Origin of the sequence: Antarctobacter aquimaris, assembly GCF_900184945.1 — a bacterium.
GTDB lineage: Bacteria > Pseudomonadota > Alphaproteobacteria > Rhodobacterales > Rhodobacteraceae > Maliponia > Maliponia aquimaris.
In genome coordinates this window covers 1-111,312 of sequence record NZ_FXYF01000007.1, presented here as the reverse complement: position 1 = coordinate 111,312, position 111,312 = coordinate 1, and the positions used below count along the sequence as shown (strand labels likewise).

The 111,312-nt window shown below is 67.8% G+C and carries 110 protein-coding genes and 1 tRNA gene (1 of these 111 only partly in view); 53 read left to right on the top strand and 58 right to left on the bottom strand.

Annotation, left to right across the window (positions count from 1 at the left end; genetic code table 11):
* A protein-coding gene (gene rsmH, locus MAA8898_RS13905) for a 16S rRNA (cytosine(1402)-N(4))-methyltransferase RsmH (protein ID WP_094021637.1) crosses the window boundary here: on the bottom strand, positions 1-814 show its 5' portion. Its footprint begins 170 nt before the window's first position; only the first 814 of its 984 coding nucleotides appear in the window; it begins with the start codon at positions 812-814; its stop codon lies off the left edge, out of view.
* Complete coding sequence (locus MAA8898_RS13900) at positions 815-1,327, bottom strand: division/cell wall cluster transcriptional repressor MraZ (RefSeq protein WP_094021636.1); 513 nt, start codon at positions 1,325-1,327, stop codon at positions 815-817.
* A 753-nt stretch (positions 1,328-2,080) separates the two neighbouring features.
* On the opposite strand from MAA8898_RS13900, the gene MAA8898_RS13895 reads away from it, so the two are divergent.
* The 9 genes from MAA8898_RS13895 (at position 2,081) to MAA8898_RS13855 (ending at position 9,476) form a co-directional block, all read left to right on the top strand.
* Entirely contained in the window at positions 2,081-2,725 is a 645-nt protein-coding gene (locus MAA8898_RS13895; RefSeq protein WP_094021635.1) for a MotA/TolQ/ExbB proton channel family protein, read from the top strand.
* A 12-nt stretch (positions 2,726-2,737) separates the two neighbouring features.
* A complete protein-coding gene (locus MAA8898_RS13890; RefSeq protein WP_245853412.1) occupies positions 2,738-3,106 on the top strand; it encodes an ExbD/TolR family protein in 369 nt (122 codons plus the stop codon).
* A gap of 4 nt (positions 3,107-3,110) precedes the next feature.
* Entirely contained in the window at positions 3,111-3,518 is a 408-nt protein-coding gene (locus MAA8898_RS13885) for an ExbD/TolR family protein (protein ID WP_141194860.1), read from the top strand.
* Positions 3,515-4,681 (top strand): hypothetical protein, encoded by a 1,167-nt coding sequence (locus MAA8898_RS13880; protein WP_141194859.1) that lies wholly within the window; start codon positions 3,515-3,517, stop codon positions 4,679-4,681. Before MAA8898_RS13885 ends, MAA8898_RS13880 begins: the two co-directional genes overlap by 4 nt.
* A 78-nt stretch (positions 4,682-4,759) precedes the next feature.
* Positions 4,760-5,593 (top strand): TatD family hydrolase, encoded by an 834-nt coding sequence (locus tag MAA8898_RS13875; protein ID WP_094021631.1) that lies wholly within the window; start codon positions 4,760-4,762, stop codon positions 5,591-5,593.
* Complete coding sequence (locus MAA8898_RS13870) at positions 5,590-6,390, top strand: MBL fold metallo-hydrolase (protein ID WP_094021630.1); 801 nt, start codon at positions 5,590-5,592, stop codon at positions 6,388-6,390. The genes MAA8898_RS13875 and MAA8898_RS13870 overlap by 4 nt, the downstream gene beginning before the upstream one ends.
* Positions 6,391-6,503: 113 nt before the next feature.
* Positions 6,504-7,439, top strand: a complete 936-nt coding sequence (locus MAA8898_RS13865) for an AEC family transporter (protein ID WP_094021629.1) — start codon at positions 6,504-6,506, stop codon at positions 7,437-7,439.
* An 86-nt stretch (positions 7,440-7,525) separates the two neighbouring features.
* On the top strand, positions 7,526-8,449 hold the full coding sequence (locus MAA8898_RS13860) for a DMT family transporter (RefSeq protein ID WP_094021628.1): 924 nt from the start codon (positions 7,526-7,528) through the stop codon (positions 8,447-8,449).
* 76 nt (positions 8,450-8,525) lie between these two features.
* A complete protein-coding gene (locus tag MAA8898_RS13855; protein WP_094021627.1) occupies positions 8,526-9,476 on the top strand; it encodes a DMT family transporter in 951 nt (316 codons plus the stop codon).
* On the opposite strand, the gene MAA8898_RS13850 is transcribed toward MAA8898_RS13855, so the two are convergent.
* Entirely contained in the window at positions 9,394-10,083 is a 690-nt protein-coding gene (locus MAA8898_RS13850) for a thiamine diphosphokinase (protein WP_094021626.1), read from the bottom strand. The two genes, MAA8898_RS13855 and MAA8898_RS13850, sit on opposite strands and share 83 nt — an antisense overlap.
* A gap of 127 nt (positions 10,084-10,210) precedes the next feature.
* On the opposite strand from MAA8898_RS13850, the gene MAA8898_RS13845 reads away from it, so the two are divergent.
* Positions 10,211-12,817 (top strand): hypothetical protein, encoded by a 2,607-nt coding sequence (locus MAA8898_RS13845; RefSeq protein ID WP_141194858.1) that lies wholly within the window; start codon positions 10,211-10,213, stop codon positions 12,815-12,817.
* 179 nt (positions 12,818-12,996) lie between these two features.
* Positions 12,997-13,425, top strand: a complete 429-nt coding sequence (locus MAA8898_RS13840; protein ID WP_094021624.1) for a YqaA family protein — start codon at positions 12,997-12,999, stop codon at positions 13,423-13,425.
* Between the two features lie 261 nt (positions 13,426-13,686).
* On the opposite strand, the gene MAA8898_RS13835 is transcribed toward MAA8898_RS13840, so the two are convergent.
* The gene (locus MAA8898_RS13835; RefSeq protein WP_094021623.1) at positions 13,687-13,914 is read right to left on the bottom strand and encodes a DUF2842 domain-containing protein; all 228 of its coding nucleotides are present in this window, start codon (positions 13,912-13,914) and stop codon (positions 13,687-13,689) included.
* 42 nt (positions 13,915-13,956) lie between these two features.
* Positions 13,957-15,252, bottom strand: coding sequence for an adenylosuccinate synthase (locus MAA8898_RS13830; protein ID WP_094021622.1), 1,296 nt, complete (start codon positions 15,250-15,252; stop codon positions 13,957-13,959).
* Between the two features lie 142 nt (positions 15,253-15,394).
* On the opposite strand from MAA8898_RS13830, the gene MAA8898_RS13825 reads away from it, so the two are divergent.
* Complete coding sequence (locus tag MAA8898_RS13825; protein ID WP_094021621.1) at positions 15,395-15,793, top strand: DUF6524 family protein; 399 nt, start codon at positions 15,395-15,397, stop codon at positions 15,791-15,793.
* Between the two features lie 73 nt (positions 15,794-15,866).
* Here MAA8898_RS13825 and MAA8898_RS13820 read toward each other — a convergent pair whose 3' ends face one another.
* Genes MAA8898_RS13820 through nthA form a run of 3 tightly spaced genes read right to left on the bottom strand, consistent with a single transcriptional unit; the run spans position 15,867 to position 17,472 of the window.
* A complete protein-coding gene (locus tag MAA8898_RS13820; protein ID WP_094021620.1) occupies positions 15,867-16,175 on the bottom strand; it encodes a nitrile hydratase accessory protein in 309 nt (102 codons plus the stop codon).
* A complete protein-coding gene (nthB, locus tag MAA8898_RS13815; RefSeq protein WP_094021619.1) occupies positions 16,172-16,846 on the bottom strand; it encodes a nitrile hydratase subunit beta in 675 nt (224 codons plus the stop codon). The genes MAA8898_RS13820 and nthB overlap by 4 nt, the downstream gene beginning before the upstream one ends.
* Positions 16,843-17,472 (bottom strand): nitrile hydratase subunit alpha, encoded by a 630-nt coding sequence (gene nthA, locus MAA8898_RS13810; protein WP_094021784.1) that lies wholly within the window; start codon positions 17,470-17,472, stop codon positions 16,843-16,845. Before nthA ends, nthB begins: the two co-directional genes overlap by 4 nt.
* 134 nt (positions 17,473-17,606) lie before the next feature.
* On the opposite strand from nthA, the gene secG reads away from it, so the two are divergent.
* Positions 17,607-17,990, top strand: a complete 384-nt coding sequence (gene secG / locus MAA8898_RS13805) for a preprotein translocase subunit SecG (protein ID WP_094021618.1) — start codon at positions 17,607-17,609, stop codon at positions 17,988-17,990.
* Between the two features lie 79 nt (positions 17,991-18,069).
* Here secG and MAA8898_RS13800 read toward each other — a convergent pair whose 3' ends face one another.
* The gene (locus tag MAA8898_RS13800) at positions 18,070-18,423 is read right to left on the bottom strand and encodes a hypothetical protein (RefSeq protein WP_094021617.1); all 354 of its coding nucleotides are present in this window, start codon (positions 18,421-18,423) and stop codon (positions 18,070-18,072) included.
* Between the two features lie 281 nt (positions 18,424-18,704).
* Between MAA8898_RS13800 and pyrG the strand changes: the two genes are divergently transcribed.
* Both pyrG and MAA8898_RS25815 read left to right on the top strand, forming a co-directional pair.
* A complete protein-coding gene (gene pyrG / locus MAA8898_RS13795) occupies positions 18,705-20,348 on the top strand; it encodes a CTP synthase (protein WP_094021616.1) in 1,644 nt (547 codons plus the stop codon).
* 7 nt (positions 20,349-20,355) lie between these two features.
* Positions 20,356-21,117, top strand: a complete 762-nt coding sequence (locus MAA8898_RS25815) for a hypothetical protein (RefSeq protein ID WP_141194857.1) — start codon at positions 20,356-20,358, stop codon at positions 21,115-21,117.
* Positions 21,118-21,471: 354 nt separating this feature from the next.
* Here the strand turns inward: MAA8898_RS25815 and MAA8898_RS13790 are convergent, their stop codons facing one another.
* A complete protein-coding gene (locus MAA8898_RS13790; protein ID WP_141194856.1) occupies positions 21,472-21,948 on the bottom strand; it encodes a hypothetical protein in 477 nt (158 codons plus the stop codon).
* 138 nt (positions 21,949-22,086) lie between these two features.
* Between MAA8898_RS13790 and MAA8898_RS13785 the strand changes: the two genes are divergently transcribed.
* From MAA8898_RS13785 to MAA8898_RS13725, 13 genes are all read left to right on the top strand, one after another.
* Positions 22,087-22,878, top strand: a complete 792-nt coding sequence (locus MAA8898_RS13785) for a 23S rRNA (adenine(2030)-N(6))-methyltransferase RlmJ (RefSeq protein WP_094021614.1) — start codon at positions 22,087-22,089, stop codon at positions 22,876-22,878.
* Positions 22,879-22,930: 52 nt separating this feature from the next.
* Positions 22,931-23,374 (top strand): tellurite resistance TerB family protein, encoded by a 444-nt coding sequence (locus MAA8898_RS13780; protein ID WP_094021613.1) that lies wholly within the window; start codon positions 22,931-22,933, stop codon positions 23,372-23,374.
* A gap of 46 nt (positions 23,375-23,420) precedes the next feature.
* Positions 23,421-23,858, top strand: coding sequence for a tellurite resistance TerB family protein (locus MAA8898_RS13775; protein ID WP_094021612.1), 438 nt, complete (start codon positions 23,421-23,423; stop codon positions 23,856-23,858).
* Positions 23,855-24,580, top strand: a complete 726-nt coding sequence (locus tag MAA8898_RS13770) for a phosphate/phosphite/phosphonate ABC transporter substrate-binding protein (RefSeq protein WP_094021611.1) — start codon at positions 23,855-23,857, stop codon at positions 24,578-24,580. Before MAA8898_RS13775 ends, MAA8898_RS13770 begins: the two co-directional genes overlap by 4 nt.
* Positions 24,581-24,677: 97 nt before the next feature.
* Positions 24,678-25,451: an ABC transporter ATP-binding protein gene (locus MAA8898_RS13765; RefSeq protein ID WP_094021610.1), complete on the top strand. Its 774-nt coding sequence runs from the start codon at positions 24,678-24,680 to the stop codon at positions 25,449-25,451.
* A 65-nt stretch (positions 25,452-25,516) separates the two neighbouring features.
* Positions 25,517-26,242, top strand: a complete 726-nt coding sequence (locus MAA8898_RS13760) for a transporter substrate-binding domain-containing protein (protein ID WP_094021609.1) — start codon at positions 25,517-25,519, stop codon at positions 26,240-26,242.
* 110 nt (positions 26,243-26,352) lie between these two features.
* Positions 26,353-27,234 (top strand): ABC transporter permease, encoded by an 882-nt coding sequence (locus MAA8898_RS13755; RefSeq protein WP_094021608.1) that lies wholly within the window; start codon positions 26,353-26,355, stop codon positions 27,232-27,234.
* A gap of 88 nt (positions 27,235-27,322) precedes the next feature.
* On the top strand, positions 27,323-28,129 hold the full coding sequence (locus MAA8898_RS13750) for an ABC transporter permease (RefSeq protein WP_094021607.1): 807 nt from the start codon (positions 27,323-27,325) through the stop codon (positions 28,127-28,129).
* A gap of 144 nt (positions 28,130-28,273) precedes the next feature.
* Positions 28,274-29,620 carry a glutamine synthetase family protein gene (locus MAA8898_RS13745; RefSeq protein ID WP_094021606.1) on the top strand — a complete coding sequence of 449 codons (1,347 nt, stop codon included), beginning with the start codon at positions 28,274-28,276 and terminating at the stop codon, positions 29,618-29,620.
* 49 nt (positions 29,621-29,669) lie between these two features.
* Positions 29,670-30,368, top strand: a complete 699-nt coding sequence (locus MAA8898_RS13740) for a type 1 glutamine amidotransferase (protein ID WP_094021605.1) — start codon at positions 29,670-29,672, stop codon at positions 30,366-30,368.
* A 42-nt stretch (positions 30,369-30,410) separates the two neighbouring features.
* Entirely contained in the window at positions 30,411-31,784 is a 1,374-nt protein-coding gene (locus MAA8898_RS13735; protein WP_094021604.1) for a glutamine synthetase family protein, read from the top strand.
* 86 nt (positions 31,785-31,870) lie between these two features.
* Positions 31,871-33,172 carry an NAD(P)/FAD-dependent oxidoreductase gene (locus tag MAA8898_RS13730; protein WP_094021783.1) on the top strand — a complete coding sequence of 434 codons (1,302 nt, stop codon included), beginning with the start codon at positions 31,871-31,873 and terminating at the stop codon, positions 33,170-33,172.
* A gap of 136 nt (positions 33,173-33,308) precedes the next feature.
* A complete protein-coding gene (locus tag MAA8898_RS13725; RefSeq protein ID WP_176445163.1) occupies positions 33,309-34,502 on the top strand; it encodes a DegT/DnrJ/EryC1/StrS family aminotransferase in 1,194 nt (397 codons plus the stop codon).
* A gap of 85 nt (positions 34,503-34,587) precedes the next feature.
* Here MAA8898_RS13725 and phaR read toward each other — a convergent pair whose 3' ends face one another.
* Complete coding sequence (gene phaR / locus MAA8898_RS13720; protein WP_094021602.1) at positions 34,588-35,130, bottom strand: polyhydroxyalkanoate synthesis repressor PhaR; 543 nt, start codon at positions 35,128-35,130, stop codon at positions 34,588-34,590.
* A gap of 103 nt (positions 35,131-35,233) precedes the next feature.
* Complete coding sequence (xseA, locus tag MAA8898_RS13715; protein WP_094021601.1) at positions 35,234-36,775, bottom strand: exodeoxyribonuclease VII large subunit; 1,542 nt, start codon at positions 36,773-36,775, stop codon at positions 35,234-35,236.
* Between the two features lie 171 nt (positions 36,776-36,946).
* Here xseA and purD point away from each other — a divergent pair, with 171 nt between their 5' ends.
* Complete coding sequence (gene purD, locus MAA8898_RS13710) at positions 36,947-38,212, top strand: phosphoribosylamine--glycine ligase (protein ID WP_094021600.1); 1,266 nt, start codon at positions 36,947-36,949, stop codon at positions 38,210-38,212.
* Positions 38,205-38,777 carry a hypothetical protein gene (locus tag MAA8898_RS13705; protein WP_094021599.1) on the top strand — a complete coding sequence of 191 codons (573 nt, stop codon included), beginning with the start codon at positions 38,205-38,207 and terminating at the stop codon, positions 38,775-38,777. The genes purD and MAA8898_RS13705 overlap by 8 nt, the downstream gene beginning before the upstream one ends.
* Positions 38,778-38,963: 186 nt before the next feature.
* On the opposite strand, the gene MAA8898_RS13700 is transcribed toward MAA8898_RS13705, so the two are convergent.
* Positions 38,964-39,524 (bottom strand): 5-formyltetrahydrofolate cyclo-ligase, encoded by a 561-nt coding sequence (locus tag MAA8898_RS13700; protein WP_094021598.1) that lies wholly within the window; start codon positions 39,522-39,524, stop codon positions 38,964-38,966.
* Positions 39,521-40,915: a magnesium transporter gene (gene mgtE / locus MAA8898_RS13695; RefSeq protein WP_094021597.1), complete on the bottom strand. Its 1,395-nt coding sequence runs from the start codon at positions 40,913-40,915 to the stop codon at positions 39,521-39,523. Before mgtE ends, MAA8898_RS13700 begins: the two co-directional genes overlap by 4 nt.
* 104 nt (positions 40,916-41,019) lie before the next feature.
* On the opposite strand from mgtE, the gene guaD reads away from it, so the two are divergent.
* On the top strand, positions 41,020-42,315 hold the full coding sequence (guaD, locus tag MAA8898_RS13690) for a guanine deaminase (RefSeq protein ID WP_094021596.1): 1,296 nt from the start codon (positions 41,020-41,022) through the stop codon (positions 42,313-42,315).
* A 42-nt stretch (positions 42,316-42,357) separates the two neighbouring features.
* Here the strand turns inward: guaD and MAA8898_RS13685 are convergent, their stop codons facing one another.
* The 4 genes from MAA8898_RS13685 to MAA8898_RS13670 all read right to left on the bottom strand — a co-directional run bounded on the left by MAA8898_RS13685 (position 42,358) and on the right by MAA8898_RS13670 (position 45,529).
* Entirely contained in the window at positions 42,358-42,843 is a 486-nt protein-coding gene (locus tag MAA8898_RS13685; protein WP_094021595.1) for a CAP domain-containing protein, read from the bottom strand.
* A 13-nt stretch (positions 42,844-42,856) separates the two neighbouring features.
* Entirely contained in the window at positions 42,857-44,200 is a 1,344-nt protein-coding gene (locus MAA8898_RS13680) for an 8-oxoguanine deaminase (RefSeq protein WP_094021594.1), read from the bottom strand.
* A 90-nt stretch (positions 44,201-44,290) separates the two neighbouring features.
* Positions 44,291-45,106 (bottom strand): inositol monophosphatase family protein, encoded by an 816-nt coding sequence (locus tag MAA8898_RS13675; protein ID WP_094021593.1) that lies wholly within the window; start codon positions 45,104-45,106, stop codon positions 44,291-44,293.
* Positions 45,107-45,157: 51 nt separating this feature from the next.
* On the bottom strand, positions 45,158-45,529 hold the full coding sequence (locus tag MAA8898_RS13670; protein WP_094021592.1) for a helix-turn-helix domain-containing protein: 372 nt from the start codon (positions 45,527-45,529) through the stop codon (positions 45,158-45,160).
* 286 nt (positions 45,530-45,815) lie between these two features.
* Between MAA8898_RS13670 and MAA8898_RS13665 the strand changes: the two genes are divergently transcribed.
* Positions 45,816-46,781, top strand: coding sequence for an NADPH:quinone oxidoreductase family protein (locus MAA8898_RS13665; protein ID WP_094021591.1), 966 nt, complete (start codon positions 45,816-45,818; stop codon positions 46,779-46,781).
* Positions 46,782-46,953: 172 nt separating this feature from the next.
* A complete protein-coding gene (locus MAA8898_RS13660; RefSeq protein ID WP_094021590.1) occupies positions 46,954-48,696 on the top strand; it encodes a DUF8728 domain-containing protein in 1,743 nt (580 codons plus the stop codon).
* A gap of 3 nt (positions 48,697-48,699) precedes the next feature.
* On the opposite strand, the gene MAA8898_RS13655 is transcribed toward MAA8898_RS13660, so the two are convergent.
* Positions 48,700-49,665 (bottom strand): Gfo/Idh/MocA family protein, encoded by a 966-nt coding sequence (locus MAA8898_RS13655; protein WP_094021589.1) that lies wholly within the window; start codon positions 49,663-49,665, stop codon positions 48,700-48,702.
* Positions 49,666-49,799: 134 nt separating this feature from the next.
* On the opposite strand from MAA8898_RS13655, the gene MAA8898_RS13650 reads away from it, so the two are divergent.
* Positions 49,800-50,870 carry a leucine-rich repeat domain-containing protein gene (locus MAA8898_RS13650; RefSeq protein WP_141194855.1) on the top strand — a complete coding sequence of 357 codons (1,071 nt, stop codon included), beginning with the start codon at positions 49,800-49,802 and terminating at the stop codon, positions 50,868-50,870.
* Between the two features lies 1 nt (position 50,871).
* Here MAA8898_RS13650 and MAA8898_RS13645 read toward each other — a convergent pair whose 3' ends face one another.
* Together MAA8898_RS13645 and rpoH are read right to left on the bottom strand one after the other, a co-directional pair.
* Positions 50,872-51,810: a ketopantoate reductase family protein gene (locus MAA8898_RS13645; protein ID WP_094021587.1), complete on the bottom strand. Its 939-nt coding sequence runs from the start codon at positions 51,808-51,810 to the stop codon at positions 50,872-50,874.
* A 129-nt stretch (positions 51,811-51,939) separates the two neighbouring features.
* Positions 51,940-52,836 carry an RNA polymerase sigma factor RpoH gene (gene rpoH / locus MAA8898_RS13640; RefSeq protein WP_094021586.1) on the bottom strand — a complete coding sequence of 299 codons (897 nt, stop codon included), beginning with the start codon at positions 52,834-52,836 and terminating at the stop codon, positions 51,940-51,942.
* Positions 52,837-53,110: 274 nt separating this feature from the next.
* Here rpoH and MAA8898_RS13635 point away from each other — a divergent pair, with 274 nt between their 5' ends.
* Positions 53,111-53,761 carry a DUF4386 domain-containing protein gene (locus MAA8898_RS13635; RefSeq protein WP_094021585.1) on the top strand — a complete coding sequence of 217 codons (651 nt, stop codon included), beginning with the start codon at positions 53,111-53,113 and terminating at the stop codon, positions 53,759-53,761.
* A gap of 7 nt (positions 53,762-53,768) precedes the next feature.
* Here the strand turns inward: MAA8898_RS13635 and MAA8898_RS13630 are convergent, their stop codons facing one another.
* The gene (locus MAA8898_RS13630; protein ID WP_094021584.1) at positions 53,769-54,791 is read right to left on the bottom strand and encodes an RluA family pseudouridine synthase; all 1,023 of its coding nucleotides are present in this window, start codon (positions 54,789-54,791) and stop codon (positions 53,769-53,771) included.
* Between MAA8898_RS13630 and MAA8898_RS13625 the strand changes: the two genes are divergently transcribed.
* On the top strand, positions 54,790-55,104 hold the full coding sequence (locus tag MAA8898_RS13625) for a DUF6476 family protein (RefSeq protein ID WP_094021583.1): 315 nt from the start codon (positions 54,790-54,792) through the stop codon (positions 55,102-55,104). The genes MAA8898_RS13630 and MAA8898_RS13625 overlap by 2 nt on opposite strands.
* 107 nt (positions 55,105-55,211) lie before the next feature.
* Here MAA8898_RS13625 and hpaH read toward each other — a convergent pair whose 3' ends face one another.
* The 6 genes from hpaH to MAA8898_RS13595 form a co-directional block, all read right to left on the bottom strand.
* On the bottom strand, positions 55,212-56,009 hold the full coding sequence (gene hpaH, locus MAA8898_RS13620; protein ID WP_094021582.1) for a 2-oxo-hept-4-ene-1,7-dioate hydratase: 798 nt from the start codon (positions 56,007-56,009) through the stop codon (positions 55,212-55,214).
* A complete protein-coding gene (locus tag MAA8898_RS13615; RefSeq protein ID WP_094021581.1) occupies positions 56,006-56,866 on the bottom strand; it encodes a fumarylacetoacetate hydrolase family protein in 861 nt (286 codons plus the stop codon). The genes hpaH and MAA8898_RS13615 overlap by 4 nt, the downstream gene beginning before the upstream one ends.
* A 2-nt stretch (positions 56,867-56,868) precedes the next feature.
* A complete protein-coding gene (locus MAA8898_RS13610) occupies positions 56,869-58,272 on the bottom strand; it encodes a pyridoxal phosphate-dependent decarboxylase family protein (protein WP_094021580.1) in 1,404 nt (467 codons plus the stop codon).
* Positions 58,273-58,282: 10 nt separating this feature from the next.
* Entirely contained in the window at positions 58,283-59,263 is a 981-nt protein-coding gene (gene hpaD, locus MAA8898_RS13605; protein WP_094021579.1) for a 3,4-dihydroxyphenylacetate 2,3-dioxygenase, read from the bottom strand.
* Between the two features lie 141 nt (positions 59,264-59,404).
* A complete protein-coding gene (hpaE, locus tag MAA8898_RS13600; RefSeq protein ID WP_094021578.1) occupies positions 59,405-60,910 on the bottom strand; it encodes a 5-carboxymethyl-2-hydroxymuconate semialdehyde dehydrogenase in 1,506 nt (501 codons plus the stop codon).
* Positions 60,907-61,296, bottom strand: a complete 390-nt coding sequence (locus MAA8898_RS13595; protein WP_094021577.1) for a 5-carboxymethyl-2-hydroxymuconate Delta-isomerase — start codon at positions 61,294-61,296, stop codon at positions 60,907-60,909. The genes hpaE and MAA8898_RS13595 overlap by 4 nt, the downstream gene beginning before the upstream one ends.
* Before the next feature lie 62 nt (positions 61,297-61,358).
* Between MAA8898_RS13595 and hpaR the strand changes: the two genes are divergently transcribed.
* The 3 genes from hpaR to MAA8898_RS13580 all read left to right on the top strand — a co-directional run bounded on the left by hpaR (position 61,359) and on the right by MAA8898_RS13580 (position 64,894).
* The gene (hpaR, locus tag MAA8898_RS13590; protein WP_094021576.1) at positions 61,359-61,820 is read left to right on the top strand and encodes a homoprotocatechuate degradation operon regulator HpaR; all 462 of its coding nucleotides are present in this window, start codon (positions 61,359-61,361) and stop codon (positions 61,818-61,820) included.
* An 84-nt stretch (positions 61,821-61,904) separates the two neighbouring features.
* Positions 61,905-64,010, top strand: coding sequence for a 4Fe-4S binding protein (locus tag MAA8898_RS13585; RefSeq protein ID WP_094021575.1), 2,106 nt, complete (start codon positions 61,905-61,907; stop codon positions 64,008-64,010).
* The gene (locus MAA8898_RS13580) at positions 64,007-64,894 is read left to right on the top strand and encodes an FAD:protein FMN transferase (protein ID WP_094021574.1); all 888 of its coding nucleotides are present in this window, start codon (positions 64,007-64,009) and stop codon (positions 64,892-64,894) included. Before MAA8898_RS13585 ends, MAA8898_RS13580 begins: the two co-directional genes overlap by 4 nt.
* A gap of 39 nt (positions 64,895-64,933) precedes the next feature.
* Here MAA8898_RS13580 and MAA8898_RS13575 read toward each other — a convergent pair.
* Positions 64,934-65,010: transfer RNA gene (locus tag MAA8898_RS13575), tRNA-His, on the bottom strand.
* Between the two features lie 186 nt (positions 65,011-65,196).
* On the opposite strand from MAA8898_RS13575, the gene MAA8898_RS13570 reads away from it, so the two are divergent.
* Complete coding sequence (locus MAA8898_RS13570) at positions 65,197-66,105, top strand: AEC family transporter (protein WP_094021573.1); 909 nt, start codon at positions 65,197-65,199, stop codon at positions 66,103-66,105.
* A gap of 6 nt (positions 66,106-66,111) precedes the next feature.
* Here the strand turns inward: MAA8898_RS13570 and MAA8898_RS13565 are convergent, their stop codons facing one another.
* The 3 genes from MAA8898_RS13565 to MAA8898_RS26275 all read right to left on the bottom strand — a co-directional run bounded on the left by MAA8898_RS13565 (position 66,112) and on the right by MAA8898_RS26275 (position 66,973).
* Positions 66,112-66,459: an ABC transporter permease family protein gene (locus MAA8898_RS13565; protein ID WP_176445162.1), complete on the bottom strand. Its 348-nt coding sequence runs from the start codon at positions 66,457-66,459 to the stop codon at positions 66,112-66,114.
* Entirely contained in the window at positions 66,456-66,659 is a 204-nt protein-coding gene (locus tag MAA8898_RS25810) for a hypothetical protein (protein ID WP_141194853.1), read from the bottom strand. The genes MAA8898_RS13565 and MAA8898_RS25810 overlap by 4 nt, the downstream gene beginning before the upstream one ends.
* A 137-nt stretch (positions 66,660-66,796) precedes the next feature.
* Positions 66,797-66,973 (bottom strand): hypothetical protein, encoded by a 177-nt coding sequence (locus tag MAA8898_RS26275; protein ID WP_176445161.1) that lies wholly within the window; start codon positions 66,971-66,973, stop codon positions 66,797-66,799.
* 492 nt (positions 66,974-67,465) lie between these two features.
* Here MAA8898_RS26275 and MAA8898_RS13555 point away from each other — a divergent pair, with 492 nt between their 5' ends.
* Together MAA8898_RS13555 and MAA8898_RS13550 are read left to right on the top strand one after the other, a co-directional pair.
* Complete coding sequence (locus MAA8898_RS13555; protein WP_094021570.1) at positions 67,466-68,215, top strand: DUF1028 domain-containing protein; 750 nt, start codon at positions 67,466-67,468, stop codon at positions 68,213-68,215.
* 14 nt (positions 68,216-68,229) lie between these two features.
* Positions 68,230-69,825, top strand: a complete 1,596-nt coding sequence (locus tag MAA8898_RS13550) for a gamma-glutamyltransferase family protein (RefSeq protein WP_094021569.1) — start codon at positions 68,230-68,232, stop codon at positions 69,823-69,825.
* Positions 69,826-69,844: 19 nt separating this feature from the next.
* Here the strand turns inward: MAA8898_RS13550 and MAA8898_RS13545 are convergent, their stop codons facing one another.
* A complete protein-coding gene (locus MAA8898_RS13545) occupies positions 69,845-70,831 on the bottom strand; it encodes a calcium/sodium antiporter (RefSeq protein WP_094021568.1) in 987 nt (328 codons plus the stop codon).
* A 63-nt stretch (positions 70,832-70,894) separates the two neighbouring features.
* Complete coding sequence (locus MAA8898_RS13540; RefSeq protein ID WP_094021567.1) at positions 70,895-71,530, bottom strand: exopolysaccharide biosynthesis protein; 636 nt, start codon at positions 71,528-71,530, stop codon at positions 70,895-70,897.
* Positions 71,531-71,959: 429 nt separating this feature from the next.
* On the opposite strand from MAA8898_RS13540, the gene secD reads away from it, so the two are divergent.
* The 6 genes from secD (at position 71,960) to MAA8898_RS13510 (ending at position 78,764) form a co-directional block, all read left to right on the top strand.
* Positions 71,960-74,503 (top strand): protein translocase subunit SecD, encoded by a 2,544-nt coding sequence (gene secD, locus MAA8898_RS13535; protein ID WP_094021566.1) that lies wholly within the window; start codon positions 71,960-71,962, stop codon positions 74,501-74,503.
* Positions 74,504-74,552: 49 nt separating this feature from the next.
* Complete coding sequence (locus tag MAA8898_RS13530) at positions 74,553-74,951, top strand: hypothetical protein (RefSeq protein ID WP_094021565.1); 399 nt, start codon at positions 74,553-74,555, stop codon at positions 74,949-74,951.
* Between the two features lie 213 nt (positions 74,952-75,164).
* On the top strand, positions 75,165-76,238 hold the full coding sequence (locus MAA8898_RS13525) for a tartrate dehydrogenase (RefSeq protein WP_094021564.1): 1,074 nt from the start codon (positions 75,165-75,167) through the stop codon (positions 76,236-76,238).
* A gap of 121 nt (positions 76,239-76,359) precedes the next feature.
* On the top strand, positions 76,360-77,364 hold the full coding sequence (locus tag MAA8898_RS13520) for a Gfo/Idh/MocA family oxidoreductase (protein WP_094021563.1): 1,005 nt from the start codon (positions 76,360-76,362) through the stop codon (positions 77,362-77,364).
* Positions 77,361-78,320 carry a sugar phosphate isomerase/epimerase family protein gene (locus MAA8898_RS13515; RefSeq protein ID WP_094021562.1) on the top strand — a complete coding sequence of 320 codons (960 nt, stop codon included), beginning with the start codon at positions 77,361-77,363 and terminating at the stop codon, positions 78,318-78,320. Before MAA8898_RS13520 ends, MAA8898_RS13515 begins: the two co-directional genes overlap by 4 nt.
* 132 nt (positions 78,321-78,452) lie before the next feature.
* Positions 78,453-78,764, top strand: a complete 312-nt coding sequence (locus tag MAA8898_RS13510; protein WP_094021561.1) for a MocE family 2Fe-2S type ferredoxin — start codon at positions 78,453-78,455, stop codon at positions 78,762-78,764.
* 323 nt (positions 78,765-79,087) lie between these two features.
* Here the strand turns inward: MAA8898_RS13510 and MAA8898_RS13505 are convergent, their stop codons facing one another.
* The 11 genes from MAA8898_RS13505 to epmA form a co-directional block, all read right to left on the bottom strand.
* Positions 79,088-79,684, bottom strand: coding sequence for a TetR/AcrR family transcriptional regulator (locus MAA8898_RS13505; RefSeq protein WP_094021560.1), 597 nt, complete (start codon positions 79,682-79,684; stop codon positions 79,088-79,090).
* 92 nt (positions 79,685-79,776) lie between these two features.
* Entirely contained in the window at positions 79,777-80,541 is a 765-nt protein-coding gene (locus MAA8898_RS13500; protein WP_094021559.1) for a PaaX family transcriptional regulator C-terminal domain-containing protein, read from the bottom strand.
* 17 nt (positions 80,542-80,558) lie between these two features.
* Complete coding sequence (paaZ, locus tag MAA8898_RS13495; protein ID WP_094021558.1) at positions 80,559-82,595, bottom strand: phenylacetic acid degradation bifunctional protein PaaZ; 2,037 nt, start codon at positions 82,593-82,595, stop codon at positions 80,559-80,561.
* 45 nt (positions 82,596-82,640) lie between these two features.
* A complete protein-coding gene (locus tag MAA8898_RS13490; RefSeq protein ID WP_094021557.1) occupies positions 82,641-83,402 on the bottom strand; it encodes a Phenylacetic acid catabolic protein in 762 nt (253 codons plus the stop codon).
* 12 nt (positions 83,403-83,414) lie between these two features.
* Positions 83,415-84,482, bottom strand: a complete 1,068-nt coding sequence (paaE, locus tag MAA8898_RS13485; protein ID WP_094021556.1) for a 1,2-phenylacetyl-CoA epoxidase subunit PaaE — start codon at positions 84,480-84,482, stop codon at positions 83,415-83,417.
* A gap of 12 nt (positions 84,483-84,494) precedes the next feature.
* Positions 84,495-84,953 (bottom strand): 1,2-phenylacetyl-CoA epoxidase subunit PaaD, encoded by a 459-nt coding sequence (paaD, locus tag MAA8898_RS13480; RefSeq protein ID WP_094021555.1) that lies wholly within the window; start codon positions 84,951-84,953, stop codon positions 84,495-84,497.
* 6 nt (positions 84,954-84,959) lie between these two features.
* Positions 84,960-85,721, bottom strand: coding sequence for a 1,2-phenylacetyl-CoA epoxidase subunit PaaC (paaC, locus tag MAA8898_RS13475; RefSeq protein ID WP_094021554.1), 762 nt, complete (start codon positions 85,719-85,721; stop codon positions 84,960-84,962).
* Positions 85,721-85,954, bottom strand: coding sequence for a 1,2-phenylacetyl-CoA epoxidase subunit PaaB (gene paaB / locus MAA8898_RS13470; RefSeq protein ID WP_245853425.1), 234 nt, complete (start codon positions 85,952-85,954; stop codon positions 85,721-85,723). The genes paaC and paaB overlap by 1 nt, the downstream gene beginning before the upstream one ends.
* 230 nt (positions 85,955-86,184) lie before the next feature.
* Positions 86,185-87,162, bottom strand: a complete 978-nt coding sequence (gene paaA, locus MAA8898_RS13465; RefSeq protein WP_094021552.1) for a 1,2-phenylacetyl-CoA epoxidase subunit PaaA — start codon at positions 87,160-87,162, stop codon at positions 86,185-86,187.
* 25 nt (positions 87,163-87,187) lie between these two features.
* A complete protein-coding gene (gene pcaF, locus MAA8898_RS13460; RefSeq protein ID WP_094021551.1) occupies positions 87,188-88,390 on the bottom strand; it encodes a 3-oxoadipyl-CoA thiolase in 1,203 nt (400 codons plus the stop codon).
* Between the two features lie 177 nt (positions 88,391-88,567).
* Positions 88,568-89,623, bottom strand: coding sequence for an EF-P lysine aminoacylase EpmA (gene epmA, locus MAA8898_RS13455; RefSeq protein ID WP_094021550.1), 1,056 nt, complete (start codon positions 89,621-89,623; stop codon positions 88,568-88,570).
* Positions 89,624-89,723: 100 nt separating this feature from the next.
* On the opposite strand from epmA, the gene efp reads away from it, so the two are divergent.
* Entirely contained in the window at positions 89,724-90,290 is a 567-nt protein-coding gene (gene efp / locus MAA8898_RS13450) for an elongation factor P (protein WP_094021549.1), read from the top strand.
* Between the two features lie 79 nt (positions 90,291-90,369).
* Here the strand turns inward: efp and katG are convergent, their stop codons facing one another.
* On the bottom strand, positions 90,370-92,538 hold the full coding sequence (gene katG / locus MAA8898_RS13445) for a catalase/peroxidase HPI (protein ID WP_094021548.1): 2,169 nt from the start codon (positions 92,536-92,538) through the stop codon (positions 90,370-90,372).
* A 206-nt stretch (positions 92,539-92,744) separates the two neighbouring features.
* On the opposite strand from katG, the gene MAA8898_RS13440 reads away from it, so the two are divergent.
* Positions 92,745-93,632, top strand: a complete 888-nt coding sequence (locus tag MAA8898_RS13440; RefSeq protein WP_094021547.1) for a hydrogen peroxide-inducible genes activator — start codon at positions 92,745-92,747, stop codon at positions 93,630-93,632.
* A gap of 148 nt (positions 93,633-93,780) precedes the next feature.
* Here MAA8898_RS13440 and MAA8898_RS13435 read toward each other — a convergent pair whose 3' ends face one another.
* The 6 genes from MAA8898_RS13435 to MAA8898_RS13410 form a co-directional block, all read right to left on the bottom strand.
* Positions 93,781-95,022 (bottom strand): CoA transferase, encoded by a 1,242-nt coding sequence (locus MAA8898_RS13435; RefSeq protein ID WP_094021546.1) that lies wholly within the window; start codon positions 95,020-95,022, stop codon positions 93,781-93,783.
* Positions 95,019-95,891, bottom strand: a complete 873-nt coding sequence (locus MAA8898_RS13430) for an HTD2 family dehydratase (protein WP_094021545.1) — start codon at positions 95,889-95,891, stop codon at positions 95,019-95,021. Before MAA8898_RS13430 ends, MAA8898_RS13435 begins: the two co-directional genes overlap by 4 nt.
* The gene (gene sucD / locus MAA8898_RS13425; protein WP_094021544.1) at positions 95,888-96,784 is read right to left on the bottom strand and encodes a succinate--CoA ligase subunit alpha; all 897 of its coding nucleotides are present in this window, start codon (positions 96,782-96,784) and stop codon (positions 95,888-95,890) included. Before sucD ends, MAA8898_RS13430 begins: the two co-directional genes overlap by 4 nt.
* A 12-nt stretch (positions 96,785-96,796) precedes the next feature.
* A complete protein-coding gene (locus tag MAA8898_RS13420) occupies positions 96,797-97,972 on the bottom strand; it encodes a malate--CoA ligase subunit beta (protein WP_094021543.1) in 1,176 nt (391 codons plus the stop codon).
* Between the two features lie 25 nt (positions 97,973-97,997).
* A complete protein-coding gene (locus MAA8898_RS13415; RefSeq protein ID WP_094021542.1) occupies positions 97,998-98,957 on the bottom strand; it encodes an HpcH/HpaI aldolase/citrate lyase family protein in 960 nt (319 codons plus the stop codon).
* 84 nt (positions 98,958-99,041) lie between these two features.
* Entirely contained in the window at positions 99,042-100,190 is a 1,149-nt protein-coding gene (locus MAA8898_RS13410) for a pyridoxal-phosphate-dependent aminotransferase family protein (RefSeq protein ID WP_094021541.1), read from the bottom strand.
* A gap of 141 nt (positions 100,191-100,331) precedes the next feature.
* Here MAA8898_RS13410 and MAA8898_RS13405 point away from each other — a divergent pair, with 141 nt between their 5' ends.
* Together MAA8898_RS13405 and MAA8898_RS13400 are read left to right on the top strand one after the other, a co-directional pair.
* Entirely contained in the window at positions 100,332-101,735 is a 1,404-nt protein-coding gene (locus tag MAA8898_RS13405; RefSeq protein ID WP_094021540.1) for a helix-turn-helix domain-containing protein, read from the top strand.
* A gap of 96 nt (positions 101,736-101,831) precedes the next feature.
* A complete protein-coding gene (locus MAA8898_RS13400) occupies positions 101,832-104,003 on the top strand; it encodes an ATP-binding protein (protein ID WP_094021539.1) in 2,172 nt (723 codons plus the stop codon).
* A gap of 9 nt (positions 104,004-104,012) precedes the next feature.
* Here the strand turns inward: MAA8898_RS13400 and tdh are convergent, their stop codons facing one another.
* From tdh to MAA8898_RS13380, 4 genes are all read right to left on the bottom strand, one after another.
* Complete coding sequence (tdh, locus tag MAA8898_RS13395; RefSeq protein WP_094021538.1) at positions 104,013-105,047, bottom strand: L-threonine 3-dehydrogenase; 1,035 nt, start codon at positions 105,045-105,047, stop codon at positions 104,013-104,015.
* Positions 105,044-106,231 carry a glycine C-acetyltransferase gene (locus tag MAA8898_RS13390; protein WP_094021537.1) on the bottom strand — a complete coding sequence of 396 codons (1,188 nt, stop codon included), beginning with the start codon at positions 106,229-106,231 and terminating at the stop codon, positions 105,044-105,046. The genes tdh and MAA8898_RS13390 overlap by 4 nt, the downstream gene beginning before the upstream one ends.
* A 96-nt stretch (positions 106,232-106,327) precedes the next feature.
* Entirely contained in the window at positions 106,328-106,888 is a 561-nt protein-coding gene (locus MAA8898_RS13385; protein WP_094021536.1) for a helix-turn-helix domain-containing protein, read from the bottom strand.
* 46 nt (positions 106,889-106,934) lie between these two features.
* Positions 106,935-108,266: an EAL domain-containing protein gene (locus MAA8898_RS13380; protein ID WP_281252880.1), complete on the bottom strand. Its 1,332-nt coding sequence runs from the start codon at positions 108,264-108,266 to the stop codon at positions 106,935-106,937.
* Between the two features lie 206 nt (positions 108,267-108,472).
* Here MAA8898_RS13380 and MAA8898_RS13375 point away from each other — a divergent pair, with 206 nt between their 5' ends.
* On the top strand, positions 108,473-109,393 hold the full coding sequence (locus tag MAA8898_RS13375; protein ID WP_094021534.1) for an aminotransferase class IV: 921 nt from the start codon (positions 108,473-108,475) through the stop codon (positions 109,391-109,393).
* Between the two features lie 6 nt (positions 109,394-109,399).
* On the opposite strand, the gene MAA8898_RS13370 is transcribed toward MAA8898_RS13375, so the two are convergent.
* Positions 109,400-110,863 (bottom strand): calcium-binding protein, encoded by a 1,464-nt coding sequence (locus MAA8898_RS13370; protein WP_094021533.1) that lies wholly within the window; start codon positions 110,861-110,863, stop codon positions 109,400-109,402.
* A 249-nt stretch (positions 110,864-111,112) separates the two neighbouring features.
* Positions 111,113-111,312, bottom strand: a 200-nt coding sequence (locus MAA8898_RS13365; protein WP_141194852.1) for an integrase core domain-containing protein, incomplete at its 5' end; no start/stop codon positions are given.

Genomic DNA, 111,312 nt, shown 5'->3' with positions numbered 1-111,312 from the left:
CGGTCGCCTCAAGCGACTGGTCGCCGTAGCGGTTGACGTGGGTCTTCCTGTCGCCGTGCAGTTGGAAGAACCGTTTCACCATGCGGTCCTCGACCGAATGGAAGGTCACGACCGCCAGCCGCCCGCCCGGTTTCAGCGCCCGTTCGGCGGCCATCAGCCCCTGCCACAGCGCGTCGTATTCGCCGTTCACCGCGATCCGCAGCGCCTGAAAGCTGCGGGTGGCAGGGTGCGCCTGCCCCGGCTTGGCGCGCGGCAGGCAGCCCTGGACGATCTCGGCCAGTTGCAACGTGGTGGTGATGGGGCGCGCCGCGACGATCCGCTTGGCGATCCGGCGCGAGGCGCGCTCTTCGCCGTAGAGATACAGGATGTCGGCGATCTCGGCCTCGCCCGCGGTGTTGACGATATCGGCGGCGCTGGGGCCGTCCTGCCCCATCCGCATGTCCAGCGGGCCGTCCCGCATGAAGGAAAAGCCGCGTTCGGCCCGGTCCAGCTGCATCGACGACACGCCGAGATCGAGCACCACGCCATCCACCGCCTCGGCCACTGTGTCCATCTGCGCGAAATTCGCCAACACCAGCCGCAGCCGGTCGCCGTAGACGGCGCCCCAGTCGCGCGCGAGGTCATGCGCCAGCGGATCGCGGTCGATGCCGATCACGAGGTCCGCGCCCGCCTCCAGCAAGCCGCGGGCATAGCCGCCCGCGCCCAGGGTGCCGTCGATCCAGGTGCCCGTCACCGGCGCCACCGCCTCCAGCAGGGGGCGCAGCAGCACGGGGACATGGGGCGCACCGCCGGATTGAACCGCCGGACCCGCCACCTAGAGATCCTCGATTTCGTCGAGCCACTCCATCGGGTCTTCCGGCAACGCCTCGGACAGGTCTTCGTCGTTGATCGAATCCGTCGGGGTGTAGCGCTCGGCGGCCCAGATGTGGAACTTGTTCAGGCTGGCCACGGCAAAGGTCTCGGTCTCGATGCCGTAGCGCTCGCGCAGCTTGGCGGGGATCACGATCCGCCCGGTGTCGTCCACCGAGGCGTTCACCGATCCCGCCGAATAGATCTGCGTCATCAGTTTCTTGCGCTCACCGGCCTTCATCGCGTCGATCTTGGCCTCGATCCGCTCCATCTCCTCGACGGTATAGCATTCGAGGTAGGGCAACTTGGCGTTGCCGTAGACCATGACAAAGTTGGGGGTGGCGTTTTCCTTGGACTCGGGGTTCCAGTCCGGGTCGCCGGCTTCGAGGACACGGCGAAACGAGGCGGGAATGGACATCCGCCCCTTGCCATCGACCTTCAGTCGATGCTCGCCTCTGAACCTCAGCCTGCGGCTCACTGCCCCGGCCCCTCAATCCCCCGATTTGAAACGAAATGCGGCGGGTTGATCAGCTGCCATTGATCAACCCGCCGCTTGACCCGCAAAGCGGGTGTCTCCGACAACGCGCGCCACCTGGGGGGATGTCTGCTCGCCCGCGCGCCGGATCCTCTTGTGTCGATGAGAGCGGCTGCCTGTATGAACCTGCTCTTTTGTTCTTTTATCGTTGGGGTCTTTGTGTCGCCCCGCCGCTGCTCTCTTCGATGAACTAGGGATGCCATGGGAAATGATGGCACGCAACTGTTATTTTCTGGGAAAGAGCCGATCCAGCCGGTGGCCAGCGCATCGAAAATCAGGCAATATTGACTTCAAGGGACCAAATTGCGCAAACTTGGTTACTCATGGAAAACACAACACAAGATGTAGAGATCCCCTTGGTCGCAGATTTTTTCCCATCCAATCCCAAAATTTCTTCAGAAAAGGCTCACGCCAAGGCAAATCACCGCCTCGACGCGCCAGTTTTGCCCGAATCCCGCCCCCGAATCACTCGAAAAACGCAGAGTCGACCCGGACTCGGCAGAGATTCGCGCAGCAGGCGCCAGGCGCTCCCAAGCCAGTGGTATAATTTCCCATGAATGGCCGACCCCAACACCAGGCCGCGCGCCCGCAAGGACCCGCCGATGCGTCCCGGACCTGCACCGGACAGGTGCAAATCCGCGGAAATCGTGAGATCACTGACACAGCCGCAGGGCGGCACACCACGAAAGCGGATCCATGCTGAACACACTTGCGGAGTTCCTTGACCGTGGCGGCCCGGCGCTCTGGGCGATCTTCATCCTGTCGATCCTGACGCTGACGCTGATCTTCTGGAAGATCCTTCAACTGGTCCGCCTCGGGACGTGGAAGAGCAAGGGCGCAGAAACGGCGCTGCGTTTCTGGGGACAGGGGCAGACCTCGCTGGCTCTGTCGCAACTGTCCTTTGACCCGGCGCCGCGCTCCCGCGTGGTGCAGGCCGCGATGCAGGCGCGCCTGTCGATCCCCGAAGAGGACGCACGCGAGGAATCCGCCCGCCAGGCCCGCGCGGTGCTGAGCGAAACCCGTATCGGCCTGCGGATGCTGGAGCTGGTGGTGACCATCGCCCCGCTGCTGGGCCTGCTGGGCACGGTGCTGGGCATGATCGACGCCTTCCAGTCGCTTCAGGACAGCGGCCAGCAGGCTGACCCCGCCACCCTGGCCGGCGGCATCTGGGAGGCGCTGCTGACCACCGCCGCCGGCATGGCGGTGGCGATCCCAGCCTCGGTCGCGCTGTCGGTCTTCGACGGGCTGTCCGACCGGCTGGCGCATGACCTCGAGGATCTTGTCAGCCGGGTCTTTACCACCCCCTGGACCTACGACGAGGAAGACGAAGGCAGCGCCTGACCGATGATCCGCATGCCGCTTTCCCCGCGCCGCCGACGGCCCAGCCTGACGCCGATGATCGACGTGGTCTTTCTGCTGCTGGTCTTCTTCATGCTGGTGGCGCGCTTTGGCGGCGAGGACGGGATTTCGCTGCTGCTGGCCGGCCCGCAGGACGGCGCGCCCTATACCGGGCCGCCGCGCCTGGTGACCGTCCTGCCGGACAGCGTCACGCTGAACGGCCAGGCGGTGGCCGACCTGCCCGCAGCGCTTGGCCCGCTGATGGCCACGCCGCAGGACGTGGTGATCGTCCGCCCCGCGCCTGGGACAGAGGTGGGGCGCCTGCTGGCCGTGCTGGCCGTTCTCGAGAAGGCTGGACTGACCCGGCTGGCCGTGGTGGAGTAGCGGCATGGCGCGCAACCGCCTCCACATGCCGCACCGTCCCTGGCCCGGTCCGTCAAAGCCCCGGTCAGAGCCGGTCGTGCCGATGATCAACGTCGTTTTCCTGATGCTGATCTTCTTCCTGCTGGCGGCGGATTTCGGCAAACCGGACGCCCGCCCCGGCAGCACCCTGACCCGCGCCGACGCGCCCCCCGCACCGACACCGCGGGTCCTGGTGCTCGCGGCGTCGGGCGCGCTCAGCTACGGGGCCCTCACCGAGGACGCCGCCCTGGCCGCCGCGGTGGCCAACGGGCCGGTGCGCCTCCAGGTGGCCGTGGCGGTCGAGGCCAGCCGCCTGGCGCAGGCGCTGGGACGGCTGGCGCGGGCCGGGGCGGCGCGGGTCGACGTGGTCACCGCCGGAGGTCCGGCGCGATGAGGCGGCCGGGGCCGTTGGAGATCGCGCTGTGCCTCCTGCTGGCGCTGGTCGCGCATGCCGGTGCCCTGGTGCTGTTGTCCCTGCCGGGAGACGAGGCCGCGCCGCCCGGTGTCGCGCTTGCCCCGCCCACGCCGGAACTGGCCGCGCTGGTCGCCGCCTGGGACAGCGCCCCCGAAACCGCCACCCCCGAAGCCCCGACTGCCCCGGAAAGCGCCGAGGCCCCGGCCGCCCCGGGAGCCGAGCCCTTTACCCCCGTGCGCACGCCGGTGCCGCGCCTGCCACGCGCTGCCGAGGCGGCCCATTCGCTGCCGGTGACCGAAGTCGCGTCGCCGGGACGCCCGGTGTTGACCGCCAGCGCGCCCGCGCCGCTGGCGCTCCCGGATCCGGCGGCCACCGGCGCGGCCCTGGCCGGGCGGGCGGCGCTGACAGCGGCGCCGGACGCGCCGCGCACAGCGGCCCCCCGGTTCGCGGCGCTGACCGCCGGGGCGTTGCCGACGCTTGACCTGCGCACAGCGCCGCCGCCGCCGCCCCGCCCGGGGCCTTCTCCGGTGGCCCCGACCGCGCCGCTGACCGAGGCTTCCCCCGCGCCAGCCGCCACCCCGACCGCGCCGCGCCTCGCAACGGACCAGGCCGCCGCCCCTGTGCCGCAACTGCCGGATGCCCGCCCGACCGCCGACGCCAGCCTGCCGCCTCCGCCGCCCACGCCGCGCGGCGCCCCGGCCACGCAACCCGAGCCGCCGGACCCGGTGGTCGCACCAGACCCGCAGGGCGCGCCGCCCGCTGGCGACCTCGGCCCGCCCACCGCGCAGGCGGTGGCGTCCTCGCCGCGCCCCCTCGCCCGGCCCGCGCTTGTCGACCCGGGTCCGCCGCCGACCGTGGAACTGTCGGAACCGAGCGAGGCCCCGCCCGCGGCCACCGCCACGCCCGATCCGGCCCCCCCTGACCCTGCCCCGGCGCCCCCGGCCGCCGACCCGGCGACACAGGACCCGGAACTTGCCGTCCCGGACGCCCTGCCGCCGGAACGCCCGCTCGAAGAGCTTGGCCCGCCCACGGCACAGGCGGTGGCAACCTCGTTGCGCCCGGGCGCGCGCCCGCCTGCACAGCGCCCCGATCCCTTCACCCTGCGCCCGCAGGCCCGCCCTGAGGGTCTGGCGCTCCAATGACCCTCGGACGGCACCCGCCGCCCCCGGCTTGACCCTCACCGCCCCATCCTAGATACCTCGGGCAACCAAGGAGCCGTCATGACCGTTCCCGTCCTTACCGACAGTCATTGCCACCTCGATTTTCCCGACTTCGACCAGGAGCGCCCCGAGGTGATCACGCGCGCCCTCGACGCCGGGGTGCGCCGCATGGTCACCATCTGCACCCGGTTGCGCAACGAACCGCAGGTGCGCGCCATTGCCGAAGCGCACGAGCCCGTCTTCTACGCCGCCGGAACCCACCCGATGTCCGCCGCCGAAGAACCGCTGGCAACAGTCGACCAGCTGGTCGCGCTGTCGCGGCACCCCAAGTTCGTCGGCATCGGTGAGACCGGCCTCGACTACCACTACACCGCCGACTCGGCCGAGGTGCAGCGCCGGAGCCTGCGCCTTCACATCGAGGCGGCGCAAGAGACCGGCCTTCCGCTGATCATCCACGCCCGCGACGCGGATCAGGACATGGCCCGCATCCTGACCGAAGGCTTTCGCGCGAAGGAATACACCTGCGTCATGCACTGCTTTTCCTCCGGGGCAGGGTTGGCGCGGGCCGCGCTCGACCTCGGGTTCTACCTGTCGATGTCCGGCATCGCCGCCTTCCCCAAGTCGCAGGAGCTGCGCGACATCTTCGCCGCCGCCCCGGTCGACCGCATCCTGGTGGAGACCGACAGCCCCTACCTGGCACCGCCCCCCCATCGCGGCCGACGCAACGAACCGGCCTATGTCGCGCATACCGCGCGCAAGGGCGCCGAGGTCTTTGGCCTGGCGTTCGAGGAGTTCGCCGCGCAGACCGAGGTCAACTTCGACCGACTCTTTGCCAAGGCCGCCGCCTGGCAGGACACAGCCCGCCAAAGGCCCGCCCGCGAGGCCCGTGCATGACGGCCGAGTTGCGCTTTACCATCCTCGGCTGCGGGTCGTCCGGTGGCGTGCCGCGCCTCGGCGGTCACTGGGGCGCCTGCGACCCGGCGAACCCGCGCAATACGCGCCGCCGCTGTTCCCTGCTGGTCGAACGCCAGACGCCCGAGGGCACCACGACCGTCCTGATCGACACCACGCCCGACATGCGCGCGCAGCTGCTCGACGCCGGGGTCGGCACGCTGGATGCCGTGGTCTGGACCCATGGCCACGCCGACCACACCCACGGGCTGGACGACCTGCGCCAGATCGTCTTCAACACGCACAAGCGGCTGAACGTCTGGGCCGACGGCGAGACCCAGGACAACCTGCTGTCGCGCTTCGCCTATGCCTTTGTGCAGCCCGAAGGGTCGCCCTACCCGCCGATCCTGAACCTGCACACCATCAAGGGGCCCTTCAGCATCACCGGCGCCGGCGGGGCGATCACCCTGACCCCCTTCGAGGTCAATCACGGCAATATCGACGCGCTGGGCTTTCGCATCGGCGACCTGGCTTACCTGCCGGACGTGGCCACCATCCCCGATGACGCCTGGCGCCACCTCAAGGACCTCGACTGCTGGATCCTCGACGCGCTGCGCCGCACGCCGCATCCGACCCATGCGCATCTCGACCTGGCGCTGGAATGGATCGCCCGCGCGACGCCGCGCCGCGCCGTGCTGACCAACATGCACATCGACCTCGACTATGCCGAGATCGAGGCCGAAACCCCCGCCAACGTCACCCCGGCCTACGACGGCATGGTCATCCGCTATGCACTCTGACCGGCCGCGGCCCGACCGCGCGGCCGCTTTCGCGTCTTCTCGTTGCAAATACGCCAAACCGACCTGCCCGCGACGCCACGCCGGGCATCCCACCCGCCGCCCGACGCAGTGACATGCAGGCGCTGATCGACGTCATCCTGCCGGTCTTCCTGGTGATCGGCGCGGGCTACCTCGCGGCCTGGCGGGGCTGGTTCCCGGACTCGGCCGTCGACGGGCTGATGGTCTTCACGCAGAACTTCGCCATCCCCTGCCTGCTGTTCCGCGCGCTCTGGACACTGGACATCGGGCCGGACTTCGACCCCTGGCTGCTGGTCAGCTTCTACACCGGTTCGGCCAGCGGCTTCGCCGCCGGGCTCCTGGGCGCGCGCTACCTGTTCAAGCGCGACTGGGAGGACTCCGTCGCCATCGGCTTTTGCGGCCTCTTTGCCAATTCCGTCATGATCGGCCTGGCGCTGACCGAACGCGCCTACGGCACCGACGCGCTCAAGGCGAACTACGTCATCGTCGCGCTGCATTCGCCGTTTTGCTACGGCATCGGCATCACCGCGATGGAAATCGTCCGCGCCCGCGCCGCCGGCATCTCGAATCGCGCGCTGCCGGCCAAGGTGGGCCGCGCGATGTTCCGCAACGCGCTGGTGATAGGGATTGGCCTGGGGTTTGTCGCCAACCTCATGAACCTCGACCTGCCCGGTGCGATGACCGATGCGCTGGACATGATGGTCCGCTCGGCGCTGCCCGCGGCGCTGTTCGGCATGGGCGGCGTGCTGTGCCGCTACAAGCCGCAGGGCGATTTCCGCGTGATCGCCTGGATCTGCGCCGTCTCGCTGATCCTGCACCCCCTGGTCACCTGGACGCTGGGCAAACTGACCGGGCTGTCGGTCGATGCCTTCCGCTCGGCGGTGCTGACGGCGGCCATGGCGCCGGGCATCAACACCTATGTCTTTGCCAACATGTACGGCCGGGCGCGCCGCGTCGCCGCCTCGGGCGTGCTGATCGCCACGGCGCTGTCGGTGCTCACCGCCTCTGTCTGGCTCTCGCTGCTGCCCTGAACCGCCCCCCTTGCCGCCAGGGGTCGCTTTCTGACAAGACGCCTGCGTGCGGGGCACCGATCCTCGCCCGAACTCCAAGAGGCCCCATGACCCAACCGGCAGACCGCACCACGCTCGGCATTCTCTTCATGCTGGCCTTCTGTATCTTCGCGCCGATGATGGACGCGCTGGCCAAGGCCACGCCCGAGGTGGTGCCGGTGCCGCAGATCGTCGCCTTTCGCTTTGCCATCCAGGTGGCGATCCTGCTGCCGCTGGCCGCCATGCTGGGCCACAGCCTGCGCACCGGCCTGCGCGACACGCTGCTGCATTTCGGCCGCGCCTTTGCGCTGCTGGCCGCCACCGGCTGTTTCTTTACCGCGCTGCGCTACATGCCGATCGCCGACGCCATCTCGATCTTCTTCGTCGAGCCGTTCATCCTGATCCTGCTGGGCGCACTGTTTCTGGGTGAGCCGGTGGGCTGGCGGCGGCTGTCGGCCTGCGCGGTGGGCTTTGGCGGCGCGCTGCTGGTGATCCGGCCCAGCTTTTCCGACCTCGGGCTGGTGGCGCTGCTGCCGCTGGGCACGGCGGCGCTGTTCTCGGTCTACATGCTGATGACCCGCGCCATGGCGCGCCGCCAGCACCCGCTGGTGCTGCAGACCCACACCGCGCTGGCGGCCACCGCGCTGATCCTGCCCGTGCTCTGGCTGTTCGACGGCAGCGGCCACGCGCTGCTGGACCCGGTCTGGCCCGAGGGCCGCGCGCTCTGGACCCTGGCCGGCGTCGGCGTCATGGCGACCATTTCGCACCTGTTCCTGACCTATGCGCTGCGCCTTGCGCCCGCCGGGACCGTCGCCCCGATGCAGTACCTCGAGATCGTCGGCGCCACGGTGATCGGCTATTTCGCCTTTGCGGATTTCCCGACGCCGCTGACCTGGGTCGGCATCGCGATCATCGTCGGCTCGGGGCTCTACATCTTTGAACGCGAACGCCGGCTGGACCTGCGCACCCGAATCCCGCCGCCACCGCCATGACACAGCGCGCCTCCACGCCCGCCCCGCGCGTTTCGCCCGGGCGTCTTCTGGCCGGAAACATCCCGGGGCAAATGACATGACCCAGCCGGATCTCGACCGCCCGCTTCTCGGCATCGCGCTCATGCTCGGCTTTTGCGTGCTCGCGCCGTTCGCCGATGCCATGGCCAAGCTGCTGGGGCCGCACCTGGCCGTGGGCCAGTTGGTGACCCTGCGTTTCGCGGTGCAGGCGCTGATCCTCGTACCGCTGACCCTGGCCACCGGCCGCGCTTGGCGGATGGACCGCCGGACCCTCGGGCTGGTGGCGCTGCGGACCCTGCTGCACATCCTCGGGATCGGGCTGGTCTTCACCTCGTTGCTGTACCTGCCGCTGGCCGATGCCATCGCCATCGCCTACGTGATGCCTTTTGTCCTGCTGCTGCTGGGGTTCTGGTTCCTGGGCGAGGAGGTGGGCCTGCGCCGCCTCGCCGCTTGCGCGGTGGGCTTTGCCGGGACGCTGATGGTGGTGCAGCCGGCCTTTTCGCAGGTCGGCTGGCCCGCGCTGCTGCCGCTGGGCGTCGCGGTGATCTTTGCGCTCTTCATGCTGGTTACCCGTCAAATTGCGGGCCGGACCGACCCGATCGGGATGCAGGCGGTCTCCGCCCTGATGGCGCTGGCGCTGCTGGTGCCGGTCATGGCCCTGACACCTGCCGACACCCTGCCCCAACTGGCCTGGATCGCCCCGACCGCCCAAGGCTGGACGCTGGTCGCGCTGATGGGGATCACCGGGACAGGCGCGCACCTGCTGATGACCTGGTCGCTGCGCTACGTCCCGGCCTCGACGGTTGCGCCGATGCAGTACCTCGAGATCCCGTTCGCCACCGTGGTGGGATTCGCCCTCTTCGGCGATCTGCCCGGCCCTCTCGCTGCCTGCGGCATCGCCGTCACCATCGCCGCCGGTCTCTACATCATCCTGCGCGAGCGGGCCATGCACCGGGCGCGGCCGCCAGTGCCGCAAGCAATTCACTCAGGCACGCCACCGGCAGGATGAGCAACATCACCGGGGCGTCCATCCACAGCCGCAGCGGTCCTGTCACCTCGTTCGAGGTGCCGATCACCCCGGCCGGACGGAACGCCAGCCCGTCAAGCGGCCAGCGCAGCCCCTGCGACCGCGCCGTGACCGGCCCCATCGGAAACAGGGACAGCCGCGTGCCGGGCGCCAGCGCCAGCGCGATCTCCGGCGGGCAAAGCATCACGACATCCTCGGCCCCGACCAGCACGCAGCGCCGCTCGGGCCGCAGGCACAGCACCGTCATCGCCGCCAGCTGGTGGTCCAGCCGATCGCCGAGAAAGCCGTGTCCCAGCACCACGGGCGCCGCGATGTGCCTCAGGCATTTGTCGAAATCGGTGCTGTCCTGTTCGTCGACCGGGCGCAGCACCCCCGGCGCCAGCCGCTCCTGGATCTCAGGGGCGAGCGAGTCCATGTCGCCGTAGACCGCGTCGGGCATCCGCCCCAGCGCCAGCACCCGCGCCGCACCGCCATCGGCCGCCACGACTGTTTCCGCAGCCCGGACAGCGGCGGCCAGCACGGCCGGCTCCGCCGCACCACCGCCCACCAGAAGAACCGGCGCATCGCTCTGAACAATTTTAGAATTCATGGCCGATTAATGGCGCTTTGCGAAACAGACCACAATCCGGTCACGAAATGATACCCTTGCGGGCACAGATTCGATCAGCTTTCGTCCCGGTCAACGTGGTAAACACACTGTTGCAGAACGACAGAAAGTGAGCAGCACAATGGTGAGTTCGAGCAAGATCCTGACCGTTTCCTACGGAACCTTCTCCTGTACCGCAGAGGGATTCGACGATCCGCTGGACGTGGTCAAGGAGACCACGCATTTCTTCCGCGGTGTGGTGGGAGAGGATCGCTTTTTCGGCGCCGAACCGCCGCAGTTCGATCCCGAGCTGGCGTCGGAGTACCTGCGCGACAGGCTCGCAGACAGCAGCGGCGGCACGCTGACGCTGGGCAGCCCGCCACGGGTGCGCACCGCCGCCGCCTCGGCCGGCGCGATGGCCGCGTCCTTTGCCGCCGAACAGGCGCGTCCGACCCCCGCGGCCGACCTGCTGCCCGACGATGACACCATCGAAGCCACCGCCGTTCTGACCGAACGACCGGCGCCGGAGGACGTGGAGATCTCGCCCGAGATCCTGCCCGTCGACACGGTGCCCGCCGGGGCGGAGGCCGCGCCTGCTCCGCGGTCCTCCGCCCCGGACGATATCGCCGCCAAGCTGGACCGCATCCGCGCCGTGGTGGCCCAGGCCGAAGAGGCCGAGGCCGCCGCCATCGCAGAGCCTGCGGACATGGCGGATCCCGTCGCGCTGGCAGACGACGCCGACACCGATCTGATCCCCGAGACCGACGACCTGCCCGACCTCGAACTGTCCGCCGAACTGCTGGCCGACATGGCCGACATGGCCGAGGAGCCCGCGGTCGAGGAGGCCGCCGAGTTGATCGAACCGACAGCGGCGCAGATGTTCGACGAGAGCGACGCGGAGGAGGACGACGCCGACGAAGACGAAACAGCCGAAATCGACGACGATCTCGACGATGACGACGACACCGACGAAGACACCACCGAGGCCGACTCCGATCGCGACGATGCGCTGGAGTCGCTGCTCGAGGAGTTCGTGGTCGAAAGTACCGACACCGAGGAACTGGACTTCGACGCCATCGCCGACGAGACGGCGGACGACAGCGAAGACGTGACCGCGCTGGACGCCGCCGTCGCCGACCTGCTGGCCCGGGAAGACGCCGCAGAGGCCCCGGCGCCCGCTCCCGAAACGGCGCGGGCCAGCGCGCTCTCCGCCGCGGCGGCGGCCGTCGCCGCGCTGGTCGGCGGCAAGAGCAAGCCTGCCCAGGCCGCCCCCTCCGAGGCGCCCCGCACACGCGGTGACCATGACGAGGACCACGCGGACGAGGACGCGCTGGACGAGGCCTGGACCACAGAAGCCAACGCACCGCCCCCCGCCACGCTGCGCGACCTCGACCTCGACCTCGACCTTGAGGACGAGGACGAGGACGACGACCGCATCGAAGCCGAAGCCCCCGCGCCGGCCCCCGCGCCGTCCGGTCCGCCCGTTCGGGCCCGGATCGTCAAGGTCAAGCGTGCCGCGCTGGAAAAGGCGATCGACTCCGGTGCCCTGGAGGAGGTGTTCGACACCCCCACCCCCGCCGCTGCACCGGCATCCGCTGCCACTCCCGCCGCACCGGTCAGCGAAAGCAGCCTGTCGGAGGAGGAGGAGGAAGAACTCGCCCGTGAGCTCGCCGCCGTGAAGGCCGAACTTGCCAGCGACTTCGGTGCCTGGGACGAGGACGACGACGAGGACGACACCAACGACGTCGCCGAGTCCGGCTGGGACGCCGACGACGACGAAGAGGACGAGGACGAGGACGACGAAGAAACGCTCATCGACGATGACGCGCTGAAGTCCGCCCTTGGCACGCCGGCGGCCACCACGCCCCTGCGCCTCGACAACCCGATCCGCACGCCCGACCGTGGCTGGGGCATGGGACCGGAATCCCAGTCCGAAAGCCTCGAGGACGACGGGGACGAGGACGAGGACGAGGAGATCCCCGAGGCGGTCCGCGACAGCGCCCGCAAGGCGGTCAAGATGGCCAGCCCGGCACGCGCTCTGCTGACCGAACGCGAGGTCGAGGACGACGACACCTCGCGACTGCTCGACCAGACCAACTCCGAGATGGACGAGCCCGAGGGCAACCGCCGACGCAGCGCCATCGCCCACCTGCGCGCCGCCGTCGCGGCGACCAAGGCGGACCGGATGCTGGGCCGCAAGGCCGATGCCGCCGAGGAGCAGGAGCCCTACCGCGAGGACCTGGCCAGCGTGGTGCGCCCGCGCCGCCCGCAGACCGCCGGCGCGCGGACCGAACGCCCGGTCAGCGAACCTGCCACGCCGCTCAAGCTGGTGGCCGAGCAGCGCATCGACACCGCGGAGCGTTTCGCCGATGCGGCCGCAGCGGCTGCCCCGGTGCGTCCCCGCAGGGTGCGCCGCGCCGAGCCTGAGGACTACGCCCAGGGCGACGCGCAGGACGATAGCGGCTTTGCCACCTACGCCCGCAGCGTCGGCGCGGCAGACCTGCCCGAACTGCTCGAAGCGGCGGCGGCCTACATGTCCTACGTCGAAGGTCGGGACCAGTTCTCGCGCCCGCAGCTGATGACCACGCTGCGCCAGGCCGAGGTGACCGACAGCTCACGCGAGGACCGGCTGCGCAGCTTTGGCCAGCTCCTGCGCGAAGGCAAGATCCGCAAGACCTCCGGTGGCCGCTTCACCGCCGCCGAAACGATCAGCTTCAAGCCCGCCGCCAACGGCTGACCGACCCCAAATAGCGGAAAAGCTCCCGCGGACAGCTTGGCTCGTTCCGGAAACGGGGACATGAGAGTTGGGAAACACCCGGTTTCCCAACTCTCAACGTTTGTACGGACCGAGATGTCAGGTATGAGCGGCAGCGACACCCCCTCCGGAGCCCCTCTTCCAAAGAATCGACGCTGAGAATGGCCGCCTACCTGAGTCTCTTCCTGGCCGCATTCGTCGCGGCCACGTTGCTGCCGGCACAGTCAGAAGCACTTCTGGCCTATTTCCTGACAGACGCCTCGCTCTCGGTCCCATTGCTGCTCGGTGTTGCCACGTTCGGCAACGTGCTGGGCTCGGTCGTCAACTGGGTCTGCGGGCGGTTCCTGCGCGGGTTCCAGAACCGGCGGTGGTTCCCGGTTTCAGCCAACCGCCTGGCCCGGGCGGAGGCGCAATATCATCGCTACGGACGCTGGAGCCTGCTGGCCAGCTGGATGCCCGTCATCGGCGATCCGTTGACGGTTGTCGCCGGGTTGATGCGGGAACCCTTGGCGAGTTTCCTCTTCATCGTCACACTTGCCAAGGCTGGAAGATACCTCGCCGTGGCGGGTTTGACGCTGGCATGGCTATAGGTTGCCGCACCAATGTATCGGTCGAGATGCCGGCCATGTGTTTCGACCACGAAACCCCCAAAATGAACTTCCTGCTCGATGTCGCATCAGGACAAAACTCTCGGAAGTTGCCGGATCGGCACCAGGACCAACGCACATGAAATGGCACGGCTACCGTGAATTTTCACGACAGCCGTTGCATTCGTGGCCAAATACCCGCGATGAGCTGCGGATCTCCCGCGGGGGTCTTTTCCGTTCAGCGGGGACGCCTGCCGGACGAACCTATCGCTTTTCTTCCGGATCCGGCTGGCCGACCCCTTTGAAGATCGGCTTCAGCGGCAGGATCCAGGCCACCCCGAAGACCACGTAGACCAGGAACTCCACCGCCACCGGCAGCTGCCACAGGTCCATGCGGCTGAGCACGCCCCAGGCCACGCCGATGTACAGCGGGAATCCCACCAGCAACACCAGAAGGGACAGCCGTTTGCGTGTCTTGTAGCTCAGTGCCATGTGCCTGCTCCTGTCAATCCTAGGCGACGCCCAGCCGAGGACTTAGTCCGCGAAGGGGTCGGTGACCAGAATCGTGTCGTCCCGTTCCGGCGAGGTCGACAGCAGCGCCACCGGGCAGCCAATCAGTTCCTCGACCCGGCGCACGTACTTGATCGCCGCCGCCGGCAGCTCGGCCCAACTGCGCGCGCCCTCGGTCGACTCGCTCCAGCCGTCCATCTCCTCGTAGACCGGCACGCAGCGCGCCTGTTCCTCGGCCGCAAAGGGGAGGTAGTCCAGCACGCGGCCGTCCAGTTCGTACCCCACGCAGATCTTCAGCCGGTCAAAACCGTCCAGCACGTCCAGCTTGGTCAGCGAGATGCCGTTTACGCCCGAGGTCGCGCAGGTCTGCCGCACCAGCACCGCGTCGAACCAGCCGCAGCGCCGCTTGCGCCCCGTGGTGGTGCCGAACTCGTGACCGCGCCGGCCCAGCGTCTCGCCGTCCTCGTCCAGCAGTTCGGTCGGGAACGGGCCTTCACCCACGCGGGTGGTATAGGCCTTGACGATGCCCAGGACAAAGTCGATCGCTCCCGGCCCGATCCCGGTGCCCGTCGATGCCTGCCCGGCGATCACGTTCGACGAGGTGACAAAGGGATAGGTGCCGAAGTCGATGTCCAGCAATGCGCCCTGCGCCCCTTCGAACAGGATGCGGCTGCCGGCGCGGCGCCTTTCGTTCAGCACTTTCCAGACGGGTCCGGCGTATTTCAGGATCTGCGGCGCGACCTCGCGCAGCTGCGCGATCAGCGCGTCGCGGTCCACCGGCTCGATCCCCAGTCCGCGCCGCAACGGGTCGTGATGTGCCAGCGCCCGGTCCACCCGCGCCTCCAGCGTCGCCGCATCGGCCAGGTCCGCTACCCGCACCGCGCGTCGTCCCACCTTGTCCTCGTAGGCGGGCCCGATGCCGCGCCCGGTGGTGCCGATCTTGGCCCCCGGTCGCGCCGCCGCCTCGCGGGCGCGGTCCAGCTCGCCGTGAATCGGCAGGATCAGCGGCGTGTTCTCGGCGATCATCAGCGACTCGGGGCTGATCTCGACGCCCTGCGCGCGGATCGTCTCGATCTCCTTGAGCAGGTGCCACGGATCCAGCACCACGCCGTTGCCGATCACCGACAGCTTGCCCGGCCGGACCACGCCCGAGGGCAGCGCGTGCAGCTTGAACACCGCGCCGTCGATCACCAGCGTATGGCCCGCGTTGTGCCCGCCCTGGAACCGGCAGATCACGTCTGCCCGGCTCGACAGCCAGTCGACGATCTTGCCCTTGCCCTCGTCGCCCCACTGGGCGCCAACGACCACCACGTTTGCCATGCCTGCCTCCTTAGCAAGGTTGCGAAACCCGCGCGTGTATACGCGCCCCCCCGCCGGCGCGAAACCGCAAAGTTGCCGCAAGCCACTGGACAGCACGGTTGCGACAGGGCAGCAAGGCGGCAAGACCCCCGGAGGTGCCCTCATGAGTTTCTTTCTGCGCTGGCTCGTCGCCTTCCTGCTGCTGGCCGCGACCTTCAACCCGACGGACCTGAACTACATCCGCTGGTCGATGGCGAACTACCAGAGCAACCTGCCTCTGGTCGCGCTGTTCGGCCTGCTGCTGCTGATCGGCTACGTGATCTACCTGCGCGCCACGCTGCGCTCGATCGGGCTGTTCGGGATGCTGCTGGTGCTGGCGCTGGTCGGCACGATTCTCTGGGCGCTGCGCTATTACGGGTTGCTCGACCTGTCGGACCCGAAACTGGCCACCTGGATCGGCATCTTTGCCCTCAGCCTGGTGCTGGGCACCGGTCTCAGCTGGTCGATCATCCGGCGCAAGCTGTCGGGCCAGGTCGACATGGACGACGTCGACCAGAACTAGGCGCTGCCAATGGGACGGCGGGCGGGGCGCCTTCCGGCGCAGCCGGAACAGCGTCCGTCCGGCGTCCCTGTCCTTACAGCCGCACCGGCTGGCCGTGCGGTGTCGCGTGATAGGCCGCCTCCCAGCCCGCCTTCAGCTCTGCCAGCGCGGCACCCTCGGCCAGCCCCTTCGCCGCGAGAATGCGTTCCAGCGCCGTGACCCAGGCCAGGAAATAATCATCGCCCCCATCCAGGTCTCGTGCCTGCCCGTGCTCGGCCAGCACGGCGCCAAGGACCTCGGTCCACTCGGCCCAGGTGAAACAGCCGCGCGCCTCCAGCGCCACGGCCAGGGCAAAGGCCTCGGCGTGCCAAGGCGCGGCAAAGGCCGGCTCGGGCGCGCTCACGCCAAGGGCTCCAGGTAGCTGTCCCAGAGATCGCAACTCACCGAGTCCCCCGCGCGCTCGGGCGCGCCCCAGACCGCGCCCGCGTCAAAGACGACGGTGTAAAGCGGCTCTGGCCGCTCACCCAACCCGTGCGCATTGGCGTCGGGAAAGACGTGGCAGCCGTGGCACCGCTCGACCCTTCCCGTCAGCCCGGCGGCGTAACCCGGCAGCCGCGTATGCCCGCCAGGCACCAGAACGTTCCGCGCCGGCCGCCGTGTGCGTACCAGGTCGCCCACCGCAAATCGCGGCGCGGCCCCGTCGCGTGACACCGGCCCGCCCCGCGCCAGGGCGCCCGGAACCCGCTCTGCCGCCATCCGTCGCGCCGCCAGCGGCGAGGCCTCCGGCTCTGCGCCCGCCAGTTCGGCACGGCTCACGACACCACAGTCCACCAACAGGTCCGCAAGGCCCGCCAGCCACTTCTCGTAGTAGGAAAACGCCATGTAGTCCGAAGGCCCCAGCGACTCGCGGGCAAAGCGCGAGCGGTCCAGCGTCCATTGCCCCAGCGCCCCCGCCGCCAGCGTCACCGCCAGCGCCCGCGCGTGCCAGTCCTGCGCAGAGACCGGCGCGTCCTCGAGATCGGGCGTCACCCGCCCGTCGCCAAAGCGCCCACCCATGTCGTGCACCCGGCTCATGCGGGCGGCGCCACGACAGCCGTGCCGATCATGGCGTCGCGGCTGACCAGCGCGGCCAGCGCCGCGACGTCCAGACCCTCGGTCCCCACCGGGCGCATCGGCACCACGAGGTAGCGCACCTCGGCAGTCGAATCCCAGACCCGCACGCGCTGGCCCTCGGGCAGGGTGACGCCGAACTCGGCCAGCACCGCGCGCGGTTCGCGCACCGCGCGGGCGCGGTAGGCGTCGGACTTGTACCAGCCCGGCGGAATGCCCAGCAGCGGCCACGGGTAGCAGGAGCACAGGGTGCAGACGACCATGTTGTGCTGCTCGGGCGTGTTCTCGACCGCGACAACATGTTCGCCCTGGCGCCCGGTGAACCCCATCTCCGCGACCGCCGCTGTCGCGTCCGCCAGCAGCCGCGTGCGGAACGCCGGGTCGGTCCAGGCGCGCGCCACCACGGCCGCGCCGTTCTGCGGCCCGATGCGGTGGGCGTAGGTCTCGATGATCGCGTCCAGCGCCCCCGGGTCGATCAGCCTTTTGCGCGTCAGCAGCGTCTCCAGCGCCTTGACCCGCAGCGCCGGATCGGGCGGCAGCAGGCTGTGCGGCGGGGCGTCGTCGGTGTGGTCGTGATGATCATGGGGCATGGCGGCAGAATGCCGCCCGGCCACGGACAAGGCAAGCACTCCTCCGCCACGTCGCGCCTTGCGGGCTTTCGTCGCTTGCACCGCCGGGGCGCTTGTCATACATGACCCCGAAACCTGACCAAAGGCGCGCGCCCATGGAAAACGTCATCCTCATCGTCCACCTGCTTCTGGCCCTCGGCCTGATCGGAGTCGTGCTGCTTCAGCGCAGCGAAGGCGGCGGCCTGGGGATGGGCGGTGGCGGCGGCGCGATGAGCCAGCGCGCCCCGCTTTCGGCGCTGGGCAAGGTGACCTGGATCCTTGCCGTCGGCTTCATCTGCACCTCGCTGACCATGACGGTGATCGCCGCGCGCAATGCCTCGGGCAGCTCGATCCTCGACCGTCTCGGCACCTCGGCGCCCGCGGACGACGCCCCGGCCCCGGCGGCGCCCACGCTCGACGGCCTCGACCCCAGCCAGCTGGTGCCGCCGCCCTCCGCGGGGGGTGACGCCGACGCGCCGCTGGTGCCCCGGGCCGACTGACACCGGACGTCCCGCACCCGGCCAACACCAAAGGCGGCCCGCGTGGCCGCCTGTCCATTTCCGAAAAACCGGACCCCGGTCACAAGAGGCTGTCGTCGCCCCAATGGAACCCCATGTCCTCATCTCCGCCGCTGTCGACGATCCGGCGCACCGGGACGTAACGCCATTCCGGGTCCGACCCTGCGCCGCCGGATGCCGCACCGGGGTCTCCGCTGGTCGGATGGGTCCACTCCGGCGTGTGGGACGGACCGTGGCGGGCCTCGGCAACCGTGATCTCGGTGCCCAGGCCCGAGACGTCGGAAAACCCGCCCTTTGCCGTGCGATTGAAGACAAAGGCGTCGTCGGACGCCGCCTGCACCAGTTCGCCGTCCGACCGCAGCCCGGCCTCGGCATGGGCGTCGCTGCCGGGCTTGTTGATGGATATCGGTTTCATCGCGAACCTCCTGAAAACACTTGCCTGAAAGACCCGGGCACCTGCGCGCCCGGCCCGGCCAGCCTGTCATCCAAAGGCTCGCAGGGGCAGTCCGGAATACCCGCCACCCGCCCGCGCAAAGGCCCTACTAGGGATCGCGCAGTCACTATCGGCCCCCGCAGCATCTTGCGGTTCTATGGACAAGCGCTCGCGAATCCTCTACGTGTGGACTCCCGTGGTGCTGCGTTCGCCGGGCCGGTGAATCGCACATGAAATCGCTTTAGATCACGGGGTCGCTGAACATGGCACGCTTCATCTTCATCACCGGCGGTGTTGTCTCTTCGCTTGGCAAGGGGCTGGCTTCGGCCGCCCTGGGCGCGCTGCTCCAGGCGCGCGGCTTTTCGGTCCGGCTGCGCAAGCTTGACCCCTACCTGAACGTCGATCCCGGCACGATGTCGCCCTTTGAGCACGGCGAGGTCTTCGTAACCGACGACGGCGCCGAGACCGACCTCGACCTCGGCCACTACGAACGCTTTACCGGCGTGCCGGCGCGGCGCAGCGACTCGATCTCCTCGGGCCGGATCTACATGAACGTGCTGGAGAAGGAGCGCCGCGGCGACTACCTCGGCAAGACGATCCAGGTCATTCCCCACGTCACCAACGAGATCAAGGACTTCATCTCGATCGGCGAGGATGAGGTCGACTTCATGCTGTGCGAGATCGGCGGCACGGTGGGCGACATCGAGGGCCTGCCCTTCTTCGAGGCGATCCGCCAGTTCAGCCAGGACAAGCCCCGCGGCCAGTGCATCTTCATGCATTTGACGCTGCTGCCCTTCATCAAGGCCAGTGGCGAGCTGAAGACCAAGCCGACCCAGCACTCGGTCAAGGAGTTGCGCTCCATCGGCATCGCGCCGGACATCCTGGTGTGCCGCTCCGAGGGGCCGATCCCGCAGAAGGAGCGCGACAAGCTGGCGCTGTTCTGCAACGTCCGCCCCGACGCGGTGATCGCCGCGCAGGACCTGTCGTCGATCTACGACGCGCCGCTGGCCTACCACCGCGAGGGGATGGACCAGGCGGTGCTGGACGCCTTCCAGATCAGCCCCGCGCCCAAGCCCGACCTGCGCAAGTGGGAGGACGTCAGCGACCGCATCCACAACCCCGAAGGCGCGGTCACCGTCGCCATCGTCGGCAAGTACACGCAGCTGGAGGACGCCTACAAGTCCATCGCCGAGGCGCTGACCCATGGCGGCATGTTCAACCGGGTCAAGGTCAACATCGAATGGGTCGACGCCGAGCTGTTCGAGCGCGAGGACGCAGCACCGCACCTCGAGAAGTTCGATGCCATCCTCGTCCCCGGCGGCTTTGGCGAGCGCGGGACGGAGGGCAAGATCAAGGCCGCCCAGTTCGCACGCGAGCACAAGGTGCCCTACCTGGGCATCTGCCTGGGGATGCAGATGGCGGTGATCGAGGCCGCGCGCAACGTCGCCGGCATGGCCAAGGCCGGGTCCGAGGAATTCGACCACGAGAAGGGCGAAAAGCGGTTCGAGCCGGTGGTCTACCACCTCAAGGAATGGGTGCAGGGCAACCAGAAGGTCAACCGCTCGGTCAAGGACGACAAGGGCGGCACCATGCGCCTGGGCGCCTACGACGCGGTGCTGTCGGCCGGGTCCAAGGTGGCCGAGGTCTACGGCACGACGACCATCGACGAACGCCACCGCCACCGCTACGAGGTGGACATCGCCTACCGCGAGCAGCTGGAGGCGGGCGGGCTGTGTTTCTCCGGCATGTCCCCGGACGGGCGGCTGCCCGAGATCGTGGAATGGCCGGACCACCCGTGGTTCATCGGCGTCCAGTTCCACCCCGAGCTGAAGTCGAAACCCTTTGACCCGCATCCGTTGTTCAGGGATTTTGTCAGGGCGGCGAAAGAGGTGAGCAGGTTGGTGTGAGGCACGAATGACTACTTCAGCACAACAGCTAAATTTCATTTTGTCCAAAGTATTGAGTACCAACAGGCCCAAAGAACGCTTTCTGACAGTCGCTGCTGACGCCTTGGATATTTCAGGGGATGACAGGGAGCTAATTATTCTTAACAGGCTCTTTGAACTGGTATCTTTGACGGAAAAAGAAATCGAACTTCTGGGTTACGATGAGTCGTTAAAAAAACAATTACGGAACTACCTGAACCCGTTTAAGGGCCTCAAGAGCTTTGCTCACGTCCACCTGACTTTAGATGGAGCCAAAAGCAATTTTCTGAGGCCAGAGAACGTGGTGAATCTCACCAACATTCATTTTGCTTTGGATGGAAAGTACGAACAATCGAAACTCGACTTTGACACAACAGAGTTTGTTGATAGGTTTCGCGCGTTAAAGAAAGATCTCCTATCCAGTGGATTACCGACAGAAATATTGCAAAATGTGGCGCGTCGATTAGATCACATTATTTCCATGCTCGAACATGCCCATTTTTTTGGCACCCAAAATCTAAAACTGGAGACCGAAGCCCTTGTTGGAGCTATAGTTTTAAATGCGCCAAAGTCTGAGGGCAAGCAATCCGAATTTTGGGGCAAAACAGCCACGGCAGCAAGATTTCTGTTAGCCGCATTGGGATGGAGCGACAGCGTCGCGGAAAAGGTTGTCTCGTTGGCTGAAAGCGGAAAAAAGCTGATTTCCTATCTTCCAGACAATGATGACTCAAATCCTCCCAGTGTTGAGTAGCTGCTTCTAAATCAAGGTTTAGGGTGCGTGCTCGCACGCACCAACTCCCCTCCGAACTCCTGACAAGCCGCGCGGGCGCCGACCCGCGGGGTGGCGCTCCGACGGTCGATCGGGTGCGCTTTATCGGGACACGTCCGAAGGACCCCAGAGGCCGGGACCAGGCCCAACCAAAGCGCCGCCCCGGGGGGCGGGTCGGCGCTCGCGCGGCGGCCTTCGGCCTTGTTCCGCGCTTGGAGCTTCGCGCTCGGGCGTTGATGTGGGTCATGCCTAAGGCAAGCCTCCAGGATTACACTCGCGTAAAGATCCGCAGCCTTGTTTCCGCGCGGGGAACCGGAGGCCGGCGCGACCACTACCTCACCCCAACAGCAGCGTGACAAGACAACTCCAGCCGCTTTCCGGCGTGCCGGCGGCGCAGACCCAGACGCCGGTGCGGCCCAGCATCATGTAGAGGAACCCGAGGAAGGCAAAGCCGTGGGTGAAGCCCACCAGCCGGGGCCGCCCGTCATGCGCGGTGCGCACCAGGACCCCATTCAGGTCGGGAAACGAGCGGTTCAGGCGGCGGAACTCGCGGCTCATGGTGATCGCCATGTCGTAGTGCTGCCGCAGCGCCTGCGCATTGACCCAGGTGAACACCGCGATGGCCAGCACGAACAGCCCGGCAAAGGACACTCCGATCTCACCCTGGTAGAAGTGCAGGAAACCGAACAGCGGGATGTAGGAGGTCAGGAACATGCCCCAGATGAAGTCGATCTTCTGCCAGATCATGACGTAGATCCGCAGGTATTCCAGCAGTTCCTTGTCCCGCGTGTCGCGGTCCAGGACCCCGTGCATGACCGCCTGCGTCATTTGCCGCCCCGTGTCGACTCCGGCGCACCTGCGCCCCCTTTTACCTCAGCGCAAAGCGACGCTGCGCGCAAGCGGCGCGAGTCCCCCCTTGCCCGAAACCCGCAGAGCGCTTAGGCCGCGCCCATGCTGAGCTATCAACACGCCTATCATGCCGGGAACCTCGCCGACGTGCACAAGCACGCGGCGCTGGCCGTCGCGCTGGACTATCTCACGCGCAAGCGCAAGCCGCTGAGCTACATCGAGACGCACGCCGGGCGCGGCCTGTATGACCTGACCGGGGCCGAGGCGCAGAAGACCGGCGAGGCGGCGCAGGGCATCGCCCGGGCCGAGGCCTGGTTCGGCCCGGATCACCCCTACACCCGCGCCCTGCACGGCGTGCGCGCGGCGCATGGTCCGCAGGCCTACCCCGGCTCGCCGCTGATCGCGCAGAGCCTGCTGCGCGACACCGACCGGCTGCACCTGGCCGAACTGCACCCGCAGGAACACGCCGCCCTGCGGGACGCACTCCGCGCGCCGAACGTGAGCATCCACCGGCAGGACGGCTTTGCCCTCGCGCACAGCCTCTGCCCGCCCGAGCCGCGCCGGGGCCTGCTGCTGGTCGATCCCAGTTGGGAGATCAAGTCGGACTACGCCACGCTGCCGAAGTGGCTGGCCGGGATCGGCCGCAAGTGGAACGTGGGCGTGCTGATGCTGTGGTATCCGCTGCTGACCGACGCGCCGCATGCGCCGATGCTGACCGCCCTTCAGGCAGCCTTCCCCGAGGGGCTGCGCCACGAGGTCCGCTTTCCCCCCGCGCGCGACGGGCACCGCATGATCGGATCGGGCCTGTTCGTCGTGAACCCGCCCTGGGGGCTGGCCGACAGCCTGGCCGACTTGTCCTCACGTTTTGCGGCGCTGCCCGCGCGAGGGTCGTGACGAGCGCCCCAAGCCTGTGCTAACACAACGCAAAACAAACAGGAGCAGGGCGATGTTCGAGCGTCTGAAATCCTTTTTCCAAGGTCCGGCCCGCAAGCCGGTCCCCCTGCCCGAGCTGGACGCAAAACTCGCGTTCGGCACGCTTCTGGTGCGCGTGGCGCGGGCCGATGACACCTATCTGTTCGAGGAGATCAGCCAGATCGACCGCGTCCTGACGCGGGCCTTCGGGCTGAAGCCGATCGCGGCAGCCAAGATGCGGGCCACCTGCGAAAAGCTGGCCCAGACCGTCACCGACGACGCGAAACTGGCGTCGATGATCCGCGAGACGATGGATTACGCGCACCGGATCGACGCCGTGCAGGCCATGTGGCAGGTGGCCGAGGCCGACGGCATCACTGACGAACGCGAGGCGATGCTGGTGCATCTGATCGAGGAAATGCTGGGGATCGAGACCGAGGACAACGAGGCCGCCCGCGCCGCCGCCGTCATCCCGTGACACCTTCGGGCTTTTGCCTTGCGCCGCGCCCGACTATATCGCTTGCATGTTCGCCGATTTCCTCAAGCGCCTGACCGCGCCCGACCCCGCCCCGCTGGCCGACGGTGACGCCCGTCTGGCCTTGACGGCCCTGCTTGTCCGCGTCGCCCGTTCCGACGGCCATTTCGACGAGGAGGAGCGCCGGCGGATCGACCGCATCGTGACGGCGCGCTATGGCCTGTCGCCGTTCGAGGCGGCGCGCCTGCGCGGCGAGGCCGAGACGCTGGAGGAAGAGGCCCCCGACACCGTCCGATTTACCCGCGCGATCAAGGATGCCGTGCCCTACGAGGACCGCATCGCGGTGATCGAGGCGCTGTGGCAGGTGGTGCTGGCCGATGGCGTGCGCGACGCCGAGGAAGACGCGCTTTTGCGCCTGGTGTCCAACCTGCTGGGCGTCAACGACCGGGACAGCGCGCTGGCGCGGCAGCGGGTCAGCAAGGCGTGATCGCCAGCCTGCCGATGTACTGGCGCCACGAGACCGCGCCCGCGTGGCGGCGGTTGTGGGCCGAAGTGCGCCGCCACCTGCCCGGCCTGCCGGACCTGATCCCGCCCGAAGACCTGCCCGCGGACTGGGATGCGCACTGGCTGGCGCCGGACCTGGTGCTGTCGCAGACCTGCGGCTTGCCCTTCCGGGCGCGGCTGCACCCGCATGTCACCTACGTGGGAACGCTGGACTTTGCGCTGCCGGACACGCCACCAGGGCTCTACCGGTCCGTCATCGTCACCCGCCCGGACGAGCCTCGCCCGACTGCGGCGCTGCAACTGGCCTACAACGCGCCGGACAGCCAGTCCGGCTGGGCGGCGACGGGTGGTCAGACCTTTGCCGGCTATCACTGCACAGGGGCCCATAGCGCCTCGGTCGAGGCCGTTGCGTGCGGCGCGGCGGACATCGCCTTTGTCGATGCCGTGACCTGGCGCATCCTGCGACACACGGAACCCGGGCTTGCCGCCCGCGTCTCGGTCCGGGGCACGACAGCGGCCACCCCCGGCCTGCCGCTCATCTCGGCACGGACCCGGGATCCCGAACCGCTGCGCGCCGCCCTGTCGGCCGCGCTGTCCGCTCTACCGGACGGCGACCGGCGGGATATGGGAGGACCGCAGGGGCTGTGCGTGTTGGGTCCGGCGGCCTACCTGGCCCAGCCGATCCCGGCGCCACCGCCGGCCTGACCCTAGGTCAGAACGGGCTTTTTGGCCACGGCCCCCTTGCCAAGACCGCTGCTTTGCGCGTTGATACCGGCCAACCTGACGCCGACCCGAGGCCCCCTTGTCCGAAACCCCTGTCATCGAGATCCGGAACCTGCACAAGGCCTATGGGTCGCTCGAAGTGATCAAGGGCGTGGACATCACGGCGCACAAGGGCGAGGTGATTTCGCTGATCGGGTCTTCGGGCTCTGGCAAGTCGACGCTGCTGCGGTGCTGCAACCTGCTGGAAGACAGCCAGCAGGGCGACATCCTGTTCAAGGGCGAGCCAGTGCACTGGAAGGGCAAGGGCCACCATCGCCGGCCGTCCGATCCCAAGCAGGTGCTGCGCATCCGCACCAACCTGTCGATGGTGTTCCAGCAGTTCAACCTGTGGGCCCACATGACGATCCTGCAGAACGTGATGGAGGCGCCCGTCACCGTGCTGGGGCGTGACCGCGCCGCGGTCGAGGAGGCCGCGCGCGGCTATCTCGACAAGGTCGGCATCGGCGACAAGTGCGACGCCTTTCCGGCGCAGCTGTCGGGGGGCCAGCAGCAGCGCGCCGCCATCGCCCGCGCCCTGTGCATGGAGCCCGAGGCGCTGCTGTTCGACGAGCCGACCTCGGCGCTGGACCCGGAACTGGAACAGGAGGTGGTGCGGGTGATCAAGTCGCTGGCCGGAGAGGGCCGCACGATGATCATCGTGACGCACGACATGAAGATGGCCTCGGATGTGAGCGACCACGTGGTCTTTCTCCACCAGGGCCAGATCGAGGAACAGGGGCCGCCGGAAACACTCTTCGGCGCGCCCAAGTCGGAACGGCTGCAGGGCTTCCTGCAGTCGACCGTTCACGCCTAGGCCGAAAAACGGCCGGTGATGCAGCCGGCGGGACAGCCGCCGGGTCAATACAAGGGAGTAACCTCATGAAGAAACTATTGATCGGAACCGCGGCGCTGGCGATGTTCGCCGGTGCGGCCTGGGCGGCCAGCCATTCCGTGGTGCGCCTCGGCACCGAGGGCGCCTACCCTCCGTACAACTACATCGACGACAGCGGCCAGGTCGCCGGCTTTGAGCGCGACCTGGGCGACGAGCTGTGCAAGCGCGCCGAGCTGACCTGCGAATGGGTGACGAATGATTGGGACTCGATCATTCCGAACCTGGTGTCGGGCAACTACGACGCCATCATCGCCGGCATGTCGATCACCGACGAGCGCGAAGAGGTGATCGACTTCACCCAGAACTACACCCAGCCCGACCCCTCCGCCTTCCTGGGACGCGAGGGCGCCGAGATCGACATGGCGAACGGCGTCTTCGCCGCGCAGGCCAGCACGATCCAGGCCGCCTACATCGCCGAGATGGGCGCCACGCTGGTCGAATTCGCAACCCCCGAGGAGACCATCGCCGCGGTTCGCAACGGCGAGGCCGACGCGGTCCTGGCTGACCGCGCCTACCTGGTGCCGATCGCCGACGAGGACGCCGAGCTTGCGCTGGTGGGCGAGTCGGTGCTGATCGGCGGCGGCGTGGGCATGGGCCTGCGCGAAAGCGACGGCGAGTTGCGCGCCAAGTTCGACGCGGCGATCCAGTCGATGAAGGATGACGGATCGCTGAATGCGCTGATCGCCAAGTGGGAAATCGGCGAAGGCTTCTGACCGGCGACGGGGACTGGCGGGCAGATTTCTTTTGAAGAAATTTGCAAAAGTTTTGCAAAACTTTTGCCCGCCAGGCTCCGCCGTCGTGTCCAGCCTCGCCTGATCCCGCGATGTTCGGTTTCTGTTCAGCCCCCGACACCCTGTCCGATCTCCACTGGATGGCCTGCTACCTGACGACAGGCAAGCACATGGCGATCTACTGGTCGGTCGGGACAGTCCTGCTGCTGCTGGCGATCACAGCGCCCGCGGCCCTGGCCTTCGGCTTTGCCGGGGCCAGCGCCGCGCGGTCGCGGTTCCTGCCGCTCAGCCTGCTGGGCCGTGGCTATGTCGCCATCGTGCGGGGCGTGCCGGACATCGCCTTTTTCCTGTTCTTCGTGATCGCGCTCGACCAGTTCTTCGAGTGGATCCGGCACGAGATCAAGTGCCCCGAGTGGACCGAGCCGATCCGCCAGGGCAACGATTTCGTGGTCTGTCCGGAGGCCAAGCTGCCGCTGGGCAATGCCGCGCAATGGGTGCACGAGACCTATGGTTTCTTCCTCGCGGTGCTGACCTTTTCCATCGTCTTCGGCGCTTTCGCCGCGAACGTGCTCTATGGCGCGATGCGGGCGGTGCCGCGCGCGCAGATGGAGACCGCCGAGGCCTACGGCATGAGCCAGCGCCAGTGTTTCTGGCGCATCCTGGTGCCGCAGATGTGGGTCTTTGCAATGCCCGGCCTGTCGAACCTCTGGATGGTGCTGATCAAGGCCACGCCGCTCTTGTTCCTGCTGGGGGTCGAAGACATCGTCTATTGGGCGCGCGAGCTGGGCGGGTCCAAGACACCCCGCTTTACCGACTACCCGCACGGCGACTGGCGGATGTGGTATTTCCTCGCGCTGCTGGTCTTCTACCTGGCGTTCACCCGCGTGTCCGAACTGGTGCTGGACCGGGTCATGGCACGGCTGACCCATGGCCAGGCGACCACGGGCGGCGAAGCGCAAAGGAAGGCGGCATGAGCGGCGGTCGTGCAGGGGGGCGCTGCCCCCCGGCCCTGCGGGCCTCCCCCCGAGATATTTCGGGCCAGAAGAAACACGGGGGGCGGGCATGAGCTGCTGGGACACGCTGATGGACTACGGCCTGCGCTCGATCGGGATCGGCGAACGGCTGCTGCCGCGCGACGATTTCACCCTGTGCAAGCAGGTGGTGCTGATCGGCTCGGGCATGATCTGGAACGTCTACTTCGGCACGCTTGCCCTGCTGTCGGGCTTCTTCCTCGCCACCGCGGTGGCGCTGGGCAAGGGCGCGGCGAACCCGGTGGCGCGCAAGGCGTCGGAATGGTTCATCTTCGTGTTCCGGGGCAGCCCGCTGTTCATCCAGTTCTTCTTTGCCTATTTCGCCTTTCTCAGCCTCAAGTCGGTCTCGCCGGTCTTCGACGCCTTCACCGCGGCCTGGCTGGGGGCGTTGATCGTGCTGTTCCTGAATACCTCGGCCTATTCCGGCGAGATCTTTTACGGCGCGCTTCTGTCGATCCCCAAGGGCGACATGGAGGCGGCGGATGCCTACGGGTTCTCCGGCTGGAAGAAGTTCCGCAAGATCACCTGGCCCACCATGCTGCGGCTGGCCTGGCCGGCCTACACCAACGAGGCGATCTTTCTGTTCCATGCCACGACGCTGGTGTTCTTTTCCGGCTTTCCCGCCTGGCAGCAGCGCGGCGACGCGCTGTATTACGCCAGCTACTTTGCCGACAAGACCTTCAACCCCTTCGTGCCCTACCCGATCCTGGCGGGCTACTTCATCCTGGTGACGCTGGTCATCATCGGCCTATTCGGGCTGATCAACCGGCGGCTGAACCGTCATCTGCCGCAGGATGTCCGGGGGCGCCTGAAGATGCGGATGAACCTGATCCGCTGAGGCCAGGCCGGCGCCCGGAGTGCCCATCCGTGTCACGAAGGCGGCAGGGCGCGGGGTTCGGCGGCATGGTCTCCACGTCCCTCTTGCCGGATCGCGCCGGCTCGCATATGAATTTGATCAAATTCCGAAAGAACGAGTCCTCAAATGCCCGCCCCCAGCGCTGACTGGCTGCACGAACGCCCGCAAATCCGCACCATCCGAGCCGCCGCCTGTGACGTCAACGGCGTCGCCCGCGGCAAGCGGATGCCCATCCCGAGCGCCATCAAGGTGCTCAAGGACGGGACCCGCTTCCCGTTTTCGGCGCTCAACGTCGACATCTGGGGCGAGGACATCGCCGACAGCCCGCTGGTCTTTGAAAGCGGCGACCGCGACGCCATCCTCTACCCGACCGAGCGTGGCTTTGTGCCGATGCCCTGGCTGGAGGCGCCTTCGGCCCTGCTGCCGATCTGGATGTTCCACGAGGACGGCCGCCCCTACGAGGGCGATCCGCGCCACGCCCTTTCGTTCATCCAGAAACGGTTCGCCGCGCTGGGTCTGACCCCCGTCGTTGCCGTCGAGCTGGAGTTCTACCTGATCGACGACAGCACCCGCCGGTTGCAGATCCCGATCTCGCCCCGGTCGGGCAAGCGGCGCGACGCGGCCGAGGTGCTGTCGATCCGGGCGCTGGACGCCTTCGACACCTTCTTTACCGATCTCTACGAGGCCTGCGAGGTGATGGACATCCCCTCGGACACGCTGATCTCGGAGGCGGGCATCGGCCAGTTCGAGGTCAACCTGATGCACCAGGCCGACGCGCTGAAGGCGGCCGACGACGCCTGGCTGTTCAAGACGCTGGTCAAGGGCCTGGCGCGCAAGCACGGTTTTGCCGCCAGCTTCATGGCCAAGCCCTACGAGGATTATTCCGGCAACGGGATGCATGCGCATTTCTCGGTACTGGACGAGGCGGGCAACAACATCTTCAACAACGGCGGACCGGAGGGCACCGAAACGCTGCTGCACGCCATCGGCGGCTGCCTGACCGCGCTGTCCGACAGCACGCTGATCTTTGCGCCGCACCTCAACAGCTTTGAACGGCTGGTGCCCGATGCCCATGCGCCGTCGGCGATCTGCTGGGCCTACGACAACCGCACCGCCGCGGTGCGCGTGCCCTCCGGCCCGCCCGCCGCGCGCCGGATCGAACACCGCGTTGCGGGCGGCGACGTGAATCCCTACCTCGCGCTGGCGGCCATCCTGGGCGCGGCACTGATGGGGATCGAGGACAAGATCGTGCCGCCCGAGCGGATCACCGGCAACGCCTACGAACAGGACCTGCCGCAGATGCCCTCGAACTGGGCCAGCGCCATCCATGCCTTTGAAAAGAGCCCGGTGATGCCGCGCATCTTTCCGCAGGAGTTGATCGACAACTTTGTCCTGACCAAGCGGCAGGAGTTGCGCGACATGGACGACCTGACAAAATCGGAACAGACTGAGCTGTACCTGGACACGGTATAGGCCTGCCAAGGCAGCGCGGGTGGCTTTTGATCAGAAACAAGGGCGTTTCATGAAAATCGGCATTCTGCAAACCGGCATCGTCGTGCCAGAACTGGCCGAAACGTACGGCCAGTACCCGGACATCTTCATGGACCGGCTGGCAAAGGCGGGCTTCGAGTTCCAGACCTGGTCGGTGGTGAACGGTGACTTCCCGCCCGGCCCCGAGGCGGCGGACGGCTGGCTGATCACCGGCTCGCGCCACGGTGTCTACGAGGATCACGCCTGGATCCCACCGCTGGAGGAGCTGATCCGCCAGATCGTCGCCCAGGGGCGGCCGCTGGTGGGCATCTGCTTTGGCCACCAGGTCATCGCCCGGGCGCTGGGCGGCACGGCGGTCAAGTTCCCCGGCGGCTGGTCGGTGGGTCCGCAGACCTATGATTTCGTCGGACGCGGACCAAAGACGGTCATGGCCTGGCACCAGGACCAGGTGACAGAGCCACCCGAAGGCGCGGTGACGCTGGCCTCCAGCGACTTCTGCAAACACGCCGCCCTGCTCTACCCGGGCCGGGCCTACACCATCCAGCCGCACCCCGAGTTCGACGTCGCCTTTACCCGCGGCCTGCTGGAAAAGCGCGGACCCGGCGTGGTGCCCGAAGAGACGCTGCGCCATGCCGAAGAGGTCATGGAGACCCCGCTGGACAGCGCCGAACTGATCGACGACCTGATCCATTTCCTGCAACACAAGCAACTGCCCGGCCGGGCCGCATGATCTTGCCTTTCCCTTAACCCGATCCCGACAAGGACCCTTCCCGTGGAACCGACCACCCAGACCGACTGGACCGACAACCTGCCTCCCGCCGCCCGCGCTTACCTGGAGGGGCGCAAGCTGGACGAGGTCGAGTGCATCGTGTCGGACCTGCCCGGCATCGCGCGGGGCAAGGCGGTTCCGGCGTCCAAGTTCGCGCGGCAGGGGTATTTCCACCTGCCGGACTCGATCTTCTTTCAGACCATCACCGGGGACTGGGGCGAGGCTGCGGGTGCGGACGGCTTTATCGAGCGCGACATGGTGCTGCGGCCGGACATGACCACGGCCACGGCCGCGCCCTGGACCGGCGACTGGACGTTGCAGGTGATCCACGACGCCTTTGACCGGCACGGCGTACCGGTGCCTTTCAGCCCGCGCAACGTGCTCAAGCGCGTTGTGGCGCTGTACGAGGCGCAGGGCTGGAAGCCGGTGGTGGCGCCGGAGATGGAATTCTACCTGGTGGCGCGCAACATCGACCCGGCAAAGGACATCATGCCGATGATGGGCCGCTCGGGCCGGCCCGCCGCCGCGCGGCAGGCCTATTCGATGACCGCGGTGGACGAGTTCGGCCCGGTGATCGACGACATCTACGATTTCGCCGAGGCGCAGGGGTTCGAGATCGACGGCATCACCCAGGAAGGCGGCGCCGGGCAGCTGGAGATCAACCTGCGGCACGGCAACCCGGTCAAGCTGGCCGACGAGGTGTTCTACTTCAAGCGGCTGATCCGCGAGGCCGCGCTGCGGCACGACTGCTTTGCCACCTTCATGGCCAAGCCGATCGCCGACGAGCCGGGCAGCGCCATGCACATCCATCATTCGGTGATGGACCTGCAAACAAAGAAAAACCTGTTCTCCGGCCCGCAGGGTGGCGAGACCGACCTGTTCTTTCACTTCATCGGCGGGCTTCAGACCTACCTGCCCTCGGCCATCGCGGTGCAGGCACCCTACGTCAACAGCTATCGCCGCTACGTGAAGGACCACGCCGCGCCGATCAACCTGGAATGGGGCCGCGACAACCGCACCACCGGCATCCGCATCCCGTTGTCGGGACCGGAGGCGCGGCGGGTGGAAAACCGGCTGGCGGGGATGGACTGCAACCCCTACCTGGGCATCGCGGCCTCACTGGCCTGCGGCTACCTGGGAATGATGGAGGAGCGCTGGCCGTCGAAGCAGTTCCGCGGCGACGCCTACGAGGGCGAAGGGGACATTCCGCGCGTGCTGGGCCAGGCGCTGGACCTGTTCGACGAGGCCAAGGCGCTGCACGAGGTGCTGGGGCCGGAATTCGCGCGCGTCTATTCCATCGTGAAGCGGACCGAGTACGAGGAATTCCTGCAGGTGATCTCTCCTTGGGAGCGTGAGCACCTGCTGTTGAACGTCTGAGCCGGTGGAGAGGCCGGGGCGGGCGCTGCCCTCCCCGGACCCCTCCCGGGATATTTTCAGCCAGAAGAAACATGGAGGTGGCCCTCTTGGACCTGCTGTTCTCCAATGACAGGCGCGGAGAGTATCCGCAAAGCTGGTACGCGTCGGTCACGCCGCCGCTGGAGCCGTTTGCGGCGCTGAAGGGGCGCGTGCGGGCGGATGTCTGCGTCGTCGGCGGCGGGTTTACCGGGCTTTCGGCGGCGCTGCACCTGGCCGAGGCCGGGCTGGACGTGGTGCTGTTGGAGGCGCACCGGGTGGGCTTTGGCGCATCGGGGCGTAACGGCGGGCAGCTGGGCTCTGGCCAGCGACAGGACCAGGTCACGCTGGAGGGGATGGTCGGGCCGGACAAGGCACGCGTGCTCTGGAACCTGGGCGAGGACGCCAAGGCGCTGGTCAAGGATCTGGTAGCGCGGCACGGCATCGCCTGCGACCTGCGTCCCGGCATCGCCTGGGCGGGATCCTCGGCCAAGAGCGTGCGCGAGCTGCACGACTATGCCGCGCACATGGACCGGGTCTACGGCTATCCGCTGGAGGCTCTGGACGCGTCGGGGTTTGCCCGGCTCTGCCCCTCGCCCGCCTACAAGGGCGGGGTCATGGACCGCGGTGCGGCGCATCTGAACCCGCTGGCGCTGGCGCTGGGGCTGGCACGGGCGGCCACCGGGGCCGGAACGCGGATCCACGAGCGCAGCCATGTCCACGACATCCGCCCCGGCAAGACAGTCAAGGTGCGCACCGACGCGGGCGAGGTCGAGGCCGACCACCTGATCCTGGGCTGCAACGGCTATCTCGGCGGGCTCGACCGCAGCGTGGCCGCCCGTGTCATGCCGATCAACAACTTCGTCGTGGCGACCGAACCGCTGGGCGACCGTGCCGCCGAGGTGCTGGCCGAAGAGGTCGCCGTGGCGGACGACCGGTTCGTGATCAATTACTTCCGCCTCTCGCCCGACGGGCGGCTGCTGTTCGGCGGCGGCGAAAGCTATGGCTATCGCTTCCCCAGTGACATCCGCGCCACCGTGCGCAAGCCGATGCTGGAGATCTTCCCTCACCTCAAGTGGGTCGAACTGACCCACGCCTGGGGCGGTACGCTGGCGATCACCATGAAACGGATGCCGCACCTGGCGCGGCTGGGACCGAACATGCTGAGCGCCTCGGGCTATTCCGGCCACGGCGTCGGCAACGCTGTGCAGGCGGGCAAGCTGCTGGCCGAGGCGGTGCGCGGACAGTCGGCGGGCTTCGACACCTTCGCCGCCCTGCCCTGCCCGCCCTTCCCCGGCGGCACGGCGTTCCGTTCGCCGCTGCTGACGCTGGCGATGACCTGGTTTGCGATGCGCGACCGGCTGGGCATCTGACGCAGGGTCATACGCCAAACCGGGACACCATTGACTGCGCGGTGCCTTGTCCGCGCGCATTTCGCTTTGACGCCGCGCCGGTTTGATTTACCTTTTCGAAAACCTAGATGCAGGATTTCGAAAAATGATACCGAACATGCACGACGCCGAACCGATCCCGGCCGAGGCCCGCGCCGAGATCGACCGCCTGCTGACCTCCGGCGACCTGTTTCGCTATACCGCGCCAGAGGACGCGCCCGTCGCCCTTCTGGAGCGCGAGTTCGCCGAGTACATGGGCGCGAAATACGCGCTGGCTGTGTCCAGCTGTTCCGCCGCGCTGTTCCTGTCGCTGCTGGCGCTGGACCTGCCGCGCGGCGCACGCGTGCTGATCCCCGGCTTTACATTCGCGGCGGTGCCCTCGTCCATCATCCACGCGGGCATGGTGCCGGTGCTCTGCGAGGTGGGCGAAGACTACCGCATCGACATCGCCGATTTCGCGGCCCGCCTGCCCGGGGTCGACGCGGTGATCGTCAGCCACATGCGCGGCCACACTTCGGACATGGACGCGATCCTGGCCCTGTGCGACGCCGCTGGCGTGCCGGTGGTCGAGGATGCGGCGCATTCGCTGGGCACCACCTGGCACGGCCGCCGGATCGGCACGCTGGGCAAGGTCGGCTGCTTCAGCTTCCAGAGCTACAAGCTGGTCAACGCGGGCGAAGGCGGCATCCTGGTCACCGACGACGCCGAACTGGTGGCCCGCGCGGTGATCCTGTCAGGCGCCTATGAGCACAACTGGAAAAAGCATCTGGCCCACGGTGACAACACCGGCGCGCTGGCCGCCGCCTTTGACCGCTGGCAAAACCGGCTGCCGCTCTACAACCTGCGCATGTCGAACCTGTCGGCTGCGGTGATCCGGCCGCAGATCGCCCACATCGACCGCCGCGTCGCGGACGGGCGGCGCAATCATGACCACGTGGCCGCGCGCATCGCCCGCAGCCCCTGGATCGAGGTGCCCGCCAAGCTGGCGCCAGAAGAGCGCGCGCCCGACTCGCTGCAGTTCAACCTGACCGGCATGAGTGACGACGAGGTCCGCGCCTTCGCCGCCGCGGCAGAGGCGCAGGGCGTCAAGGTGCAGGTCTTTGGCCTGAGCCGGGACAACGCGCGCGCCTACTGGAACTGGGGCTTCCTGCCCGAGATGCCGGACCTGCCGCGCACCCGCGCCATGCTGATGCGCGCCTGCGACACCCGCCTGCCCGCCCGGCTGACGCCGCAGGACTGCGACGCGGTCGCCGGGGCATTGGTGCAGGCTGCCGCCGAGGTCAAGCCGCCGCCCAAGGTCTACGGCACCTGAGCGGGCCAGGCGTTCTTTGGTTTGAAAAATACCTCGGGGGAGTCGCGCATCGCGCGACGGGGGCAGAGCCCCCGCCCCGCCGGGATCACTTGTCCAGCTTGGACAGCTTGCGCTGCAGGTCGGCAAGCTGACGCTTGATCGCGTCAAGGTCGTCCTTGCCCTCGGCGGCGGGCTTCTTCTCGCCCTCTGCGCCGGGCACGCGGGCGCCGGTCATGGCCTTCAGAAAGGCCTCTTGCTGCGCCTGCATCGCCTCCAGGCTCTTGGCCATCGGATTCATCGAGTTGACGTTCTCCAGCCACTTGGACTGGCTGTCTCGGAACATCTCGAAGCTGGCCGCCAGGAACTGCGGCACGACGCTGGTGGCCTGCGTAGTGTAGCTGCGCACGAGATCGGTCAGAACGCTGATCGGCAGGACGCTTTCGCCCTTGCTTTCATGCTCGGCCACGATCTGGAGCAGGTATTGGCGCGTCAGGTCGTCGCCGGATTTCAGGTCCACGATCTGCACCTCGCGGCCATCCCGGATGAACCCGGCGATGTCCTCGAGCGTGACATAGTCCGAAGTCTCGGTGTTGTAGAGCCGCCGACTGGCGTAACGCTTGATCAGAAGCGGTTTTTCACTCTCGGCCACAGGCGTACCCCTCCCGGCATTCATGCGTTGCAGCAAATCTTATGCGAGCGCAGAAGAAAAGGAAAGCCTGCGGGCGGTTAATTCGCATTTTTCAAGCGCTTGGTCAGAACAGGCTGCCCTGTTCCGGCGGCTTGTCCTGGCCGCCCTTGCGCGGTGCGGCACGACCGCCCAGGCGCAGGGTGCCATCCTGGAATTCGATCTCCAGTCCGCTCGCGGCCTCGGCGCCGGCCTTGGTCGTGACCACCTTTCCGTCGCCGCGCACCACGGCGTAGCCGCGGCGCAGCGTCTCGCGGTAGCCCAGCGTTTCGAACAGGCGGCCCAGCGCATCCAGCCGGCGTGCCAGGTCGGACTGCCGCTGGTTCTGCGCCTCCTTCAGCCGCCGCGACAGCGCCTCCAGCCGGTCGCCCTGAGCGGCGATCTCGCGCAGCAGGGGGCGCGGGGTCAGCCGGTCGGCGCGCCGCGCCAAAGCCTCGCTCCGCGCCTTGACCAGCCGGTCCAGCGCCGGGGCCAGCCGCGCAGCACGGTCGTCCAGCCGCTTGCGTTCAGCCGCGATGGCGCGCGACAGCACCGAGGGGCGCAGGCTGCCGGTCCGCTCCGACAGCGCCAGCCGCCGCTTGTCCACCAACCGGTGCAGCGCCTGCGGCAGCCTGTCGCCCATCACGTCCAGCCGCTGGCGCGGCCCATCCAGAAGCTCTTCGGGGCGCGGCAGGGCGCGGGTGAGGTCGCGCAGGCGCTGGCCGCGCACATCGACCCGCTGTGTCATGGCCCGGGCCATGCGCGACCCGAAGTCACCCACCAGCCCGATCAGTTCCAGCCGCACCGGCACCGCCAGTTCGGCCGCTGCTGTGGGGGTCGGCGCGCGCCGGTCGGCCACGTAGTCGATCAGCGTGGTATCCGTCTCGTGCCCCACGGCCGAGATCAGCGGGATCTCCGAGGCCGCCGCCGCCCGCGCCACGATCTCCTCGTTGAAGCCCCAGAGGTCCTCGACCGACCCACCGCCGCGCGCCACGATCAGCAGGTCCGGCCGCGGCAACGCGCCGCCCGGTTGCAACCGGTTGAACCCGGCAATGGCGCGCGCCACCTCTGGCGCGCAGGACGCGCCCTGCACCGCCACCGGCCAGATCAGCACCTTGCGCGGGAACCGGTCGCGCAGCCGGTGCAGGATGTCGCGGATCACCGCTCCGCTGGGCGAGGTGACGACGCCGATGATCTCCGGCAGGTAGGGCAGCGGCTTTTTGCGGGCGGCATCGAACAGCCCTTCGGCCTGCAACAGCGCCTTGCGCTTTTCCAGCATCGCCATCAGCGCGCCTGCGCCCGCGGGGCGGATGTCCTCGATCACGATCTGGTACTTGGACTGTCCCGGGAAGGTGGTCAGCCGCCCGGTGGCGATGACCTCCATGCCTTCCTCCGGCTGGGTCGGCAGCCGCGAGGCCACGCCTTTCCACATCACCCCCGAGATCACCGAGCGGTCATCCTTGAGATCGAGGTAGACATGCCCCGAGCGCGGCCGCGACACGCGCCCCACCTCGCCGCGCACCCGGACAAAGCCGAACTCGCCTTCGATCACGCGTTTGACCGCGCCTGAAAGCTCGCTGACGGTGAACTCCGGCGTGTTGCCCGTGCCTTCGTCCTCGATCAGGTCCATTGCTCACGCCCCGCTTGCCCTTGCCTCGCGGCAACCTTAAACGACCCGAAACCGCCGGGAAAGCCGCCCCAGGCTTCTTCTCTTTCCAAATACGCCCGGGGCGCGCCGGTCCTGCCGTGACAGGGGGCGCTGGAAACAAGTCCCTCCCCGGCCCGCAAAAGGAGTGCGCCTGTGAACATCCTCATCCTTGGCGGCGGCGGTCGCGAACATGCGCTGGCCTGGGCCACCTTGCAGAACCCGAAGTGCGACAAGCTGATCGTCGCACCCGGCAACGCGGGCATCGCGATGATCGCCGAATGCGCCGACCTCGACATCGAGGACGGCGGCGCGGTGACCGAGTTTGCCGGCGAAAACGCCATCGACCTGGTGATCGTCGGCCCCGAGGCGCCGCTGGCCGCCGGGGTCGCCGACCGCCTGCGCGAGGCCGGCATCCTGGTCTTCGGCCCCTCCGCCGCTGCTGCCCGGCTGGAAGCCTCCAAGAGCTTTACCAAGGAGATCTGCGCCGCGGTCAACGCGCCCACCGCCGGCTATGGCCATTTCACCGAGGCGGAGGCCGCCAAGGTCCATGTCCGCGAACAGGGCGCGCCCATCGTGGTCAAGGCCGACGGGCTGGCCGCCGGCAAGGGCGTGATCATCGCCGAGACGGTGGCCGAGGCCGAGGCCGCCATCGACGACATGTTCGGCGGTGCCTTTGGCGGCGCGGGCGCCGAGGTGGTGATCGAGGAATTCATGACCGGCGAAGAGGCCAGCTTTTTCGTGCTGGTCGACGGCGAGACCTGCCTGCCCATCGGCACCGCCCAGGACCACAAGCGCATCGGCGAGGGCGACACCGGCCCCAACACCGGCGGCATGGGCGCCTATTCCCCGGCCCCGGTGCTGACCGACGCCATCGCGCAAAAGGCGCTGGACGAGATCGTCCGCCCGACGATGGCGGAAATGGTGCGGCGCGGGATGCCCTACCAGGGCGTGCTCTACGCCGGGTTGATGATCGAGAACGGGCAGCCCCGGCTGGTGGAATACAACGTCCGCTTCGGCGATCCGGAATGCCAGGTGCTGATGCTGCGGCTGGGTGCGCAGGCGCTGGACCTGATGCACGCCTGCGCCGAGGGGCGGCTGGGCGAAGCAAAGGTGACCTGGGCCGAGGATCACGCCATGACCGTGGTCATGGCAGCAAAGGGCTACCCCGGCAGCTACGTCAAGGACACCGAGATCCGCGGCCTTGACGCGCTGCCCGAAGACAGCTTTCGCATGATGTTCCATGCCGGCACGCGCCAGGACGCCGGCAAGGTGTTGTCCAGCGGCGGGCGGGTGCTGAACGCCACGGCGCGCGGCGCGACGCTGGCCCAGGCGCGCGATCGCGCCTACGCCATGGTCGAAGCGGTCGACTGGCCCGAGGGCGTTTACCGGCGCGACATCGGCTGGCGGGCGCTTGGCTGACCGCTGGAGCTTTCGCCCGGCCGCGCTGCGCGCACGCGCCGAGTGGCGACTGGACGGCGATGTCCTGACCGGTCCGCAGGGTCGCGGCGACCTGGGCCAGGTCGAGCGGGCTGTCTTTGTCGAAACGATCCTGCGGGGCACCCGGATGCGGCGTCTGGACCTCGTCGGCCCCGAGGGGCTGACCCGCATCGCGCTCAATTGCAGCGCGTTGCTGCCGCCGGACGATCCTGACCGCGCCGCGCACCGCGCACTGTGCCTTGCCGTTGCCCGGAGGCTGGCTGAACGGACCCCGGACCTGCCGGTCGCCCTGGCCGAAACCGGCGCGGTGCGGGCCCTCTGGTTCGGGATTGGGGTGATGTCCATGCTCGCCGGTCCGGGGATCGGCATCGCCGCATTGGCCAGCGGCGTCAGCACTGACCGCCTGCCCGCCATGGCGTTTCCGGTCCTGCTGCTGGGTGCGCTGGGCGCTGTCCTGATGTGGTCCAACCAGCCATGGAAGACAGCGCCAACCGTTCCGGTCTCGGTCCTGCCGAAACTGATCGAAGCCATGGACGGACCGGCTTGATACGCCCAACAGGGCGGACATGATCCCCACTGACGCAAGGACCGAAGCCCGCCGGGATCTGCGACATGAAACGCGGGCCCCGGGGCGCACTGTGCACAGTGCGTTTCTTCTTGGCCGAAATACCTCCGGGGGTAAGCCCCGGACTTGCTCCGGGGCGCGTGGGCAGAGCCCCCTGCCCGCCCGACCTCAGGCGCGCGGCGTAATCACCGCCGCCTCAGTCACGATCAGGTCAAGCGGCTGGTCGGTCTCTTCCAGCGGCAGCGCGTCGTCCTCCTGCGCGGCAAAGGCAAAGCCCACGGCCAGGGTCGGCCGCCGGGTGCGCAGCATCTGCAACGTGCGGTCGTAGAAACCACCGCCATAGCCCAGCCGCCCGCCGCGCCGGTCAAAGGCCACCAGCGGCACGATCAGCACCTCCGGCTCGAAGTACTCCAGCAACTCGGGCACCCTGGCCCCGAAAGGTCCGTCCACCAGCGCGCAGTCCGGCTCCCAGCGGGCGAACTTCAGCGGCTGGCCCTTGCCCTGGATCACAGGCACGCCGACCGGGCCATGGGCGGCCGCCTCGGCCATCGCCGGGGTCGGGTCGATCTCGGTCCGGATCGGCAGGAACCCCGACAGCGGCGCGCCGCGATAGCCTGCCAGCACCTCGCTCAGCTTTCCCGCCGCGCCCGGCAATTGCGCCTCAAACGCCAGCTTGCGGCGCTGGAACGCCGCCTTGCGCGCGGCGGCCTTGCGTTCGTCCAGCGTCACAGCAGCACCACGACGGCAAGGCCCAGGAAGGCAAAAAAGCCCACAACATCCGTCACCGTGGTCACGAATGCCCCCGAGGCCAGCGCCGGGTCGATGCCCGCCTTGTCCAGCACCACCGGGATCACGATGCCGGCCAGACCCGCAACCACGAGGTTCACCACCATCGCCGCCGCGATCACCCCGCCCAACTGCGCCGAGCCAAACCAGAGCAGGCCGACGATGCCCATGATCACCGCAAAGGCGATGCCGTTGATCAGCCCCACCGCCACCTCGCGGCGGATGACCCGCCAGATGTTGGCGGTGGTCAGGTCGCGGGTGGCCAGCGCCCGCACCGCCACGGTCAGCGACTGCGTCCCGGCGTTGCCGCCCATCGAGGCGACGATCGGCATCAACACCGCCAGCGCCACCACCTGGGTGATCGCCTCCTCGAACTGCGCGATGACCAGCGAGGCCAGCACCGCGGTCAGCAGGTTGACCGCCAGCCAGGGAAAGCGCCGCTTGGTCGTGTCGATCACCCGGTCGGACAGGCGGCTTTCGCCGTCCACACCGGCGAGGCGCAGGATATCCTCCTCGTTTTCCTCGTCCAGCACGGCCATGGCGTCGTCGATGGTGATCACACCGACCAGCCGGTCGTTGTCGTCGACCACCGGGGCCGAGATCAGATGGTACTGGTTGAAGGCATAGGCCACGTCGCCTTCGTATTGTGTCACCGGGATGGTGTGAAAGGTCTCCTCGGTGATCGACCGCAACAGCACGTCGCGGCGCGACGACATGATCTTGCCCAGTGTCACGTTGGCCACCGGGCGCAGCTTCGGGTCCACCAGGATGACGTGGTAGAACTGTTCCGGCAGGTTGTCCGAGTTGCGCATGAAGTCGATGGCGTCGCCCACGCTCCAGTGTTCCGGCGCCATGACGACCTCGCGCTGCATCAGGCGGCCGGCGGAGTATTCCGGGTAGGTCAGCGACTGGCGGACAGCGGCGGCGTCGCCGGCCTCCAGCGCGCCAAGAATGGCGTCCTGCTGCGGCTGGTCGAGGTCCTCGACCAGGTCGACCACGTCGTCGGTGTCGAGTTCGCGCACAGCGTCGGCCAGCACCTCGGGGTGGAGGATGCCGATCACCTCCTCGCGCAGCGTCTCGTCCAGTTCGGACAGGATATCGCCGTCGAATTCCTTGCCGTAGAGGTGGATCAGCCCCAGGCGGTCGTCGGAATCGATCTGTTCCAGCAGGTCGGCGATGTCGGCCGCGTGCAGCGGCTCCATCAGCTCGATCAGCCGGTCGCGGTCGTCCATCTCGACGGCGTTGAGAATCGCGGCAATGGCCTTGCGGTCCAGCGTGTAGGCGTCCTCGCGGTCGTCCGCTTCTTCCCGTTCCAGCTCAAGCTCTTCTGTCATGGCCTGCTCTCCACCTGTACGCTCCAGACACTAGGACATGCCTTGGCGGGGCGACAGGGGCAACGGCGATTTACCTTTCCCCGCGGCACTTCTAGGCTTGCGGCATGAGCACGCGACACCTGCACCTGGGCCAGACCCTGCGATTCACCGCATCGCCGTTCGAGGCAGGGCCGGAGGCCGCCCTGCACGAGGGTTCCGGGGCCCTCGTGGTCGACGACGGCCGCATCGTGCAGGTGGGCCGGGCCGAGGATCTGCGCACCGGCGATTACGCCTCGGTCACGGATCACGGGGCCGCCTTGCTGCTGCCCGGGTTCATCGACGCCCACGCGCATTACCCGCAGACCGGCATCATCGCCAGCTGGGGCAAGCGGCTGATCGACTGGCTGAACACATATACCTTTCCCGAGGAAATGCGCTTTGGCGATCCCGCCTATGCGGGTGAAGTGGCGGGGCGCTACCTGGACCTGCTGCTGGCCAACGGGACGACGACGGTGTGCAGCTATTGCACGATCCACCCCGAGTCGGTCGACGCCTTTTTCACCGCTGCCGAGGTGCGCGGGATGCGGGTGCTGGGTGGCAAGACCTGCATGGACCGCAACGCGCCCGAGGGTCTGCGCGACACCGCCCAGCGCGCCTATGACGAAAGCCGCGCGCTGCTGGAGCGCTGGCACGGGCGGGGGCGTGCGTCCTACGTCATCACGCCGCGATTCTCGCCCACCTCGACGCCCGATCAGCTGGCGGCGCTGGGCGCGCTCTGGGCCGAGCACCCCGACTGCCTGATGCAGACCCACCTGAGCGAACAGACCGACGAGATTGCCTGGGTCAAGTCCCTGTTCCCGAAAGCGCGCGACTACCTCGACACCTATGAACGCTTTGGCCTGCTGGGCGGCAACGGCCTCTACGGTCACGCCATCCACCTGGAGCCGCGCGAACGCGACCGGCTGCGCGAGGTGGGGGCCGCACTGATCCATTGCCCGACCTCGAACACCTTCATCGGCTCGGGCCTGTTCGACATGGACGGGCTGACACGCGAGGGGCACCCCGTCGGGCTGGCCACCGACACCGGCGGCGGGTCGTCGTTTTCCATGCTGCGCAGCATGGCGGCGGCCTACGAGATCGCGCAGTTGCGTGGCCGCGCCCTGCACCCTGCGGAACTGCTCTGGCTGGCGACGGCAGGCTCGGCGCGGGCACTACGGCTGGAAGGCATGATCGGCGCGCTGGAGCCGGGGCTTGAGGCGGATTTCATCGCTTTGGACCTCGGCTCCACCCCCGCCATCGCGCAGCGCAGCGCGCGCGCCGGGGACATCTGGGAGGCGCTGTTTCCGACCATCATGATGGGCGATGACCGCGCCGTGGCGGCGACCTACGTGGCCGGCCGGCGGGTGTCCGCGTCGGGCTGAGCCGCAAACCGACGGGAGGCGTGGACGCAGGTCGTGAACGACTCAGCAGGCGCGGCCCAGCACCATGACCCAGATGTCGCCTTCGCCGCGCACCAGCCCGAATTCCGTGGCATTTGCGCTCAGCATGTTGCGGCGGTGGCCCGGCGAGGTGGCCCAGCCGTCCATCACCTCGGCCAGCGACCGCTGCCCGCGGGCGATGTTCTCGGCGATGTAGCAGGGGCTGTAGCCGGCGCGGCGGGCGCGGTCCATCACCGTGCTGCCGTCCGAGCCGGAGTGATCGAAGAAGCCGCGCCGCGCCATGTCGCGGGCATGGGCGCGGGCGGCCTTTTCCAGCGCGGGCGATACGACCAGGGGCCCCAGCCCGTTGTCCGCCCGAAAGCCGTTCAGCGCCTGCACCCCGCTGCTGGTGCTGAAGACCGCGCTGCCCGGCGCCGCTGCGACCGGAGCGGGCAAACCCCGTTCCGCCCCGCGCCAGGCGCCACAGGACGCCACGAGGGTGCAGAGACCCAAAACCAAGAGCAGACGCATGTCGTCCTCCCTGTCAGACCGCCTCCGACAGCCGCCGTGCCAGCCGGTTCTGCGTGTCGATGGCGCGCTCCAGGTCAAAGCTGACCACCTGCCCGTCCTCGACCACCGGGCGACCATCGACGAAAAGGTATCGCACGCGCTGCGGCCCGGCCAGAAGCAGCGCCGCCGGGTCCCAGCTTCCGGCACTTTCCAGCCCACGCACGTCCCACAGCGCCAGGTCGGCGCGCTTTCCCACGGCGATCTGGCCGCAGTCAGGACGGCCCAGCACCTCGGCCCCGCCGCGGGTGGCGATGCGCAGCGCCTCGCGCGCGCTCATCGCGTCGGCCCCCCGCGCCACCCGCTGCAACAGCATGGCCTGCCGCGCCTCGTCCACCAGGTTGCCCCGGTCGTTGGAGGCCGAACCATCGACCCCCAGCCCCACCTTGACGCCCGCATCGCGCATCGCCCGGACCGGGGCGATGCCGCTGCCAAGCCGGCAGTTGGAGCAGGGACAATGGGCGACGCCCGTCCGCGACCGCGCAAAGAGGTCGATCTCGGCTATGTCCAGCTTCACGCAATGGGCGTGCCAGACGTCGTCGCCGGTCCAGCCCAGCTCCTCGGCGTATTGCCCGGGGCGGCAACCGAACTGCGCCTGGGAATAGGCCACGTCCTCGTCGTTCTCGGCCAGGTGGGTGTGCAGCATCACCCCCTTGTCGCGCGCCAGCAGGGCGGCATCGCGCATCAGGTCGCGGCTGACCGAAAAGGGCGAACAGGGCGCGACGCCGACGCGGACCATCGCCCCCTCGGACGCATCGTGAAAGGCATCGATGACGCGGATGCAGTCGTCCAGGATGGCGCTTTCGCGCTCCACCAGGCTGTCGGGCGGCAGGCCCCCCGCGCTCTCGCCGATGCTCATGGCGCCGCGCGTGGGGTGAAAGCGCAGGCCGACCTCGCGCGCCGCGGCGATGGTGTCGTCCAGCCGCGCGCCGTTGGGAAAGAGGTAGAGGTGGTCCGAACTCATCGTGCAGCCCGAAAGCGCCAGCTCCGCCAGCCCGATCTGGGCCGAGGTGAACATCTCCTCGGGGCCGAAGCGCGCCCAGATCGGGTAGAGCGTCCGCAGCCAGCCAAACAGCAGCGCGTCCTGCCCCCCCGGCACGGCCCGGGTCAGCGTCTGGTAGAGATGGTGGTGGGTGTTCACCAGCCCCGGCGTGACCACGCAGGAGGACGCATCAACGATCCGCCCTCCGGTCAGCCCGGTGCCGATCTCGGCGATGATGCCTCCGCTCAGGCGGATGTCGACACCGGTTACCTCGGACCCGCCGTCGTCCATGGTCAGGACGGTGTGCGCCTTGCGCAGGATGATGTCGGCTGCGGTCATGCGCGCCCCTCACACAGGCCCCTTTTCGGTGAGAGACAGGCCGCAAGCGCGCCGGAAAAGGGGAAGGACGCGCGCCCGCGCGACCGGATGCTACCCGCGGCCGCCTAGCAGGTCCAGCGCGGCGGCGTGGACCGCCGGGTTGGCGGCGGCGATGACGCGGCCGCCCTCGTGCGCCGGACGCCCCTGCCAATCCGTGACGATGCCGCCCGCCGCCTCGATCACCGCGATGGGGGCGAGGATGTCGTAGGCGTGCAGCCCGGCCTCGATCACCAGGTCGATCTGCCCGGCCGCGACCAGGGCGTAGGCGTAGCAATCCATGCCGTAGCGGACCAGCCGCACACGTTCGGCCACGCGCAGGAAGCCGGCGCGCTCATCCTCGGTGCCGACCTCGGGAAAGGTGGTGAAGAGGATCGCGTCCGCCAGCGCGGCGGTCCTGCGGGTGCCCAGCGCGCCGCCGCCATGCGGCCCGGCAAAGTCGGCAATCCCCAGGCCGCCGCGAAAGCGTTCCCGCGTGTAGGGCTGGTCGATCATGCCGTAGATCGGGCCTGTAGCGTCACGCACCGCGATCAGCACGCCCCAGGTGGGGGTGCCGGACAGGAAGCCGCGCGTTCCGTCGATGGGGTCAAGAACCCAGGTCAGCCCGCTGTCGCCGCCGCGCGCGCCGAATTCCTCGCCCAGGACAGCATCGTCCGGGCGGCGGCGGGACAGGACGTCGCGCATCGCCTGTTCGGCGGCACGGTCGGCGGCGGTCACGGGGTCAAAGGCCCCCGGCGCAAAGGCTGCCTTGTTATCGGCGGCCAGGCCGGGTTGCCGGAAGTAGGGCAGAATGGCCTGACCGGCCGCGTCAGCCATGACTTCTGCGGTGTCTATCAACTCATTCGCGAGTGACTGCGGTATAGCGACCATGCGTCCCCCCTGTGCCCCTCTACAGGGGGCTACAGCAGGGACGTCACAGGCTCAAGCCACGTCGGACAGGACGCGGGCCAGTTCGAACAGGCGGCGGCGCTGGTTTTCCGGGATGGCGTAGTAGGACCGCACGAGGTCCAGCGCTTCCTTGTCGCCCATGATGTCGGCGGGCACCTTCTCGCTGGCAGAAGAGTCCGAAGCCTCGGTTTCGATTCCCTCGAAGAAGAAGCTGACCGCCACATCCAGAGCGTCCGCGATGTCCCAGAGCCGAGACGCGCTGACACGGTTCGCGCCGGTCTCATACTTCTGAATTTGCTGGAACTTGATGCCGACACGCTCTGCCAGTTGCTGCTGGGTCATGCCGACCAGCCAGCGACGGTGACGGATGCGTTTGCCGACGTGGACGTCTACGGGATGGGCCATCTGTGTTGTTCCTGTACAATGGGTGTACCAGATGAGCCAGAAAGCGTCCCCGATCCCTGAACCCGGCATCATCCTGCACGTCTATGGACTGATGTGCTACATCATAACCGTGCCAAAAATCAAGTCACTCAACCACCTATTGATAGTAAACAGACTGTGGAAACACGACAAAGTTGAACCGGAACCGTAACCGATCGTACACTTTTGACGCGAACCGGCGGTCGTCCGGCGCTTTGCCTAGGCGGCAATCTCGGCTAGGCAGGGGCGGACACTGCCGGAGAACCCCATGCGCGCCTATCACGTCACCGACCACGAGACACCGCCTGTCCTGACCGACATCCCGGTCCCCGCGCCGGGTCCGGGCGACCTGCGCGTGCGCATCGCCGCCTGTGGCCTGAACTTCGCCGACCTGCTGATGCAGAAAGGCACCTACCAGGACACGCCTGCCCTGCCCTTCGTGCTGGGCATGGAGGTGGCCGGCACGGTGGATGCGCTGGGCGACGGGGTGTCCGGCTTTGCCATCGGCGACCGGGTCGCGGTGTTTGGCGGCCAGGGCGGGCTTGCGGAATATGGCTGTTTTTCCGCCGCCCGTGCGGTGCACCTGCCCGAAAGCATGGGCTGGGTGGACGCGGCGGCCTTTCAGATCGCCTATGGCACCAGCCATGTAGCGCTGGAGCACCGCGCCCGGATGCAGCCGGGCGAGACGCTGCTGGTGCTGGGGGCGGCGGGCGGTGTCGGGCTGACCGCGGTCGAGATCGGCAAGCTGATGGGCGCCACGGTCGTCGCCTGTGCCCGCGGCGCGGACAAACTGGCCGCCGCCAGGGCCGCCGGGGCGGACCACCTGATCGACGCCGCCACGCAGGACATCCGTGCCGAGATGAAGGCGCTGGGCGGCGCCGACGTGGTCTACGACCCGGTGGGGGGCGAACAGTTCACCGCCGCCTTCCGATCATGCAAGCCCGAGGGGCGCATCCTGCCCATCGGCTTTGCCAGCGGCGAGGTGCCACAGGTCAAGGCCAACCACCTGCTGGTCAAGAACCTGTCGGTGCTGGGTGTCTACTGGGGCGGCTACCTGGCGTTCCGGCCGAAGGTGCTGACCGACTCGCTGGCGCAGCTGATGGCCTGGCACGCCCAAGGCAGGATCAAGCCGCACGTCAGCCACGTCCTGCCTCTGGACCAGGCGGCCGAGGGGATGGAATTGCTGCGCAGCCGCAAATCCACCGGCAAGGTGGTGATTGCCATCGACGTCTGACGCCCGCGCGCCCTAGTTTCGCCACAGCGCGGCATTACCTCTCTGTCCGCGCCAGAACACAGGCCAGCAGACTGGGAGGCCGACCGCCCATGCCCCGGCACACCGCCCGCGCCATGCCGCTGCGCCGCCTCGGCGCCGCACCGATCCCATGCGCCAGTGACCCGAGACCGGCATGAGCCACGCCGCCCGCACGCTGCCCTTCGTGCTGGCCATCCTGGTGCTGCTGGCGCTGGGTGCCGCGGCGCTTGCACAGCCGCAGGCGATGCTGGCGCGCGTGGCGTTCCTCGCAGGGTCGATCGAGACTCGAGACTGGCTGATGCGCGGCTTTGGCACCGGGCTTCTGGCGGTGGCGCTGGCGCTCTGGATCGAGGCGCGCTGGGCCTCGGGAAGCGCGGTGCGCCTGCCCCTGCTGGCGCTCGTCGGGCTGCTGTCGGCCAGTTTCCTGCTGTACTGCCAGCAATTGGCCGGCTGGTGGATCGACGATGCCGGCATCACCTTTGCCTATGCCCGGTCCCTTGCCGAGGGCGCAGGCCTGACCTTTCAGCCCGGCGCACCGCCGACCGAGGGCTATTCCAGTTCCGTCTGGATGGCGCTTCTGTCGCTGGCCCACCGCGCGGGCCTGGATATCCCGCAAGCGGCCAAATACGGCGGCACCGCGCTGGCGCTGGGAACGCTGTGGATCAGCCTGCTGTGGGTCTGGCGCACCACCGAAAGCGCCGCCGCCATGGCGCTGACCGCCGCCGCCATCGGCGCCGCGCCCACGGTCGTCTGGGCCGTTTCGGGGCAGGAGCACGCGCTCCAGGCACTGTTGTTGCTGCTGGCGGCCTTCACCGCCGCCCACCTGCGCCGCTGGCGCCTGCCCGTCGCGCTGCTGCTGGCCGTGCTGGTCTGGACCCGTCCGGAAACGCCGCTGCTGGTGATCGCGGTGTTCCTGGCGGCGCTGTTCCTGTCCCGCGCCGACGAGGGCCGACTGCTGTTCTGGCGGACGCTCATGCTGGCCGCGATCCCCTTTGCCGCCTTCGTCGGGCTGATGGCCTTCCGGATGCAGTATTTCGGCGATCCTTTCCCCAACCCCTACCATGCCAAGACCTCGGCCAGCAGCCTTGCCGGGTTGGTCAACCCGTTTGGCGGTGGCTGGCACTATGTCTGGAGCGGGTTGCAGGACAGCGGCCTTCTGCTGTTGCTGCCGCTGGCGCTGATCGTGGGATCGGGCGACAGCGTGCCGCGCCGCTGGGTCGGTTTTGCGCTGTTGCTGGGACACGGGGCCTTCGTGATCTGGGCCAAAGGCGACTGGATGGGCCAGTACCGGTTCCTGATGCCGGTGCTGCCGCTGATCGTGGTGCCGGCGGTGCTGGCCATCGACCACGGGTTTTCTGTGCGGGCGCGCGCCTGGCTGTGCAGCATCACGGCCATTGCGCTGTTCGCCAGTACCCTGACCGAGGTCGACCGATTTGACGCCGAACCCACCACACCGCTGGCCGTGGTGTCCGAGATCGGCCGCACCTTTGCCCAGGTGGCGACCCGCATGGGCATCGCCGACCCGGTGCTGGCGCATCACGATGCTGGCGCCATCAGCTATGAGCGCAGCATCGGCCTGGTCGACCTGGGCGGGCTGGTCGACCGCGAGGTGGCGCGCAACATGGCGGATGCGGATTTCCTGCGCACCTACATCTTTGACCAGAAGAAACCACTGTTCATCTTCGGCGCGCGCAACTTTGCGGCGGCGTCCGGATTCCTCGACGGGCCGGAGCTGGCGCGGGACTACGTGCCGCTGAGTTTTCCCAACCACCCGATCATGGCCAGCGACTACTCCCACATCCGCCGCGACGCGGTGCAGGAGTCGCCGGGGATCGAGTTGATCCGCGACGCGACCGGCACGCTGACCGGGGTCGTGGTGCAGAGCCCGGACAACTGAGCTTCAGCCGCGTTCCTTGGCCCAGACCATGTCGATCATCGCCTGGGTGCCCCGGCTGAACTCCAGCGGGCAGGGATAGGCCGCGCCGTCCAGCACGCTGACGTTGAAGGCCTCGACCTGGTGGACATAGTGGTTGTCCGCCGGAAAGCGGTAGGCCGTCTCTACCAGGTCCCGCGACTGCACCATCACCCGCGCCTCGCCGTAGACCTGCGCGTTGAAAGGCGCGGTCAGCCTCATCACGCCCTCCTCGCCGTGGAACAGCATTTCCTGCCAGGGCGCCATGCGCATCGAAACGACACCCGTGTAGTGGAATGACGGGAAGCGCGCGGTGATGTGCGACCACACGTCGACACCGTTTTCGCGCTGGATCCGGGCCGACAGGATCTCCTGCGGCTCCTCTCCGGTGACGAAGCGGATGGAACCGTAGATGTAGACCCCGATGTCGGGAATGGCACCGCCCCCCGTATCGGGGCGGTTGCGGATGTTGTCGCTGTCGGTCCGGTTGTCGTAGGAAAACGCCGCCGAGACGCGGATCAGCTTGCCGATCGCGCCTTTCTGGTACAGCTGGCTGGCCTTCTGCCACTGCGGATGATGCACGATCATGTAGGCCTCGGCCGCCAGCAACCCGGTCTCGTTCCGCTTGGCGATCACAGCGTCGAACTCGGACGCCTGCATCGCCAGCGGTTTTTCCACCAGCACGTGCTTGCCCGCCTCCAGCGCCCAATGCACGTGCATGTGGTTGGGCAGCGGGATGTAGACGGCGTCGATCTCCGGGTCGGCCAGCAGCGCCTCGTAGTCGAGGTACACGCGCAGACCCGGGACGCGCTGGACAAAGGGGGCCGCCTTGTCGGCCGAGGACGTGGCCAGCGCCGCGAGGTTCCCGCGCCGCGCCATGTGGATCGCCGGTCCCATGTGCTCGCGCGCGAACTTGGCCGCGCCCAGAATGCCCCACCTGACGTGATCTGCCATGACGTCCCCCCTTTACCGTGAGCCCCAAGCCTAGCCGAAAGCCGTCGCATCGCAACCGGGTTGACAGGACTGACGCCAAATCGCATCAGACGGACCGACTTTAACCGATCCGAGTTTCCGCCATGCGCCTTGCCGTGCCCCTCGCCCTTGTCCTGGCCACAAGCCTTGCGCTGCCTGCCGCGGCTCAGACCGAGGCTTGCGTGCCGATGGGCGACGCCTGCCTGACCGTGAAAACCACAGAACTGGTGCTGGCGGGCGCGGCACTGGCGGACCTGTCGCGCCTTGCCGAAACCCCCTGGTTCACGTCCCTGACGCTGCAAGGCCCGGTGCCGGAAGGCATGACAGTCGACCTGTCCGAGGTGAACGCACTGACCGGTCTGCAAACGCTGACCCTGTCCGGGCTGGACCGCGTAAGCACCGCAGGAGTCCGCGCTGAGACGCTGATCGGGCTGGACGTGCGCGGCGGCACAGTGGCCGACCTGTCCTTCTTGGCCGACCTGCCGGGCCTTCGCTTCCTGCGCATCGGCCAACCCATGGCGCTGAACGCCATCCCGGCCACGGCGCGGGCGCGGCTGGAACACCTCAGCCTGTCCGGCCCCGGCATTTCCTTCGACGGCGCGGAGGCGCTGACCGCGCTGCAATTCCTGCTGCTGTTCGGCCTGGAGCGCGAGGACCTCGAAGGCCTCGGGCACCTGCCCGCGCTGACCTTTCTCAACGTCGCCAATGCCGGCCTGCGCAGCCTCGACGGCTTTGTTCCCGGTCCCGCCCTCACCGAGGTCTGGGCCAAGGGATCGACGCTCGAGGACATCACGGCCCTCGCCCCGGCGGTGAACCTCAAACAGCTGGAGGGCAAGGACAGCCGGATCGGCGACATCTCGGCGCTGCGGGACAAGCACGCGCTCACGACGCTGTTCCTGACCGGTACGCAGGTCACGGACCTGTCGCCCATCGCCGGGCTGAAATCGCTGCAACTGCTCAGCTTTTCCGACACGCCGGTGACCGACATCGCGGCGCTGGCGGACATGCCCGCGCTGGTCGCGGTCTACATGAACATCACCCGCGTGACCGATTTCACCCCGCTGCTAGAGAACCCCAACGACGTCATGCTGCGCATCAACAGCGACAAGATCCTGATGAGCCGCAACCTGCCGCAGTTCATCGCCGAAGAGGGCTGGAAGCGCGGGCCGCTTTACTCGGAGAAGTGATTTAGCCCCGGCCAGCCGCCTCAAGCCGGTCGGCCAGGGGCTTCAATGCGGCGAAAAAGGCCCAGTGGATCGGCGTTGCGATCCCGTGCTTGCGTCCCAGCCGCACCACATCGCCGCTCAGCCAATCGTTTTCCAGCGGCTTGCCGTTGCGCAGGTCGTCCAGCATCGAGGCGTGCATATGCGGCGGCAGGATGCTGCCGATGAATTTCCAGTTCTTCTCCAGCAGGTCGTCGGGCAGGTCGGGAACCGCCGCCTTGCCCACGCGGATCACTTCTTCGATGGCGTCGCGGAACAACCGGGCCGATTCGGGCGTGTCGCGCAGCGGTCCGATATCCAGTCCCGTCAGCGTGGTGATCGAGGCCAGCGCCGCCTGACCGCAGAACTTGGACCAGAGTTCATGCAGGATGGTCTCGGACAACTGCGGCGTCGTCCCTGCCGCCGCCAGCGCATCGTGCAACGCGCGGCACCGGTCGCTGGTGCCGCCGCCCGCCTCGCCGAAGATCAGGATGTCCAAAGCGGCGGTGTGGGTGATGACGCCGGGGCTGGTGATCTCGCCGGGGATGCGTGCCACGCCCGGCACCACCCGCTCGGGACCGATCACCGCGGCCAGCCGCTCCCAGGCGGTGACGCCGTTCTGGCATGTGACCACCACGGTGTCCGGTCCCAGCATCGGCGCGATCTGCGCGCCCGCACTCTCGACATCACGGTTCTTGACCATGAACAGCACGACATCCACCTGGCCCACCTCGGCCGGGTCGTCCGTCGCCTGCACGCGCTCCAGGGCCAGATCGCCCTTGGGACTGTGGACCGTCAGACCGGAGGTCCGCATGGCCGCCAGGTGTGCGCCCCGCGCAACGTACCAGACGTCGTTCCCCGCCTGCTGCAACCGCGCGCCGAAATACCCGCCCAGTGCGCCCGCGCCCATGATCCCGATCTTCATTCCACCACTCCCCCGCTGCACCGGCAAAGGCTAGCGCCGGGCGGGCGCTTCGGACAGCCCCGGGATTGGGTGCAAACGCAAAAGGGCGGGGCACAGGGCCCCGCTCTTCTGTTTCGCGCGGAATTCAGGTCAAGCCGAAGCCAGCATGCCCTGCTCGCGTGCAAGCTCGCGCATGCGCTTTTGCAGCTTTTCAAAGGCGCGCACCTCGATCTGGCGGATGCGTTCGCGGCTGACATCGTACTGGCCCGAAAGATCCTCCAGCGTGACCGGCGTTTCCGCCAGGCGCCGCTGGGTCAGGATGTCCTTTTCGCGGTCGTTCAGCACGTCCATCGCCTCGGCCAGCAGGGCGCGGCGCGCTTCCAGCTCGTCCCGCTCGGCGTAGTCGCCAGCCTGGTCGGCGTCCTCGTCCTCCAGCCAGTCCTGCCACTGCATCGCGCCTTCGCCGTCCGACCCCACGGTCGCGTTCAGCGAGGCATCGCCGCCCGACAGCCGCCGGTTCATCGAAATCACCTCGTCCTCGGTCACGCCGAGATCGGTGGCGATCTTCAGGACGTGCTCGGGACGCAGGTCGCCTTCTTCCAGCGCGCCGATGCGCGACTTGGCCTTGCGCAGGTTGAAGAACAGCTTTTTCTGCGCGCTGGTGGTGCCCAGCTTGACCAGCGACCAGGACCGCAGGATGTATTCCTGGATCGAGGCGCGGATCCACCACATGGCGTAGGTGGCCAGGCGAAAGCCCTTTTCCGGATCGAACCGCTTGACCGCCTGCATCAGGCCCACGTTCGCCTCCGAGATCACCTCGGCCTGCGGCAGACCGTAGCCGCGATAGCCCATGGCGATCTTCGCCGCGAGGCGCAGGTGCGAGGTGACCATGCGGTGCGCGGCCTCGGTATCGCCGTCCTCTACCCAGCGCTTGGCCAGCATATATTCCTCTTCCGGCTCCAGAAGGGGAAACTTCCGGATTTCCTGAAGGTAGCGGCTGAGCCCTGCTTCCGGCGACGGCGCCGGCAGATTTGCGTAATTCGTCATGCTCGTTCCCTCCGATCCGACCCGTATGTTACGGGACTTAACATCCAGATAGTCAACTGAACCGATCAGTTCAAGAGGCGGCTCCGGATGCACCCCAATCTACGCTCAAACATGCCTGCCGTCAGCCTGTGACATGGCCCGTCACGCAGACGTGCAAAAACCTTGATATATTGTAACACATGCAAATACGCATGCCAAATCTGTCCATTTTTCGAATTCTCGGGTCTTTTCGTTTAATTTAGGGATGAAGGAACCAGACAGGACAGGATCTGCCATGCCCGCCGCCCGGACCGCCGCTCAAACCGCTGCCCTGACCCGCACCGCCGGCGGGCTGTATCTTGTCATCATCCTCTGCGGGCTGACCGCCGAACTGGTGCTGCGCGGCCCGCTGTTGACCGGGACGCCCGACCAGATCGCCGCGGCGCTGGCCGCCAACCTGCCAAGTCTTCGCGCGAGCCTGCTGGCGGACCTGACCATGCTGCTGGCCGACATCGCGCTGGCGCTGGTGTTCTATTCCCTGCTCCGCCCAAGGTCCGAGGCGCTGGCGCGCGCCGCGCTGGTGTTTCGCCTGGGACAGGCCATGCTGATCGGCGCCAGCCTGACGGCGCTGGCCAGTGCGCCTGGATTGCTGGCAGACGCGCCGCGCATCGCCGTCCACATGACCGAGATCCACGCGCTGGGCTACGACATCGGGCTGGTTCTGTTCGGCGTGAACAGCCTGATCATGGCGCGGCTCTTCCTGATGGGCAACCTGCCCCGCCCCATCGCGCTGGGCATCGCCGCGGCGGGCCTGATCTACCTGGCGGGCGGCGTTCTGCGGTTGGCCGCGCCCGGCGCGGTCGAGGCGTTTCAGCCCGCCTACCTGGTCTGCATCCTCGCGGAAAGCGCGCTGTGCCTCTGGTTGCTGATCGCGGCGCGGCTGTGAGCGGCCGTCACAGGCCGCGCAGCGCCCCGAGAAGGTACGCCATGTCGGGCGGCAGGTCGCTCTGGAACAGCAGCGGCTCACCCGTCACCGGATGGTCGAAACCGAGCTCGGCGGCGTGCAGCGCCTGCCGGTCAAAGGCCTTTGCCGCCGCATGCGCCCCGCCCAGCGCCTTTTCCGACAGCTTGCGCCGCCCGCCGTAGACCGGATCGCCCAGCAGCGCGTGGCCGGCATGGGCCATGTGCACGCGGATCTGGTGCGTGCGCCCGGTCTCCAGCCGGCATTCCACCAGCGACAGGCAGGGCGGCGCGCCAAAGCGTTCGAGCAGCCTGACATGGGTGATGGCGTGCCGGCCCTGCCCGTCGAAGTAGACCGCCTGGCGCTGCCGCTCGGTCTTGTGCCGGGCAAGGCCGCTGGTGATCGTCACCACACCGTCCGGCCCGGCCGAAACCCCGCGCGTGTTCAGCAGCCGCGGGTCGGCGATGTCGGGCACGCCGTAGGCGATGGCCAGGTAGGCGCGGCGCGCGGTGTGTTTCTCGAACTGCGCGGCTAGGCCGTGGTGCGCCCGGTCGGACTTGGCCACCACCAGCAACCCGCTGGTGTCCTTGTCGATGCGATGCACGATGCCAGGGCGCTTTTCGCCGCCGATACCGGAGAGGTTTCCGCCGAAATGGTGCAGCAGCGCGTTGACCAGCGTGCCGTCGGGCGTGCCGGGGGCGGGATGCACCACCATGCCGGCCGGCTTGTCGACGACGATCAGATCGTCATCCTCCCAGGCCACGACCAGCGGGATGTCCTGCGGCACCACGTCATAATCCTCGGCGGGCGGCACGGCGATCACGATCACCTCGCCCTCGGCGACCTTGGCCTTGGGGTCGGTCAGCGGCGTGCCATCGCGGGACACCGCCCCCTCGGCGATCAGCCGGGCCAGCCGCGTGCGCGACAGCGCCGCCTCCTCTGGCACATCCCGTGCCAGCGCCTTATCAAGGCGCGGCGGCGGGTCGGCCGCGATTTCGACGCGAAGGATGTCCATGGCCTCTCCCGATCCCGAAGACGACGATCTGCCCCTGCCGCCCTCGCTGCGCTTTCTGCGCGCGCTGGTGACGCTGCTGACGGCGGTGATGATCGCGGGGATCCTGGGGATCCTCGCCCTGATCTGGTCCCGCTATAGCAACGCCAGCGCCCCGCTGCCAGAGGTGATCACCCTGCCCGACGGCGCGCGTGCCAGCACCTTTACCCAGGGGCCCGACTGGTACGCCGTGGTCACGACCGACGACGAAATCCTGATCTTTGACCGCGCGACGGGCAAGCTGCGCCAGACCCTGCGGATCGCACCCGCCGAATAGCCTCGCACGAAGAGCACGGTAGACCGGGAGCGCGATGCCACCACGCGCGGGGCAAGAATTTTGGCAAAATTCTTGCAAATTTCTTCCCCGAAGAAATTTGTGGCACCTCAGGCAAAGCTGATCGCCACATGCCCGAAGTCGCCGAAATCCGCCTCGATCATGCTGCCCGGCGGCGCCTCGACCGGCCGCACGAAAGAGCCCGACAGCACCACCTGCCCGGCCTCGATCCGCCCGCCGTGCTGCGCCAGCCGCTCGGCCAGCCAAACGATCCCTATGACAGGATCATTCAAGACCCCCGCGCCAAGGCCGGTCTCCTCGACCTCGCCATCGCGCATCACGATCGCGCCGACCCAGCGCAGGTCCACCAGCCGGGGCGAGACGCGCCGCGTGCCCAGCACAACACCCGCATTCGCCGCGTTGTCGGCCACCGTGTCGCAGACGGTCCGGGTCGCCCCCGTCCCCGGGTCCCGGCGCAGGATGCGCGTGTCGAGGATCTCCAGCGCGGCGCAGACATGGTCCGTCGCTGCCAACACCTGCGCGCGCGTCGCCGGTCCCACAAGCGGCGCGCGCATGACAAAGGCGATCTCCGCCTCCACCCGCGGCTGGATGAACCTCCCCTCGGGCACCACGCCGCCCGTCTCGAACACCATGTCGTCCAGCAGCACACCGCTGTCCGGCGTGTCGATGCCCAGCGCGTCCTGCATCGCCCTGGAGGTCAGCCCGATCTTCCAGCCGACCGGCCGCCGCCCGGTGGCCAGCCGCGCGGTGACGTAGGCCGCCTGAACCGCGTAGGCCTCGGCCAACGTCATCCCCGGATGCGCCTGCGACAACAGGCCGATCTGCCGCCGCTCCGCCTCGGCCCGGACCAGCGCCCGCGCGGCGGCGTGGATCTCGTCCTCGGTCACAGTTCGTCCTCGACGCCATTGCGCAGGACGCCGATCCCCTCGGCCTCGACCTCGACCACGTCGCCGGGCTTCAGCCAGACCGGCGGATCACGCCGCGCGCCCGCCCCGGTGGGCGTACCGCAGATCAGCACGTCGCCCGGCACCAGCGTGCAGAAGGTCGAGACATAGGCGATGATGTCACGAAACCCGTGGACCATCCGCGAGGTGCGGTCGCTCTGCCGGACCTCGCCGTTCACCCGCGTCACGAGGGCGATGTCATCCAGCTGCGCCGGATGGGTGAAGAGCACCAGCCAGGGGCCCAAGGCGCCCGACCGATCCCAGTTCTTGCCCTGCGTGACGTTGAACTTCGCATGGCGCACCCAGTCGCGGATCGTGCCTTCGTTGCACAGGGTCAGTGCGGCGACATGGGCATAGGCGCGGTGGCGCGGGATGCGCCGCCCCTCGCGGCCGATCACCAGCGCGATCTCGCCCTCGTAGTCCAGCTGCTGTGACTCCGGCGGGCGGACGAGGTTCACACCATGCCCCACGAAAGAGCGCGGAAACCGGGCAAAGAGCGAGGGATGCGCCGCCGCATCCTGACCGTCACGGTGCTCGGCATTGCGGTCGGGGTAGTTCACACCGACGCAGAGGATCTTGTCCGGCGCGGGAATGGGGGGCTCCAGCGTCACGGCGTCCAGCGGCAGATCCGCCTGCCGCCCCGCCGCCTGCGCCAGGGCGTCACGCAGGGCCCCCGCCGCGATCACCTCGCGCAGGGTCGGCCACTGCGGGTTTGCCGCCGACAGGTCGATCACCCCGTCGCCCGTGTGCACTCCCCAGCCCAGCCGCCCGGCGTGGCGGAACGTGACAAGATGCGGCATCCTCACGCCCGCGCCCCCGCCAGTTCGGTGATGACGTCAAAGGCCATGTCCACATCCGCCTTTGTCGCGCCAAAGGCCCCGGCCTGGAAGCGGATCGCCACCTGCCCGTCCACCTTTGTCTGGGTCAGGTAGATCCGCCCGTCGGCATTGATCGCCTCGACCAACGCAAGGTTATGGGCATCATCGCCCCGATGGCGGAAGGTGAACAGCGACAGCACAGGCGGCGTGACGATCTCGAACCCCGGCTCCGCCGCCAGCCGCGCCGCAAGCCCCTGCGCCCAGCTCACGTGGTTGCGGATCACCGCCCGCAATCCCTCCAGCCCGTAGGACCGGATCAGGAACCACAGCTTGAGTGCGCGAAAGCGGCGGCCCAGCGGGATCGACCATTCGCTGAAGTCGGTGACCTCTTTCTCGCCCAGCGTCTTGAGGTACTCCGGCCGGATCGCCAGCGTCTGGCGCAGCGCGTCCGGGTCGCGGATGAAATGCGCCGAACAGTCGAACTGCGCGCCCAGCCACTTGTGCGGGTTGAAGACGACGGAATCCGCCTGTTCGACCCCCTCCCACAGCGCCCGGAACTCCGGGCATATCATCGCCGCCCCCGCCCAGGCGGCGTCGACATGCAGGTACAGCCCCTCGTCCCGCGCCACCTCGGTCAAGGCGCCGATGCGGTCGCAGGCGCCCATGCCGGTGCCCCCGGTCGCGGCGATGATCCCGGCGGGCAGGTGCCCCGCCGCCCGGTCCGCCGCGATGGCCGCGCGCAACGCGCCCTCGTCCATCGGCCGCAGCGGATCGCCCGGCACCGGCGGGATGCGCACCAGGTTGTCCTGCCCGACGCCCGACACCCAGATCGCCCGGTCGATCGAGGTATGCACCTGCTCCGAACAATAGATCCGCACCGCCGGCTGCCCGGACAGGCCAGTGACGTTGCCCTGCCAGCCCAGCGCGCGTTCGCGCATCACCAGCACCGCCGCCAGCGTCGCCGAGGAGGCCGAGTCCTGGATCACCCCGGCAAAGCCCTGCGGCAACCCTATGGCCTGCCGCAGCCAACCCAGCATGACCTCTTCCATCTCGGTCGCCGCCGGCGAGGTCTGCCACAGCATGCACTGCGTCGCCAGCGTGCTGACCAGCATCTCGGCCAGGATCGAAGGCGGCGCGGCATTGGCCGGGAAATAGGCAAAGAAGCGCGGGTGCTGCCAATGGGTCAGCCCCGGCACCACGATGCGTTCGAAATCCGCCAGGATCGCGGCCATGTCCTCGCCCGTCTCGGGCGGCGCGGCGGGCAGTTGCGCGGCGGTCTGACCGGGGTGCACCTGCGCCCGAACCGGCCGGTCGCGCAGCCCCTTGTGATAGTCCGCGCCCCAACCGGCGATGTGCCGCCCCCAATGGGCGAATTCGTCCCAGTCCATCCTCGTCCCCCTATGGCGCCACGATGGGCGTCGCCTTCAGCACCGCCGGCACCGGCGCGACCCCGTCAAAGACCGAGCCTTCCTCGAACCAGGGTCGCGGCACCGGCGCGCCCCACAGCGTCTGGCGCTGCGGATTCGTCAGATCCCGGCGGGTTGGCTCCAGGTCCGGGTCCACCGTCTGGTAGTCCGAACAGCAGATCTCGATCCGGTGTCCGTCCAGTTCGCGGAAGTTTGGAATGAAGGCGTTGGAAATCCCGTGCCGCCCCGGCCCCCGCTCGATGTGGGTGAGGTAGCCCGTGGTCGACATCAGGTCCAGCCAGTCGATGATGTTCAGCAGCGTCGACTCCCTGACTTCGGTGTGATGCAGGCGCGGACCGGTGCCATTGGTAAAGGCCACGTCATGCACGCCGCCCTTGCGGTGCATCCAGGCCGCCCAGAGCTGCCCCGTCGTCTCATCCTCGGTGTATTCCGTCACGCGAAAGCCCAGCCGCCCGCAAAAGGCGACCGCCTTGTCGACGTCCGGCGCGAAACAGTTGAAATGGTCGATCCGCAGCGGCTTGACCCCGTGGTACAGCCGGTATTGCTGGTGGATCGGCGACAGCCGGTCCATGTCGTGATAGAACTCCATCGGCGCGCCGAAACAGTCCTGCGTGCGCAGCGTCCGCCCCTGGTGCGGCCGCATCACCCAGGCCACCGGGTGGCCTTCGGACACGATCCAGTCACAGGCCTTGTCCAGGTCCTCCTCGGCGTAGAGCTTGTTGGACAGCGCCGCGACCGAGGGCACATCGGCTTGCCGCAGCACCATGCAGTGATGGCCGCGCTCCTCCATCGCGCGCAGGTACAGCGCGCCGTCCTCTTCCCCGGTGACCTGCAAGCCCAGCAGGTCGACGTAAAAGGCCCGGCCGGCGGACAGATTGGTGACGGCATAGTCCACGTGGCTCAGCCGCACGATGTTGAACGGCGGATACAGCGTCGGCGCGGGGATCGGCATCAGCGACCTCCCGAGCAGGTAAGTGGCTCGCATGGACCTCCGGTCCGCATAGCCCGGTATCGCATGGACATCGCGCCTCTCCCCTGCTTCTTCTCTGTCCAAATACCCCAGCGACGCCTGCCAAGGCACGCCGCCCCGATCCTACAGGCGAGGAATCCCATGCGCCTCGGTGGCGAAACAGACGTTCACCGTCTCCATGTAGAAATCGAACGACCAGTCGCCGCCGTCCCGGCCGATCCCGCTGGCCTTGAGGCCGCCGAAGGGCGTCGGCAGGTGGCGCACGTTTTCCGAGTTCACCCAGGTCATGCCCGCCTCCAGCCTTTCCGTCATCCGCAGGGCGCGACTCAGGTCGGCGGTCCAGATATAGGCGGCCAGGCCATGATCCGTGTCGTTGGCGAGGCGCAGCGCCTCGCCCTCGTCGGCAAAGGGGATGGCGGTCAGCACCGGGCCAAAGATCTCCTCGCGCGCGATGGCCATGTCGTTGGTCGCCCCGGTGAACAGCGTCGGCGCAACGTAACAGCCCGCCTCGCCCAGCTTGACGCCGAGGGTGGCGACGGTCGCCCCCTCGGCCCGCGCGGTGTCGAAATAGCCCAGAACCTTGGCCTCGTGCTCGGGGTGGATCAGCGGGCCGATCACCGTCTCGGGGTCCAGCGGATGCCCCACCTTGATCCGCGCCGCGCGCTCGGCGACACGGGCGCAGACCTCCTCATACACAGTGTCCTGCACCAGCAGGCGCGAGGACGAGGTGCAGCGCTCGCCATTCAGCGAATAGATCATGAAGACCGCCGCATCGACGGCGCACTCAATGTCGGCGTCGTCGAAGACGATCACCGGGTTCTTGCCGCCCAGTTCGAAATGCACGCGTTTCAGCGTCTCCGCCCCCTGGCGCATGATCATCGACCCCGTGCGGCTTTCGCCGACAAAGGCGATGGCCTTGATGCCCGGATGCTCGGTCAGGGCGCGGCCCGCATCCTCGCCCATGCCGTTCACCAGGTTCAGGACGCCGGGTGGCAGGCCCGCCTCCTCGGCGATCTCGACCAGCAGGCGCGCCGTCAGCGGTCCGAATTCGCCCGGCTTGTGGAACACCGTGCAGCCTGCCGCCAGCGCCGGGGCGATTTTCCACGTCGACAGCATGAAGGGTGTGTTCCAGGGCGTGATGACTCCCATCGGCCCGATCGGCCGGCGCGAGGTGACGTTCAGCTGCCCCGGCGCGTGCAGGCTCTGCCCGTCGCGCGCACCCGGCGCCCTGTCGGCGAAAAAGCGAAAGTTCTCGGCGCCGCGCACCGCCGCCTTGGACATGAAGCGGATCGCCTGCCCGGTGTCCATGCTCTCGACCAGCGCGATTTCCTCGGCGCGCGCCTCGATGCCGTCGGCCACCCGGTGCAGGATCGTGCGCCGCGCGGTGCCGGGCATGTCGCGCCAGCCGGCAAAGGCCGCCTGCGCCGCGCGCACCGCCGTGTTCACATCCTCCACCTCGCCGCGCGCCACTTGGGCCAGCGGGGTGCCATCCACCGGCGACAACGTCTCGAACGTGGCACCAGAGGCCGCCATGCGGGGTTCGCCGCCGATATGGTTCAGCACGACCTTGTCGCGAAACCGCGCCAACGCCCGTTCGGCGCGCGCGAGGTTGACGGCCAGGTCGCTCATGCGTCCGGTCCCAGGCGCGGGCGGATGCTGTTGGCGCGCCAGACAAGGTTGGCGTCCATCTCGCGGATCTCCAGCGACGGCAGCAGGTGCGGCTGTGCCAGCAGCGGCGCCAGCGCGGCCTTGGCGGCGGCAAAGACCTGCGCCCCGGCCCGTTCCAGCACATCCCTTGTGCGACCCGTGCCGACGATCAGCTCCATCGCGACAAAGTGGTTGGCGGCGTGCCCGTCGGCCACAAAGACCTCGGCGCAGCGGTGCGTGCGCACCCGGATGCCCGACAGCGGAAAGATCCCGGTCTTCAGCATCGCGCCATGCAGCGCAGCACAGAGCGCGGACATGTCGGTCAACGCCTCCAGCCCCGGCGAATACTCGAGTCTCAGGTGTGGCATCGGACCCTCCCTTTGACAGTTAACTTGTTAAATATTACAGTGCCTGTCAACAGGAGCTTCTGATGACCGAACCCATGGACAACGACACCCCGCTGTCCGCCACGCAGCGCACCCTGCCGATCGCGCTCTTGCGCGCGCGCGAGGCGGTGATGGAGCATTATCGCCCGATGTTGCGCGCCATCGACGTCACCGAACAGCAATGGCGCGTGCTGCGGGTGATCCGCGAGGCGGACGAGATCGACGCCACGCAGCTGGCGCGCTTGGCTTGCGTATTGGCGCCTTCGTTGACGCGTATCCTCAAGGCGCTGGAGGCGCGCGGGCTGATCGCGCAGACCCGCGACCCGGCCGACCGCCGCCGCAGCCGTGTCACCCTGACCGAGGCTGGGCTTGGCCTGCTGCACAATGCCGCCCACGACAGCGCCCGCATCGCCGCCGGGATCGAGGCGCGGCTGGGCGCGGATCGCCTCGCCGCCTTGCTCGACACGCTGGACCTTGTGATCGCCGACCTGTCGGCCGACCGCTGAGCCGCGCAAGCCCCGCCCCGCCTGCACCAAGGTCGCATTTCGCGCGCCCTGCCCGCTGCTAGTCTCGCCTCCGGGAGGAAACGGATGGCGCGACGGCTGATCCTTGCGGTGCTGGCCTGGCTCATGCTGGCCCAAGGGGCATGGGCCGAGCCGGTGTCCGAGGCTGAACTCGCGCGGCTGGTTCCCGCCCCCATGTCGCTGGGCGAAAAGCTGACCGAGGACGGCCTTTACGAGGTCATCAACGCAGGCGGAGCGCACGCCGGTTACGCCTTCCAGACCGAACCCATGGCCGCCCTGCCCGGCTTTTCCGGCGCGCCAATCAATGTGCTGGTGGTGCTGGACCTCGAAGGCCGCTTTCTCGACGTGCGCCTGCTGAACCACAACGAGCCGATCTTTGTCTCGGGGCTGGGCGAGGCGCCGTTTCACGCCTTCATGGAGCAGTACCGGGGGCATTCCATCTCGGACAGCCTGGTGGTCGGCACGCCCTATGGCGGCGCCTCGGACGGCACCGGGCTCGTCTACCTGCAAGGCGTGACCAAGGCGACCGCCTCTGTCCGCATTGCGCATGAATCGATCCTGGCCGCCGCCTTGCAGGTCGCGCGGCAGAAGATGGGCGGCGTCGCCTCCGGCCCGCCGGCCCGGCCCAACCCCGACATCGACGAGGACCTGGGCTGGCAGGACCTGCTGGACCAGGGACTGATCGCGCGCAAGACCGTCAGCAACGCCGAGGTCGACGCCCTGTTCGCCGGCACCCTGTGGGAGGATGACGACCCCGAGGCGCGCGCCACGCCCGATGCGCCCTACCTCGACCTCTGGATTGCCGACCTCGGCCCGCGCTCCATCGCGCGCGCCCTGCTGTCGCCCGACACGCTGAAGGAACTGGACCGTTTCCACGAGATCTCCACCTTCGACGAACCGATCCTGCTGATCGAAACCGCGCGGCATGGCCTCGTCTCACCGGATTTCGTGCGCAACACCGCGCCGGACTGGATCGGCGCAGAGCAGAACGGCTTTCCGGTGGCGCTGCGCGACGCCGACCTGCTGGTCGAACTGTCCGAGGCGGTGCCGCAGGCGCTGCACGGCGGGGTTGCCATGATCCTGCGCACCGACCGGCGGCTGGGCTTCGACCCCGCCGCGCCGTGGGCGCTGACGGTACAGGCAATCCGCGAACACGGCGTGTTCCACCCACAGGTCGGCGCGGTCACGCTGAGCACCGAGCACGCCACGCCCGAACGTTTTTTCCTGCGGCCCGAGCCGATGCGCCGCCTGTCCCCGGCCGAAGAGGCGATCCGCAACCGCCAGGCGGACCTGATCGGGCTGGCCGGGTTCCTCGCCGTGCTGCTGCCGGTCCTGCTGCTGGCGCAGTCGCGGCTGGCGGGCCTGCGGGCCTATACCCCGGTTCGGCTGGGCGTGCTGGCCGCCGTGCTGGGCCTTGTCGGCTGGTGGGGTCAGGGGCAGCTGTCCATCGTCACTCCGCTGGCCACGCTTCAGGCGATGAGTGGCGGCAGCCTCGCCTTCCTGCTCTACGACCCCTTCTCGCTGCTGGTCTGGGGGGCGGCGATCCTGGGCTTTGTCCTCTGGGGGCGCGGGCTGTTCTGCGGCTGGCTCTGCCCCTTTGGTGCCTTGCAGGAGTTCGCCCACCACCTGGGCCGCCTGATGCGCCTGCCAAGGTGGGAGCCGTCTCGGCGCTGGGACCAGCGGCTGAAAAAGGCGAAGTACCTCGCGCTGGCCGGACTGGTGGCGGTCACGGTGATCGCGCCGCAGCACATGGACAAGGCGGCCGAGATCGAACCTTTCAAGACCGCGATCACCACCTATTTCTGGCGCGACTGGTACTACACCGCCTATGCCGCGCTCTGGCTGGTGCTGGGGTTGGTCGTGTTCAAGGGCTTCTGCCGCTACCTCTGCCCGCTGGGCGCGCTGATGGCGCTGGGCGGGTTGCTGCGCCTGCGCCGCTGGATCCCGCGCCGGGCCGAGTGCGGATCACCCTGCCAGCTCTGCGCGGTCAAGTGCAATTACGGCGCCATCCGCAAGTCCGGGGCGATCCAGTACGACGAATGTTTCCAGTGCCTTGACTGCGTGACCATCCACGACGACCCGCGCCAGTGCGTGCCGCTGATCCTAAAGGCCCGCACAGACCGCCGCCCGGCCCGTGCCACCGGCCATCCCAACACGGTGCCCGCAGAATGAACCGCCGCCGCTTTCTGACCCTGTCCGCCGCCTTTGCCTGCGCCCCGCGCCTGGCCCATGCCGCGACCTGGCGGGGGGTGGCGCTGGGGGCGGACGTCTCTGTCACCCTGTCGGGTCCGCGTGGCCACACCGACGCCGTCCTGGCGGGCATCCCCGCAGAGCTGGACCGGATCGAGCGGCTGTTCAGCCTCTACCGGCCCGACTCGGACCTGTCCGTCCTGAACCGGACCGGCCAGCTGCGCCCCAGCGCGCCGTTTCGCGCCCTCTTGGACCTCGTGGACACGGCGCACCGTCTGACAGACGGGCTGTTCGATCCCACCATACAGCCGCTCTGGAGCGCGCTCGCCCAGGGCGGCGATGCGGACGTGGCGCGCCAAAAGGCCGGCTGGCACCGCGTCCGGCGGGACAGTGACGGCACGATCCGCCTTGGGCCGCAGCAGGCGCTGACCCTGAACGGCATCGCGCAGGGCTACGCCACCGACCTGATCCGCAGACAGTTGCAGGCCGCGGGCTTTGACCGGGCGCTGGTCGACATCGGCGAACAGGCGGCGATCGGCGGGCCGTTCCGGCTGGGCCTTGTCGACCCGGACCACGGCATGGTCGGCACCCGCACGCTGACCGATCTCTGCATCGCCACCTCCAGCCCCGGCGCGCTGCGGCTGGGGGCTGCGGCGCACATCCTGGCGCCGGACGGGCGTCCGCCGCTGTGGTCGACCGTCAGCATCGAGACGCGGACAGACCGCTTCAAGGCCGCCACCCTGGCCGACGCGCTGTCCACCGCTGCGGTGTTCATGCCGCTGGACGCGCTGCGCCGATTGAAGCAGGCCGCAGCGCTGCACAGGGTCACGGTTGTCGATGTCAGGGGCGACGTGGCCACGCTGTGACGCGGGGGCCGGTGGTCCGTAGATCAGGGAAAGTTCCGGTGGTACCGCCTCCCCGGCTTGAACGGGGGACCTCTAGATCCACAATCTAGCGCTCTAACCAACTGAGCTAAGGCGGCACGGCGTCCGCAAGGACGTCTGTTCGTACCCGGAACGTCCGGCTTCCTAGCAGCACGAAACACAGGACGCAAGACGCAAGATGCGGCGGCCGGGCCGCAAATTTCCACCCGCGCAGAAGGCAACTGGAACTTGCGGCACAGGCGGTGCTAGAGCGGGGACAGGGGACACAAGCAGGGGCGGACGGTTTGCTCATCTTCACCATCTGGCCGCTGTTCGGGCTGATCTGCCTTGGCTTCGTTCTGGCGCGCAGCGGCTTTCCCGAACAGGGCTTTTGGCCCGCCGCTGAGCGGATCAATTATTTCATCCTGTTCCCGGCGCTGCTGGTGTCCAGCCTGGTCGACGCGCCGGTGCGCGATCCGCAGATCCTGCGGCTGGGCGGCGCGGCGGTCGTGACCATCGCCATTGCCGCGACGGTTCTGGTGCTGGTCCGCCAGTTGCGCCCGGTGCCCGCCGCGCGTTTCGGCCCCACGATGCAGGGCGTGGTCCGGTTCAACACCTACCTGGGCCTTGCCATCACCACCAGCCTGGCAGGCAGCGCCGGGATGGAACGGGCGGCGGTGCTGCTGGCCATCGCGGTGCCGCTGGTCAACGTTCTGTCCATCATGGCGCTGACCGAGGCCAGCGTCTGGCGCGCGCCCCTGGCCTTGCTGAGGACCATGGCAAAGAACCCGCTGATCCTGGCCTGTGTGGCGGGGATCGCGCTGGCGCTGAGCGGGGTTGGCCTGCCCTTTGGCATCGCGCGATTCTTTGAACTGGCGGCGCAGGGCAGCCTGCCGCTGGGCCTGCTCTGCGTCGGGGCCGCGCTGCGGCCCGCCGCGCTGCGGCTGGACCTCGTGGCGCTGGCCGGCATCGGTGGGCTGCGCCTGCTGGCCATGCCGGCCCTGGCAGCGCTGATCGGCCTGGCATTTGGCCTCGACGGGACCGAGGCGCTGGTGCTGGTGATCTTTTCGTCCATCCCGACCGCGCCCACCGCCTACGTGCTGACCCGGCAGCTGGGCGGCGACGGCACCTTCATGGCGGGGCTGGTCACGGCGCAGACCATGGCCTCGGTCGCGACGATCCCGCTGGTGCTGATGCTGTTCGGCCACGGCTGACCGGCGTCACAGCCCGCATTCGCGCACGTCCAGCGCGTCGCCGATGTAATGGATCGACAGCACCAGCAGCATGATCGCCAGCCCGGGGAACACACCCAGCCACCTCACCCGGAGGACAAAGCTGCGCCCATCCGCCAGGATCAACCTCCAGCTCGGCGTGTCGGGGCCGGCGCCACGGCCCAGGCAGGACAACCGCGCCAACGACAGGGTACGCGGCAGCGCCTCGATCAGGGTTTTCGCGACCGGCTGGTTCAAGCCGTAGATCGAATGGCCCAGGTCGCCCCGGAGCGTGTTCACGACCCACTTGGAGAACTGCGCGACCAGCGGCTGGTCGAGGCCCGGCCTGCGGATCATCGCCACGCGCGCCTCCTCGCTGCCGGCGTCGGCCAACATGGCGGCAACCGGGTCGCCGGGCACCAGCCGCCGCGGCGCGACAGTTTCGTCCCGCGCATCTCGTCGCGGCTGAGACCGAACAGAGGGTCACGCGGGTCGTGGTCCCAGGTGTCGGCCAGGCCCTGCCGCGCCTTGGGGATGAGGTCATCGTCGTCGTTCATGGACTACTCCCCTGAATGGGTGGTGCATTTTTCAACGTGCCCCGGCTGGGACATCCGTGCTGTCCGGCGCATGACAAGACGCCGCATGGGTGCCGCCCAGCCGGGTCAGGCACGATGAAAAGGTATGTAAGGGCGAACTAGACGCGCAGCTTCTCCAGCAGGTTGATGATCTGCGCCTGGATCGACCCGTCCAGCGCGATGGCGCGCACCCGCGCGGCGCTGCGTGACAGGTCCAGGTTTTCCTTGATGCTCTCCATGATCTGCGACCCGATGCTGCGCACCGGGTTGACCGAGATTATCGGCTCCTGGAACACCACCGGAATGCCGCGCCCACGGATCCTGCCCGCCCAGTCGAATCGCGCCCGAGGTTGGCTTTGGCGCCCTGGACAGAAGGATCATGACCGCAAGCGACGACGCCGACTTGGCCGCCGAGACGGAATAGGAGATGTCCCGCACCAGCGGGGTCTCCGTCCCGTCCTGCAACAGGCTCACGGTCAGGTTATCTGTTTGCAAGAGCGGCTTAGGGTCAAACCTGCATGTACGGGCGGGCGTCACGCATCAGGGCATTGAGCAGCCATGCGGGCCAAGGCGGGTTGCAAAACCGACAGACCGGTCAAAAATCGCAAGGTTTGCCTGCTGATTTCATCGAATCCAGTCGTATTCTCCCCTGATGATGCCTTATTGATCGGCTGATCAGCCTCTGGCACCCTGTTGCGGGCCATCTGTTGCGCCCCCGGAAGACCCGCCGGCAGGTGCCCGAACAGCCGGGAGAACACCGGCGCCGGCGCTGACAGAGGAGATCCTGAATGACCTATTCCATCGTGGCACGAGACCCGGAAACCGGCACCTTCGGCATTGCCGTGGCCAGCCGCTTTTTCGCCTGCGGGTCGCTGGTGCCGCATGTCTGCGCCACTGCGGCCTTTGCCAGCCAGGCCTTCGTCAACCCGCTCTGGGGGATCGAGGGGTTGGGGCGCCTCGCGGACGGCGACGCGCCCGACACCATCCTGTTCGACCTTGTCGCCCGCGATCTGGGACAGGCGTCGCGGCAGGCGCACATGATCGCCCCCGACGGCAGGATCGCCCAGCACACCGGCGCGGACTGCGTGCCCTGGGCCGGGCATGCGCAGGCGGAAAACGTTTCGGTCGCCGGGAACATGCTGACCGGGCCCGCGGTGGTGGCGGACACTCTGTCGGCCTGGCGGGACAACCCGCTCCTGCCCATGGCCGAGCGGTTTCTGGCGGCGATGGAGGCGGGCGAACGCGCGGGCGGCGACCATCGCGGCAAGCAGGCCGCCGCCCTGCTGATCTTCGCAGGCCAGCCCTACCCGGCGCTCGACCTGCGCGTCGATGACCACAACGATCCGCTGGCCGAGTTGCGCCGCCTGATGTCCGTGGCCGAGGAACGCGACCTGGTTTTCCGCACCGCTTTGCCGACAATCGACAATTTTTCCGGCATGATCGACCGCTGGCCACTGGACGCGGCCATCACGGCGCACGAAAAGGAAAGAGCGGCGAAAGGCATCGTCTCGCAGTCGCTTGCCACGCCGCCCAGCTGAAGACGAGGACGCCCATGCACCTGCGCGCAAATCACCCCTATCCTTCCCGCCGCTCGGCCCTGGTGGCCCGCAACATCGTCAGCACCAGCCAGCCGCTGGCCGCCCAGGCCGGGCTGTCGATGCTGGCGCGCGGCGGCAACGCCGTCGACGCAGCGGTGGCCACGGCGATCACGCTGACTTTGGTCGAGCCTTCGGGCAACGGCATCGGCTCGGACGCCTTTGCGATCCTCTGGGACGGGCAGGAACTGCACGGGCTCAACGCCTCGGGGCGCGCCCCGGCGGGCTGGACGCCGGACCGCTTTGCCGGCAAGGACGCGATGGATTTCCGCGGCTGGGAAAGCGTCACCGTGCCCGGCGCGGTGTCGTCCTGGGTCTACCTGTCCAAGCGTTTTGGCAAGCTGCCGTTCGAGACCCTGTTCGAACCGGCGATCCGCTACGCCGAAGAGGGCTTTCCCGTCTCGCCGGTGATCGCCACGCTCTGGGGTCGTGCCGCGGACCAATTGGGCGGGATGCCCGGCTTTGCCGAGACCTTCCTGCCCGGCGGCCGCGCGCCGCGCGCCGGCGAGATCTTTCGCAGCCCCGGCCACGCTCGCAGCCTGCGCCTGATCGCAGAAACCCGCGGCAAGGCCTTCTACGAGGGCGTGCTGGCCGAGGAAATCGAGGCCTTCGCCCGCCAGCACGATGCCGCGCTGCGCGTCTCGGACATGGCGGCGCACAAGGCGGACTGGTGCGGCACCCTCAGCCAGTCCTTTGACGACGTGACCCTGCACGAGATCCCGCCCAACGGCCAGGGCATTGCCGCGCTGGTGGCGCTGGGCCTGCTGTCGCACACCGCGCTGCGCGACCTCGACGCCGACGACCCGCTGGCCTTCCACCTCCAGATCGAGGCGATGAAGCTGGCGCTGCGCGACACCGAGGCCTATGTCGCCGACATTGCCCACATGACCAGGGTCACGCCGGCCGACATGCTGGACCCCGGCTACCTGGCCGACCGGGCCAGGCTGATCGACTCGACCAAAGCCACCGACTTCAAGGCCGGCGCGCCGAAGGCGGGCGGCACGGTCTACCTGACCGCTGCCGACGCCTCGGGCATGATGGTGTCCTTCATCCAGTCGAATTATGCCGGTTTCGGATCGGGCGTGGTGGTGCCGGGCACCGGGATCAGCCTGCAAAACCGCGGCGCGGGTTTCTCGCTGAACCCCGACAGCCAGAACGTCGTCGCCCCGGGCAAGCGGCCCTATCACACGATCATCCCCGCCTTCCTGATGAAGGGTGACGCGCCGCTGATGAGCTTTGGCGTGATGGGCGGGCCGATGCAGGCGCAGGGCCACCTCCAGATGACGCTGCGCACCCAGCTTTGGGGGCAGGACCCGCAGATGGCCGCCGATGCGCCGCGCTGGCGCATCACGCAGGGGCTGAACGTGGCCTGCGAGACGACGCTGCCGGCCGAGACGCTGGATACCCTGCGCGGCATGGGCCACGACCTGACGCTGGAGGCGCCGGACAATGCCTTTGGCTTTGGCGGCGCGCAGCTGATCGCCCGGCTGGAGAGCGGCGCCTATGCCGCCGGGTCCGAGCCGCGCAAGGATGGGCAGGCCGTGGGGTTCTGACCCCACGCGCCCGCCCCGGTCACGGCCAGATGATGTAGACGTAGGCGATATAGCCCGCCAGCAGCGCGGCCCCCTCCCAGCGGGCGATCCGCAGGCCGGTCCAGGCGAACAGCACCAGCAGAAGCGACACGCCCACCATCACGAGGTTGTCAAAGCTGACGATCTCGGCGGGCACCTCGCTGGGTGCGATCAGCGCGGTCGCCCCGCCGATCCCGAGGATGTTGTAGATGTTGGACCCGACGATGTTGCCAAAGGCCACGTCGGCCTGGCGCCGCAGCGCCGCCATGACCGAGGTCACCAGTTCCGGCAGCGAGGTGCCGATGGCGACGATGGTCAGCCCGATCACCGTCTCCGAGATGCCGAAGGACCGCGCCAGCGTGACCGCCCCATTCACCAGCAGGGTGCCGCCCAGGATCACCAGCACCAGCCCGGCCAGGGTGATCAGCAACGGCTTGAGCAACGACCCCTGCGCCTCGGCCACGGGCACGGTCGCCGGATCGACGGCCTGCACCGCGGCGCTCTTGTCGTAGACCGCGCCATGGTCCGCCGGGGCGGTGGTCTGCCGTTCCTGGCGGAAGGCGGTGTAGATGTACCCCGCCAGCGCCAGGACAAAGACCGCGCCGACCCAGCGCTGCATCGGCATCAGCGCCGCGACGACGGCAAAGATCACCGCGACGGCGATCATCACCATGCCGTCGCGCCGCAACGCGGCCGAACTCACCGCGATCGGGAACAGCAGCGCCGAAACGCCCACGATCAGCAGGATGTTGGCAAGGTTGGAGCCGACAATGTTGCCAAAGGCGATGCCGGGCGCGCCGATCAACGCCGCCTGCACCGAGGTCACCAGTTCCGGCGTCGAGGTGCCGAAGCCGACCAGCGTCAGCCCGATCACCAGCGGCGACACACCCAGCCTGCTGGCCACCTGCACGGCGCCCCGCACCAGCAGATCGCCACCGAGGACAAGGAACACGAGGCCACCGAGCAGCGGAAGCCAGATCTCAGTCATGTGAAGGACTTTCGGGTAAGGCTGCCCCGGGGATCGGGGACAGCGGGCAAGGGAGACGCTGCATCATGGCAGCACCCATTCAAAGATGGCAAAGGCCCCGACCGACACCATGCCGATCACGAAGACCGTCGAGACCAGCGTCAGGAACAGCCCGCCCGCCAGCCAGAAGCCGTCGCGCTCGCTCAGGCCCAGCGCCATCATGATGATCGACAGCGCCGGCAGGCCGTTGGCAAACGGGATCGGCAGGAACAGGACAAGCGCCAGCGCAAAGGTACATGCGCCGATCACCCGCTCGGCCAGCAGGAACGAGGTCGGCCACCAGCGCGGGCGGGCCAGCCGTTCGATCCGCCGCACGTAGGGCACGCTGACGGTCACGATCCGGCTGAAGGAGGTCCGCTCGATGGACCGGACGGCGACGAAGCGCGGCAGCCAGGCATCGGGCCGGCCGATCATCAGCTGGATCGCCAGCACCATCAGCGGCAGCGCGGTAAAGACCGACGAGCCGGGGATGAACAGGAACACGTTGGGCGCGGCAAAGATCACCATGAGCGGCGCAAAGCTGCGGTCGCGCAGCGCGCCCACGATGTCGCCGACCGACACCCGCGTCCCCTCGCCCGCTTCGAGATCGCACAGCACTTCGGACAATCGTCGCCCCGGCTGGCGGGACAGCATCGCCTCTGCCGCATTCGCCAGCGTCATGTGTCGCGGACCCCCGACTCGGCCTTGGTGCCGAAAGTCGCGGTGTCATGAGCACCTTTCTGCCGATCCCCGCGGACAGGCTGCGACCATCCTTCTGCGGGGGCGGGTCCGGTGGGGCGTATCCGCAACGATTCCAAGCTGATGCTCCGACAATAGGCCCCTGCAAACGCGTTTCGCAGGGCCCGCCCGGATGCCGCGCACACGCAGGCCGACCGGGGGCGTCAAGCAAATGGGATGCGGCCGGCGGAATACAATCCCGGCCACGCGGGAATAATAATTGCGGCGCCCCATTGACGAGGATTTCGCAATAGCGGATTTAAGATGCGCCCGCCGCAGACCATCCACGGCCGCCCCTGTGCGGTCGCGTCTTGCCGCCTTCGACGGACGGTCGTCGCGCCCCGGACCATGCGGGGCACAAGAGGTCTGGCCTTGAAGTCTCCTGTCTGGCGTTTAGCCGCCTATGCCGTTGTGATCCTTGTCGGGATTGCCGTTGCGCTGCCCAGTTTCCTGCCCCGTGACCTCACCCGGGTCTTTCCGGCGTGGTTGCCGTCGACACCCGTGGCTCTGGGGCTGGACCTGCGCGGCGGCGCCTCGCTGACCCTGCGCGCCGACGAGGATGCGCTCGCCGCCGGCATGGTGGCCCAGGCCCGCGACGCGCTGACCGAGGCGCTGGCACAGGACGGCCTGCCTGTCCGGGTCGTGGTCGACGACCGCGCCCTGCTGGTGCAGCCGCCGGACCCCGACATGTCCTACGAAGCGCTGCGCGCCACCATCGAGGCCGCGCGCCCGACGTTCCGACGCTCAGCGCTTGCCCGCGCCGAGCCGGTGTTTTCGGTGACCGAGGACGGCAACGGCGGGCTGAGCCTGACGTTGCGCGACGTGGCGCTGGACGCGGCGCAGGCCGATGCCATGGCCCACAGTGTCGAAGTGGTGCGCAAGCGGGTGGACGAGGCCGGCGTCGCGGAACCCTCGATCCAGATGCTGGGGCATGACCGGATCCTGGTGCAGATGCCCGGTGTGACCGATCCGGCGGGCCTGCGGACGCTGCTGGGCAGCACCGCCGCGCTGAGCTTTCACCGCGTGGCGGCCGATCCCGGCCCGGATGCGCCGCTGGCGCCCGGCACGGTGCGGCTGCCGATGGCCGATGGCGCCACCACCCTCGTGGTCGAGACGCGCGTGGCGCTGCGCGGCGAAAGCCTTGTCGATGCCGAGGCGCGCTACAACCCCAAAACCGGCGAGCCGGTGGTCGATTTCCGCTTTGACGCCGAGGGCGCCGTTGTCTTTGGCCAACTGACCAGGGAACTGTCCGGCAAACCCTTTGCCATCGTCCTCGACGGGCAGGTGCTGAGCGCCCCCGTCGTGCACAAGCCGATCATGGGCGGTTCCGGCGCAATCAGCGGCAGCTTCACGGTCGAGCAGACGACGCAACTGGCCGCGCTGCTGCGGGCGGGCGCGCTGCCGGTGCCGTTGCAGGTGATCGAGGAACGCACCGTGGGCGCCGACCTGGGCGCCGATGCCATCGCCGGCGGGCTCTGGACCGGGGTGGCGGGCTTTGGCCTCGTGGCCTCTGTGATGATCCTGCTCTATGGCGGCTGGGGCCTGGTCGCCACCGGGGCGCTGCTGTTGAACGTGATGCTGACCATCGCCGCGCTGACCGTGCTGGGCGCCACGCTGACCTTGCCGGGCATCGCCGGGCTGATCCTGGGCATGGGGCTGGCGGTGGACGCCAACGTGCTGATCAACGAACGCATCCGCGAGGAAACCGCGCGCGGGAAAAAGGCCGCCTCGGCGGTGCAGGCGGGCTTTGACCGCGCCTACCGGGCGATCCTCGATTCGAACCTGACATCGCTGATCGCCACCGGGCTGCTGTTCTGGCTCGGCTCGGGTCCGGTCAAGGGATTCGCCGTGACAATGGGCCTCGGCATCCTGATCTCGCTGTTCACCTCGGTCACCGTGGTGCGCTCGGCGATGGACATCGTTCTGCGGCTGCGCAAGCCGCGGGTCTTTGTCATCCGCTCGCCGCTGGGCGCGCTGCGTGACCGGCCCGTGCCGAACTTCCGCTTCATGCGGATGCGCTTTGTCGGGCTGGCCCTGTCCATAGTGCTGTCCATCGCCTCGGTGGTGCTGTTCGTCACGCCGGGGCTGAACTACGGCGTCGATTTCCGCGGCGGCACTCTGATCGAGGCGCATTTCGACACGCCCCCGGACATCGCCCAGCTGCGCACGACGGTCGAGGCGCTGCGCCTTGGCGACATCTCGCTGCAAGCCGCCGAGGAAGGTCACGGCGTGCTGATCCGTGTCGAAACCCAGCCCGGCGGCGAGGCGGCGCAGGGACTGACTGCCGACCACCTGCACACCGCCATCGCCGCCGATGTGCCGGACGTCCGTTTCGAGCGGGTCGAGATGGTGGGCCCGCGCGTCAGCGCCGAACTGGCCGTCGCCGGCATCCTGGCCGTGGTCGCCGCCAGCCTGGCCATGCTGGCCTACATCTGGGCGCGCTTCGACTGGCCCTTTGCCGTGGGTGCCATCGTCACGCTGGTGCTGGACGTGACCAAGACGGTTGGCTTCTTCTCGCTCACCGGGCTGGACTTTGGCCTGACAGCCGTCGCCGCGCTGCTGACGCTGATCGGCTACTCGGTCAACGACAAGGTGGTGGTCTACGACCGGATGCGCGAGAACATCGCCCTGCACCCCATGATGCCCCTGCGCGACCTGATCGACTTGTCGATCAACCAGACGCTGGCGCGTTCGCTCTACACCTCGGCCACCGCGCTGGCCGCGATGCTGCCGATGGCGATCTGGGGCGGGGTGGCGGTGCAGAGCTTTGCCATTCCGATGGTCTTCGGCATCGTGATCGCCGCGGGATCGTCGGTCTTCATCGCCGCGCCGATCCTGTTGCTGCTGGGCGACTGGCGGGCGCGGCAGGCGTCGACGTCCAATGACACGCTGCCCCCTGACGGCGTGGCCCCCTGACCCCGTTCCGCCCTGCGGTGTTCGCAGGGTTTCACCAGAGAGATCTGACATGCTCCACTCTGCCGCCCTCTCATCCAGTCTCCTCGCGCTGGGTCTCACCTGCGCGATCTACTACTGCAACATCCTTTCGCCGCAGAAAAGCTGGCTGCGCAGCGAGATGATCGAGATGATCCTGCTGTCCGTGCTGACCGGGGTCTTCCCGCTGGCCGCCTCTGCAACCGCCGCCGCGATGTGGCAGGTCGTTTCCGGCGGGCTGAGCCTTCAGGCGCTGCTGTCGGCCGGGTTCGACCTGGGCAGCCTGGCCGCCGTGGTGGCGACCGTCATGATCTTTGTCGCAACCGTCCGGGCGACGCCGCGCACCGCCGTCAAGCCGAACAACGTGACCCCGCTGAAGCCGCGCCCGGTCACGCCGCGCCCCTCGGGCGGCAAGATGCGCAAGGTGGCCTGAGACCTTGCACACCAACGGGCCGCCCGCCATGGCGCGCGCGGCCTGCCCCTGCCCTTCGGTTCGGCGCGCTGCGCCCGACCCGTGGCTTGTCCTTTCGCAAACGGTCCGGGGACGGGCCATGGCGCGGGGCTGGCGGCGGGCCGGGCGGATCGGCTAAGGAACGGTCAGGTCCCGACAGGGACCCCCTTGACCGATCAGGAACGGACCCGCCCCATGAAGACCTACAAGATCGCCGCCATTCCCGCCGACGGCATCGGCCCCGAAGTCATCGCCGCCGGGTTGCAGGCGCTCGAGGCGCTGCAACGCCGGGACGGCGGCTTTGCGCTGGAGGTGACATCGTTCGACTGGGGGTCGGAGCGGTACAAGCGGACCGGCGTGCTGATGCCCGAGGACGGGCCGGAGCAACTGCGGGTCTTCGACGCGATCTTCTTTGGCGCCGTGGGCGCGCCCGATGTGCCTGACCACGTCACCCTCTGGGGCCTGCGCCTGCCGATCTGCCAGGGCTTTGACCAATACGCCAACGTCCGCCCGACCCGGATCCTGCCCGGCATCACCTCGCCGCTGGCCGGGGTCGGCGCCGGCGACCTGGACTGGGTCATCGTCCGCGAGAATTCCGAGGGCGAATACTCCGGCCACGGCGGCCGTGCGCACAGGGGCTTTCCCGAGGAGGTCGGCACCGAAGTCGCCATCTTCACCCGCGCCGGTGTGACGCGGATCATGCGCTATGCATTCCGCCTCGCGCAGGCGCGGCCGCGCAAGCTGCTGACCGTGGTGACCAAGTCGAACGCCCAGCGCCACGGCATGGTGATGTGGGACGAGATCGCCGCCGAGGTGTCACGGGAATTCCCGGACGTCACCTGGGACAAGATGCTGGTGGATGCCATGACCGTGCGCATGGTCAAGGCGCCGCGCAGCCTCGACACCATCGTTGCCACCAACCTGCACGCCGACATTCTGTCGGACCTGGCCGGCGCGCTGGCCGGTTCGCTGGGCGTCGCCCCCACCGCCAACATCGACCCGGAGCGCCGGTATCCCTCGATGTTCGAGCCGATCCACGGCTCGGCCTTCGACATCACCGGCAAGGGCATCGCCAACCCGGTGGCGACCTTCTGGACCGCCTCCCAGATGCTGGAACACCTCGGCGAACCGGACGCCGCCCGGCGCCTGATGCGCGCGGTCGAGAAGATCTGCGCCGATGGCATCCTGACGCCCGACGTCGGCGGGACGGCCACGACGCAACAGGTCACAGACGCGGTCTGTGACGCGATCCGGGGCGAAAACCTCTGAAACGGTGGACTCCAGCCGCGGCTTGAGGCGATTCACATCAGGATAACCATCTCACCGTCTTTGACCTTGCGCTCTGCGCAAGGGATTTGTCTGTTCGGACACAGCCGCAGGAGACAGAGAGATGAGCATTCGGATTGCCGTGATCGGCGCGGGGATCATGGGGGCGGACCACGCGGCGATCGTGGCGCAGGATCTGCCGGGGGCGGTGCTCCAGGTGGTCTGCGACATGGACGCGGCGCGCGCGCGTGCCGTCGCGGATCAGCTGGGCGCCGCGGACGCGGCAAGCGATCCGCAGGCGGTGATCGCCCGGGCGGACGTGGATGCCGTCATCGTCGCCAGCCCGGACTTCACCCATGCGCCGCTGTCTCTGGCCTGCATCGCGGCGGGCAAGCGGGTGCTCTGCGAAAAGCCGCTGTCGCAGTCCTCGGCCGAGTGCCTGACCGTCATGGAGGCCGAAGCGGCCGCCGGCGCGCGGTTCGTCCAGGTCGGCTTCATGCGCCGCTACGACCAGTCTTACGTCGAGATGAAGGCCGCACTGGACGCCGGCACGCTGGGCCGGGCGCTGATGATGCACAACTTTCACCGCAACCTGGCGACGCCCAATGCCGCCTTCACCGGCGCCATGGCAATCACCAATTCGGCGCCGCATGAATTCGACGTGGTGCGCCACGTGCTCGACGTCGAGTACACCGCCATCTCGGCCTGGCAGCCGCGCCGGTCGGACGATGTCGTCGCCCCCGTCGTCATGGTGCTGGAGACCGACGGCGGCCAGCTGGTGACCGTCGAGGTCAACAACAACGCCGCCTACGGCTATGACATCCGTGCCGAACTGGTGGGCGAGGCCGGGTCGGTCAGCATGACCCCGGTCGCCTACACCCGCGCGGACCTGAACCTGTCCAGCGCCACGCGCTACGACAGCGACTGGCGCGGCCGCTATCATGAGGCCTACGTGCGCCAGAACCGCGCGTTTGTCCGCTTTGCCGAGACCGGCATTTTCCCGCAGATCGCCTCCGACTGCTGGGACGGCTACTGCGCGGCGCGCGTCGCCGAGGCCGGCGTGGAGGCCCTGCAAACCGGGCGCAAGACCGCCGTAACCATGATCGAAAGACCGGAGTTCTACGCATGAAACTGGGATTTGTATCCGACAGCCTGGGCGGGCTGTCCTTCGAAGCGATGCTGGACCATGCGGTCCGGCTGGGGGTCTCCGGTGTCGAGGTCAACACCGGCGGCTGGTCCACCGCGCCGCATTGCGACCTGGCCACGCTGACCGCCAGCGCCGAGGCGCGCCGCGCCTTCCGTGCCGCCTTTGACGACCGCGGGCTGGAGATCATCGCGCTGAACGCCAACGGCAACCCGCTGCACCCGAAAGACCGCAGCCAGGCCGACTGCCTGCTCGACACAATCCGGCTGGCCGGCGAGTTGGGCATCGCCAAGGTCTGCACCATGTCCGGCCTGCCCGCCGGCGCGCAGGGCGACAGCATGCCCAACTGGGTGATCTCCAGCTGGCCGCCGGAAACGCAGGAGATCCTGCGCTTTCAGTGGGACGAGGTGCTGCTGCCTTTCTGGGAGGGCGTCGCAGCGGTGGCGCGCGACAGCGGCGTGCGCCGGATCGCGCTGGAACTGCACGGCAACCAATGCGTCTACAACGTGCCCTCGCTGCTGAAACTGCGCGAGATGGTGGGGCCGGTCGTGGGCGCCAACCTCGACCCGTCGCACCTGTTCTGGATGGGCGCGGACCCGCTGGCCGCGGCCGAGGCGCTGGGTGACGCGATCTACCACGTTCACGCCAAGGACACGCTGCTGAACGCGCCGGTGCAGGCCACGACATCGCTGCTGGAGAACGGCTCGCTGCTGGATATTCCGGGGCGGTCGTGGAGCTATGTCACGCTGGGGTTCGGTCATGGCGAAGAGTGGTGGCGGCAGTTCTGCTACCGGCTCAAGTTGGCGGGTTACGATGGCTGGCTGTCGATTGAACACGAGGACGTGCTGCTCAACTCGCTCGAAGGGCTGGAGAAATCCGTCGCCCTTCTGAAGGGCGTCATGCCCGCCGCCCCCGCCGACTTCAAACCGCAGGAGATCTGAGGCCGCCCTGATGCAATCGCCTCATCGCCCGGGCTTCCAGCTGCGGTGAGGAGCATGGATACTCCGGCCAGCCACCCGCCAAACCCGAAGCGGCCAGCGGTGGCACCACCGGAGCCAGGACAGGAGGACATCATGCCGACTTGGATCGACGCCTGCGCCGCAGGCGACATCGACGCCGAGGACGTGATCCGTTTTGATCACGGCACCCGCACCTTCATCATCGTGCGCGACCATCAGGACGGCTATTACTGCACCGACGGGCTGTGCACCCACGAGGCGGTGCACCTGAGCGACGGACTGGTGGTCGAGGCGACCATCGAATGCCCGAAACATTCGTCGATCTTCGACTGCCGCACCGGCGAGGTGGAAACGCCTCCCGCCTGCGAGAACCTGCGCACCTACCCCACCAGGGTCGAAGACGGCCGGGTGTTCGTGCAGCTCTGACCGACATGCTGCCCCGCACCTGATCCGGAGCCTCACGTTCCGGACAGGAGGTCCCGGGTCAAGCCCGGGACGGCGCATCAGGGCGACAAGCCAAGTCTGCCCGCTTGCCGGCTGCGCCGCATTGCTCAGGCAGGACACATCCATCGCCTGGTGCGCCTGCCGGCTGTAGCAGCCTGGCTTTGGCTATGGCTATGGCGTCGGCCCCTGGACCTGGCCGGCATGGGGTATGAGGGGCCGGTGGGGATGGAGGCCCTTGCCAAGGGTGACCCTGAAACCGCGCCGGAGGCGTTTCGGGCGGCCTGCACCTTCGGAAAACGTCGCCTTCAGATGCCGCGCAACCCGTGCAGCGTCAGGTTCGTGACCAGCTGGGCATAGTCTTCACGTGCGGTGCCATCGGCGCCCGCGTTCCACATGTAGTACCAGTTCAGCATGCCAAACACCGACATGGTGGCGGCACGCAGCCTGGGCTTGTCCTGCGCCAGGGGATCTGGCGCGATCTCGCGCAGGATGGCGGACAGGTGCGCCACCATCTCGCGCTGGTAGGCGCGCAGCACCTTTTGCCGGTCTTCCGGCAGCGACTCCAGGCTGGAGATCTGCACCTTGTGATGATCGTCCGCGCCCTGGTAGGCGCGCAGCACCGCGCGCACGGTGTCCAGCAGCCGCTCTTCGGCCGAGGCGCCCGGCCGTGGCGCGCTGCAGACCCGGTCCCGCAGCGTGCGCAGGTAGTTGTCCAGCAGGTCGAACAGCAGCGCGTCCTTGCCCGCGTAATAGTGGTAGATATTCGCCTTGGAGATGCCGCAGCCCGCCGCGACCTGGTTCATCGAGGCGCGGTCATAGCCTTCGGCGGCAAAGACCTGCGCCGCGCAGTTGAGGATCTGCGCGCGTTTCTCATCGTGATCCTTGGCGATGGGGCGTGCCAATTCCGGTCCTTTCTGCCTGCGGCCGGGGCCACCTACGGCGGCTTGGGATGAAATTAGCTGACCGGATGGTCAGTGACAATATCGCAAGGGCTTCAGGCGGCCAGGGACAGCGCCTCGGGCGAATGGCGCGGCAGGCGCTCCAGCAGGGTCGCCACCCGCGCGCGGCAGGCCGGTCCTTGCCAGGCGGCTGGAAAGACGTGATCCGGCAGCTGCGGCGTCTTCAATACGATGCGCCGCCAGCCGTGCACGATGAGCACGCGCAGGATCGCCGCCTGGGTCGCCGTCAGGTCCGCGGGCAGCCGGTCCTGTAGCCGGAATAGCCGCGTCTCGAGGTCCGCAGACAGGGCGACGACCCCCGCATCACAGACCCGCGCGGTCATCCAGCCGGGCAGCGGGGCGTCTGGGTCGAGCCGGGTGGCAAAGGCCTCCGCGCCTGCCGGTGAGCCTGAGGACAGCCGCATGTGCGGGGTCAGCCACAGGTCCGACTCTGCCCCGGGTTGCGGCGCGGCGGGATCGGTCAGCACCAGCCAGGCCTCGCGCGCGGGCGGTTCGCTGGCGTAGATGCGCGGGCTGGCCGCGACCGTCTGCGCCCGTCCCTGCGCCGACAGCCGGTAAAGGCTGGTGCGCCCGCTGCGCTGGCTGTCGATCCAGCCGTCCTTTTTCAGCCGGTGCAGGGCGACGCGCATCGCCTCGGGGCGCACGCCGATGGGCGCCACGATCTGCCCCAGCACGGCCGCCGGGATCGCGGCCCCGTCCTGCGCAAGGTCACCAAACACCGTGACCAGCAGCGACCAGACCCGCGGCAGGTCCGCCCCCCTCAGGTCCACTACCAGCGCGTCGAATGCCCGGTCTTCCATCGTCCTCCGCGGCCTGCTCAGACCCTGTAGGCGTTCATCGTCAGCAACTCGTATTCCGCCACCGTCTCGGCATCCTGGTTGGTCAGGGTGACGTGCCAGCGCACTTCGCCGTACTCATCCGTACGGCGCGTCTTTTGCTTGACCGTCAGGCGCACGTTGAGCGAGTCCCCTGCAACCACCGGCTTCATGAAGCGTAGACCATCCAGACCCGTGTTGGCCAGCACCGGGCCTTCGTTCGGCTCCACGAACAGCCCGGCTGCAAAACTCAGCAGCAGGTAGCCATGCGCGACGCGGCCCGGGAAGAAGGGGTTCCGCTTGGCGGCCTCGTCGTCCATGTGGGCGTAGAAGGTGTCGCCGGTGAACGCGGCGAAATGCTCGATATCCTCCAGCGTGATCACGCGGGGGCCGGCGTGGATCGTCTCGCCGATCTCCAGCGCGTCGAAGCCGCGGGTGAAGGGATGCGCGGGGGCCTTTCGCTCGGGCGTGCCGGGGATCCAGCGCCCGCCGATGGCCGACAACATGGCGGGCGAGCCCTGCACCGCCGTGCGCTGCATGTAGTGCATGACGCCGCGCACGCCGCCCATCTCCTCGCCGCCACCGGCGCGGCCCGGTCCACCGTGGACAAGGTGCGGCAAGGGGGCGCCGTGGCCTGTCGCCTCGGCCATGCTGTCGCGGTCGTTGATGTAGATCCGGCCGTGCCAGGCCGCCGCACCCAGCGCGATGGTGCGCGCGACCTGCGGGTCATGGGTGATGACCGAGGCCACCAGCGAGCCGCCGCCGCGATTGGCAAGCGCCACCGCGTGGTCGAGGTCACGGTAGCCCATGACCGTCGAGACCGGGCCAAACGCCTCGGTGTCGTGCACCCGCTGCGCGGCGTCCGGATCGGCGCAATGGAACAGCATCGGCGGCACAAAGGCCCCCTTGGCCGGGTCGGCCCCCTGCACGTCGAATGCATCCGGGTCGCCGCAGACGCGCTGTGCCTCTTGCGCAATCAGCGCGGCCTTGGCCAGCACGTCGCGCCGCTGTCCGGCAGAGACCAGCGCGCCCATGCGCGTCGCGTCGGCCCTTGGATCGCCGATCACGGTGCCCTTCAGCCGCGCCGAAAGCGCCTCGATTACGGCGTCCACTTGCGCCTGCGGCGCGATTATCCGCCGGATCGCGGTGCATTTCTGACCTGCCTTCACCGTCATCTCACGGTGTGCTTCCTTGATGAACAGGTCAAACTCTGGCGTCCCCGGCACCGCGTCCGGCCCAAGGATCGAGGCATTCAGGCTGTCCTGTTCGGCCACGAAACGCACCGAGCGCGACAGCAGATGCGGGTTCGACCGCAGTTTCAGCGCGGTGTCGGCGGAGCCGGTAAAGCTGACCACGTCCTGCGCGCCCAGATGGTCCAGCATGTCGCCCAGGCCACCCGAAACCAGCTGTAGGGCGCCCTCCGGCAGGATGCCCGACTCCAGCATCAGCAGCACCGCCAGTTCGGTAACATAGCAGGTCGCCGTCGCCGGCTTGACGATCGCAGGCACCCCGGCCAGCAGCGTCGGCGCCAGTTTCTCCAGCATCCCCCATACGGGGAAGTTGAAAGCGTTGATATGGACGGCAACCCCTTGGAGCGGCGTGCAGATGTGCTGCCCCAGGAACTGGCCCGAGCGCGACAGTTGCTCGACCTCGCCGTCGAGGTAGACGTGTCCGTCCGGCAACTCGCGCCGCCCTTTGGAGGCATAGACCAGCAGCGTGGCGATGCCGCCGTCGATGTCCAGCAGGTGATCGCGGGCCGTCGCCCCGGTGGCAAAGGACAGCTCGTATAGCGCGGGCTTGTGCTGTGACAGCATCTGGCCCAGCGCCTTGAGCATCCGGGCCCGGTCATGAAAACTCATCGCGCGCAGGGCCGTGCCGCCCTTTGTGCGCGCGAAGTCCAGCATCGCGCTCACGTCCAGCGCGTCGTTGCCCGCCCGTGCCATGACGGCACCTGTCACAGCGTCGGCGATCTCGCGCGCGCCGGAACCCGGGGCGATCCACTGCCCGGCGGCATAGCTCTTGACGTCAAGAAGGCTCATGTCTTCCTTTCCGCCCGCCACGCGGGCCGGTCATCTCTGTGCAATTCAGGCCGGTTCGGTGAGGCCCAGCCGCGCCAGCGCCGCGTCCAGCCGCGTCTCCCAGGTGCCGCGCATCTCGGCGGCAGAGGCATGGCGCAAACCCCAGGCGCGCAGCTGCGCCATGCGGTCCTGAGACGGGTCGCCAAAGATCACCGCCACGCGCGGCCGCCAGTAGGCCAGCGCCTGGGCGATCTGCGCCCCCTGCCCCTGCGCAATGAGCCGCGCCAGCCCTTCCTCGGCCAGTTCGGTGTGCCGCCGTTCGGCGGGCAGCACCTCGCGCAGCGCCTCGGCGAGGGGCTGGTAGGAGCCTTGCGCCATGTCCTCCAGCTGCACGCAGACCGCGTGCCCCATGGTCAGGTTCATGACGACCGCATCGGTCCAGCCGGCCAGCGGGTAGTTGAACACCGATAGCCGCATGTCATGCGCGCTGCGCGGGTTGCCGGGGGCGGTGTCGCGCGGCAGGCGGTCGGTCCAGGGGTGGGCATTGGCGTAACGGTCGGTGTTGGCGCCGAACTCGCCCATCAGGCGCAGCACCTTGTCGGCGTGATCGGTCTTTTCCAGCACGATCTTGGCCGCGGCAATCCGCTCCTTGATGCCCGGCCCGGCGTTGATCACGTCGGCAAAGCCCGCCGCACCCGCCAGTTCACTGTCGACAAAGCTGCTCATCATCTTCATCAGCTCGGCGCGGTAGCGCGGCGGCACGTTGGCCGGGTTGGTCAGCTTGCCGCCCTGCTCCAGGTAGTCGGCAATGTTCATCTCGTCGGTCATGGCATCCCCCCTTTACTGGTCGTAGTCCACGACCACGCGGTCGGTCAGCGGATAGGCCTGGCAGCTGAGGACATAGCCCCGCTCGACCTCGTAATCCTCGAGCGCGTGGTTGGCGACCATCTCGACCTCACCCTCCAGCACCTTGCATTTGCAAGTGGAGCAGACCCCCGCCTTGCAGGCATAGGGCGCGTCCAGCGCGTTGGCCAATGCCGCCTCCAGCACCGACACACCCTTGTCCATCTCGAAGCTGCGCGAGGTGCCGTCCAGCGTCACCGTCGCCTGGGTGCGTCGCGCGTCCGTGCTTGCCTGCGCCGCCCGCGCCTTTTGCGCCAGCCGCCCGGGCTGGGCCGAGGCAAACAGTTCGAACTTGATCTGGGCATCCGTCAGCCCGTGCGCCTTCAGCGCCTTGGCGATGCCCAGCATCATCGGCTCCGGCCCGCAGATGAAGGCGGTGTCGACCGTGGTCACGTCGATCCAGTGGGCAAAGAGCGCATCGCACTTCTCGGCATCCACCCGGCCCTGGAACAGCTCGATGTCCATGGCGTCGGATTCCAGCACGTGGATGATGTTCAGCCGGCCCATGTAGAGGTTCTTGAGGTCCTCCAGTTCCTCGCGGAACATGATCGTGTTCACGCCCCGGTTGGCATAGACCAGCGTGAAATCGCTGCGCGGCTCTGTCGCCAGCACGGTCTTGAGGATCGACAGCACAGGCGTGATGCCCGACCCGCCGGCAAAGCCCAGGTAGCCGCGCTGCGCGCGCGGGTCCAGGGCGGTGTGGAAGGACCCCATCGGCTCCATCGCCTCCAGCACCATGCCGGGCTTCAGCTCTTCGTTGGCCCAGGTGGAAAAGGCGCCGCCCTCCACCTTCTTGATGCCCACTTGCAGGACACCCTCGCCGCGCCCGGCGCAGATCGAGTAGGAGCGGCGCACCTCTGTCCCGTCAAAGTCGCGGCGAAAGGTCAGGTACTGCCCCTGGATGAAGTCGAACTCCACGCCGTTTACCGGCTGCAGGGTCACGACAACGGCGTCGCGGATGGTCTTTTTCACATCCGTGACAGTCAGCTCATGAAAGCGCGGCATCGGCCACCCTCCTCAGATGCACTTGAAATAGTCGAACGGCTCGAGGCAGTCGTCACACCGCCAATGCGCCTTGCAGGGGGTCGAGCCGAACTGGCTGACCTTCGTCACGTGTTTCGATCCGCAGCGCGGGCACTTGTCCGGCCCGCCCGCCGGCGACGGCGGCGCGATGCCGTAGGCCTCGAGCCTGGACCGGCCCTTGTCGGACAGCCAATCGGTGGTCCAGGGCGGCGCGATGCGGGTCTCGATCCGCACCTTGTCCACCCCCCGGTCGCGCAGCGCCGTCTCGATGTCCATCGAGATCACCCGCGTGGCCGGGCAGCCGGAATAGGTCGGCGTCACCGCCACGCGCAGCGCGTCGCCCTCCCAGGCGACCTCGCGCACGATGCCCAGGTCCACGACCGAGATCACCGGGATTTCGGGGTCCGGCACCTCGTCCAGCCAGCCCCAGACCTGATCGACCGTCGGTTTCATGGCCGCCTACCAGGTGGCGCCGGGATAGGCGCGCTGGAGCCACTGCATCTGGGTCAGCAGGTGGCCCAGGTGTTCGGTGTGACGCACGCCGGTCTTGCCCCCGGAATGGGCAAAGCGGCTGTCGGGGATCACCAGCGTCGCCTCGGCCATGACCTCGCGCACCGCGTCGTCGAAGGCGTCGCGCAGGCTGGAGGGCTGCGGCGCGATCCCGGCCTCGGCCAGCACTTCGCTCACCGCGTCGTCGGTGAACATCTCGCCGACATAGGGCCAGAGCAGGTCCAGCGCCGCCTGCATCCGCCGGTGACTTTCGCTGGTGCCGTCGCCCAGCCCGATCACCGTGTCGCCCGAGCGTTCGACATGGTAGGTCACTTCCTTGACCGCCTTGGCGGCAATGCCCGCCACGCGGTCGTCGGACGAGAACATCAGCGCCTTGAGCAACAGCAGGTGCGCCTGGTCGAACAGGTACTGCCGCATCATCGTCTGGCCGAAATCGCCGTTCGGCTGTTCGGCCAGCAGGACGTTGCGGAAATCCCAGACGTCGCGCAGCATCGCCAGATCATCGGCAGAGCGCCCCTGCCCCTCGACCTCACCCGCCAGGCCCAACCACATCTGCGTCTGCCCGATCAGGTCCAGCGCGGTGTTGGCCAGCGCGATGTCCTCTTCCAGCACCGGCGCATGGCCGCACCATTCGCTGACCCGGTGGCCCAGCACCAGCGTGTTGTCCCCCATCCGGCAGAGGAATTCGAAAAGCGCCGCGTCCCGCGTCATCACATGGCCCCCACTTCGTCCGGAATGTCGAAGAAGGTGGGGTGGCGGTAGATCTTGGACTCGGACGGCTCATACAGCGGCCCCTTGTCCGAGGGCGAGGAGGCCGCGATGTGCCGCGCCTCGACCACCCAGATGCTGACGCCCTCGTTGCGGCGGGTATAGACGTCGCGGGCATTCTTGATCGCCATCTCGGCGTCCGGGGCGTGGAGCGAGCCGACATGCCGGTGGCTCATGCCGTGCTGGCCGCGGATGAAGACCTCCCACAGCGGCCACTCGTGGCGCTTGGGCTTGGACCCGCTTTCGGGCGTGTCGGGGTAGGCAGAATTCGGGGAACTCATGGCGTCATCCTCCCTAAGGTCCGGGGCGCGCCCCGGCAAAATCCTGTTGATGGCAGGCCGCCCATGCGCCCCGCCCGCCCCCTGTCGGGGAAGTTTGCTGGTGGCCGGGCGCTCCGGCCCGCCGCTCACTCTGCGGCGACCTTGCGCGCGGCCTTCTTCTCGGCATGGGCCAGCAGCCCGTCGCGCACCCATTTGCCGTCGTCCCAGGCCTTGTTTCGGGCGGCCAGCCGCTCGCGGTTGCAGGGACCGTTGCCCTTGAGCACGTCGAAGAACTCCGACCAGTCGGGCTGCGAGAAATCGTAGTGCCCGGTCTCCTCGTTCCACTTCAGGTCCGGGTCCGGCACGGTCAACCCGAGGTATTCCGCCTGCGGCACCGTCTGGTCGACGAACTTCTGGCGCAGCTCGTCGTTGGTGTTCATCTTGATCTTCCAGGCCATCGACTGCTCGGAATGCACGGATTCCTTGTCCGAGGGGCCGAACATCATCAGCGAGGGATACCAGAAGCGGTTCAGCGCATCCTGTGCCATGCGCTTTTGTGCCCGGGTGCCCTGCGCCATCTTCATCATGATGTCGTAACCCTGCCGCTGGTGGAACGACTCTTCCTTGCAGATGCGGATCATCGCGCGGCTGTACGGCCCAAAGGAGGTGCGCTGCAGCGGCACCTGGTTCATGATCGCGGCGCCATCCACCAGCCAGCCCACCGCGCCCATGTCGGCCCAGGTCAGCGTGGGATAGTTGAAGATCGACGAATACTTCATCCGCCCGTCCAGCAGCATCTCGGTCAGTTCATCCCGGCTGACGCCCAGCGTTTCGGCCGCGCAGTAGAGGTAGAGGCCATGCCCCGCCTCGTCCTGCACCTTGGCCAGCAGGATCGCCTTGCGCTCCAGCGTGGGCGCGCGGGTGATCCAGTTGCCCTCGGGCAGCTGGCCGACGATCTCGGAATGCGCGTGCTGGCCGATCTGGCGGATCAGCGTCTTGCGGTAGCCCTGCGGCATCCAGTCCTTGGGCTCGATCTTTTCGCCCGCGTCGATGCGGGTCTGGAAGGCGGCAAGCTTTTCCGGGTCTTCCCGCGACGCTTCCGACTTGATCATCTGTGCGTACATGGCAGAGACTCCCTGCTCGTGAAATTCAAACCCGTTCGAGGACGATGGCCGCCCCCTGGCCGACACCGACACACATGGTGCAGAGCGCGTAGCGCCCGCCCGACCGGCGCAGCTGATGCGCCGCCGTCAGCACCAGCCGCGCGCCGGACATGCCCAGCGGATGACCCAGCGCGATGGCGCCGCCCTGCGGGTTCACCCGGGGGTCGTCATCCGCCACGCCCAGTTCCCGCAGCGTCGCCAGCCCCTGTGCGGCAAAGGCCTCGTTCAACTCTATCACATCCATCTGGTCGATGGTGAGTCCCAGCCGCGCCAACACCTTGCGGCTGGCCGGCACCGGCCCGATCCCCATGACGCGCGGCGCCACCCCGGCCGAAGCCATGCCCAGCACGCGGGCCATGGGCGTCAGCCCCTGCGCCTGCACTGCCGTTTCGGAGGCCAGCAGCACGGCCGCAGCCCCATCGTTCACGCCGCTGGCGTTGCCCGCCGTCACGGTCAGCTCCGGCCCGTTCACGCCCTTGAGGCGTGCCAGCGACTCGGCCGTGGTGCCGGGGCGCGGGTGTTCGTCGGTGTCCACCACCAGCGGATCGCCTTTGCGCTGCGGGATCTCCACCGGGACGATCTCATCCGCGAACAGCCCCGCCGCCTGCGCCGCCTCCCAACGGGTCTGCGACCGCGCGGCAAAGGCATCCTGGTCAGCACGGCTGATGGTGTAGTCGGCGGCGACGTTGTCGGCGGTCTGAGGCATCGAGTCGGTGCCGTACATCGCCTTCATCCTGGGGTTGACAAAGCGCCAGCCGATCGTCGTGTCGTAGACCGCGTTGGCGCGGGTAAAGGCGGTGTCGGCCTTGGGCATGACAAAGGGCGCGCGGCTCATGCTTTCGACGCCACCGGCGATGCACAGGTCGTAGTCGCCCGCCTTGATGCCCCGGGCGGCAAAGCCCACCGCGTCCATCCCGCTGGCGCACAGCCGGTTGACCGTGGTGCCCGGCACGTCCTCGGGCAGACCGGCCAGCAGCGCCGCCATGCGCGCGACGTTGCGGTTGTCCTCGCCCGCCTGATTGGCCGAGCCGTAGATCACCTCGTCCACCGCAGCCCAGTCGACGGAGGGGTTGCGTGTCATCAGCGCCCGGATCGGCAGCGCCGCAAGATCGTCGGCCCGGACCGAGGACAGCGCCCCGCCATACCGCCCGATCGGCGTCCGCACCCCGTCGCAGATGAAAGCATCCATGGACGACAGTCCTCCCGTTAATCGACCACACGGTCGGATTAGGGCATTCGAAAGATTCGCGCAAGAGAAGAGTTACAAATCATGCGGACGCAGAAAATCCTGTAACGCAACCTGACGCCCCCCGACCCTACCGTCGCCCGGCACGCCCTGTCGCGCAAGGAATAGTTCCGGCGCGCCTCAGCTCCGCGGACCCAAGAGGGCCACAGGCGCCCAGATCACGTCGTCGATGCGCGGCGCGGCGGTGGCCAGCATCACCAGCCGGTCAAAGCCCAGCGCGATGCCCGAGGCCGGCGGCATCAACGCCAGCGCAGACAGGAAATCCTCGTCGATCGGGTAACGCTCGCCATAGACGCGGGCCTTTTCGTCCATCTCCGCCGCGAAGCGGCGGCGTTGCTCGGCCGGGTCTGTCAACTCGCCAAAGCCGTTGGCAAGCTCGACCCCGCAGGCATAGACCTCGAAGCGTTCCGCCTCGCGCGGGTCGTCGGCGCAGGTGCGGGCCAGCGCTGCCTCGGCGGCGGGGTAACGGTCCAGCACGGTGATGCGGCCCATGCCGAGGTGCGGCTCGACCTTCTCGACCAGCACCTTGCTGAGAATGTCGGACCATGTGTCGTCCGCGGCGATGCGCACCCCTGTCGCCCCGGCCTGCGTGGCCAGGGCTTCCCGGACGGTGCCACCCGACGGGTCCAGCGTCGCCAGCAGGTCGATCCGGGCAAAGCGGTCAAACGCCTCGGCGACCGACAGCCGCTCGACCGGCTGGAACGGATCGCAGACATGGTCGCCAAAACGCAGCACGGAGCTGCCCGCCGCCTCGCACGCCAGCCGCAGCATGTCCGCCACGTCCTGCATCAGCACGGCATATTCCTCACCCACACGATACCATTCCAGCATGGTGAACTCGGGGCTGTGGCGCGCGCCGCGCTCGCGGTTGCGCCAGACATGGGCAAAGGAAAAGATCCGCGTCTCACCCGCCGCCAGCAGCTTTTTCATTGCGAACTCGGGCGAGGTGTGCAGGTACATGCGCCGCGCCACCCCGTCGTTGCCGATGGCCTCGGTGGCAAAGGCATGCAGGTGCGCCTCGTTGCCGGGGCTGAGTGCCAGCGCCGCCGGGTCGACCTCGGTGAAGTCCCGCTGCGCCAGAAGCGCGCGAATACCTGCCTGGATCCGGTTGCGCGCCAAGAGGACGGGCCGCCGGTCGGCATGTCGCGCCGGGCTCCACCACGGGGTTTCGCTCATCTCGTGCGCCTTATTTCTGGTGTTTTCCGCGAAGTTCGGCTAGGGCCGTCACCGATCAGGCGCATAACGCGCGCAACTGCCATCCACAAGGAAGACTCCCGTGAAAGTCATTGCCTCCTCGCTGCGCAAAGGCAACGTCGTCGACGTTGACGGGCGGCTCTACGTCGTCCTCAAGGCCGAGAATTTCCACCCCGGCAAAGGCACGCCGACCACCTCGGTCGACATGCGTCGCATTTCGGACGGGGTGAAGGTCTCGGAACGCTGGAAGACCACCGAACAGGTGGAAAAGGCCAACGTCGATGAACGGGAATGGGATTTCCTCTATGACGACGGCGAAGGCTTTCACTTCATGAACCCCGAGACCTTTGAGCAGGTCGCCGCCAGCCATGACGTGGTGGGCGACGACAAGGCCTACCTGGAGCCGGGGATGAAGGTGTTCCTGCGCACCTTCGAGGGCAATCCGATTGCTCTGGAACTGCCGCAGCGCATGACCGTCGAAATCGCCGAGACCGAACCGGTGGTCAAGGGCCAGACCGCGTCCTCCAGCTACAAGCCGGCGATCACCAACATCGGCGTGCGCGTCATGGTGCCGCCGCACATCGACGTGGGCACGCGGATCGTCATCAACACCGCCGACAACAGCTACGTCGAGCGCGCCAAGGACTGAGGTCGCGCCTTTCTGCCGAGCCACGAAAAAGGGCGCCCCGATCCCCCGGGGCACCCTTCTCTTTTCAGACCGTCCGCACTCAGGCGTCGAAACGGTCGGCGTTCATCACCTTGGTCCAGGCGGCCACGAAGTCGTTGACGAACTTCCCGGCGTTGTCGTCCTGGGCGTAGACCTCGGCGTAGGCGCGCAGGATCGAGTTCGAGCCGAACACCAGGTCGACGCGCGTCGCGGTCCACTTCGTCTCGCCGGTCTTGCGCGACTGGATCGCGTAGGTGCCGTCGCCGCCGGGGACCCACTTGTAGGACATGTCCGTCAGGTTGACGAAGAAGTCCGTGGTCAGCGCGCCGGCGCGGTCGGTGAACACGCCGTGCGCGCTGCCGCCGTGGTTGGCGCCCAGCGCCCGCATCCCGCCGATCAGGCAGGTCATTTCCGGCCCGCTCAGACCCATCAGCTGGGCGCGGTCCAGAAGCAGCTCTTCGGGGGTGACCACGTAGTCCTTCTTCAGCCAGTTGCGGAAGCCGTCGGCCACCGGTTCCAGCACGTCAAAGGATTCGGCATCGGTCATCTCCTGCGTCGCGTCGCCCCGGCCCGGCATGAAGGGCACGGTGACGTCAAAGCCCGCGGCCTTGGCCGCCTGCTCGACCCCGACGTTGCCCGCCAGCACGATCACGTCAGCGACGGACGCGCCCGAAGCCTTGGCGATCGGCTCCAGCACCGACAGCACCTTGGCGAGACGCGCAGGCTCGTTTCCTTCCCAGTCCTTCTGCGGGGCCAGGCGGATGCGCGCGCCGTTGGCACCGCCGCGCAGGTCCGACTGGCGGAAGGTCCGCGCGCTGTCCCAGGCGGTGGCAACCATGTCGGAGACCGACAGGCCGCTGGCGGCGATCTTGGCCTTCACCGCGTCCACGTCGTAGCCGGTGGCGCCTGCGGGGATCGGGTCCTGCCAGATCAGGTCCTCGGCCGGTGCATCGGGCCCGATGTAGCGGTTGCGCGGGCCCATGTCGCGGTGGGTCAGCTTGAACCACGCGCGGCCAAAGGCGTCGGCAAAGTACTCCGGATCGGCCATGAATTTCTGGCAGATCGCGTTGTAGGCCGGGTCCATCTTCATACCCATGTCGGCGTCGGTCATCATCGGCATCACACGCTTGGTCGGATCGGTGGGATCGACCGGCATGTGCTCTTCCTTGATGTTCACGGGGCGCCACTGGTTGGCGCCGGCGGGCGACTTGGTCAGCTCCCACTCGTAGCCGAACAACAGCTCGAAATAGCCCATGTCCCACTGGGTCGGATGGGTGGTCCAGGCGCCTTCGACGCCAGAGGTCACCGCGTTGCTGGCCTTGCCGTTCAGGTTCGGGTTGATCCAGCCAAAGCCCTGGTTCTCGATCGGCGCGGCCTCGGGTTCGGCGCCCAGTGCGCCCGCGTCGCCGTTGCCGTGCGCCTTGCCGACGGTGTGGCCACCGCAGGTCAGCGCCGCGGTTTCCACGTCGTCCATCGCCATGCGGGCGAAGGTCTCGCGCACCTGGGCTGCGGTCTTGATCGGGTCCGACTGGCCGTTCACGCCCTCGGGGTTCACGTAGATCAGGCCCATCTGCACGGCGGCCAGCGGGTTTTCCATGGTCTCCGGCTTGGACACGTCGTCATAACGATTGTCGGAGGGCGCCAGCCATTCCTTTTCCGCGCCCCAGTAGATGTCCTTTTCCGGGTGCCAGATATCCTCGCGGCCAAAGGAAAAGCCGTAGGTCTTGAGGCCCATCGACTCGTAGGCCATGTTGCCGGCCAGCAGGATCAGGTCGGCCCAGCTCAGCTTGTTGCCGTACTTCTTCTTGACCGGCCACAGCAGGCGGCGGGCCTTGTCGAGGTTGCCGTTGTCCGGCCAGCTGTTCAGAGGGGCAAAGCGGATGTTGCCCGCGCCGCCGCCGCCACGGCCGTCCGCCAGGCGGTAGGTCCCGGCCGAGTGCCACGCCAGGCGGATCATCAGGCCGCCGTAGTGGCCCCAATCCGCAGGCCACCAGTCCTGGCTGTCGGTCATCAGCGCCTTGACGTCGGCCTTGACGGCCTCGAAGTCCAGCTTGCGCACCTCTTCGCGGTAGTTGAAGTCCTTGCCCATCGGGTTGGACTTGGCATCGTGCTGGTGCAGGATGTCGAGGTTCAGCGATTTCGGCCACCAGTCGGTGACGGATGATCCCGTCACGGTGATCGCCCCATGCATCACCGGGCACTTGCCCCCTGCGATATCGTTCCCGTCCATGCTGTTCTCCCTTGGTCAAATTCGTCGGCGCGGACGCGTGTCCGCCCCGCTTTGTCAACTGGTTGCCCTCGCGATGTGGGCATCTGGCACCAGGGCACAAGTCCCCGAAGCAGGCGACTCACCTCCCTGCCAGGCTGGAACGGTTCTAACAAAGCCCCGTCATATCTTTAAGTTGTATTTTCTCATGACCTCTATAATCTTTTCTTATGAAAAACCTCACGCTTCGTCAGTTCCGCTATTTCGAAGCGCTGGCCCGCCACGGACACTTCGGACGGGCGGCGTCAGCCTGCTCGATCTCGCAGCCCGCGCTTTCGGTCCAGATCCGCGATCTGGAGGCGGAACTGGGCGCCCCCCTGTTCGAACGCGGTGCGCGGCAGGTGCGGCTGACCGCGCTGGGCGAGGAATGCCTGGCTCGTATCTCCGGCATCCTGCGGTCGGTGGACGAACTCGAGGACCTGGCCCGTGCCGCGCAGGGCGATCTGACCGGGCGGCTGCGGCTGGGCGTGATCCCGACCGTGGCGCCCTACCTTCTGCCCCGCCTTTTCCGCGACATTGCCAGGCGCCATGCCGGGCTGGACCTGCACATCCGCGAGACCCTGACACCGCGCCTGTTGCAGGAGTTGCACGAGGGCAAGATCGACGCCGCCATTCTTGCCTTGCCGGTCTCCGAACCGGGACTGGAAGAGGTCGCCCTGTTCGACGAGGCCTTTGTCTTTGTCCGCCCGCAGGCGGACGCCGGGAAACCCGTTCCAGATGGCGAAGCGCTGCAAAGGATGCGCCTGCTCCTGCTCGAAGAGGGCCACTGTTTCCGCGACCAGGCGCTGTCCTTCTGCAACATCACAGCGGCGGTGCCGCGTGACGGTCTGGACGGGTCGTCTTTGACGACGCTGGTGCAGATGGTCGGCGCGGGCCTGGGCGTGACGCTGATCCCGGAAATGGCGGTGCCGGTCGAAACCAGGTCAGCCGCCGTGTCGGTCGCACGGTTCGCCGCGCCCGAACCCGCGCGCACCATCGGCATGGTCTGGCGGAAATCGACTCCATTGGCCGAGCAGTTCCTCCGGATTGCCGAGACAGTACGTGCAACCGCGCGGTAAGGCACCACCGAGAGATGACTAAACGCAACTAATTTCAGGATATACTGACAACTCGAATGGATTTTCTTGCTCAAAGACAACAATTCCCGGCAAACGTCCGACAGCAACAACCAAAGAACCGTGCGGCGGTGGATCAGGGCGAACCCCGTCAAGATGCCAGCCGGGGCGCCTCTGCCGAGGGCTGAACGGCAATGCCATCGTCCATCAACCGGCCAATCTCACCCGAGGACAGCCGGGCGACATCGGCCAGCACCTCTTCGGTGTGCTGGCCCAGCACGGGTGCCGGGCGCGGATCCTGGCGCTCGTGTCCTTCGAACGTGAACGGCGAACCCGGGGTCAGGTAGCGGCCGATCCCCGGCTGGTCGATCTCGGCGAACATCGGGTTGTCGGTGGACAGATCCGGATCCTCGCGCAGCGCCTGTCCAAAGCTGCGGAAGACCGACCAGGTCACCCCTCCTTTGTCGAAAGCCTCTGCGAAATCAGACAGTTTGCGCTTGGCAAACCAAGGCGTCAGTACATTGGAGATCTCGGCCCGATAAGTCCAGCGGGTGCCTTCCTGCCCGAGGTCCACGCCCAGCCGCGCCGCGAGATACCCCATGTCCGTCGTCGTGTTCGTGACCTTCATCAGGTTCTGCCACTGTCGCGCGGTCAGGGCGATGACCATCACCCGGCGACCGTCAGCACAGACAAAATCCTGCCCGTAGGCACCATAGAGCGCGTTGCCGCTCTTGCTCCTCTCGGTGCCGTTGATGGCGACCTCGCCGATGATGCCGAGATGGCCCAGCATGGCCGCCGCCGCATCCTTCAACGTCAGGTCAACAAACTGCCCCAAGCCCTTGCGCAACCTATGCCTTTCAGCGGCGAGCAAACCGGACACCACCATGTTCCCGGCGATGCAATCCCAGGCGGGCAGCACATGGCTGACCGGCGCTCGCGACCCTTCCGGCCCGGTCGCCATGGGAAAGCCGATGGCCGGGTTCACGGTGTAGTCGACCGCCGGACGCCCGTGCCGGTCGCCGCGCAGGCTGACCATGCAGAGTTCCGCGCGCCGCGCCTTCAGCGTGTCGTAGTCGGTCCAGCCCCTGGCGGCCAGGTTGGTGATGAACAGCCCGGCATCCTTGCCCGGCGCGCAGATGATCTCCTGCGCGATCTCGCGCCCGCGCGGGGTCTTGACGTCCAGCGCGACAGAGCGTTTGCCCTTGTTCATCCCGGCCCAGAAAAGGCTTTGGCCCGAGGGCGTTACCGGCCAACGCCGAGCATCCAAACCACCCTGCGGCAGGTCAAACCGGATCACGTCCGCACCCATCTGCGCCAGCGTCATACCCGCCAGCGGCACCGCCACGAAGGCCGAGCTTTCGACGACACGCATGCCTTCCAGGATACCGCTCATCGCGCCCACTCCATCTTTGCCCGCAATCCGAGGTAGTTCTCGACCGTTGCCGTCCCGACTTCGATGGCACTGCCCTCGGGGGCCAAGGCGCCGACCAACCGCAAGTCGCTGTCGTGAAACATCGGATGCACCACGCGGTAGCTGAACCGCACGGGCGCTTTGCCGGTGTGCCGCTCTGCCGCCTCGATCGCCATGGTGGCCTGCATCGGCCCATGGACTACCAGCCCCGGATACTTTTCGACCTCGCGCGCGTACGGCAGGTCATAATGGATGCGGTGCGCGTTGTAAGTCGCTGCCGAGTAACGGAAAAGCCGAGTCTCGGTCATCACCACGCGCTCATCGTAGAGGCACCGTGCGGGCGCGGGCATGCGCCTGGGCGGGCGGAACTCCGGCGGGATGTCGAGGTAGACGATGTTCTGCTCTTCCTCGACCACGCCGCCCTGCGCGCCCGTGGTGACGTGGTCGACCGTGACAAAGGCCATCGGCCCGGCCTTGCCCTCCTTCGGCGTCACCCCGCGGATGGTCGAGACGCGGGTCAGCGCCTCGCCGACGTGAAAGACGCCGCGGAACCGCACGTCGCCGCCGGCCCACATCCGGCGGCGGAACGGCAGAGGCGGCAGGAAGCCACCCAGCGCCGGGTGGCCGTCCTCGCCCAGATCGCTCATCGGCACGAACTCTAGAAAGGCGACCCAGTGCCAGAGGCTTGGCAGCGCCATGCCGGCCCGCACCTCGCGCCGCGCCGACAAGTCGTGGCTGACGGCCGCGTTCAACATCTCCGCGAGGTTGGGTGTGACGCCGCCCTCGCGGGTCTCGGTCCGGCCGATCCAGTCCGCGTAGTTCGGCTGCAGGATGCGCGACGCCTGGCTCATGCCGCCGCCTTCATGGCCAGCATCCGCGCCACCGTCTCTCCCATGGCGGAGGGGTTCGGCGATACGGTGATGCCCACCGCCGACAGGATCTCGACCTTTTCCTGCGCGCTCTCGCCAAAGGCCGAGATGATCGCGCCCGCGTGGCCCATCTTGCGCCCCTTGGGCGCGGCGAGCCCGGCGATGTAGGCGGCGACCGGCTTTTTCATGTGGTCGCGCACATATTCCGCGGCCTCGGCCTCTTGTGGGCCGCCAATCTCGCCGATCATCAGGACGGCATCGGTTTCCGGATCGTTTTCAAAGAGTTCCAGGATGTCCTTGAAGCTGGAGCCATTGATTGGATCGCCGCCGATGCCGATGGAGGAGGAAATGCCGATGCCCAGTGCCTTCATCTGGCTGGCAGCCTCATAGCCCAGCGTGCCCGAGCGGCCGACGATGCCGACGCGCCCCGGAAGGTAGATGTGCGGCGGCATGATCCCCATGAAACCCTTGCCGGGAGAGATGATGCCCGCGCAGTTCGGCCCGATCAGACGCATCTTGCGGTCGCGCGGAAAGCGGCGGAGAAAGCGTTTCACCCGCATCATGTCCTGCGCCGGGATGCCGTCGGTTACGCAGACCGCCGTCTTGATGCCCGCATCCGCCGCCTCCATCATCGCGTCAGCGGCCCCGGCGGGCGGCACGAACAGCAGGGACGCCTCGGCCCCCGTCGCCTCGACCGCCTCGCGCACGGTGTTGAAGACGGGGCGGTTCAGCACCGTGGTGCCGCCCTTGCCGGGGGTGACGCCGGCAACGACCCTGGTGCCGTATTCGATCATCTCCTGGGCGTGGAATTGCCCGATGCGACCGGACAGGCCCTGGACGACAACCTTGGTTTTTTCGGTGATCAGGATGGCCATCTTGGGAACTCCTTATGCGGCAGCGGATTGCGGACGGGCGGCGACGGCGGCTTCGGCCGCCTCGGCCAGGGTGTCGGCGCTGAGGATCGGCAGGCCGCTGTCGCGGATGATCTTGCGCCCCTCCTCGACGTTGGTGCCGGACAGGCGCACCACGACCGGGATGGTGATCCCGACCTCCTTGTAGGCCTGCACCACCCCCTTTGCGATCCAGTCGCAGCGGTTGATGCCGGCAAAGATGTTCACGAGGATCACGCTGACCTTGGCGTCCGACAGCACGGTCCGGAAGGCCTGGCAGACCCGTTCGGGCGAGGCGCCGCCGCCGATGTCGAGAAAGTTTGCGGGCTGCCCGCCGGCCAGCTGGATCATGTCCATCGAGGCCATGGCGAGCCCCGCGCCGTTGATGATGCAGCCGATGTCGCCATCGAGGCCGACGTAGGCCAGCCCGTTGTCGGCGGCCATCGCCTCGCGCGGGTCCTCCTGGCTCGTGTCGCGCAGCGCGGCGACGCTGGGATGCTTGTAGAGCGCGTTGGTGTCGAACGACATCTTGGCGTCCAGCGCCACGAGCGTGCCCGCGCCGGTGATGACCAGCGGATTGATCTCGACCATCATGGCATCGAGGTCGCGGTAGGCGCGGTAGCAGGCACGCAGGAAGGTGGCGAACTGGTCGACCTGCCGCGGCTCCAGCTTCAGGCGAAAGCCGAGTTCGCGCGCCTGGTAGGGGGCAAGGCCCACCGCCGGGTCGATCACCATGCGCATCAGGCTGTCGGGGTCCTCGTGGGCGAGGTCCTCGATCTCCATCCCGCCGTGACGGGAGGCGACGATCATGATGCGCTCGGTCTTTCGGTCGAGAACAAAGCCCAAGTACAGCTCTTGCGCGATGTCCGAGGCTTCCTCGACCCAGAGGCGATAGACGCCCTTGCCGTTGGCATCGGTCTGCTTTGTCACAAGCTGCTTGCCCAACAGGCCCTTGGCGAAGTTGGCCACCTCGGTTTCGGACTTGCAGACCTTGACGCCGCCCGCTTCGCCGCGCCCGCCGGAGTGGATCTGCGCCTTGACGACCCAGGCCTTGCCGCCCAGTTCGCGGGCGCGGTAGGCCGCCTGCTCGGGCGAATAGGCCAGCCCGCCGCGCGGCACCGGCACGCCAAAGCTCTTGAGGATTTCCTTGGCCTGATGTTCGTGAATGTCCATGTGGTGTCCTCCCAGACTGGTGGCGTCACTCGGCGGCGACGGGGGCCGATTTGGCGGCGATGGCGGCGGCCATATCGATCACGTTGCGCGCCATCTTTTCGCTGGCGGCGTCGATCATCTTGCCGTCGAGGCTGGCAGCGCCCTTGCCCGCAGCCTCGGCGGCGCGCAGTTCGGCGATGATGCGCTGGGCCTTGGTGACCTCGGCCTCGGGCGGGCTGAAGACGTCGTTGGCCATGGCGATCTGGCTGGGGTGGATCGCCCACTTGCCCTCGCAGCCCAGCGCTGCCGCGCGGCGCGCCCCGGCGACATAGCCCTCGGGATCGCTGAAATCGCCAAAGGGGCCGTCGATCGCGCGCAACCCGTAGGCGCGGCAGGCGATGACCATGCGGGTGATCGAGGCGTGCCACTGGTCGCCCGGGTAGTCCGGGTTCAGCCCGCCGATGTTGACCGTGCGCGCCCGCATCGAGGCGGCGTAGTCGGCCACGCCGAAATGCAACGCCTCCAGCCGTCCGCCGAACTGCGCGATGGCCTCGACATTGGCCATGCCCAGCGCGGTTTCGATCAGCGCCTCGAGGCCGACGCGGCTGGTCAGCCCGCAGGCCTGTTCGATCTGGTTGATCATCGCCTCGACCATGTAGAGGTCCGCCGGGACGCCGACCTTGGGCACGAGGATCGTGTCGATCCGGTCGCCGGCCTGTTCCATCAGGTCGACCACGTCGCGGTACATGTAATGGGTGTCCAGCCCGTTGATCCGCACCGACACGGTCTTGCCCTTGCCGGACCAGTCGATGTCGTTCAGCAGCTGGATGGCGTTCTTGCGCGCCCGTTCCTTTTCCGGCGGTGCGACGGCGTCCTCGAGATCGAGAAAGACGTAGTCGGCGGCGCTGTCGGCGGCCTTTTCGACCAACGAAGGGTTGGAGGCAGGGACCGCCAATTCCGAACGGTGCAGGCGCTGCTTGCGGAGCGGGTGAAGCGTGTGGGACATGGGACGTGGCCTTTCTTCTGGCAAAACAGGGGTGTCCACCCCCGCAAAGGGGGCGCAGTCCGGGGAGCAGGCCCGGGAAGGGGTTTATTCGGCGGCGAGCACGCGCGAGGGGATTCCGGAAGCGAACCAGGCCTGCGCCGCGCCGACCCCGGCCCCCGGCACGACCCGGGCGCCCGCCCGCATCAGGGCCAGTTCGGCCAGCGAGAGGGCGGTCAGGACCATGCCCTCGTTGATGTCGCCGAGGTGGCCGATGCGGAACGCCTTGCCCGCCAGCGGGCCGAGACCCGCTCCAAAGGCGGCGTTGTAGTCATCCTCGGCGATGCGCAGCACCTCGCGGGCGTCGACGCCTTCGGGCACGCGCACGGCGGTCACCGTGTCGGAACAGGTGGTGCGCCATTCGGCGACCAGCGACAGGCCCAGCGCCTCGACGCCGCGGCGCAGGCCCTCAGCCAACCGCCTGTGGCGGGTGTGAACGGCGTGCAGCCCTTCGGCGTGCAGCCGGTCGAGCGCCACCCGCAGGCCCGACAGCAGGTCCGCGGGCACAGCGCCGGGGGCGCGCATGTCGTTGAAATCGTGGTAGGCGCGGCGCATCCGGGCCGTCATCGCGGCGTCCAGCGCCCGCGGACCCACCGCCAGCAGGGCCAGCCCCGCCGGCATCATCATGCCCTTGCGGCTGCCAGTGACGGCGATGTCCACACCCCAGGCGTCCATCGCAAAGGGCATCGAGCCGATGGACGAACTGCCGTCGACGAACAGCAGCGCCTCATGAAACGACGAGTCGAGCGCGCGCCGCACCGCCGCCAGATCCGACACGACGCCGGTCGAGGTCTCGCAATGGGTAACGAACACGGCCTTGATCTCGCCCTGCACGTCGGCGCCCAGCAGGCGGTCGATCTGGTCCACCGGCGCGGCGGCACCCCAGGGCGCATGGACCACCACTGGGTCCAGCCCCAGCATCGCGGCGAGGTCGCCCCAGAGCGTCGAGAACTGGCCGTGGCAGGCGACCAGCACCTTGTCGCCGGGGCTCAGCGTGTTGCTGGTCGCCGTCTCCCAGGCGGCGGTCGCGGTGCCCGGCTGGAACAGCATCTCGGCCTCGGTGGTGCCGAAGACCGGCCTCAGGTCGCGGACCAGCCCGGGCATGAGATCGCCCTGCGCCACGGTCGCCAGGCGCGGTCCCTGGGCCGGGACACGGGCCGGGCCGGGATTGAAGAGATGGGTCTGTCCGGTACGCATGACGGTCCTCCCAAACTGTCTGGCAGCACCATGGGACAGGACACGCTGAACACGAAGCAAAGCCGGGTCCTGCTGTAAACGCGAGAATTTACAAGTTGCGCAAATTGTGGATTTGTCATATTCAGTATACTGTCAAATACCATGAAGACCTACATCGGACCCCGCATGCGCCGGCTGCGCATCGAGCATGGACAGACCCAGGTGCAGATGGCCAAGGCGCTCGGCATCTCGACTTCCTATGTCAACCTGCTGGAAAAGAACGAGCGCAGCGTGTCGGTCCCGGTCCTGCTGAAGCTGTTCGAGGCTTACGGCGTCGACTGGCGCGACATTGCCGAGGATGACGACACCGCGCAGCTGGCCGACATCCGCGCCGTGTTGCAGGACCCGCTGTTCGAAGGCGGCCGCCCCGACCTGCCGCAGCTGCGCGCGGCACTGGCGCACTCGCCCGACCTGGCCGCCTGCTTTCTGAAGCTGCACCGCGCATACCTCGTCACCAATGACCAGTTGATGAGCGTCGGCAGCGTCGGAGAGGGCGGCCAGCGCGTGCTGCCGCAGACCTCCGAGGCCGTGGTGCACAACTTTTTCCGCAGCAACCGCAACCACTTCGAGACACTCGAAGAGGCCGCCGAAGGGTTCTGGCAGGGTGCGGAGGTCGCGCCCGATGATGTCTACCCGGCGCTGAAGGCGCGCCTGAAAGAGCGGCTGAACCTGCGCGTGCGCCTTGTCCCGGTGGCCGAGATGCCGGACAGCTTGCGCGAATACGACGAGGACCGCGGCGAGGTGCGCCTGTCCGAGGCGCTGGACCATCCCAACCGGATCTTTCAGCTGGTGCACGTCGCCGGTCTGATCGAGCAGAAGGACGCGCTGGACGCCATCCTGTCCCGCTCCGGCCTGGCGGATGCCAAGGGGCGCGCGCGCTGCCGGGTGGAGCTGGCCAACTACTTCGCCGCCGCCGTGCTGATGCCCTACGGCCGCTTTCTGGCAGAGGCGCTGGACAGCAAGTACGACTTTGACCACCTCGCCACCCGCTTTGGCGTCAGCTTTGAACAGGCCTGCCACCGCGCCACCACGCTGCAACGCAGCGGCGCGCGCGGCGTGCCGTTCTTCTTTCTGCGAATCGACAAGGCCGGGAATGTCACCAAGCGGTTCAACTCGACCGACTTTCACCTGGCGGAATACGGCGGCGCCTGCCCGCGGCTGGAGGTGCACGCGTCGTTCCGGACGCCCGGACTGATCGTGTCGCAGGTGGCCGAAATGCCGGACCGGTCGCAGTTCTTCGTCTTTGCGCGCACCGTGGACCGGCCCAGCTTTGCCCGCCACCGGCAGGACGTGCGGCTGGCCGTGGCCATGGGCTGCGCTGTCGAACACGTCTCCAGCATCGGTTATGCCGAGGAAATGAACCTGCGGGCGGCGCATGTGACCCCGATCGGCATCAACTGCCGCGTCTGCCCGCGCGCCAACTGTGACCAGCGTGCGCACCAGGCCGTGGTCCTGTCCGAGCCGGTCGACGAACGCCGACGCGGCGCCACCCGCTACGCGGTCTAGACCTGGCGGCCCGCACGGACGCAAACCTGCGAGGTTGACCGCCATGCACAGAGGCCTCTAGGTTCTTTTCAACTGTGGAGTTTGCATGTCAGACCGATGCTCGTAGAAGTACTGCAGAACGCCGCGCTTCTCAGCATTGCGGCGGCGGGAGTGTTCTGGCTTTACAAATCCCCCGGCACGTCCACCTCGCTGTTCGGCCTGCTGCTGATCGGCCTGCTGTACGGGGCAACGACCTTTCTGGTCACCATCACGCCGGTCACGCTGCCCGATGGTGCCACAGTCGATGCCCGGGCGGGGCCGGTCATCCTGGCCGGCATGCTGGGCGGGCCGCTGCCCGCCGCGATCGCCGCGGTGCTCGGCGGTTTCGGGCGCTGGTACGTGGGCGGCAACTTCGCGTTTTCCGGCGTTGTGGTCTATGTCCTGTATGCAGCCGTCGGAACCCTGACCTGGCATCGCCTGTACAAGGGGCCGCTCGGCGACGAGTTGGCGCCTGCCCGCGTGGCCCTGGCCGCTGCGCTCAGCGTCGGCTGCGCGTCGCTGATGTATTTCCTGATCGAACCACAGGAGAGGGCCGTGGCCTGGCTGGCCCAGGATCTGCCCTGGATCGCGGTGGCCAACGTGCTGTCGGTTGCGCTGACCGCGCTGATCGCCCAGGTCGCCATCGCCACCGGACGGCAAAGCGCGCTGCTGACAGACGCGCTCCAGACCCTCGAACTGGCCAAGAAGGCGGGCGGCATCGGTGTATGGGTCTATGACCTGAAACAGCAGCGCGCGACCTGGGACGAGGTCAACAAGAGGCTTCATGGTATCACCGCGCCGGGACTAACCGGGCGGTTCGAAGACTGGGAACGCACCGTCCACCCGGACGACCTGCCGCGGGTCAAGCTGGAATTCCAGGACGCGTTGAACGGCACGGGCGAGTACAACACGCAATACCGCGTCGTGCTGGGCGACGGCTCGACCCGTACGCTCAAGGGTGACGGCCTCGTGCAACGGGACGCATCCGGCGCCCCCCTGCGCATCGTCGGCACCAATTTCGATCTCACACCGCTCGTCCATCAGGAAAAGGAATTGCAGGAATCGCGCGCCATCGCCGCGCAGGCGCAGAGACTGGACACCATCGGCAAGCTGACCGGCGGCGTGGCCCACGACTTCAACAACCTTCTGGCGATCATCCAGGGCAACCTTGAATTCCTGCTGGAGGACGAAGACCAGAAACAGCTCCCGCCCGAGGAACGGCTGGACATCCTGACCAGCGCCATTTCCGCAACCCGCCGGGGCGGCGAGCTGACCCGCAGCATGCTGGCCTTTGCGCGGAAATCGCACCTGGCCCCGACGGCGATCCGGATCAACGACGTAGTCCGCGAAACCGAGAACTGGATCGCCCGGGCGATTCCGTCGTCGATCGAGTTCGACACCAGCCTGCAACACAACCCCTGGCCGCTCAGCCTGGACCTGGCCAGCCTGCAAAGCGCGATCGTCAACATCATCGTGAACGCCCGGGACGCGATGCCCCGCGGCGGCAAGCTGACCATCGAGACGCTGAACGTCCGGATCGACAAGGACTATGCCACGGCGCTGGACGAGGCCGTGCCCGAAGGGCGCTACGTCATGCTGGCGATCACCGACACCGGCAGCGGGATCGACCCCAAGCTTTTGCCGAACGTCTTCGACCCCTTCGTCACCAGCAAGGAGCTTGGCTTTGGCACCGGCCTTGGCCTGTCGATGGTGCAGGGGTTTGCGCGGCAAAGCGGCGGCTTCGTCAAGATCTATTCCGAGCCGGGTGTTGGCACCTGCGTCAAGCTGTACTTCCCGGTGTCCGGCAAGGAAGAGATCACCTTCGACCCGGTGGCCGACCCCCAGGCCGCCGGCGCCGCCGCGGGGGCCAAGGGCCGGATCCTTGTGGCCGAGGACCAGCTGGAGGTGCTGTCGGTCATCGTGCGGGTGCTGAAATCGGCCGGCTACCAGGTCGAGGCCGCCACCAGCGGCGACGACGCCTACGCCCTGTTCCGGGAGTCCGGTCCCTATGACCTGCTGCTGACCGACGTCGTCATGCCCGGGAAGCTGCGCGGCCCCGAACTGGCCAAGGCCTGCCGCGCCCAGGACCCCGACCTGCCGGTGATCTTCATGTCAGGCTATGCCAGCGAGGCGACGGTACACGGCAACGGGCTGCGCGCCGAAGACATCCGGCTGATGAAACCGGTTCCCAAGATCGAGCTTCTGGCCACCGTCCGGCAATGCCTCGAGGACACGCAACCCGACGAATAGGCGGCTGCCTCACCAATCCAGCACGACCTTGCCCGACTTGCCCGATTTCATCGCCGCGAACCCCTCCTCATAGCGATCCACCGGAAACCGGTGAGTGATGACGCGGGACACGTCCAGCCCGTTCTCCAGCATGGCGATCATCTTGTACCAGGTCTCGAAGATCTCGCGACCGTAGACGCCCTTGATGGTGATCGCCTTGAACACGATGCGCGACCAGTCGACCGGCGACTTGCCCGGCGGAATGCCCAGCAGCGCGATGCGGCCGCCCATCACCAGCGTCTCGACCATCTGGTCGAGCGCGGCCTGGTTGCCCGACATTTCCAGCCCGACGTCAAAGCCCTGTTTCATCTTCAACCGCGCCACGACGTCCCTCAGATCCTCCGTCGCCACGTTCACCGGAACGACGTCGGTCACCCGCTCGGCCAGCGCCAGCCGGTCCGGGTTCACGTCCGTGATCACCACGTGGCGCGCGCCGACATGCCGCGCCACCGCCGCCGCCATGATGCCGATCGGCCCCGCGCCGGTGATCAGCACGTCCTCGCCCACCAGATCGAAACTCAACGCGGTGTGCACGGCGTTGCCCAGCGGGTCGAGGATGGCGCCGATCTCGTCCGGGATCTCGTCCGGCAGCGGCACCACGTTGAACGCCGGCAGGCGCAGGTACTGGGCAAAGGCGCCCGGTTCGTTCACGCCGATGCCGCGCGTCTGCGGATCGAGGTGGAACTTGCCCGCGCGCGACTGGCGCGACTGCTTGCCGATCAGGTGGCCCTCGCCGCTGCACCGCTGGCCGATCTTCAGGTCGGTCACGTTGCGGCCCAGTTCGACGATCTCTCCTGCGAACTCATGCCCGGTGACCAGCGGCACCGGCACCGTGCGTTGCGCCCAGTCGTCCCAGTTCCAGATGTGAATGTCGGTGCCGCAGATGCCGGTGGAGCGGATGCGGATCAGCACATCGTCCGGCCCGATCTCGGGCACCGGAACGCGCTGCATCCACAGCCCTTCCTCGGGCCTTGTCTTGACCAGCGCCTTCATTTCATTGCTCATCGGATCACTCCCAACTCGCGGCCCACGGCCCCGAAAGCCTCCAGCGCGCGGTCCAGGTCCTCGCGCGTCAGGGCGGCACTCATCTGCGTGCGGATGCGCGCCTGTCCGCGCGGCACCACTGGAAAGAAGAAGCCCGAGACATAGACGCCCCGGTCGAACAGCCGCGCCGCCATCTCCTGCGCCAGCTTGGCCTCACCCAGCATCACCGGGATGATCGGGTGTTCGCCGGGCAGCAGGTCAAAGCCGAGGTCGGTCAGCCCGGCGCGCCAATACGCGGCATTCTCGAACAGCCGCGCGCGCAGGTCATCGCCCTCTTCGACCAGGCGGAGCGCCTCGATCCCGGCGGCCACCACCGCGGGGGGCAGCGCGTTGGAAAACAGGTAGGGCCGCGCGCGTTGGCGCAACAGGTCGATCACCGGCTGCGGCCCGGCGATGTAGCCGCCGATGGCGCCGCCCAGCGCCTTGCCCAGGGTGCCGGTCAGAATGTCGACATCGACGCCGAAGTGCGCCGGGGTCCCCTGCCCCTTCGGCCCCATGAAGCCGGTGGCGTGGCAATCGTCGACCATCACCAGCGCATCGTATTTACGGGCCAGTTCGGTGATCTCCGGCAGCTTCGCCAGGTATCCGTCCATCGAGAACACGCCATCCGTGGCGATCATGACGAACCGCGCGCCCTCGTCGCGGGCCTTCTTCAGCTGCGCCTCCAGGTCTGCCATGTCGGAATTCGCGTAGCGGTAGCGCCGCGCCTTGCACAAGCGGATGCCGTCGATGATCGAGGCGTGGTTCAGTGCGTCCGAGACGATGGCATCCTCGGGTCCCAGCAGCGGCTCGAACAGCCCGCCGTTGGCATCGAAACAGGCGGCAAAGAGGATCGAGTCGTCCTTGCCCAAGAACCGCGCCAGCTTTGTCTCAAGCTCGCGGTGGATGTCCTGCGTGCCGCAGATGAACCGGACCGAGGCCATGCCGTAGCCCTTCGGCTCCAACGCGCCCTTGGCGGCGTCGATCAGCGCGGGGTGATCGGCAAGGCCGAGGTAGTTGTTGGCGCACAGGCAGATCATGCGTCGTCCATCGACGGTGATCTCGCCGCCCTGCGGCGAGGTGATCAGGCGTTCGCGCTTCATCAGGCCCTCGGCCTCGATCCCGGCCAGGGTCTCTGTCAGATGGGTGAGGAATCGCTGGGTCATGAGGGCCTCCTTGCCATTAGATGCTAACATAACGGAGGCGCGTCCAGAATAGGGGAAATTCAGGATAACGGATATTTTTCCGGGATGACGTCCGCCTCAGGCGTCCTTCACCACGAGAAAGACCCGCGACGGCACCACGGCCGCGATCCGGTGCGGCACATCCGCGGCATAGCGCGCGGTATCGCCCGCGCGGACCCGCTCGGTCCCGCCGCCGCTGGTGACCTCGACCTCGCCCTCGAACACGCTCAGGTGCTCGCTTGCGCCGCGGCTGTGCGGCAGGCTGTCCAGCACGCCTCCGGCCGCGAACCGCAGTTCGTAGACCTCGTGGCGGCCGGCCTCTTCGGGCGGCGACAGGATGCGGATCCTGCACCCGCTGCCGCGGTTTTCGATGGACGGCACATCGCTGGCGCGCAGCACGTCGATCTGGCGCGCGGGCGCCTCTTCCAGCAGGCCGGCGAAATCCACCTGCAAGGCGCGCGTCAGGTTCCACAGCGTGGCGATGGTGGGCGAGGATTCGCCCCGCTCGATCTGGCTGACCATGCTGCGCGAGACGCCCGACAGTTTGGCCACCGCGTCCAGCGACAGGCCTTGCGCGCGGCGCGCTTCCTTGAGGCGCGCCGGAAGCCTGGCCAAGATGGCGTCGGGATCATCCGTCATACCGGAGGAATACTGCGCCGGCACCCCCGCCGCAAGTGCGGCCGTGTTATCCGGCACAGGCCATGAATTCGGGGATCGCCGCCGGACGGCCAAAAAGGTAGCCCTGCGCCCAGTCGGCCCCCAGGGCCCGCGCCACGTCCAGGTGGCGTTCGGTCTCGACCCCCTCGACCACGCTGATGGCACCAGTCGACCGGCTCAGATCGACCATGCCGCGCAGGATTTCCATGTCACGCGGCGACCGTTCCGCCATGTGCAGGAAATGCTTGTCCACCTTGACGATGTCGACCGGGATTTTCTGCAACCGCTCCAGCGTCGACCGCCCGATGCCGAAATCGTCCAGCGCCACCCGGATGCCCCGATCGCGCAACGCGGCGACAACTTCGCAAATCCGGTCTTTGTCGCAGTCGACAATGGTCTCGACCAGTTCAAAGACCACCCGGTCATAGGGCACGTCGCCGACCAGTGTGCTCACCCAATCGACACCATGGTGGGCGACCTGATCGAGAAAGCTGGTCGAGATATTGAAGGAAATGAACACGTCCCGTTCATGCGCCGCCCAGGCGGCCGTGCGGTGCGCGGCGTCCAGCGGCGGCTTGGTCCGCGCGTCGTAGGCGCTTGTCATGGTGTCGAGAAACTGCGCGGGACCGATGACCTCGCCCGTTGGCCTTTGCCAGCGGACCAGCGCCTCGTACCCTTGTGGGCGCAGGGTCGACAGATCGACGATCGGCTGGACGTGGTAACCGATTTCGCCCCTTTGCAGGGCAAGGCGGACTTCCTCGACCGAGGGCCTTGGCCGTCTCGCGGGCATCTCGCCCCCGGTCATGAACACCGCGCGTTTCCCGCCCGCCTTCCTGGCCGCGACCAGCGCCCAGTCGGCCCGGGTCAGCGCCTCGCTCACGGTCATGCCGCAGGTGACGGATACGACACCGGCCGTCGCCTTGCGCGTGACCGTCAATTCGCCGACGGTGACCGCCGCGGTTCGCACCGCCTGCAGGATCGAATCGACCAGGGCGGAGATCTCGGAGTCGCGGACGCCCCGCGACAGCACCAGGAATTCATCCCACTCCAGCCGCGCCACGATGCCACGACCGGCGATCGCCTCGTCAATTGCCCCCGCGATGATCCGCAAAAGTCGATCGCCGACAAGGTGGCCGTAATCTATGTTCACGCTCTGGAAATCATCGATATCGAGCAGGACGACATAATCCCCCGGGCGGGCATGTTGTGCGAAGTGGTCAAAGAAATACTGCCGGGACGGGATGCCTGTGCGCGTGTCGACCATCAACTGGCGCTCAAGGTCCGACACGCGGTCCTGCAATTGAACCAGTTGGCACCGCTTGCGGTCTTGGGCGTTTTGGAGAAGCGACTTCAACCACATATTGCAGCACATGCCTCTAAAAGCTGCTTACACGTGTATTGAACAGGCACTCCGCGAAAATGAAAAGTACCCTTTCGCATACAAAGCCTCATTTCCTCGGAGTCGCGCTTTTCGGGTCTCGGGCATGCGGCGCGCACAACGGCGCTTTCCCTTGCCGACCGATCATGCAAACTGACGTTGAAAGTCGACCGACCGCAGGAGTTCGCATGACCGATGATCATCATTCGACCCATGACGCCGCCCCGGACGCCCGCAACGATCACATCCGCATCTATGTCGATGGCCAGATCGTGCATCGCGACGAGGCGCGCGTGTCGGTCTATGACAGCGGGTTCCTCCTGGGCGACGGCATCTGGGAAGGGTTGCGGCTGTACGACGGCCATATTCCCTTTCTCGACGATCACCTTGACCGGCTTTTCGAGGCGGCGCTTTATCTCGATCTCGAGATCGGCAAATCACGCGCGGAAATGACCCAGGCGATCTGGGACACGCTGGCGGCCAACGAAATGACCACGGATGTGCATATCCGGCTGATGGTCACGCGGGGGCGCAAGCGAAAGCCGTTCCAGCACCCGCATCTCAGCGTCTACGGTCCGACCATCGTCATCATCGCCGAGCATTCGAAACCGGATGACAGCATTATCGAACGCGGTATTTCGCTGTTTACCGTGCCGCATCACCGCGGATTGCCGTTGACGCAGGATGCCAAGCTGAATTCCCATTCCAAGCTGAACTGCATCATCGCCCTGAATCACGCGGTCCGGTCCGGCGCGGACGAGGCGCTGATGCTGGACCCGTTCGGTTTCGTGAACACCACCAACGCCTGCAACTTCTTCATCGTGCGCAAGGGCGCGGTCTGGACCTCCACGGGTGACTACTGCATGAACGGTATCACCCGGCAAAGGGTCATCGACCTGTGCCGCGCCAACGACATCCCGGTGTTCGAGCGCAATTTTTCCCTGGTCGACACCTACGGCGCCGACGAGGCCTTTCTCACCGGCACCTTTGGCGCGCAGACGCCTGTATTCCACATTGACGGACGGGTGATCAGCGGCGGCGTGGCGGGGCCGGTGTTTCACCGCATCCGCGCGCTCTACAAGGACCTGATCCGCCAGTCCCGCGACTGATCCACGTTAGACAAAGACCAGGTCGCCCGCGTCCAGCATGGTGACACCCCAGAAGGCAATGGCGTTCGCCGCCGCCGCGTCGAAGGCAAGGACAAGCGCGCCCGCGTCGATATCGACCTGCGCACTCAACGCGGCGTCCGCGGCGTCGATCACGCCGTCGCCGGTGACGTCGAAATCGGTGAAATCGGCGTACCCCGCAGGCGCCCCGGAGATGCGGGCCACATCCGCACCGCCGACGCCGAAGTCGTCGATCACGTCCTGCCCAAAGGCGCCGATGAACTCGAACGTGTCCGCGCCGTCGCCGCCGCGCAGGAAATCGTGCCCCGTCCCGCCGTTCAGGGTGTCGTTTCCCTCCTGCCCCGCCAGCACGTCGAAGTGGCTGCCGCCGGACAGGCTGTCATCCCCAGCACCGGAATAGACCACGTCATGCCCGCCTTCGGCATAGAGGGTGTCCTGCCCGGGGCCGTCCGACATCGTATCGTTGCCCATCCCGCCCAACAGAACGTCGTTGCCGGCCTGGCCCGCGATCACATCGTTGCCGAAACCGCCATCTAGGATGTCATGGCCCTCCCAGCCTTCGAGATGGTCATGTCCCGCCTCACCCTTGACCACGTCGTTGCCAAGACCGGCCAGGATGCGGTCGTTGCCCTCGCCGCCCTCAAGGGCGTCGTCCCCGGCGAACCCGTACATCAGGTCATCCCCCGCCCCGCCGAGCAGGTCGTTGATGCCGGGTGTGCCTTCGACGGTGTCGTTCCCGTCTCCCATGATGACGCCTTCGATGTCCATCAGGACGTCAAACGCATGGTCAGGGTCAGCGGTGGCGATATAGCCGTTCCAAAGCCGGACGAAGACATCGCTGTCGGCGCTCCGGAAAGACACCCGGTTGTAATCGCTCCGGCTGCCGTCCAGCGTATCGGCGCCGGGGCCGCCATCCATCTCGGTCGCATAGATGCCGCTGATCAACTGGTCGTCGCCGGGACCGCCCCACATGATGTTGCCAGCGTCCCCGCCGATGATCGTGTCATCGCCCGACCCGCCGACCACGGTTTCGAACTGCATCGACACCCGGTCGCCGATCGCGACCGGATCGACCGAAGTCAGAACCGCCCAGTAGGACGCGCCGTTGCTGAAGTCGAGATGCACGCCCATCTTGGTGTTGGAGTAATCCAGCGTGTCGTAGTCGGTGCCGCCGATCAGCGTGTCAGGTCCAAGCCCCGGCACCAGCCAATCGTTGCCGGAACTCCCGTCGAGGTAATCCGCACCCGGCCCGGCGATCAGCGTGTCGTCGTTGGTCCCACCATAAAGACGGTCGTTGCCCAGATGCCCTTCCAGCAGATCGTTTCCGCCGAAGCCGTTGAGCGTGTCGTTCCCGGCAAGTCCCATCAGCCAGTCCGAAAAACTGGTGCCGCTGTTCGCGTCGTTGCCGTCGGTCGCGTTGCCGATGATCACGCCATTGACCGGATTTGCCATGGCTCCCTCTCCCTTGTGGTCAAGTTCCCCGCGCAACTCCCGACTTCAGATTAGGCCGCTTCCCCGCACGCCGCATTGATCCGGAGCAAATCGCAGGGGTGCCGCGCCCCGAGGCGTGGCGGGGGCGCAACGCCCAGTTTGGGCGCGCCCTGATCGAGCTGCGCGGCGTGCAGGAGGGCACCGCCGCCCGGCTGACCACCTCATCTTCGGACTTCATGCAGGGTGACCTGCCCCCTGCCAGTCCCTCACTCATGACGAGAGTCTGCAAGTTGGATTTTGGTATTCGGCTTCCCCGTCTGGCGCAAGCGCGCCGGGCGCGGAGCCCTCACATTGCTCAAGCGTCCGGCGCGCTTGCTGCGGCGTCTGGTTGGCCAGGGACGAGTGCGGTCTGACCGCATTGTCGTCGTAACGCCAGAGGGCCAGCTTTCGCCGTGCGTCATCCAGACTGT

Excerpts from the sequence above, each read along its gene's own strand:
- MAA8898_RS13895 (WP_094021635.1), top strand. The coding sequence starts at position 2,081 with ATGCTGAACACACTTGCGGAGTTCCTTGACCGTGGCGGCCCGGCGCTC.
- MAA8898_RS13890 (WP_245853412.1), top strand. The coding sequence starts at position 2,738 with ATGCCGCTTTCCCCGCGCCGCCGACGGCCCAGCCTGACGCCGATGATC.
- MAA8898_RS13885 (WP_141194860.1), top strand. The coding sequence starts at position 3,111 with ATGGCGCGCAACCGCCTCCACATGCCGCACCGTCCCTGGCCCGGTCCG.
- MAA8898_RS13880 (WP_141194859.1), top strand. The coding sequence starts at position 3,515 with ATGAGGCGGCCGGGGCCGTTGGAGATCGCGCTGTGCCTCCTGCTGGCG.
- MAA8898_RS13875 (WP_094021631.1), top strand. The coding sequence starts at position 4,760 with ATGACCGTTCCCGTCCTTACCGACAGTCATTGCCACCTCGATTTTCCC.
- MAA8898_RS13870 (WP_094021630.1), top strand. The coding sequence starts at position 5,590 with ATGACGGCCGAGTTGCGCTTTACCATCCTCGGCTGCGGGTCGTCCGGT.
- MAA8898_RS13865 (WP_094021629.1), top strand. The coding sequence starts at position 6,504 with ATGCAGGCGCTGATCGACGTCATCCTGCCGGTCTTCCTGGTGATCGGC.
- MAA8898_RS13860 (WP_094021628.1), top strand. The coding sequence starts at position 7,526 with ATGACCCAACCGGCAGACCGCACCACGCTCGGCATTCTCTTCATGCTG.
- MAA8898_RS13855 (WP_094021627.1), top strand. The coding sequence starts at position 8,526 with ATGACCCAGCCGGATCTCGACCGCCCGCTTCTCGGCATCGCGCTCATG.
- MAA8898_RS13850 (WP_094021626.1), bottom strand. The coding sequence starts at position 10,083 with ATGAATTCTAAAATTGTTCAGAGCGATGCGCCGGTTCTTCTGGTGGGC.
- MAA8898_RS13840 (WP_094021624.1), top strand. The coding sequence starts at position 12,997 with ATGGCCGCCTACCTGAGTCTCTTCCTGGCCGCATTCGTCGCGGCCACG.
- MAA8898_RS13835 (WP_094021623.1), bottom strand. The coding sequence starts at position 13,914 with ATGGCACTGAGCTACAAGACACGCAAACGGCTGTCCCTTCTGGTGTTG.
- MAA8898_RS13830 (WP_094021622.1), bottom strand. The coding sequence starts at position 15,252 with ATGGCAAACGTGGTGGTCGTTGGCGCCCAGTGGGGCGACGAGGGCAAG.
- MAA8898_RS13825 (WP_094021621.1), top strand. The coding sequence starts at position 15,395 with ATGAGTTTCTTTCTGCGCTGGCTCGTCGCCTTCCTGCTGCTGGCCGCG.
- nthB (WP_094021619.1), bottom strand. The coding sequence starts at position 16,846 with ATGAGCCGGGTGCACGACATGGGTGGGCGCTTTGGCGACGGGCGGGTG.
- nthA (WP_094021784.1), bottom strand. The coding sequence starts at position 17,472 with ATGCCCCATGATCATCACGACCACACCGACGACGCCCCGCCGCACAGC.
- secG (WP_094021618.1), top strand. The coding sequence starts at position 17,607 with ATGGAAAACGTCATCCTCATCGTCCACCTGCTTCTGGCCCTCGGCCTG.
- MAA8898_RS13800 (WP_094021617.1), bottom strand. The coding sequence starts at position 18,423 with ATGAAACCGATATCCATCAACAAGCCCGGCAGCGACGCCCATGCCGAG.
- pyrG (WP_094021616.1), top strand. The coding sequence starts at position 18,705 with ATGGCACGCTTCATCTTCATCACCGGCGGTGTTGTCTCTTCGCTTGGC.
- MAA8898_RS25815 (WP_141194857.1), top strand. The coding sequence starts at position 20,356 with ATGACTACTTCAGCACAACAGCTAAATTTCATTTTGTCCAAAGTATTG.
- MAA8898_RS13790 (WP_141194856.1), bottom strand. The coding sequence starts at position 21,948 with ATGCACGGGGTCCTGGACCGCGACACGCGGGACAAGGAACTGCTGGAA.
- MAA8898_RS13785 (WP_094021614.1), top strand. The coding sequence starts at position 22,087 with ATGCTGAGCTATCAACACGCCTATCATGCCGGGAACCTCGCCGACGTG.
- MAA8898_RS13780 (WP_094021613.1), top strand. The coding sequence starts at position 22,931 with ATGTTCGAGCGTCTGAAATCCTTTTTCCAAGGTCCGGCCCGCAAGCCG.
- MAA8898_RS13775 (WP_094021612.1), top strand. The coding sequence starts at position 23,421 with ATGTTCGCCGATTTCCTCAAGCGCCTGACCGCGCCCGACCCCGCCCCG.
- MAA8898_RS13760 (WP_094021609.1), top strand. The coding sequence starts at position 25,517 with ATGAAGAAACTATTGATCGGAACCGCGGCGCTGGCGATGTTCGCCGGT.
- MAA8898_RS13755 (WP_094021608.1), top strand. The coding sequence starts at position 26,353 with ATGTTCGGTTTCTGTTCAGCCCCCGACACCCTGTCCGATCTCCACTGG.
- MAA8898_RS13750 (WP_094021607.1), top strand. The coding sequence starts at position 27,323 with ATGAGCTGCTGGGACACGCTGATGGACTACGGCCTGCGCTCGATCGGG.
- MAA8898_RS13745 (WP_094021606.1), top strand. The coding sequence starts at position 28,274 with ATGCCCGCCCCCAGCGCTGACTGGCTGCACGAACGCCCGCAAATCCGC.
- MAA8898_RS13740 (WP_094021605.1), top strand. The coding sequence starts at position 29,670 with ATGAAAATCGGCATTCTGCAAACCGGCATCGTCGTGCCAGAACTGGCC.
- MAA8898_RS13725 (WP_176445163.1), top strand. The coding sequence starts at position 33,309 with ATGCACGACGCCGAACCGATCCCGGCCGAGGCCCGCGCCGAGATCGAC.
- xseA (WP_094021601.1), bottom strand. The coding sequence starts at position 36,775 with ATGGACCTGATCGAGGACGAAGGCACGGGCAACACGCCGGAGTTCACC.
- mgtE (WP_094021597.1), bottom strand. The coding sequence starts at position 40,915 with ATGACAGAAGAGCTTGAGCTGGAACGGGAAGAAGCGGACGACCGCGAG.
- guaD (WP_094021596.1), top strand. The coding sequence starts at position 41,020 with ATGAGCACGCGACACCTGCACCTGGGCCAGACCCTGCGATTCACCGCA.
- MAA8898_RS13685 (WP_094021595.1), bottom strand. The coding sequence starts at position 42,843 with ATGCGTCTGCTCTTGGTTTTGGGTCTCTGCACCCTCGTGGCGTCCTGT.
- MAA8898_RS13680 (WP_094021594.1), bottom strand. The coding sequence starts at position 44,200 with ATGACCGCAGCCGACATCATCCTGCGCAAGGCGCACACCGTCCTGACC.
- MAA8898_RS13675 (WP_094021593.1), bottom strand. The coding sequence starts at position 45,106 with ATGGTCGCTATACCGCAGTCACTCGCGAATGAGTTGATAGACACCGCA.
- MAA8898_RS13670 (WP_094021592.1), bottom strand. The coding sequence starts at position 45,529 with ATGGCCCATCCCGTAGACGTCCACGTCGGCAAACGCATCCGTCACCGT.
- MAA8898_RS13665 (WP_094021591.1), top strand. The coding sequence starts at position 45,816 with ATGCGCGCCTATCACGTCACCGACCACGAGACACCGCCTGTCCTGACC.
- MAA8898_RS13660 (WP_094021590.1), top strand. The coding sequence starts at position 46,954 with ATGAGCCACGCCGCCCGCACGCTGCCCTTCGTGCTGGCCATCCTGGTG.
- MAA8898_RS13655 (WP_094021589.1), bottom strand. The coding sequence starts at position 49,665 with ATGGCAGATCACGTCAGGTGGGGCATTCTGGGCGCGGCCAAGTTCGCG.
- MAA8898_RS13645 (WP_094021587.1), bottom strand. The coding sequence starts at position 51,810 with ATGAAGATCGGGATCATGGGCGCGGGCGCACTGGGCGGGTATTTCGGC.
- rpoH (WP_094021586.1), bottom strand. The coding sequence starts at position 52,836 with ATGACGAATTACGCAAATCTGCCGGCGCCGTCGCCGGAAGCAGGGCTC.
- MAA8898_RS13635 (WP_094021585.1), top strand. The coding sequence starts at position 53,111 with ATGCCCGCCGCCCGGACCGCCGCTCAAACCGCTGCCCTGACCCGCACC.
- MAA8898_RS13625 (WP_094021583.1), top strand. The coding sequence starts at position 54,790 with ATGGCCTCTCCCGATCCCGAAGACGACGATCTGCCCCTGCCGCCCTCG.
- MAA8898_RS13630 (WP_094021584.1), bottom strand. The coding sequence starts at position 54,791 with ATGGACATCCTTCGCGTCGAAATCGCGGCCGACCCGCCGCCGCGCCTT.
- MAA8898_RS13615 (WP_094021581.1), bottom strand. The coding sequence starts at position 56,866 with ATGCCGCATCTTGTCACGTTCCGCCACGCCGGGCGGCTGGGCTGGGGA.
- MAA8898_RS13610 (WP_094021580.1), bottom strand. The coding sequence starts at position 58,272 with ATGGACTGGGACGAATTCGCCCATTGGGGGCGGCACATCGCCGGTTGG.
- hpaD (WP_094021579.1), bottom strand. The coding sequence starts at position 59,263 with ATGCCGATCCCCGCGCCGACGCTGTATCCGCCGTTCAACATCGTGCGG.
- hpaE (WP_094021578.1), bottom strand. The coding sequence starts at position 60,910 with ATGAGCGACCTGGCCGTCAACCTCGCGCGCGCCGAACGGGCGTTGGCG.
- MAA8898_RS13595 (WP_094021577.1), bottom strand. The coding sequence starts at position 61,296 with ATGCCACACCTGAGACTCGAGTATTCGCCGGGGCTGGAGGCGTTGACC.
- hpaR (WP_094021576.1), top strand. The coding sequence starts at position 61,359 with ATGACCGAACCCATGGACAACGACACCCCGCTGTCCGCCACGCAGCGC.
- MAA8898_RS13585 (WP_094021575.1), top strand. The coding sequence starts at position 61,905 with ATGGCGCGACGGCTGATCCTTGCGGTGCTGGCCTGGCTCATGCTGGCC.
- MAA8898_RS13580 (WP_094021574.1), top strand. The coding sequence starts at position 64,007 with ATGAACCGCCGCCGCTTTCTGACCCTGTCCGCCGCCTTTGCCTGCGCC.
- MAA8898_RS13565 (WP_176445162.1), bottom strand. The coding sequence starts at position 66,459 with ATGATCCGCAGGCCGGGCCTCGACCAGCCGCTGGTCGCGCAGTTCTCC.
- MAA8898_RS25810 (WP_141194853.1), bottom strand. The coding sequence starts at position 66,659 with ATGAACGACGACGATGACCTCATCCCCAAGGCGCGGCAGGGCCTGGCC.
- MAA8898_RS13555 (WP_094021570.1), top strand. The coding sequence starts at position 67,466 with ATGACCTATTCCATCGTGGCACGAGACCCGGAAACCGGCACCTTCGGC.
- MAA8898_RS13550 (WP_094021569.1), top strand. The coding sequence starts at position 68,230 with ATGCACCTGCGCGCAAATCACCCCTATCCTTCCCGCCGCTCGGCCCTG.
- MAA8898_RS13545 (WP_094021568.1), bottom strand. The coding sequence starts at position 70,831 with ATGACTGAGATCTGGCTTCCGCTGCTCGGTGGCCTCGTGTTCCTTGTC.
- MAA8898_RS13540 (WP_094021567.1), bottom strand. The coding sequence starts at position 71,530 with ATGACGCTGGCGAATGCGGCAGAGGCGATGCTGTCCCGCCAGCCGGGG.
- MAA8898_RS13530 (WP_094021565.1), top strand. The coding sequence starts at position 74,553 with ATGCTCCACTCTGCCGCCCTCTCATCCAGTCTCCTCGCGCTGGGTCTC.
- MAA8898_RS13525 (WP_094021564.1), top strand. The coding sequence starts at position 75,165 with ATGAAGACCTACAAGATCGCCGCCATTCCCGCCGACGGCATCGGCCCC.
- MAA8898_RS13520 (WP_094021563.1), top strand. The coding sequence starts at position 76,360 with ATGAGCATTCGGATTGCCGTGATCGGCGCGGGGATCATGGGGGCGGAC.
- MAA8898_RS13515 (WP_094021562.1), top strand. The coding sequence starts at position 77,361 with ATGAAACTGGGATTTGTATCCGACAGCCTGGGCGGGCTGTCCTTCGAA.
- MAA8898_RS13510 (WP_094021561.1), top strand. The coding sequence starts at position 78,453 with ATGCCGACTTGGATCGACGCCTGCGCCGCAGGCGACATCGACGCCGAG.
- MAA8898_RS13500 (WP_094021559.1), bottom strand. The coding sequence starts at position 80,541 with ATGGAAGACCGGGCATTCGACGCGCTGGTAGTGGACCTGAGGGGGGCG.
- paaZ (WP_094021558.1), bottom strand. The coding sequence starts at position 82,595 with ATGAGCCTTCTTGACGTCAAGAGCTATGCCGCCGGGCAGTGGATCGCC.
- MAA8898_RS13490 (WP_094021557.1), bottom strand. The coding sequence starts at position 83,402 with ATGACCGACGAGATGAACATTGCCGACTACCTGGAGCAGGGCGGCAAG.
- paaE (WP_094021556.1), bottom strand. The coding sequence starts at position 84,482 with ATGCCGCGCTTTCATGAGCTGACTGTCACGGATGTGAAAAAGACCATC.
- paaD (WP_094021555.1), bottom strand. The coding sequence starts at position 84,953 with ATGAAACCGACGGTCGATCAGGTCTGGGGCTGGCTGGACGAGGTGCCG.
- paaC (WP_094021554.1), bottom strand. The coding sequence starts at position 85,721 with ATGACGCGGGACGCGGCGCTTTTCGAATTCCTCTGCCGGATGGGGGAC.
- paaB (WP_245853425.1), bottom strand. The coding sequence starts at position 85,954 with ATGAGCCACCGGCATGTCGGCTCGCTCCACGCCCCGGACGCCGAGATG.
- paaA (WP_094021552.1), bottom strand. The coding sequence starts at position 87,162 with ATGTACGCACAGATGATCAAGTCGGAAGCGTCGCGGGAAGACCCGGAA.
- pcaF (WP_094021551.1), bottom strand. The coding sequence starts at position 88,390 with ATGGATGCTTTCATCTGCGACGGGGTGCGGACGCCGATCGGGCGGTAT.
- epmA (WP_094021550.1), bottom strand. The coding sequence starts at position 89,623 with ATGAGCGAAACCCCGTGGTGGAGCCCGGCGCGACATGCCGACCGGCGG.
- katG (WP_094021548.1), bottom strand. The coding sequence starts at position 92,538 with ATGGACGGGAACGATATCGCAGGGGGCAAGTGCCCGGTGATGCATGGG.
- MAA8898_RS13440 (WP_094021547.1), top strand. The coding sequence starts at position 92,745 with ATGAAAAACCTCACGCTTCGTCAGTTCCGCTATTTCGAAGCGCTGGCC.
- MAA8898_RS13435 (WP_094021546.1), bottom strand. The coding sequence starts at position 95,022 with ATGAGCGGTATCCTGGAAGGCATGCGTGTCGTCGAAAGCTCGGCCTTC.
- MAA8898_RS13430 (WP_094021545.1), bottom strand. The coding sequence starts at position 95,891 with ATGAGCCAGGCGTCGCGCATCCTGCAGCCGAACTACGCGGACTGGATC.
- sucD (WP_094021544.1), bottom strand. The coding sequence starts at position 96,784 with ATGGCCATCCTGATCACCGAAAAAACCAAGGTTGTCGTCCAGGGCCTG.
- MAA8898_RS13420 (WP_094021543.1), bottom strand. The coding sequence starts at position 97,972 with ATGGACATTCACGAACATCAGGCCAAGGAAATCCTCAAGAGCTTTGGC.
- MAA8898_RS13415 (WP_094021542.1), bottom strand. The coding sequence starts at position 98,957 with ATGTCCCACACGCTTCACCCGCTCCGCAAGCAGCGCCTGCACCGTTCG.
- MAA8898_RS13410 (WP_094021541.1), bottom strand. The coding sequence starts at position 100,190 with ATGCGTACCGGACAGACCCATCTCTTCAATCCCGGCCCGGCCCGTGTC.
- MAA8898_RS13405 (WP_094021540.1), top strand. The coding sequence starts at position 100,332 with ATGAAGACCTACATCGGACCCCGCATGCGCCGGCTGCGCATCGAGCAT.
- MAA8898_RS13400 (WP_094021539.1), top strand. The coding sequence starts at position 101,832 with ATGCTCGTAGAAGTACTGCAGAACGCCGCGCTTCTCAGCATTGCGGCG.
- tdh (WP_094021538.1), bottom strand. The coding sequence starts at position 105,047 with ATGAGCAATGAAATGAAGGCGCTGGTCAAGACAAGGCCCGAGGAAGGG.
- MAA8898_RS13390 (WP_094021537.1), bottom strand. The coding sequence starts at position 106,231 with ATGACCCAGCGATTCCTCACCCATCTGACAGAGACCCTGGCCGGGATC.
- MAA8898_RS13385 (WP_094021536.1), bottom strand. The coding sequence starts at position 106,888 with ATGACGGATGATCCCGACGCCATCTTGGCCAGGCTTCCGGCGCGCCTC.
- MAA8898_RS13380 (WP_281252880.1), bottom strand. The coding sequence starts at position 108,266 with ATGTGGTTGAAGTCGCTTCTCCAAAACGCCCAAGACCGCAAGCGGTGC.
- MAA8898_RS13375 (WP_094021534.1), top strand. The coding sequence starts at position 108,473 with ATGACCGATGATCATCATTCGACCCATGACGCCGCCCCGGACGCCCGC.
- MAA8898_RS13370 (WP_094021533.1), bottom strand. The coding sequence starts at position 110,863 with ATGGCAAATCCGGTCAATGGCGTGATCATCGGCAACGCGACCGACGGC.